The following is a 111,624-nucleotide window of genomic DNA, read 5'->3' as shown; positions in this document are numbered from 1 at the left end:
AGCTGCTGGAGGACCTCCCGCCGTTCCTCGGTGGCGGCGAGATGATCGAGACCGTGTCGATGAGCTCGTCGACGTACGCCCCGGCGCCGCACAAGTTCGAGGCGGGCACGCCCCCGATCGCGCAGGCCGTCGGCCTGGGCGCGGCCGTGGACTACCTCACCTCGATCGGCATGGAGAACATCGCGCGCCACGAGCACGCGATCACGGAGTACGCGGTGCGCCGCCTCCAGGAGGTGCCGGACCTGCGGATCATCGGCCCGGTGACGGCCGAGGACCGCGGCGCGGCGATCTCCTTCGTGCTGGGCGACATCCACCCGCACGACGTGGGCCAGGTCCTCGACGAGCAGGGCATCGCCGTCCGGGTCGGCCACCACTGCGCACGGCCGGTCTGCCTCCGCTACGGAATTCCTGCGACCACGCGGGCGTCGTTCTATCTGTACTCCACGCCGGCCGAGGTCGACGCCCTGGTCGACGGCCTGGAGCACGTCCGGAACTTCTTCGGCTAGGAGCGGGTGTGAAGCTGGATTCGATGTACCAGGACGTCATCCTGGACCACTACAAGAACCCGCACGGGCGGGGCTTGCGGGACGGCGACGCCGAGGTGCACCACGTCAACCCGACGTGCGGGGACGAGATCACGCTGCGCGTGAAGTACGACGGGTCGCGGATCGCGGACGTGTCGTACGAGGGCCAGGGCTGCTCCATCAGCCAGGCATCCGCCTCCGTCCTGAATGAACTCCTCGTCGGCAAGGAACTCGCCGAGGCGCAGAGGATCCAGGGCACCTTCCTGGAGCTGATGCAGTCCAAGGGCAGGATCGAGCCCGACGACGCGATGGAGGAGGTGCTGGAGGACGCGGTCGCGTTCGCCGGCGTCTCCAAGTACCCGGCCCGGGTGAAGTGCGCCCTGCTGAGCTGGATGGCCTGGAAGGACGCGACCGCCCAGGTGATGGGTGACGGCGCGGAGAGGAAGACGGCATGACCGAGCACGACACGGCACAGACGCCGGCCGAGGTGACGCCCGTGGACGCCGGCGGCACGGCTTCGATGAAGCCGGCCTCCGAGGAGGAGGTCCGGGAGGCGCTGTACGACGTCGTCGACCCCGAGCTGGGCATCGACGTGGTCAACCTCGGCCTCATCTACGGCATCCACATCGACGACGCCAACATCGCGACCCTGGACATGACGCTGACGTCGGCGGCCTGCCCGCTGACCGATGTGATCGAGGACCAGGCGAAGGCCGCGACGGACGGCATCGTCAACGAGCTGAAGATCAACTGGGTCTGGATGCCGCCGTGGGGTCCGGACAAGATCACGGACGACGGCCGGGAGCAGCTCCGCGCGCTCGGCTTCAACGTCTGACGTACCGGCCTTTTCCGGCCGCGACGGCCATGCCCGCCAGGCACACTGGCGGGCATGGCCGTTTCTCTGTACCAGATCGCGATCGACACCCATGACGCCCCGGCCCTCGCCCGGTTCTGGACCCGGGTCCTGGACTGGAAGATCCTCTACGAGGACCCCGAGGAGATCGTCATCGGGGCCGACGAGACCGCGATGCCGGGGATCGTCTTCCTCACCGTGCCGGAGGGGAAGACCGTCAAGAACCGGCTCCACCTGGACCTGGCGCCCGACGACCAGGCCGCCGAGGTGGAGCGGATCATCGGCCTCGGCGCGCGGCGGGTGGACGTCGGGCAGGGCGACGACGTGACCTGGGTGGTCCTCGCCGACCCCGAGGGCAACGAGTTCTGCGTGCTCCGGCCGAAGACGTCCCTCACCGGCTGAGCGCCGCCCTCCCATGTGTACGCTCGTACACATGGGATACGGACTGCTCGCCGCGGCCATCGCGGCGGAGGTGGCCGGCACGACGGCCATGAAGTACAGCGAGGGCTTCACCCGGCTGTGGCCCTCGCTGATCACCGTCGCGGGATACCTGCTGGCCTTCGGCCTGCTCGCCCAGACGCTCAAGACGCTGTCGGTCGGCACCGCCTACGCCATCTGGGCGGGGGTCGGGACCGCCGCCGTCGCCGCCATCGGGATGCTGTTCCTCGACGAGTCCACCAGCCTCGTCAAAGTCCTGGGCATCGCCCTCGTGATCGCCGGCGTGGTCGTGCTCAACCTCGGCGGAGCCCACTGATGACGCCCCGCGCACCCCGCCGGTACGACCCCGACCGGCGGCTGCGCATCATCGACGCGGCCATCCGCGTCGTCGGACGCTCCGGCATCGCGGGGCTGAGCCACCGCACGGTGGCCGCGGAGGCGGACGTGCCGCTCGGCTCGACGACGTACCACTTCGCCTCCCTCGACGAACTGCTCGTCGCCGCGCTGCGCCGGACCGGCGAGGGCTTCGCGGCGGCCGTCCGCGACAGCGGCGCGCTCACCGCCCCCGACCTCGCGGCCGGGCTCGCCCGGCTGATGGGGCAGTGGCTGGGCGGCGAGCGCACCGGTGTGGAGCTGGAGTATGAGCTGTACCTCGCCGCCCTGCGGCGCCCCGCCCTGCGGACCGTCGCCGCCGAGTGGACCGACGACCTGGTGGCCGCCCTGTCGGCCGGGACGGACCCGGCCACCGCCCGGGCGCTCGCCGCCCTCATGGACGGCATCTGCCTCCGGGTGCTGCTCACGGACACGGCGTACGACGAGGAGTACGCCGCCGAGATGCTGCGGCGCCTGCTCCCGTGAACCCCGATCCGGGCCGCGGGGAACAGAGGGTGTGACCACACCCGTAACAGACGGAGACCCTGTGACCGGCCCCCCGGGCGACGACGACGCGGCCGTCATAGCCGTGTCCCTGGAGCGGCCGGAGGTCTTCGCCGAGCTGTACAACCGGTACGCCGCCGACATCCACCGCTACGCCGCCCGGCGGCTCGGCGACGCGGCCGCCGACGACATCACCGCCGACACCTTCCTCGCCGCGTTCCGGGCCCGCACCCGCTACGACCTGGGCCGCGCCAACGCCCGCCCCTGGCTCTACGGCATCGCCGCCAACCTGATCGGCAAGCAGCGCCGCACCGAGGTCCGCGCCCTGGGCCTGCTGGCCCGCACCGGGCACGACCCGGTCGCCGAGTCCTGGGTCGACCACGCCGACGACCGCGTCACCGCCCAGGCCGTCCACGGGGCGCTGGCGGGCGCCCTCGCGGCCCTGTCCGGCGGCGACCGCCATGTGCTGCTGCTGGTCGCCTGGGCGGACCTGACCTACCAGGAGGTCGCCGAAGCGCTCTCCATCCCGGTCGGCACCGTCCGCTCCCGCCTCAACCGGGCGCGCAGGAAGGTCCGCGCGGCGCTCGGCGACAGTGACCCCACCCTCGCACACGACTTCGCCACGGAGGCCACCCATGGATGAGATGCGGACGCTCCAGGACTTCCGCGCGGACGCCCCGGCCCCCGACCGCGCCCGCCTCGCCCCGGGCCGCCAACGCCTCCTCGACGAGGCCGCCCGCCCCCGGCGCCGCCTCCGGGGCGGGTGGTGGCCGGCGGTTGCGGGCGCGGCAGCCGCCGTCACGGCGGTGGCGACGCTCGCCACGCTGCTGCCGGCCGACCACGAGCCGGCGGCCCCGGCGGTCAAGCCCCGGGCGGACCAGTGGATCTACCGCAAGACCGAGTGGCGGATGGTGGACTGCGGCGCCGGAGGAAGCGGCGGCGAGGGCATGGAGATGCTCAACATCGATCTCAGCTTCAACAGGACGGGAGCGTCCTGTGACCTGCGGACCAGGAAGCCCTACACGCAGGAGGCATGGGAGCGGTACGACGGCTGGGACGAGTTCACGGGCGAGGTCCCTCCCGCGCAGACCCCGTCGGGCGCGCGCTACGGAGGAGCCGGATCGGGCGACACCCTCACCCACCGGCAGTCGGACTCGCTCGTGGAAGACCTGCCGGACGACACCGACGGAGCCCTCCGCCTGATCCGGAAGCGCTCCATCCCCAGCCGGTCGACCAGCGCGTGGCGGCTGACCCAGGGGCAGCGCGACTTCGAGGAGATCGCTGAGGTCCTGGCGACGGCGACCGTGATGCCCGAGGCCAAGGGGCGACTGCTGTTCCGCACCGCCAGGAAGCTGCCGGGGGCCACGCTGACGTCCACCGCCGCTCCCGGCGGAAAGGGGGCGCTGCTGGCGCTGGGGGTCGAGGGCAACTACCGCGACTACTCCTACGCGCGGAACACCTTCCAGGTGCTGTTCGACCCGGAGACGCAGGCGTTCCGCGGTTTCCGGCTGGTGGCCGGCATCGGCTACTACGTCAGCGGCAAGGAGTCCGGCGGCCCCTACGTGGCCAAGGGCACCGTTCTCGCCACCGCCCTGCGCGCCACCACCGAGGTCGTCGACGCACGCGGCGAGCGCTCCTGATGCCGTCCCGCGTCGCCCGCCCCCGGACGGGGGTCCGGGGCGGGCGACCGGGACGTGAGACCGGTTCGCCCGGGCGGTGGGGCGCCGGTTAGGTTTCTGGCATGACTTCTGCACCTCGTACCACCGGCGCCGTCGCCGCCGGCCTTGCCACCATCGCCGGCGACGGCACCGTTCTCGACACCTGGTTCCCCGCCCCCGAGCTCGTCGCCGAGCCCGGGCCCGCCGGGACCGAGCGGCTCGGCGCCGACCAGGCCGTGAACCTCCTCGGCGAGGGCGCCGCCAAGGCCGTCGGCGTCGACGCCCGGCGCGGCGTCGAGGTCGTCGCCGTGCGCACCGTCATCGCCTCGCTGGACGACAAGCCGCTCGACACGCACGACGTCTACCTCCGTCTGCACCTGCTCAGCCACCGGCTCGTGCGGCCGCACGGCCAGAGCCTGGACGGGATCTTCGGCCTGCTCGCCAACGTCGCCTGGACCTCGCTCGGTCCCGTCGCCGTCGACGACCTGGAGAAGGTCCGGCTCAACGCCCGCGCCGAGGGCCTGCACCTCCAGGTCACCAGCGTCGACAAGTTCCCGCGCATGACCGACTACGTCGCCCCCAAGGGCGTCCGCATCGCCGACGCCGACCGCGTGCGGCTCGGCGCGCACCTCGCCGCCGGGACCACCGTCATGCACGAGGGCTTCGTCAACTTCAACGCCGGCACCCTCGGCACCTCGATGGTCGAGGGCCGCATCTCCGCGGGCGTCGTCATCGGCGACGGCTCCGACATCGGCGGCGGCGCCTCCACCATGGGCACCCTCTCGGGCGGCGGCAACGTCATCATCTCCGTCGGTGAGCGCTGCCTGATCGGCGCCGAGGCGGGCGTCGGCATCGCGCTGGGCGACGAGTGCGTCGTGGAGGCCGGCCTCTACATCACCGCCGGTACGCGTGTGACGATGCCCGACGGCCAGATCGTGAAGGCCCGGGAGCTGTCCGGCGCCTCCCACATCCTCTTCCGCCGCAACTCGGTCACCGGCACCGTGGAGGCCCGTCCGAACAACGCGGTGTGGGGCGGTCTCAACGACATCCTCCACAGCAACGACTGATTCGTGTGATGGTGCGTGACCTTTCCGCCAGTCGGGTGGATAAGCAGGTTGCGCACGGTCACACGAATCGGCAAGGCGAGGGACGGCTCATATGAAGATCAGCAGGCTCGTCGTACCGGGGGTGCTCGCACTGGCGGCCACCCTCCCGTCCGGCGCGGCCCACGCCGACGAGGCCCACCACGGCTCCGACAACGGCCACCGCATCACGCTGGTCTCGATCGGCCAGATCGACGACCCCATGGAGGACGTGCTGGAACACGTCGCCGTCCTGGGTCACAACCAGGTGGTCGGTTCCTGAGCCGGTTCCGCAGCCGCTCCTCGCACGCCGCCCCGCAGCAGCCCGCCGACCGCCTCACGGTCGGCGGGCTGACGGCTGTCCTGGGCGACGACGGTGCAGGGTTCCTTAACGCTTGCCCAAGTCAGGGCAAGGGTCGCTGAAGAATCGGCTGGTTGCGCTGCCGCTCGACGGGGTACCCGGAGCTTCCCCGTACGAGATGGGAGGCGATCCGCGTGGCCGGAGAACCGTCGGTCGGCGAGCTGGTGAAGCAGGCGTCGGAACAGCTCTCCGACCTGGTGAAGACCGAGATGCGCACCGCGCAGGCCGAGATGATGCAGAAGGGCAAACGCGCCGGCAAGGGCGGCGGGATGCTGGGCGCCGCGGCGGCCGTCGGCTATGTCGGGCTCATCGGTGTGTGGGCCAGCGTCGCCGCCGCACTGGCGATACCGCTCGACGTGTGGGCGGCCGTACTGATCGCGACAGGGATCTTCCTGGTCCTGGCCGGCGTCCTGGCCGCGCTGGGCCGGGCGCAGCTCAAACGCGCGGTGCCGCCCAAGCCCGAGCGGGCCATCGACGGTGTGCGATCGGACGTCCACGAGATCAAGGAGAGGGTCCACCGATGACACGGGACACCCACCGCAGCCCGGGACCTGACGAACTCCGCCTCCAGGCGGCCCGCAAACGGCAGGAACTGGGCGAGACCATCGACCAGCTCATGGCCAGGACGGACGTGAAGGCACGCGCCGCCCACCTGGTGCACGACAAGACCCCGGAACCGGTCCGGGAACACCCGCGCCGGGCCCTCGCGGCGGTCGCCGCGGTCGTGGTCGCCGGTGTCGTGCTGTGGCAGCTCCGCCGTACCGGAATCTGGGGGTGAGGCCGGACATGGCCAAGCAGGCGAAGAAGAAGAAGCGCAAGCAGAAGCTTCTGTACCGTCCGGTCGGCATCCTCCTGGGCATGGCGAGCGGTGCCGTGGCGAGCACGCTGTTCTCCCGCACCTGGGCCGCGATCGGCAACGGAGACGCACCGGACGCCATGGACGAGGAACGGGAGTGGAAGGAAATCCTCCTCGCGGCGGCCGTCGAGGGTGCCATCTTCGCGGTGGTCAAGGCCGCCGTGGACCGGGGCGGGGCGGTGGGCGTCCGTCGTCTGACGGGCACCTGGCCGGGCTGACGGGCCGTCGCCCCGGCGTCCTTGACCTCAACCGCACTTGATCTCCGAGCATGGTCGTGCGACCGCGCCACACGGGTGGCGCGGCGGACGAGGAGGACCGGCATGACCATGATCGTGGAGCCCCACGCCCGTCCGGACCTGCGCCGCCCCGGCGTCGGCGTCGTCAAGGTGAGCACCTGGCGCGTCGGTACGCCGGAGCGGCAGCGGGCCGCTGTCGACGCCATCGAGGCGGCCTGGCGCACGCGGGACTGGCCGGACGTGGGGCTGCTGTCGTACACGGTCCACACCGGCGAGGACGGGGAAACGCTCCTGCACTACTCGCAGTGGACGAGCGAGGAGGCGTACGAGGAGTTCGTCCGTGTGCACCGGGACGACCGCAACGCCGAGATCGACGCCGCCGTTCCCGGGATCGAGCGGGTGGCGCTGCACTCGTACACGCGCTACCGCAGCGGTGCGCTGAACGCCGACGACACCCGCGTACCCAACTGCGTGGTGATCGTGGACGTCGAGTTCGACGGTCCCGACGCCGACCGCCAACGGGACTGGGTGGACGGCGTGTTCGAGGCGCTGCGGACCGACCCGGGACCCCACCCCGGCGGGATCTCCGGGCACTTCCACATCAGCCTCGACGGCACCCGCGTCCTCAACTACGCGGAGTGGGAGAGCGCCGAGGCCCACATCCAGGCACTCGCCGCGCCCGGCGACGGGATCGGCGCGGACACACCGCAGTGGACGAAGGTGCGGACGTACCCCGGGGTCACCGGCGGTGGCGTGAAGCGGTACGCGCCCGCACTGAGCCTCAGCGCGGGCGCGTCCTGACGGGCTACGGGCGGAAGCGCAGCACCTGCGGGTCGTGGTCGCTGTTCTGCTCGGCGAACTCGGCGTTGATGTGCACGCTGTCGTACTCGAAGTGGCGGATCGACGGGCTGGTCAGGATCTGGTCCAGAACCTGGCTGTTGCCCTGGAACACGTACGAGTAACGCTCGCTGCGCGGCAGGGACGTGACCGCCGCGTGCAGGGCGCCGTCGTCCGTCAGCGCCTCCGTCGTCGCGGAGAACTCGAAGTCGTTGATGTCGCCGAGGACGACGACGTCGGCGGTGCGCTGGGCCGCCAGGATGTCCTTGACGAAGGTGTTGACGGCCTGCGCCTGGAGGAGGCGCTTGGCCTCGGAGGAACGGTTCGGCGGCTGGCGGTGCGAGACCAGCGACTCGTCGCCGCCCTTCGAACCGAAGTGGTTGGCGATCACGAAGACCGTACGGCCGCGGAAGGTGAACTCGCCCGCGAGCGGCTTGCGGCTGTTGTCCCACGCCGTGTTCGCCGGGTCGATCCGGCCGGGGGAGTGGGTCAGGGCCGCCCGCCCCTTCTCCCGTACGACGCCGGTCGCGGTCGTCGCGTCGCCGCCCGCGCGGTCCGTGAACGACACGCGCTCGGGGTTGAAGAGGAACACCTGGCGGATGTTGCCGCCCGGCTCGCCGCCGTCCTTGTTGTTGACGGGGTCGATGGTGCGCCACTCGTACGCCGGTCCGCCGGCCGCCACGATCGCGTCCGTGAACTTCTTCAGCGTCTCGTCGGCGGCGACCGTGCCGTCGTTCTTGGCGCCGTTGTTGTCCTGGATCTCCTCCAGGGCGACGATGTCGGGCGAGGCCAGGTTCTCCACGACGGCGCTCGCGAGCGCGTCGAACTTCTCCTGCGGGTCCGACGGGTCGAGGTTCTCGACGTTGTACGTCGCCACCGCGAGCTCGCTGCGGTGCTGCTTCTCGGTCCTCTCCCGCTCCAGGCCCCGGTCGGCGACCGTGCCGAGGGACCGGGCGGCGAGGGCGTAGCCGCCGAACTGGTTGAAGTCCAGCGGGCCCTCGGTCGTGCCGGTCAGCCAGTCGCCCACGTTCGCCTTCGGGAACGGCGTCTGGGCGATCGGGACCAGCGACTGGATCTGGAGGCGGCCGGTGTTCTGCGAGGTGTACGAGCCGTAGACCGTGCCGCCGCGCCGGTTGTCGTTCTCGTGCGGCTTCACCGTCACCCACATCTCGTGGTGCGGGCTGGTCGCGCCGACGACCCGGGAGGAGCCGATGCGGACGTTGGTGCCCTCCAGGGACTCGTAGTGGTCCAGGGCGTAACGGCCCGGCTGGAGGGTCAGGCCGTTGATGGACCCGCCGGCCGCCGGGTCGCCCTCGGGCGCGTACGCCGAGGGGACCGAGCGGGCGGTGATGGTGACCGGTGCGGGCACCGGGTTGCCGGAGGAGGTGACGGTGACGGTCGGCTTGGTGATCTGCGTGAGCGACTGGTTCCCGGAGGAGGTGCCGCCCGGGACGTACTCCGTGACGGTGCCGGAGACGGTGACCGCGTCGCCGACGGCGACGGTCGGGACCGAGCCGGTGTAGACGAACACGCCCTCACTGGTGGCCGGGTTGTCGTCGGCCCGGGTGTCCTGGAGCCAGAACCCGCGCGAGCCGTAAGCGCGTACGCCGGTGACGATGCCGGACACACCGCTGACCTGCTGTCCCACGAGCGGGGATATCCGAGTGGTGCCCTGAATGTCGTGGATGCGCACCGCGTCGGCGGTGCTGCCGGCCGGGTCGGCGGCGGTGGCCGAACCGGCGGCGATCAGGCCGGCGGCGAGTGCGGTGGCGACGACGGCCGAGACGGCGGCGGTGCGCGGCGCGGATCTCGGGAGGGAGGAAGACATCACAGGCTCCGAATGTGTGGGAGGTACTGAGCGGTAGCTCTACGCGCGTCAATCTCTTGGCTGGGGCCCATACTTGTCAAGGGTTCACGGATGGCCGGATTTTGACCGGTACATGAACGGCCGGGTGGGGGGCCGAATGCGTCTACGCTGGGGGCCGCCCGACCCCCACGCATGTGCCGAGGAGAGACCGCTGATGTCGTCGGATCGCCCCACCCTGCCGCCGGTGCGGCTGCCCTCGGACGCGGAGCTCGCGCGCGACGCCCTCGTCGCCCCGCTGCTGGCCAGGGCCGTCCGGCTCGCCCGCTGGGCGGGGCCCGACACCCGGGTGGACGCCGACGGCGAGCTCGTCGAGGAGCAACTGCCGTCCGCCGCCGAGGCGCTGGGGCTCGCCCCGGACGACGACGGCGCGGCCTATGCCGGCGAGGCGTGGCGCGTCGCCGTCGACACCGGGCTCGTGGTGGTCGAGGAGCCGCAGGAGGACGAGCACGGCGGCGAGGGCGGTGCCGTGGAGCCCGGCGGACAGCTCGCCCTGGTCACCGGCGGGGCGCCCCAGGACGTCCTCGCGCTGTGGCTGGACGCCCTGGAGACGGCGCTCGCGGACGCGACCGCGCCCCTGTTCGACGACCTGGCCGACGCGATCGGCGAGGACGGCGACCTCGACCTGGAGTCGCTGGACTGGGACCCGCAGCGCGAGGCCGAGTTCCTCGACGGCGTCCTCGCGAACCTGTACCTGCTCACCGTCGCGGAGGGTGGCGCCGGTGCCGCTCCGGTGCCGCTGCCCGCGCTCGCCGCGTCGATGATCGTGCCCGACGACATGGGCGAACCGACCGACGACGTCCTGGAGCAGGTGTCGGAGGCCATGATGCGCCTGGACGACCAGTTCCGGGTGCTGGAGCCGGTCGGGCTCGTCGCGTACCAGCCCGTCGACGAGGCGCTGATGGCCGAGGAGGACGAGGACCCGGCGCCCATGGGCGACGACGAGGACGTGTCGCGGTACGGGATGGTCAAGCTGACCCCCCTCGGGCTGTACGGCGTCCGCGCCCGGATGCTGGAGGCGGGCATGGACGTCCCGGCGGTCGGCGACCTGGCCGACAAGGGCGCGGACACGCTGCTCGACGGGGTGGCCCACTACCCGGAGGCGTCGGCGCGGGCGGAGACCCAGGAGTGGCTGGCCCGCCGGGAGGCGGTCCCGGCGGCGCGCGAGCTGCTCGCGGCGGCGAAGGGCACGGACGCCGGCTCGCCCCTGCGGCGGCTCCGCTGCCAGCAGGCCCTGTCGCTGGTGGGCGCGGAGGCGGAGGAAGCGGTACGGGAGGTCCTGGGCGACCCGGAGCTGGGCGGTCTGGCCCGTGTGTGGCTCGCGGAGCGGGGCGCGGCGGATGTGCCGGCGCCGCCGGAGTCGATGATCTTCTGGCTGGCCATCGACACGATCGCGGCGCAATTGGACGCGGCGGGCGGCGGCGACCTGGAGGAACTCCAGGAACTGGTGGAGGGGCTGACGAGCCAGCACAGCGGCTTCTTCGACGCCGCCTGGCGGGTGGAGCACCCGGCCACGCCGGAGGTCCTGGAGGCGATGGGCCGGCTGCACCGCGACAAGCACGTGGCGAAGGAGGCCCGTAAGGCCGCGTTCAAGTCCCGCTCGCGCACGGGCGCCTGACGCTTTGTCCGCCCGGCCCGGCCCCGCCGCGGCCGGGCGGGGCGCTTCAGGTGCGGAGGTGGGACGCGCCGTTCAGGTCCAGGATGGTGCCGGAGGACCACTCGGCGGCGGGCGACGCCAGCCAGAGCACCGCGGCCGCGATCTCCTCGGGCGTGCCCACCCGGCCGAAGGGGCTCTGGGCGCGGATGGCGTCGCCCTCCGGGCCGGTCAGGCGGGGCGCCACGCGCTCCGTGGCGAAGAAGCCGGGGGCGACCGAGGCGACGGCGATGCCGTACGGCGCGAGGGAGACCGCCAGCGACTGGCCCAGGGCGTGGACGGCGGCTTTGGTGGCGCCGTAGGCGGGGTGGTCCGGTTCGCCCCGGAACGCTCCGCGTGAGCCGATGTTGACGATGCGTCCGCCCGTGCCCTGGTCGATCATGCGGCGTGCGGCCAGGTGGCTCAGGTTCGCGGTGGCGAGCAGGTTGACGGCGACATGCTGCTGCCAGGCCGCGACCCACGCGTCGTAGGGGGTGTCGGGCAGCGGGTGGCGGGTGTTGACCGCCGCGTTGTTGACGAGAACGTCCAGGCCGCCGAGCGCGGTGGCGGCGGCGTCCGCGACCCGCACGGCCCCGGCCGGGTCGGTGAGGTCGCCGCCCGTCAGGGCGTGGCCCGTGCCGGGAAGGGAGTCGAGCGTCGTACGGGCCTCGTCGGCGCGCGAGGCGTAGTGCACCGCGACCCGGTCGCCGTTCGCCGCGAAGGCCTGGGCGACCGCGCGGCCGAGGCCCCGCGAGGCGCCGCTGACGAGGACGCGGCGACCGGTGGGCCGCATCCCGTACGCCTCCGTCGTCCCCGGTCCGGACGGGGGGAGGGCGGCCCGGCCGGGCCGGGCCGCCCCGTCGTGGCTCACAGGGCCTGGGCGGCCGGCTTGACCATGCCGCGCACGGTCCGCGACTTCACGAACTCGCCCATCGCGGTCATCTCCCACTCGCCGGAGAACTGCTTGATGAGCTTGGCCATCATGACGCCGGTCTGCGGCTCGGCGGAGGTGAGGTCGAAGCGGACCAGCTCCTCGCCGGTCGCCGCGTCCATCAGGCGGCAGTACGCCTTGGCCACCTCGGTGAACTTCTGGCCGGAGAAGCTGTTGACCGTGAAGACCAGGCCCGTGGCATCGGCGGGGAGCCGGCCGAGGTCGACCACGATCACCTCGTCGTCGCCCGCGCCCTCACCGGTGAGGTTGTCGCCGGAGTGCTTGATGGCGCCGTTGAGGATGGCGAGCTTGCCGAAGTAGCAACTGTCCAGGTGGTTGCGCTGGGGGCCGTAGGCGATGACGGAGGCGTCGAGGTCGATGTCCTTGCCCCGGAACGCGGGCTCCCAGCCGAGGCCCATCTTGACCTGGGAGAGCAGGGGGCGGCCGCCCTTGACGAGGGAGACGGTCTGGTTCTTCTGGAGGCTGACCCGGCCCTTGTCGAGGTTGATCTTCCCGGTGGAGGCCGCCGGGGGCGCCGGTGCCTGGGCGGGGGCCGGGGCGGCCTGCGGGGCGGGGGCTGCCTGGGCCGGGGCGGGCGCCGCGGGGGCGGCCTGGGCGGGCTCCTCGTCGACCGAGACGCCGAAGTCGGTGGCGATGCCGGCCAGCCCGTTGGCGTACCCCTGGCCGACGGCGCGGGCCTTCCAGGCGCCGCCCCGGAGGTAGACCTCGACCACGACCAGCGCGGTCTCCGTGCCGAGGCGCGGCGGGGTGAAGGTGGCGAGCACGCCGCCGTCGTCGGCGTCGCGGATGGTGGCGGTGGGCTCGATGCCCTGGAAGGTCTGCCCCGGGGCGTCCGGGCTCGCGGTGACGACGATCTTCTCGATGCCGGGCGGGACGGCGGACGTGTCCACGATGATCGCGTCGGGCGCCGTGCCGCCGCCGGACCGGTAGGTCACGCCGGGCCCGGACGGCTGGTTGTAGAAGATGAAGTCGTCGTCGGAGCGCACCTTGCCGTCGGCGGTGAGCAGCAGGCCCGATACGTCGAGGCGCACGGGCGCGGCGACGTCCACCGCCACGCGGGTGACGGGAAGGGGGATGTTCGAGCCGGGGGTCATAGCTGTCATGCCGGGGTAACGAGCGAGGCCGCTTTGCCGTTCCCTTACCTTCGGCCACTCCGGTTACACGGGCGTCGGCATCAGTGCGGCCACTGGGGCGGGTGCGTGCAGAAGTGACCGCCGAGGTGGGCGTGGTCGGGGTTGTCGTCGTCGAGTTCGCCGTGCTCGGCGATGAGCTTCCCGGCGTACTGCTCGGAGTCGTCCTGCGGCTCGTACCCGAGCGCCCGGGCCGTGGAGAGGTCCCACCACAGGCGGGTGTTGGCGGAGGAGCCGTGGACCACGGTGTGCCCCACGCCCTCGGCGGTGAGCGCGGCGTGGAAGAGCCGGGCGCAGTCGCCGGGGCTCAGCCACACCGACAGCATCCGTACGGAGGTGGGCTCCATAAAGCAGGAGCCGATGCGCACGGAGACGGTCTCGGTGCCGTGCAGGTCCCAGTGGAGCTGGGCCAGGTCCTCGCCGAAGCACTTGGACAGGCCGTAGTACGTGTCGGGGCGGTGCGCCGCGCCGACCGGGATCAGCGGGTCGCCCTCGCGCGGGCGCGGGGTGAAGCCGACCGCGTGGTTGCTGGACGCGAACACGATCCGGCGCACGCCCTCCTGGCGGGCCGCCTCGTAGAGGTTGTACGTCCCCTCGATGTTGGCGCGCAGGATCTTCTCGAAGGGCGCCTCCAGGGAGATGCCCGCCAGGTGGATGACCGCGTCCACGCCCCGGACGGCCTGGCGCAGCGCCTCCCGGTCGGCGAGGTCGGCCGTGACGGCGTCCGGCTCGCCCTCGATGGGGACGACGTCGAAGAGGCGCAGCTCGTATCCGTACGCCGGCAGCAGCCCCCGCATCAGGGTGCCGAGGCCGCCGGCGGCTCCGGTGAGCAGGACCGTGCGGGGAGCGGGCATGGGCGGTCTCCTTCGGTTACGTACATGTGCGGCATTCACAAGCGTGGACACGCTAGGGAGCGCCTCCAAGCACCGTCAAGTGTGGCGGCGCGCCGTCAACTCCGCGCCTGAGTTGCGGATTCCCGTCAATCCGCCGCCTTGACCGGCCCAAAGGGGCGGGTCTAGCGTGGCGCCGTTCATGAACGTGGACACCGGTCATGATTGTGCACGGGGCCGGTGCTCCGCCCGGAGACGCCTTGTTCAGGGAGCGCCCGTGACCCCAGCCCCGCTCGCCGGCCGCCTCGACGGCCTGCTGTTCTTCCCCGTCACCGCGTACGGACCCGACGGCACGCTCGACCTCGACGCGTTCCGCGCGCACGTGCGCGCCGGGGTCGAGGCCGGCGCCGGCGCCGTCTTCGCCTGCTGCGGCACCGGCGAGTTCCACGCCCTCACTCCCGAGGAGTACCGCGCCTGCGTGGCCGCCGCCGTGGAGGAGACCGCGGGCCGCGTCCCCGTCGTGGCCGGCGCCGGCTACGGCACGGCGCTCGCCGTCCGGTACGCGCGGCTCGCCGAGGAGGCGGGCGCCGACGGGCTGCTCGCCATGCCGCCCTACCTCGTCGTCGGCGACCAGGGAGGACTGGTGCGCCACTACACGACGCTGGCCGCGGCGACCGGGCTGGACGTCATCGTCTACCAGCGCGACAACGCCGTCCTCACCCCCGCCACGGCCGTCACGCTCGCCCGCGCCGACGGGATCATCGGCCTCAAGGACGGCCACGGCGACCTGGACCTGATGCAGCGCATCGTCAGCGCCGTACGCGCCGAAGGGCTCGGCCTGCTGTACTTCAACGGCCTGCCCACCGCCGAACTCACCGGGCTCGCCTACCGGGGCATCGGCGTCACGCTCTACTCCTCCGCCGTCTTCTGCTTCGCCCCCGACATCGCCCTCGCCTTCCACCGGGCGCTCAACGGCGGCGACGACGAGACGGCCAACCGGCTCATCGACGGCTTCTACCGCCCGCTGGTCGAACTGCGCGCCAAGGGCAAGGGATACGCCGTCTCCCTGGTCAAGGCGGCCGTCCGGCTCGGCGGCCTGGACGTCGGCGCGGTCCGCCCGCCGCTCAGCGAGCCCGCGCCCGCCCACATCGAGGAACTCGCCGGGATCATCGAACGCGGCCGCGCCCTGCTGGACGGCCCCCGGTGAGGGCCTCCGCGTTCGTCTACCCCTGGGACGTCATCGGCGACCCCCGCGCCGCCGCCCGGCTCGTCGACCTCGGCGTCCGGCAGGTCACCCTCGCCTCCGCGTACCACTCCACCCGCGCCCTGACGCCACGCCACCCCACCCGCCGCCTGGTCACCGCCGAGTACGCCGCCGTGCTCTACCCGCCCGACCCGGTCCGCTGGGCGGGCCGGGACCTGGCGCCCCGCCCGGCGGGGGACTGGGCGCCCGGCGACGCGTACGGGGAGGCCGCCGAGGCGCTCCGGGCCGCCGGGCTGGACGTCCACACCTGGGTGGTCCTCGCCCACAGCTCCCGCCTCGGCGCCGAGCACCCCGCCACCTCCGTGGTGAACGCCTACGGCGACCGCTACCCGTGGGCGCCCTGCGTCGCGCAGCCCGCCGTCCGCGCCTACCTCGTGGAGCTGGCCGCCGAGGCGGCGGTACGCCCCGGGGCGCACGGCACCGAGCTGGAGTCCTGCGGCTGGTACGGAATGGCCCACCTGCACGCCCACGACAAGATCGCGGGCGTCACCCTCGGGGACGCCGCCCAGTACCTGATGTCCCTGTGCTTCTGCGCCACGTGCCGCACCGGGTACGGGGACGAGGGCCTCGACCCGGACGAGCTGGCCGCCGCCGTGCGCCGCGCCCTGGAACCGGTGTGGGCCTCGGGCGGCGCGGCCGGCAGCGGGTGGCCCGCCGTGGAGGACCTGCTGGGCGCCGGCCCCGCCGCGGCCACGCTCGCCTGGCGCACCCGGGCCGCCCGCACCCTCCAGGAGGACGCCGTCGGGGCGGTACGGGCGGCCGCGCACCCGGCCTTCCGGGTCCTGCTGCACGCCGACCCCGCCCCGTACCGCACCGGAGCCAACGCCGGGGTGGACCCGGCCCACATCCTGACCGTCGCGGACGGCGTCGTCCTGCCCTGCACGGGCGGCGGCGCGGAGGCGGTGCTGCCGCCGTTCGCCGCCCACGCGCGCGTGGACACCGTCCTGGCGGCCAACTTCACGGTGGTGAGCGGCATGGGCGGGACCCCCTCCACCCTGGCCGCCGACGCCGCCCGCGCCCGCGAGCTGGGCGCCACCGAACTGCGCCTGTACCACGCGGGCCTGGCCTCCGACCCCGACCTGGCCGCCGTCAGGGCCGCGCTGGCCCGCCCGGCCGCCTGAGCAGCGCCACGGCGGGCACCAGGCCCGCCGCCGCCAGCAGCGGCAGCAGGACACGCACGTCCACGACGGCGACCAGGGCCGCGCCCAGCGCCAGGGCGAGCGCGTTCGGGACGAACAGGAGCGTCTGGGCGGTGGCGGCGGTGCGGCCCAGGACCGCGTCCGGGGTCCGGTGCTGCACCGCCGTCAGGACGCCCACCAGCACCCACGGCAGGCCCACGCCGATGAGCCCGCCGCACACCAGCGCCGTCACGTCACAGGGCAGGGCCCGCCCGCCCACCGCGACGGCGAACAGCGCGATGCCCGTCGCCATGAACCTCCGCTCGCCCAGCCGCCGCAGCAGCGGCCCCGCCAGCACCCCGCCCACCACCGAACCGGCACCCTGGGCCGCGTACAGCACCCCCGTGAACGCGGGCGGACGCCCCAGCACGTCGTCGGTGACCGCGTGGATCACCGCCCCGTTCAGCCCGGCCAGCCCCATGGCGGCCGCGCCCGCCAGCACCAGCGGCCGCAGCGCCGCCGACCGCCACACGTACCGCGCCCCCTCCCAGGTCCCGGACGCCCCCTCCCCGCCGGTCCGCTCCGGCGGCTCCTCCTCCCGCACCCGCAGCAGCGCGAACACCCCGGCCGCCAGCGCGAACGTCACCGCGTCGAGGACCACCACCGGCGCCGCGCCGAACCGCGCGAACAGCGCCGCGCCCGTCAGCGGCGCGATCAGTTTCATGCCCTCGCCGGCCGTCATCCGCAGCCCGTTGAGGTCGCCGAGCAGCTCCTTGCCGACCGCCCGCGGCAGCAGCGCAGCCTCGGCCGCGTCCTGCACGGCGCCGGCCGTCCCGTAGACGAACAGCACCGCGAACACCAGCCACACGCGCCCGCCCGAGTCCACCAGCAACAGCACCGGCAGCAGCGCCGCCATGCCCAGGTTCACCCGCACCAGCAGCGGCCGGCGGCGCGTCCGGTCGGCGAGCGCGCCCAGCACGGGGCCCGCCAGGACCGGCGCCCACATCGCGAACACGGTCAGCGCGGCCAGACTGTCCGAGCCGGTCAGCGACTTGACCCAGACGCCCGCCACCAGCCACAGCCCGGCCGAGCCGAAGCCGCAGACCACGACCCCGGACAGATACAGCCGCGCGTTGCGGTCCGCGAGGACCCGTCCCGTCGATCCGTTCCTCATGCCGCCAGCGTGCGAAATAAGGACCCGCGACCGGATCGGGCACCTTCCCCACCTCCCTGGCCCGAACGCCCAACTCACCAATTCCGTCATAAGCGTTGACGAATACCTGCCACCGCCCTAACTTCATCGCGTCGTACTTCGTACGTCATATATGAGACGCGATACGCGAGATATGAGAGCAGTCGCCCCTATGGCCTTCGCCGCCGCCCCCAGCCCCGTCCCCTCCCGCACCCAGTACGTCCTGGAGGCGATCAAGCACGCGATCCTCACCGGGCAGTTGCCCCCCGGGAAGCCCCTGGTGGAGACCGAACTGGCGGCCCACTACGGGGTGTCCAAGACCCCCGTACGGGAGGCCCTCAAGACTCTCGCCGGGACCGGCCTCGTCGTCATGAGCCAGTACAAGGGCGCCACCGTCCGCACCGTCGACGCCGCCATGGCGCGCGAGGTCTACGACGTGCGGCTGCTGCTCGAACCCGAGGCGCTGCGCCGCACCATCGGCCGCCGCGCCTCCCTCGACGCCGCCGGCCAGGCGCTCGCCGACGCCGACGCGGCGGCCGACCGGGCCGAACGGTCCCTCGCCAACCGCGAGTTCCACCGCGCCCTGTACCTGCCGTGCGGCAACCCGCTGCTCGCCAGGATGCTCGACGAGGTCCGCGACCAGGCCGCGCTGGTGTCGACCGTCGCCTGGAGCGCGCAGCCCTCGTGGCGGCGCGAGGCCGAGGAGCACCGCGAGATCCTGAGCCTGGCACGGGCCGGGGACGCCGAGGGCGCCGCCCGCGCCCTGCGCGACCACATCGCCTCGTTCGTCGACCGGGCCTTCCCCGAGGACGCCCAGTGATCCCCGCGACGGAAAGGCGGACACCCATGGACCACGCATCGCTGAGGGCGGCACTCGCGGACGTCGTCGCGATCCCCGTGACCCCGTTCGGCGCCGACGGCGGGGTCGACCGCACCACCTGCCGCGCTCTGCTGCGCAGGCTCCTCGACGGCGGCGTACGGGCCGTCACCCCGGGCGGCAACACCGGCGAGTTCTACGCCCTCACCCCCGAGGAACGCGTCCTGGTCACCGAGCTGACCGCCGAGGAGACCGGCGACCGCGCCGCCGTCCTCGTCGGCGTGGGACACGACCTGCCGACCGCGACCGCCGCCGCCCGGCACGCGCGCGCGTGCGGCGCCGGCATGGTCATGGTCCACCAGCCGGTGCACCCCTACGTCTCGCGCGACGGCTGGATCGCGTACCACCGGGAGATCGCCGACGCCGTCCCCGAGCTGGGGGTCGTGCCGTACGTGCGTGACCCGCTCCTCGACGGCGCCACCATCGCCCGCCTCGGTGAGCTGTGCCCCAACGTCATCGGCGTCAAGTACGCCGTGCCCGACGCCGCCCGGTTCGGCGCCGTCGCCCGGGACGCCGGCCTCGACCGGTTCGTGTGGATCGCCGGCCTCGCCGAGCTGTACGCGCCCGCCTACTGGGCCATGGGCGCCACCGGGTTCACCTCGGGGCTGGTCAACGTCGCCCCGGCCGTCTCGCTCGCGATGCTGGCGGCACTGCGCGCCGGAGACCAGCAGGCCGCCGCGCAGGTGTGGGAGCAGATCCGGCCCTTCGAGGAGCTGCGCGCCGCCGACCAGTCCGCCGACAACGTCACCGTCGTCAAGGAGGCCCTGCACGCCCTGGGGCTGTGCCGCCGTGACGTGCGCCCGCCCAGCCGCCTCCTGCCCGAGGCCCGCCGCGCCGGGATAGCCGCCATGGTCGGGGGCTGGTCCGCATGAGGCCGGACGAGCTCCGCAGCCACCGGTGGTACGGGACGGACGGGCTGCGCTCCTTCAGCCACCGCGCCCGCACCCGCCAGCTCGGCTACCTGCCCGAGGAGCACCTCGGCAAGCCCGTGATCGCGATCCTCAACACCTGGTCCGACATCAACCCCTGCCACGTCCACCTCCGCGACCGCGCCCGGGCCGTGAAGCGGGGCGTGTGGCAGGCCGGCGGCTTCCCGCTCGAGTTCCCGGTCTCCACGCTCTCCGAGACCTTCCAGAAGCCCACCCCCATGCTGTACCGCAACCTCCTCGCCATGGAGACGGAGGAGCTGCTGCGCTCGTACCCCGTCGACGGCGCCGTGCTCATGGGCGGCTGCGACAAGTCGACGCCCGCGCTGCTGATGGGCGCCGCCTCCGCCGACCTGCCGGCCGTGTTCGTCCCGGCCGGGCCGATGCTGCCGGGCCACTGGCGGGGCGAGGTCCTCGGCTCCGGCACGGACATGTGGAAGTACTGGGACGACAAGCGGGCCGGGCTCATCGGCGACTGCGAGATGGCCGAGCTGGAAAGCGGCCTCGCCCGCTCGCCCGGCCACTGCATGACCATGGGCACCGCCTCCACCCTCACGGCCGCGGCCGAGGCGCTGGGCGTCACCCTGCCGGGCGCCTCCTCGGTCCCGGCCGTCGACTCCGGCCACGACCGGATGGCCGCCGCCTCCGGGATGCGGATCGTCGACCTCGTGCGCCGGGACCTGAAGCTGTCGGCGATCCTGACGCGGGAGGCGTACGAGGACGCCGTGACGACCGTCCTCGGGCTGGGCGGCTCCACCAACGCCGTGATCCACCTCATCGCCATGGCGGGCCGCTCCGGCGTCACCCTCACGCTCGACGACTTCGACCGGATCGCCCGGACCGTGCCCGTCCTCGCGAACCTCCGCCCCGGCGGGCGGTACCTGATGGAGGACTTCCACTTCGCCGGCGGACTGCCCGGCTTCCTCTCCCGCATCACCGACCTGCTGCACCTGGACCGGCCGACCGTCGCCCACGCCACCCTGCGCGCACAGCTCGACGGGGCCCTGGTGCACGACGACGACGTGATCCGGCCGCGCGACAAGCCGCTCGCCGACGAGGGCGGGGTCGCCGTCCTGCGCGGCAACCTCTGCCCGGACGGCGCGGTCGTCAAGCACATCGCCGCCGAGCCGCACCTGCTCAGGCACACCGGCCCCGCCGTCGTCTTCGACGACTACCGGACCATGCAGCGCACCATCGACGACCCCGGCCTCGGCATCACCCCCGACCACGTCCTGGTGCTGCGCAACGCCGGACCCAAGGGCGGCCCCGGGATGCCGGAGTACGGGATGCTCCCCATCCCCGACCACCTGCTCAAGCAGGGCGTGCGCGACATGGTCCGCATCTCCGACGCCCGGATGAGCGGCACCAGTTACGGCACCTGCGTGCTGCACGTCGCGCCCGAGTCGTACGTCGGCGGGCCCCTGGCGCTGGTGCGCACCGGTGACCTCATCACCCTCGACGTGGCGGCGCGCACGCTCCACCTGGACGTGACCGACGAGGAGCTCCGGCGGCGCCGGGACGCCTGGACCCCGCCGCCCGCCCGGTACGGGCGCGGCTACGGCGCGCTCTACAGCGAGCACATCACCCAGGCCGACACGGGCTGCGACTTCGCGTTCCTCGCCCGGGCCGGCGAGGTCCCGGACCCCTACGCGGGCTGAAACGCCCTCCCCACCGCCGGAACCGTACGTCCGACATCCCGAACGCGATCCGGAAAGCGCTTCACCCCATGCAATGACGAACGGAGACAAGTCATGGCCCACCCCGCCGCCGTGGCGAAACACCCCCCGGCCGGCCGTCGCCGCACGGGGACCGGAGCCGAGCCGCGCCGCCTGCCGTACCTGCTGATCGCCCCCGCGGGTCTGCTGATGCTGGGCTTCATCGCCTATCCGGTACTCAGCGTCTTCTTCTACAGCCTCCAGCACTACAACGTCACCAAGCCGTGGAAGAACGGATACGCGGGCCTGGACAACTTCACCCGCGCCTTCACCGAGGACCCGCTCTTCTGGTCCACCCTCGGCTTCAGCGCCCGATGGGTCGTCGTCCAGGTCGGCCTGCAGCTCGCCCTCGGGCTCGTCCTCGCCCTGCTGGTCAACCAGACGTTCGCCGGCCGGGCCCTCGCCCGCGCCCTGGTCTTCTCGCCCTGGGCCGTCTCCGGCGTGCTGACCACCACCATCTGGATGCTGCTCTACAACCCCTCCACGGGCGTCAGCCGCTACCTCGCCGACGCCGGCATCGGCTCGTACGGCACCTCCGTCCTCTCCGACACCGGCACCGTCTTCTGGGCGGCCGTCGTCGCCGAACTGTGGCGCGGCGTCCCCTTCTTCGCCATCCTCATCCTCGCCGACCTCCAGTCCATCCCCAGGGACCTGTACGAAGCGGCGTCCGTGGACGGGGCCGGCCGGCTGCGGCAGTTCTTCCACATCACCCTGCCGCACCTCAAGGACGCGATCATCCTCTCCACGCTGCTGCGCGGCGTCTGGGAGTTCAACAACGTCGACCTGCTCTACACCCTCACCGGCGGCGGCCCCGCCGGGGTCACCACGACGCTTCCCCTGATGATCGCCAACACCGGTATCGAGGGCCACGACTTCGGTTACGCCTCCGCGCTCACCACCGTCGCCTTCGTGATCCTCCTCTTCTGCTCGATCCTCTATCTGCGCCTGAGCAAGTTCGGAGGCGACCGCTCATGACCGCCGCACTCGCGGAAAAGGGCACCCACGCGCGCGTGCCCGCGCCCCAGCCGCCGCCGCCCTCCGGAACGCGACGCACCCCCGAGCGGGAGCGCGCCTTCGACGACGTACCGCGCTGGCAGATCTACGTCCCGCTCGGGCTGTACCTCCTCTTCACGCTCGTGCCCTTCTACTGGATGCTGCTGTTCGCGCTGCGGCCCGCCGGCTCGACGTCGCTGGTGCCCTGGCCGCTGACCTTCGAACACTTCGACAAGGTCTGGAACGAGCGCAGCTTCGGGGTCTTCTTCCAGAACAGCATGCTCGTCGGCGTCGCCACCCTGGTGACCACGACCCTCATCGCCCTCTCCGGCGGTTACGCGCTCGCCCGCTTCGACTTCCGGATCAAGAACGGCTTCATGCTGGCGCTGCTGTGCTCCCAGTTCATCCCGGGCGCGCTGATGCTGGTGCCGCTCTTCGAGATCTTCCGCGAACTGCGGATGATCAACTCCCTGGGCAGCGTCATCATCGCCGAGACGGTCTTCCAACTGCCCCTGTCCATCATCCTGATCAGCGGCTTCATCAAGAACGTGCCGGTCTCCCTGGAGGAGGCCGCCTGGGTGGACGGCTGCTCCCGCTTCCGCGCCTTCCGCGCCGTCGTCCTGCCGCTGCTGCGGCCCGGGCTGATCGCGGTCGGCTCCTTCGCCTTCGTCCATAGCTGGAACCACTTCCTGTTCGCCCTGATGTTCCTGAGCAGGCAGGACAAGCAGACCGTCCCCGTCGGCCTCAACACCCTCATCGGCTCCGACAGCGTGGACCTCGGCGCGCTGGCGGCGGGCGGTGTCGTCGCCGCCGTACCGGTGGTGATCGTCTTCGCGTTCATCCAGAAGTGGCTCATCACCGGCTTCAGCGCCGGCGCGGTGAAGGGCTGACCCATGACCCCCATCCCCCTCGTCCTCGCCGGCGCCCGCGGCCACGGGCGATGGCACCTGGACAACATCCGGCGCCTCCAGCGGGCCGGCCTGGTACGCCTCGCGGGCGTCTGTGAACTCCGCCCGCTCGACGGCCGGGAACTCGACGGCTTCGACGACGTCGCCCAGTCCGCCGACCTCGCCACGCTCCTGGCGGACACCGGCGCCCACGCCGCCGTGATCTGCACCCCCATCGACACCCACACCCCGCTCGCCCTCACCGCCGCCCGGCACGGCGCGCACATCCTGCTGGAGAAACCACCCGCACCGTCCTGGCGGGAGTTTGGGCGCATGGCCGACGGAGTGGGCCGGGCGGGCACCGCCTGCCAGATCGGCTTCCAGTCGCTCGGCTCCCACGCCCTGCCCGCCATCGCCGAGCTCCTCGCCGACGGCGCCATAGGGGAGGTCAGGGGCATCGGGGCCGCCGGAGCATGGGCCCGCGACGAGGCGTACTTCCGGCGCTCCCCATGGGCCGGGAAACGGCGCCTCGACGACGGCACCGACGTGGTCGACGGCGTCCTCACCAACCCCCTCGCCCACGCCGTGGCCACCGCCCTCGCCCTCGACGGCAGCCTCCACGCCGACGACGTGACCGCCATCGAGCTCGACCTCGCACGGGCCAACGACATCGAGGCCGACGACACCTCGTGCGTCCGCATCACCACGGCACGCGGCACGCCCGTCACCGTCGCCGTGACGCTCTGCGCCGAGCGGCCCGGCGAGCCGTACGCCGTCGTCCACGGCAGCCACGGCCGCATCACCTTCTGGTACAAGCAGGACCGGGTCCTGGTGCAGCGCGCCGGACACGGCCCCGTGGAGACCGTCCACGGCCGCACGGACCTGCTGGAGAACCTGATCGCCCACCTCCGGGACGGCGACGACCTGCTCGTACCGCCCCACCGCACCGGCGCCTTCATGCGGCTCGTGGAAGCCGTCCGCACCGCCCCCGACCCGCGCCGGCTGCCCGAGGGGAGCTGGTACGCCGACGGGAACCGCCGCGTGGTCAAGGGCATCGACGACCTGGTCCGCGCGAGCGCCGGCACCCTCTCCCTCTTCGCCGAACTGGAGAGCTCCCCATGAACCTCCTCCTGCGCTGCGCGGGCCGCCCCGTCGCCCGCTACCTCCACCGGCCCGGCCTCGCACCCCGCCTGTCGCCCCGCCCCTACCTCCACCCCGTCACCACCCTGGGCGGCACCCCCGTCACCGAGGAAGGGCCCCAGGACCACCTCCACCACCTCGGCGTCTCGGTCGCCGTCCCCGACGTGGCCGGCCACAACTTCTGGGGCGGACGCACCTACGTGCGCGATTGGGGGCCCACCGAACTCGACAACCACGGCACCCAGCACCACGACGGCTGGAAGCTGCGCGACCCGGACGGCTTCGTCGAGGACCTGTCCTGGCGCGCCGGCGGCCGGGAGCTGCTGCGCGAGCGCCGGACGGTCGCCGCCGGCGCCCTGACCGCCACCGCCTGGGCACTGGACTTCACCTTCTCGCTCACCAACCCCGGCCCCGGCGGTCTCTTCCTGGGGTCACCCGCCACGAACGGCCGCCAAGGCGCCGGTTACGGGGGCTTCTTCTGGCGCGCTCCCAAGGAGGCCGCCCCGCCGGACGTCTTCACCGCCGACGCGGAGGGCGAGGACGCGGTGCACGGCAGCACGGCCGACTGGCTCGCCCTGACCGGTTCCGCCTGGACGCTGGTGTTCGCCGGCGCCACCGAGCGGACACGGAAGGACCCCTGGTTCGTCCGCACCCGTCAGTACCCGGGCGTCGGCTCCTCCCTCGCCCGGGACGAGCGGCTGGACATCGCGGCCGGGGCCACCGTCGTACGCCGCGTGGTGACCGTCGTCGCCGACGGCGTCCTGGACCGGGGCGACGCCGCCGCCCTCGTACGGAAGGCCCTGTCATGACCCCGGTGCGGACCGGTGACCTCGGCGACGGCACCTACCGCAACCCCGTCCTGCACGCCGACTGGTCCGACCCCGACGCCCTCGCCGTGGGCGCCGACTTCTACCTCACCGCCTCCAGCTTCGGCCGCGCCCCCGGGCTGCCCCTGCTGCACTCCCGCGACCTCGTCAACTGGTCGCTGATCGGGCACGCCCTGGACAAGCTGGAGCCGGCCGCCGACTTCGCCGCCCCCCGCCACGACCGGGGCGTGTGGGCACCGTCCCTGCGCCACGCCGACGGCCGCTTCTGGATCTTCTGGGGCGACCCCGATCACGGGGTCTTCCAGGTGAACGCCGAGCACGTCCGCGGCCCCTGGAGCAAGCCCCACCTGCTGAAGGCGGGCAAGGGCCTCATCGACGCCTGCCCCCTGTGGGACGACGAGACCGGCGAGGCGTACCTGGTGCACGCCTGGGCCAAGTCCCGGTCGGGCGTGAAGAACCGGCTCACCGGCCACCGGATGAGCCGGGACGGCCGCACCCTCCTCGACGAGGGCACGGTCGTCGTCGACGGCGACCGCATCCCCGGCTGGTTCACCCTGGAGGGGCCCAAGCTGTACCGGCACGGCGGCTGGTTCTGGATCTTCGCCCCGGCCGGGGGAGTGGAGACCGGCTGGCAGGGCGCCTTCCGGTCGCGGGACTTCTTCGGCCCGTACGAGGAGAGGGTCGTCCTCGCGCAGGGCTCCACCGGCGTCAACGGCCCCCACCAGGGCGGCTGGGTGCGCACCCGGGCGGGCGAGGACTGGTTCCTGCACTTCCAGGCGCGCGGCGCCTACGGGAGGGTCGTCCACCTCCAGCCGATGGCCTGGGACGCGGACGGCTGGCCCGTGCTCGGCGACGGCGGCGAGCCCGTGGCCGTCCACCGCAAACCGGCCGCCCCGCCGCAGCCGGTGGGGGCGCCCGCGACCGACGACGCCTTCCCGGGCGGGCGGTACGGGCGGCAGTGGCAGTGGACGGCCAACCGGGGCGCCGGGTGGGCCGTCGAGCACGCCGGGGACGGACTGCGGCTGGCCTGCGTACGGACGCCCGACGCCCATGACCTGCGCCTGCTGCCGAACGTCCTCACCCAGCGGCTGCCCGCCGAGACGTTCACCGCCGGGGTGTCCCTGGCGCTGGAGTCCACCGAGCCGGGCGCCCGCGCGGGGCTCGCCGTGCTGGGTGACGCCTTCTCGTGGATCGGCCTGGAGCGGGACGCGGAGGGCGGGCTGCGGCTGGTCCACCGGTTCGCCGAGGCGGTGGCCGAACGGGAGCGGGACGCGGCGCACGCGCGCGTGGTGCCGGGTTCCGGGGGCGGGCGGGTGCGGCTGCGCGTCGAGGTGTCGCCGGGCGCCCGCTGCCGGTTCCACGCCGACACGGGGGACGGGCACGGCTGGGTGCCGTCGGGCCCGGTCTTCGCGGCCACGCCCTGGCGCTGGGTGGGCGCCCTGCTCGGCCTGTTCGCGGTGGCGCCCCGGGGACCGGGGAGCGCCGGAACGGCCCTGTTCACCGACTTCCACGTCAACTGACCCACGACTCAAGCCCCCTGGAGCCGCCATGCAACGATCCAGCAAGCGCTTGCCACGCCCACGCCGGGTTCCGGCCGCCGTCAGCGCGCTCCTCGCCGCCCTCACGCTCGCCGCGGCGACCCCCGCCGAAGCCGCCGGCACCCCCGCCGAAGCCGCCGGCACCCCCGCCGAAGCCGCCGGCACCCCCGCCCCGGCCCCCTTGGCCCCCGCCCGGGCGGCGCCCGTGCCGCCCGTGCCGCCCGTGCCGCCCGTGCCGCCGGGGGCGGCGGCCGGGGACCGCTACGACGGCGTCCAGCACCCCGACCAGGCCGACGCCGCCGCCGGGCCCGTGAAGCGGTTCGCCGGGCCGCAGGAGGCGATCGGCACCGCCACCGTGCTCGACGTGCCCGCCGCGTACCCCACCGTGCAGTCGGCCGTGGACGCCGTCCCGGCGGGCAACGACGGGCCCGTGACGGTCCGGATCGCGCCCGGGACGTACCGCGAGAAGGTCCGCGTCCCCGCGGACAAGCCCCGGATCGCCCTGGTGGGCACGGGACGCGACCGGGCGGACACCGTGATCGTGCACGACACGCCCAACGCGTACGGGGGCTCCTCCGGCAGCGCGACCGTCCTGATCGCCGCGTCCGACGTCTCCGTCCGCAACCTCACCTTCGTCAACGACTTCGACGAGGCGGCGGTCGAGCTCGACGCCGAGCAGGCACCGGCGATGAAGACGACGGGCGACCGGATCGTCTTCGAGAACACCGCCTTCAAGGGCAACCAGGACACCCTGATGACGGACAGCCCCCGCCTCGACGCCATCAGCCGGGTCTACATCCGCGACTCGTACATCGAGGGTGACGTCGACTTCCTCTACGGCCGGGCGACGACCGTCGTCGAACGCTCCCTGATCCGGGCGCTCAGCCGCGGCTCCACCACCAACAACGGGTACGTCACCGCCGCCAGCACCTGGAAGGACAACCCGTACGGCTTCCTGATCACCCGGTCCCGGATCGTCAGCGACGCCCCGGCCGGCACCTTCCACCTCGGCCGGCCCTGGCACCCGGGCGGCAACCCGGACGCCGTCGGGCAGGTGCTCGTCCGCGAGACCGAGCTGCCCGCCGCGATCAAGGCGTCGCCGTGGACCGACATGGGCGGCTTCTCGTGGAAGGACGCCCGGTTCGCCGAGTACCGCACCTACGGCCCGGGTGCCGCCGTCACCGCCGACCGCCCGCAGATGTCCGACGCCGACGCCGCCCGCCACGAGGTCGCCGACTACCTCGCGGGCCGGGACGGCTGGGCCCCGCACCGCTTCCGCACGAACCGATAGAGAGAGCCGACCATGGAAAACCTGAAGCCCCGCAGACGTCGCCGTACCGCCGTCACCGCCGCGTCCCTGGCCGCCGTGCTCGCCCTCACCGCCACCGCGTGCGGCGACGACGGCACCACCGCCGCGGGCGAGGAGGGTTCCGGCAAGGGCACCATCACCTTCTGGGACAACAACGGCGGTGTCCGCACCGCCGTCTGGCAGGAGATCATCAAGGACTTCGAGGCCGAGAACCCCGGCATCAAGGTCACCTACGTCCCGATCCCCAGCGAGGACGTGCAGTCCAAGTACGACACCGCCATCGCGGGCGGCGGCCTGCCGGACGTCGGCGGCGTCGGCGCCGCGTACCTCGCCAACATCGTCGCGCAGGACGCCCTGGAGCCGGTCGGCGACCGGATCGAGGGCTCGTCCCTCAAGGGCAGGCTCGTCCCCGCCATGGTCGCGTCGGTCAGGTCGGCCGGCGGGCGGGGCGACGAGATGTACTCGGTGCCGACGTCGGCCAGCAACGGAACGCTCTACTACCGCACGGACCTGTTCAAGGCGGCGGGCCTGGAGCCTCCGACGACCTGGGCGAAGTTCTACGAGGCGGCCGCGGAGCTGACCGACGTCGGGAAGAACCGGTTCGGATACACCATCCGGGGCGGCGCGGGCTCCATCGCGCAGGCACTGGACGCCATGTACGGGCAGTCGGGGATCACCTCCTTCTGGGACGGTGACAGGACCACGGTCAACGACCCGAAGAACGTGGCGGCGCTGGAGAAGTACGTCGGGCTGTACAGGACGACGACGCCCGAGGCGGACGTCAACAACGACTTCAAGAAGATGGTCGCCCAGTTCGACACCGGCACCATCGGCATGCTGAGCCACAACCTCGGCTCGTACACCGACCATGTGAAGGCCCTCGGCAAGGACAAGTTCGCCGGAATCCCGAACCCGACCGGCGACGGCGGCACGCGGGTGCAGGTGTCCAACCCGGTCGACGGGCTGGGGCTGTTCAGGAGCAGCAAGAACAAGGCCGCCGCCTGGAAGTTCATCGAGTTCGCCGTCTCGCACGAGTCCAACAGCAAGTGGAACGAGTCGGCGGGCGCCATCCCGGCGAACACGGAGGCGGCGGCCGACCCGTGGATGAAGGATGCCGAGGCCACCCGGCTGGGCGCGAAGGCGCTGACGGACGGCTCCACCACGATCGTGGAACTGCCGTACTACCTGCCCGACTGGAACAAGATCAGCAAGGCGGACAACGAGCCCAACTTCCAGAAGGTGCTGCTGGGCTCGATGTCGGCGAAGGAGTTCGCCGACACGCTCGCCGAGCAGCTCAACGCGGCGCAGGCGGAGTGGAAGGAGCGGAACGCGTCCTGACCCCGGCCCGGCCCCAGGGGCCGGTGCCCCCACCCGCCGTGCGGCCACCGCCGGCGGGCAGGGGCCCGCCCTCCGCCGGGCCCCCGCCTTCCGTCTGGCCCCCGCCCGCCGCCGAGGCAGGGCCCGCCCTCCGTCTGGCCCCCGCCCTCCGCCGGGGCGGCCCCCGCCTTCCGTCTGGCCCCCGCCCCGGCGGGATGCCGTCCTCCCCTTCGTACGAGAGGTCTCTCATGTCCCTGAGCCGCAGACGGACCGTGGCCGCCCTGGCCGCCGGTCTTCCCCTGGCGCACGCGAGCGCGGCTACCGCCGGCGCGCGGCCGCACGCCCGGACGGTGTGGATCGCCGGTGACTCCACCGCCGCCCGGAAGTACGCGGACGCGGCGCCCGAGACGGGGTGGGGCATGGCCCTGCCCTTCTTCCTCGGCCCCCGTCTGGCGGTGGCCAACCAGGCGGTCAACGGACGCAGTTCGAAGAGCTTCGTCGACGAGGGGCGCCTCGACACGCTTCTCGCGGGCGTCCGCCCCCACGACCTGGTGCTCGTGCAGTTCGGGCACAACGACCAGAAGGCCGCCGATCCCGCCCGGCACACCGAGCCCTGGACGACCTACCGCGAGCACCTGCGCCGGTACGTGACCGGGGCGCGGGCGCGCGGGGCCACGCCCGTGCTGCTGACGCCCGTCGAGCGGCGGAGGTTCGACGCCGGGGGCCACGCCGTGCCGACGCACGGGGAGTACCCGGCCGCCATGCGGGCGCTGGCCGCCGAGGAGGGCGTACCGCTCGTGGACGTCCAGGCGGCGTCGCTCGCCGAGTGGCAGAGGCTCGGGCCCGAACCGTCGAAGGCGTACTTCCTGTGGCTCGCGCCCGGGGAGTCGCCCCACCACCCGGACGGCGAGCAGGACAACACCCACTTCCGGCCGCGTGGCGCCATCGAGCTGGCGCGGCTGGTCGCGGCGGGCCTCCGCGAGCGCGGAGTGGCGGCGGCCCGGGACGTACGGCGGCTGGAGGAGCCCGTCCCCGCCGCCTGGATCACCTGGCCCACCGAGAAGGAGTAGGAAATGCGTACGAGACCCGTGGCGGCATCGCTCGCCGGCTGCACCGCCGTCCTGTTGGCGCTCATGACCGCCCCCGCCCACGCGGCCGACCCCGCCCGCCGGACCCTGCCCGCCGGCGACGGCTGGGCCTCCGAGGGCGCGGGCACCACGGGCGGTGCCGCCGCCGATGCCGCGCACACCCACACGGTCAGGACCTGGGCCGAGTTCACGGCCGCGCTGACGGCCGGTGGCAGCGCCCCGAGGATCATCCGGGTGGTGGGCACCCTGAACGCCACCGAGGGCGGCTGTGAGGCGTTCGAGGCCGACGGCTACGACTTCGCGCGGTACCTCGCCGACTACGACCCCGCCGTCTGGGGCCGCGACACCCCCGTCAGCGGTCCCCAGGAGGACCTGCGCGCCGCCTCCGCCGCCGCCCAGGGCCGGGCCGTCAAGGCGTACGTGCCGGCCGACACCACCATCATCGGTGTGGGCCGGAACGCGGGGATCACGGGCGGCAGCCTCCAGATCCGGGACGTCGACAACGTCATCGTCCGCAACCTCACCCTGGAGAGCCCGCTCGACTGCTTCCCCCAGTGGGACCCCACGGACGGTGCGACCGGGGCCTGGAACTCCGAGTACGACGCGATGGTCGTGCACGGCGCCACGCACGTGTGGATCGACCACAACACCTTCACCGACGGGCGGTATCCCGACAGCTCGTTCCCGCGCCACTTCGGGGAGATCCACCAGCGGCACGACGGCGAGCTGGACATCGTGCGCGGCGCGAACCACGTCACCGCGTCCTGGAACGTCTTCGCCGACCACGACAAGACGCTGATGATCGGCAACAGCGACAGCGCCGCCGCGACCGACGCGGGCAGGCTGAAGGTCACGCTGCACCACAACCTGTTCACGGGGGTCGTCGAGCGTGCCCCGCGCGTCCGCTTCGGACAGGTCGACGCGTACAACAACCACTACGTGGTGGGGTCCGCCTACGCGTACAGCCTCGGCGTCGGGTACGAGTCGCGGCTGTACGCGGAGAAGAACGCCTTCACTCTGCCCGCCGGGGCCGACGCCGGCAGGATCCTGAAGAAGTGGAAGGACGCGCCGCTCACCGCCGTGGACAACCGTGTCAACGGCCGGGCGGTCGACCTCGTCGCCGCGCACAACGCGCTGAACCCGGGGGACACGCTGCGCACGGGCGCCGGATGGACACCGGCCCTGCGCACCAGGGTCGACGACGCCCGCGCGGTGCCGGGGCTCGTGCGCGCCCGGGCGGGAGCCGGAAAGGTCCGCTGAGGGCCTGCCGGTCCTGCCGGGAAGGTTGACAGCTCCTGTGGCGCCTGGCTTCATGAACAACACTGCTGGGAGCGCTCCCACTCCTGTACGTGCTTGTCGTCCCGCCAACCGACGGAAGGGCACACAGTGGGACTGTCACGAGTACCGACCCGAGGCCGGCTCCGGCGCCTGCGCGCGCTGGCGGCCTCAGTGATCGCCGCGGGGCTGCTGGCGACCGCCGCCCCGGCGAACGCCGGCCGGCCCGGCGCCACCCATTCCGGTTCCACCCCGTCCGGCGTCCCGGGGGCGGCGGCCGCCGCCGCTCCCGGGGACGACTGGCTGCACACCGAGGGCAACCGGATCGTCGACGCGAACGGCGACGAGGTGTGGCTCACCGGCACCAACTGGTTCGGCTTCAACGCCACCGAGCGGGTCTTCCACGGCCTGTGGTCCGGCAACATCACCGGCATCACCAGGTCGATGGCCGACCGGGGCATCAACATCGTCCGCGTACCCGTCTCCACCCAGCTCCTGCTGGAGTGGAGGGACGGCCGGGCCACCGTCCCCCACGTCAACACCCACGCCAACCCCGAGCTGGCCGGCAAGACGTCGCTGGAGATCTTCGACTTCTGGCTCGCCCTGTGCAAGCAGTACGGCATCAAGGTCATGCTGGACGTGCACAGCGCGGAGGCCGACAACTCCGGCCACGTGTACCCGGTGTGGTGGAAGGGCGCCATCACGCCCGAGCAGTCCCACACCGCCTGGGAATGGGTGGCCGCCCGCTACCGCCAGGACGACACCCTCGTCGCCGTGGACGTCAAGAACGAGCCCCACGGCCGGGCGAACGAGACCCCGCGCGCCAAGTGGGACGGCTCGGCCGACCAGGACAACTTCAAGTACGCCTGCGAGACCGCCGGCAGGCGCATCCTCGCCGTCAACCCCCACCTGCTCGTGCTGTGCGAGGGCATCGAGGTGTACCCGAAGGCCGGCGTGGGCTGGACGTCCACCACCCCGGCCGACTACCACTCCACCTGGTGGGGCGGCAATCTGCGCGGCGTCCGCGACCACCCCGTCGACCTGGGCGCCCACAGTGACCAGCTCGTGTACTCCCCGCACGACTACGGGCCGCTCGTGCACGCCCAGCCCTGGTTCACCGGCGACTGGAACCGCACGACCCTCGAGCGTGACGTCTGGGACCCCAACTGGCTCTACCTGCACAAGGAGAACAGGTCGCCGCTCCTCATCGGCGAATGGGGCGGCTTCCTCGACGGCGGCCCGAACCAGAAGTGGATGACCGCCCTGCGCGACCTCGTCGTCGAGCACCGCATCCACCAGACCTTCTGGTGCCTCAACCCGAACTCCGGCGACACCGGCGGGCTGCTGCTCGGCGACTGGAAGTCCTGGGACGAGCAGAAGTACGCCCTGCTGAAGCCCGCGCTGTGGCAGCACGGCGGCAGGTTCGTCAGCCTCGACCACGAGGTGCCGCTGGGCGGCGCGGGCAGCACCACGGGCGTCAGTCTCCGCGAGGTGTACGGCGACGGCGGCCCCGGCGACCCGGCCGACACCACCGCGCCCACCGCCCCGGCCGGCCTGACCGGCACGGGCAGGACACCCACCACCGTCTCGCTGTCCTGGACGGCGGCCACCGACAACGTCCGGGTGACCGGTTACGACGTGTACCGGGGCACGACCAGGGTGAACGCCGCGCCGGTCACCGGCACCGCGTACACCGACACCGGGCTCGCCCCCGCCACCGCGTACAGCTACACGGTCCGCGCCCGGGACGCGGCGGGCAACGTGTCGGCGCCGTCCGCCGCCCTGAGCGTCACGACCGAGGCGTCCGGCGGCCCGCCGGGCACGGTGAAGGTGCGGTACCGCAACAATGACGCGTCCACCACGGACAACGCCATCCGGCCGGGGCTCCAGGTCGTCAACACCGGCTCGTCCGCGCTCGACCTCGGCACCGTGTCGGTGCGCTACTACTTCACCCGGGACGGTGGCTCGCCCGCGGTGAGCGCGTGGTGCGACCACGCCGCGGTGGGCTGCGCCCAGGTGCGGCTCCGGGTCGTCCCGCTGGCCACGCCCGTCACGGGGGCGGACGCCTACCTGGAGGTGACCTTCGCCTCCGGGTCCCTGGCGGCCGGGAGGGACACCGGGGACATCCAGCTCCGGATGAGCAAGACCGACTGGTCCGCCTTCGACGAGGCCGACGACCACAGCCGTTCGGCGCCGACCGCGTACACCGACGCCCCGGCGATCCCCGCGTACACCGGCACCGCCCTCGCCTGGGGCGCACCGCCCGCCTGACCCGAGCCCACCGGGAGCGCCCCCGCCCGCCCAGCGGCGGGAGCGCTCCCCGTTCAGGCGGGCCGGGTCCCGTGCCCGCCCCGCCCTCGTTCCACCGGGAGCCACAGCTCGGCCTCGCCCTCGCTCCCGTCCGGTGACAGGCGGGTGCGCAGGATCTCCGGGCCGGGCCGGCCGCGGTACGGGTTGGACGGGAACCACTGGGTGAACACGTCCCGCCACAGCTCCTGGATCGCCCCCGGCACCGGACCGGAGGCGGAGAAGACCGCCCAGGTCCCGGCCGGGACGGCCAGCGTGGCCATGCCCTCGGGGGCCACCCGGGACGTGATCACGCCCTGCCAGTAGTCGAGTTCGGTGCCCTCGGCGCGACTCGGGTCCAGTCCGTCGCAGACGGCGACGACGCCCCGCGGCTCCTGGTCCGACAGCTCCTCCAGGCGCTCCAGGTCCCGTGGGGCGATCCCGCGCACGAAATCGATGATCGCCCGGTTCGGTCCCGAGTGCACCAGCGGCACCCGGGCCCTGAGGCCGACGACGGTGAAGGCCGGCCGGTCCGCCACGCGGTAGCGCATGCTGCCGCTGCCCTCGACGGTGAGGCGGAAGGCCAGCCGGGGCTGGGAGACCAGTGTGGCGTTGGTGCGGCGCGCCTCGCCCGGCCCGATGCCGTGCACGGCGCGGAAGGCCCGCGCGAACGCCTCGCCGGAGCCGTAGCCGTACCGCACCGCGATGTCCAGCAGCGAGTCCTGTCCGTCCAGCACCTCGGCGCCCGCGACCGTGAGCCGCCGGCGCCGGACGTACTCCGACAGCGGCATGCCCGCGAGCGCGGAGAACATCCGCCGCAGGTGGTACTCCGACGTGGCGGCGATGCGCGCCAGCCCGGCCACGTCGATCGGCTGGTCGAGCCTGTCCTCGATGTGTTCCAGGGCCTCGTTGAGCTGCTCCAGCACCCGGTCTCCTTCCCCTCCGCCGCACCACGCTACGCACCGCGCGACAGGCGGACCCGACATCCTGTGCCGGATCGTGTCGGGTGCGGGCCCGCGGCGGCCGCCGGGCGGGGCGGGGGCGGGCGAGCGGGACAGGGGCGAACAGGGCCGCTGAACGACGAAGGCAAGGAGGTCGAACCCACTCCTTGCCACTCTCAACGTATAGCGCACGGGGGGACTTGCGGCAAGACCCCCGGTGTGCCGGAGAATATCCGGCCGAAGCCAGAATCAGCGGAAATCGCCGATTCATGCTGTATGTACGCCTTGTTGAGGGGGGCCCGATGATTGACGTGATCATTGCCGGTGGGGGACCGACCGGACTGATGCTGGCGGCCGAGCTGCGGCTGCACGGTGTGCAGGTGGTCGTGGTGGAGAAGCTGACGGAGCCCAGCGTGCGGTCCCGCGCGCTCGGCCTCCATGTGCGCAGCATCGAGATGATGGACCAGCGGGGTCTGCTGGACCGGTTCCTCCCGCTCGGCCGGACGTACGAGACCGGCGGTTTCTTCGCCGGCATCGGCACGTCGTGGCCCACGGGGCTGGACACCGCCCACGGGTACGTCCTGGGCATTCCGCAGACCACCACCGAGCGCCTGCTGACCGAGCACGCCACCGGGCTCGGCGCCGACCTCCGGCGCGGCAGCGAGCTGGTGGGGCTGAGCCAGGACGAGGACGGCGTGACCGTCGAGCTCGCCCCGACGGGCACCGCGGCCGGCGGGGGAGGCACGCTGCTGCGCGCCCGGTACCTGGTCGGCTGCGACGGCGGCCGCAGCACCGTGCGCAAGCTGCTCGGCGTGGGCTTCCCCGGCGAGCCCGCCAGGGTGGAGACGCTGCTGGGCGAGATGGAGGTGGCCGCGCCGCCGGAGGAACTGGCGGCCGTGGTCGCCGAGGTCCGCACGACCGAGTGGCGCTTCGGCACCATGCCCCTCGAAGGCGGGACGTACCGCGTCATCGTGCCCGCCGCCGGGGTGGCCGAGGACCGCACGGCCCCGCCGACCATGGAGGAGTTCCGGCAGCGGCTCCGGGCCGTCGCCGGCACCGACTTCGGGGTGCACTCGCCGCGCTGGCTGTCCCGGTTCGGCGACGCCACCAGGCTGGCCGAGCGCTACCGGGTGGGCCGGGTGCTGCTGGCGGGGGACGCGGCGCACGTCCACCCGCCGACCGGCGGCCAGGGGCTGAACCTCGGCATGCAGGACGCGTTCAACCTCGGCTGGAAGCTCGCCGCCGAGGTGAACGGCTGGGCGCCGGAGGGGCTGCTGGACAGTTACGCCGCCGAGCGGCGCCCGGTGGCCGCCGACGTGCTGGACAACACCCGCGCCCAGACCGAGCTGCTGTCCACCGGGCCGGGCCCCCGGGCGGTGCGCCGGCTGATGGCGGAGCTGATGGGGTTCGAGGAGGTGAACCGGTACCTGATCGAGAAGATCACCGCGATCTCGGTCCGCTACGACCTCGGTGAGGGGCACGCACTGCTCGGCCGGCGGCTGCGGGACGTGAAGCTGGAGCGGGGGCGCCTGTACGAGCTGATGCGGCGCGGCCGCGGGCTGCTGCTCGACCGGACCGGGCGGCTCTCGGTGGCGGGCTGGGCGGACCGGGTCGACCACGTCGTCGACCCCTGCGAGGAACTGGACGTCCCGGCCGTGCTGCTGCGGCCGGACGGCCATGTGGCGTGGGCGGGCGAGGACCAGCGCGAGCTGCTGGACCGGCTGCCCACCTGGTTCGGCGCCGCCACCGGCTGAACGGGCTCCCCGCGGCCCCGCGCCGCCACCGGCCGAGCCCGCCCCCGCCGCCCGGCGCCCGCGCGGCGCCGGGCGGCGGGGGGCTACGCCAGCGCGGCGGCCATCATCTTCTGCGCCACCGGGGCCGCCAGCCCATTGCCGCTGACCTCCGCCCGCCGGGCGTTGGAGTCCTCGATCAGCACCGCGACCGCGACCTCCTCGCCGGTCTCCTTGTCCTTGGCGTACGAGGTGAACCAGGCGTACGGCTTCTCGCTGTTGTCCACCCCGCGCTGGGCCGTGCCCGTCTTGCCGCCCACCTCCGCGCCGTCGACCCCGGCGTTGGACCCCGTGCCCTCCTCGACGACCGTGACCATGGCGCTGCGCAGTTGCGCGGCGGTGGAGGAGGAGACGATCCGGCGCGTCTGCCCGTCCTCGAACGCGTTCAGGGTGTCGCCGTCCGCGTCCACCACCCGGGACACCATGTGCGGCGCCGCCAGCAGACCGTCGTTGGCGATGGCGGCCGACACCTTGGCCATCTGGAGCGGTGTGGCCGTCACGTCGAACTGCCCGATGCCCGACATCGCCGTCTGCGCCTTGTCCATCGTGGAGGGGTAGACGCTGGGGTAGGCGCGTACCGGCACGTCCTGTTCCTCGTCGTTGAAGCCGAACTTCTCCGCCATCGCCCGGACCTTGTCCTTGCCCAGGTCGACGGCCATCTTGCCGAAGACGTTGTTGCAGGAGTACTGGAGCGCGACGCGGATGGTGGCGTTCTCGCACGGGGCCGAGGGGTTCTCGTTCTCCAGGTCGGTGACGGTGCCCGGCATGCGGTACGGGTTCTCGCTCCGCGTGGGCTCGTCGACCGACCCGTACAGCCCGTTCTCCAGCGCCGCCGCCGCGACGACCAGCTTGAACGTCGAGCCGGGTGCCACCGGCTGCCGGATCGCCCGGTTCACCAGCGGCTTGTCCTTGTCGGTGGTCAGCTTCTCCCAGGCGTCACCGTCCACCGACCCGGCGATCTCCGACGGGTCGTACGACGGGGTGCTGACCATGCCGAGGACGCGCCCGGTCCGAGGGTCGAGCGCGACGGCCGCGCCCTTGACGTCGCCCAGCGCCTCGAACCCGGCCTTCTGCACCGCCGGGTCGATGGTCGTCAGCACGTCACCGGGGTCCGCCCGCTTGCCGGTGAGCGCGTCGAGCGGGTTCCCCAGCCGGGGGTCCGTGCCGTCCAGCACCGTGGAGTAGATGCCCTCGAGCTGGTTCGACCCGTACGCCTGCGAGCTGTAGCCGGTCACGGCGGCGTACAGCTCGCCGTCCTCGTACGTGCGCTTGTGGCGGAGGTCCCCGCCCTTCGTCTCCTTCGATCCGGTGACCGGCGAGCCGGCCACGACGATGTCGCCGAGCGGATGGGCGTACTGCGCGATGACGTTCCGCCGGTTGTGCTTGTCGTCCGCGAGCGCCCTGGCCTCGTACGCCTGCACCCAGGTCGCCCGGAGCAGCAGGGCGAACACCAGCAGCAGGGTGAAGACGGCGCTTCTTCTGATCGTCTTGTTCATCCCGCTCTCCAGGACGAACACGGTGGAACACCGGGTTCCGGGATGCCGGTTTTCTCAGGAAACGTTCATCCACGCGGGCCGGACGGGCTGATGAACCCCGACTCGTACGCCGCGATCACCGCCTGGGTGCGGTCCCGCGCCCCCGTCTTGGCCAGCACCGCCGCCACATGGGTCTTCGCCGTCGCCGGGCCGACCCCGAGGTGCCGGGCGATCTCCGCGTTGGTCAGGCCCGCCGCCATCAGCCGCAGCACCTCCGCCTCCCGCTCGGTCAGCCGCGCCACCCACGGCGGGGCGGGCGCCGGGCGGTGGCGCGCGTACTCGGCCGCCAGGCCCCGCAGCGCCGCCGGGTACAGCAGCGAGTCGCTGCGCGCCACCAGCCGGACCGCCGCCACCAGGTCCTCCGCCGCCGCCCGCTTCAGCAGGAACCCGGCCGCCCCGGCGCGCAGCGCGTCGTACACGTAGCTGTCGTTCTCGAAGGTGGTCACCACCAGGACGCGGGGCGCCGGCTCCGGCGCCGACGCGGCGATCCGCTCCGTGGCGCGGATGCCGTCGAGCTCCGGCATCCGCACGTCCATCAGCACCACGTCCGGATGCAGCTCGCGCACCACGGACACGGCCTCCGCGCCGGTCGACGCCTCCCCGACCACCTCCAGGTCCGGCTCGGCGTCCAGGATGACGCGCAGCGCGGTGCGGACCATCCGCTCGTCGTCCGCCAGGACGATCCGGATCATCGTGCCTCCCCCTTCAGCGGCAGCCGGGCCGTCAGCCGCCACACGCCGTCCACGGGCCGGGCCGCGGCGGTGCCGCCCAGCAGCCGCGCCCGCTCGCCGACGCCCCGCAGGCCGCGACCGCCGCCGGGGCGGGCGACCGGGGGCCGGGCGGGCAGCGGGTTCTCCACGGTGATCTCCAATGCGTCCCCGTCCCGCCCGAGAGCCACGGCCACCCGCTCCCCGGCCGCGTGCCGGGCCGCGTTGGCCAGGCCCTCCTGGACGATCCGGTACGCCTCGCGGGACACCGGCTCCGGTACGCCGGCCATGTCACCGCCCCGCACGGTCAGCGACACGTGCCGGCCGGTCGCCGTCAGCAGCGCGTCCAGCGCCTCCAGGCCGGGCCGCCCGGGCAGGTCCCCGTCGTCCTCGCCCTGCCGCAGCAGGCCCAGCACGGCGTCCAGTTCACCGACCGTGCGGCGCGTGGTCTCCTCGATGGCCGCCAGCGCCTCCCGGACGAACGCGGGGTCGCTGTCGAGCACCGTGCGCGCCGCCCCCGCCTGGAGCGTTACGGCGCTCAGCGCGTGCCCCACCGAGTCGTGCAGCTCCCGGGCGAGGCGGTTGCGCACGGCCAGTTCGGCCGCGCGCCGCTCCGCCGCCGCCAGCTTGTCCGCGGGCGTCGGGCCGAGCAGCAGCGGTGCCTGACGGGCCAGCAGCGCCCCCGCCCCGGCCGCCGCCGCCGCGAGCGCGACCAGCATCGCCAGCCCCGCGGGCACCCCGCCGTACACCAGCCACCGCTGGTCCAGCCACCCGAACGCGTCGGTCGCCGCCTCCCGCAGCGCCCCGGAGAAGGGCAGCAGCATGACGGTCACCGCGAACGGCGGCAGCGCCAGCGACGCCCCGCTCACCAGCCCGCCGAGCCCCACGTGCAGCGTGACCCAGCCGGCCGTGCGCCCCCTCGCCGCCCGCGACCTGGCCGGCCCGTCCGCGAACCGCTCCGCCGGGACCCCGCACAGCGTCCGTGCCACCGCCACCGACATGGGCCGGGCGAGCGGGAACAGCGCCGTCACGGCGGCCAGCGGCAGCGCCACCCCGTACGCCCCGAACTGCACGGCCAGGGAGTTGGAGAACATCCCCGCCCCGTCCACGAACGGCGCCACGACGATCGTCCCCAGCAGCCAGTACGGCATCAGCAGCGCGCCACCCAGGATCAGATGCACCCACCGCAGCCGCGCCCGCCGCCCCAGCAGCGCCCCGGCGGCCCTCATGCGGCGCGCCGCCGCAGCAGGACGGCCACGCAGCAGCCCAGCAGTACCCCCGTGATCATTTCGCCAGCGTAAGCCAGCGTCATCGCCGCCGTGGCCTCCTCCGCGGGATCGGTCTGCGGCATCAGGGCGGCGAACAGCAGCCAGCCGCCCCAGCAGCCCACGCCGCTCGAACCGATCCAGGCGAGGGCCAGCGGCACCTTCACCGGAAGCGACCGCCCCAGGCGGAACACCAGCATCAGCACACCCGCCACGGCGGCGGCCACGAACAGCAGGCGCGCGCCCTCCAGGATGTGGAAGTCGCTGGTGCGTTCCGCGATCCGGCCGGCCGACAGGCCCCGGGGCGAGCCCGAGAGCCACAGCACGTGCACCGCCGCCGGCACCATCAGCAGCAGCGACACCGCCACCGCCACCGCCCGTTCGGCGGGCCGGAACAGCGCGGGGGACAGGTCCCGCACGCGCCCCCGCCACACCCGGCTCCAGCGGTCGCGGGCGTACAGCACGAACAGCGTGCCGAGGGTGAGGCCCTGCACGATGAAGCCGCCGTAGACGACGGGGAAGACCCATGCGTCGAGGAAGGGTTCGGCGGGCGCGGAGCGCCCGGCCGCCATCTGGGCCGGGTAGGCGACCATGATCGGCGACAGCAGGCCGGTCGCCACCCACATGGGGAACGCCAGCAGCCATGCCCTCACCCGCAGCCCCCAGCGCTGGGTGAACAGCAGCGCCAGGACGACGACGGCCGCGTCCATCAGCACCGTCACCGTGTTGAGGGCGGCCATCAGGCCGGGGTTGTCCAGCAGCACGCTGCCGTCGGGGATGCCGACGCGGCTGCCGGCCACCCAGGCGACCTTGAAGGTCAGGTAGGGCACGCAGGACACGATGGCGAGGGCGCGCAGCAGCCGGCGGGCGGGGCCGGGCGTCGGGAACGGGACCGTTGTCGTCATGCCCCCACGCTCCCGCCGGCGGTGGCCCCCGCGCGTCCTGCCCGCCGGTGAACCGCCTCCGCCGCGCGGCGGAGGCCCCTCAGCCGCCGAGGAGGAGGAGCACCTCGTCGGTCTCCTCACCCCGGGCGTGCGCGAAGCCCCGGTCGTGGCCGGTGACGACGGAGCCGCACTTCTCCAGGACCCGCAGCGAGCCCGTGTTGTCGGCGGCGGCACGGGCGTGCAGCGGCCGCGCCGGTACGGCGTCGAGCAGCGCGCGCAGGGCGGCGGTGGCGACGCCCCGCCCCCAGTGGGCGCGGCCGATGGTGTACGTCACCTCCCGCTGGTGCGGCGGCCCGTACACCGCCGTGTGGCCGGCCACCCGCCCGTCCGCGAGCACCGTCCGCACGACGGCGTCGGAGGCGAGCAGCCGCGCCCAGTGCGCGTCGGACCGGGCGCGGTCGACCGGGCCGGCGGCCGTGAGGGCCGCCATCCACCGGGCGTCCGGGTCCTGGGTCGGCTCGTGGAAGAACGGCAGGTCGCTCTCCCGTACCGCGCGCAGCGTCACCTCCATCAGAGGCGCCGGGTCGCGAGCGTCAGCCGGTCGCGGGCGTCGAAGAGCGCGTCCTTGATCATCTGCTCGTGCGCCGGGGTGAGCCGGGCGACCGGTACGGAACAGCTCATGGCGTCCCGCGCGGGGGTGCGGTACGGGATCGCGACGCCGAAGCAGCGCAGGCCGAGGGTGTTCTCCTCGCGGTCCACGGCGTAGCCCTGCTCGCGGATGGAGTGGAGCTCCTCGATGAGCTTCTCGCGGTCGGTGATGGTGTGCTCGGTGAGCGCCGGGAGCGTCTCCGGGAGCATCTTGCGCACCTGCTCGTCCCCGTACGTGGCCAGCAGCGCCTTGCCGAGGGAGGTGGAGTGGGCGGGCAGCCGGCGCCCGACGCGGGTGAAGGGGCGCAGGTAGTGCTGGGACTGGCGGGTGGCGAGGTAGACGACGTTGGTGCCGTCGAGCCGGGCGAGGTGGATGGTCTCGGTGGTGTCGTCGGAGAGCCGGTCCAGGGTGGGGCGGGCGGCGGCGACGACCTCGTCGCCGTCGATGTACGAGGTGCCCACCAGCAGGGCGCGCACGCCGATGCCGTACCGCGTGCCCGTGGCGTCCGTCTCCACCCAGCCGAGCTCCACCAGGGTGCGCAGCAGCATGTACAGGCTGGACTTGGGGTAGCCGACGGCCTCCTGGACGGCGGCCAGGGAGTGCATGCCGGGGCTGCCCGCGAAGTACTCGAGCAGTTCCACCGTACGGACCGCGGACTTGACCTGTGCTCCGCCGGATTCGGTAGCTGACATTCGCCCTCGCCCCTCTTGTGACACGCCGCGCCCGTCAATAGAGTCCCATTCATCATCAGGAACGCTGTTCAGAATACCGAACAACCTCGTAGGGCTGGAAGGACGTAGCGGTGTCAGCAGCACAAGTCTGGAGTGTCGACCCCCGAACCGGGAAGCGGCGGGAACAGGTTGCCGTCGAAGCGACGGCCGGCGACATCGACCGCGTGGTGCGCGCCGCGCACTCCGCCCGGGGAGCGCTCGCCGACCGCGCCGTGCGCGCCGCGTTCCTGCGGACCGCCGCCGGTCTCCTCGACGAGGCCAGGGACCGGCTGGTGGCGGTGGCCGACGCCGAGACCGCCCTCGGCCCCGCCCGCCTCACCGGTGAACTGGCCCGCACGTGCTACCAGTTGCGGGCCTTCGCCGGGATCGTCGACGAGGGCGCCTTCCTCGACGTCATCATCGACCACCCCGACGACACCGCCACACCCCCCGTCCCGGACCTGCGCCGCTACAAGGTGCCGCTCGGCGTCGTCGCCGTCTACGCCGCCTCCAACTTTCCCTTCGCCTTCTCCGTGCCCGGCGGCGACACCGCCAGCGCGCTCGCCGCCGGCTGCCCCGTCGTCGTCAAGGCCCACCCCGACCACCCGGCCACCTCCGAGCTGGTCGCCGCCGTCCTCGGCCAGGCCGCCGCGCAGCACGACATCCCGCAGGCCGTGGTCGGCCTCGTCCACGGCTTCGACGCGGGCGTCGCACTGGTGAAGCACCCGCTGGTCGCGGCCGCCGGGTTCACCGGCTCGGTACGCGGCGGACGGGCGCTCTTCGACGCGGCGGCCGCCCGCCCCGTGCCCATCCCCTTCCACGGCGAGCTGGGCTCCCTCAACCCGGTCGTGGTCACCGAGGCGGCCGCCGCCGAGCGCGCCGAGCGGATCGGCACCGGACTCGCCGGGTCCATGACCCTCGGGACCGGCCAGTTCTGCGTCAAGCCCGGCCTGGTGCTGGCGCCCGCCGGCGCGGACGGCGACGCACTGGTCGGCTCCCTCGCCGGCGCGGTCAAGGACGCCGGCGAGGGCGTGCTCCTCGACCACCGGATGCGGGACAACTTCGTCGCCGGCGTCGCCGAGCGCGCCGCGCTCCCGGACGTCGACGCCCCCGTCACGCCCGGCGCCGGGGGCGAGCACACCGTCAGCCCCGGCTTCCTCACCGTGCCGGCCGCCAGGCTCGCCGAGGAGGGCGCGCACGACCTGCTGCTGGAGGAGTGCTTCGGCCCGGTCACCGTCGTCGCCCGGTACGAGGGCGCCGACGAGGTCACCGCCGTCCTGTCCCGTCTGCCCGGCAACCTCACCGCCACCGTCCACCTCTCCACCGAGGAGGCCGCCGGGAAGGGCCGGGGCGCCGGCATCCTCGCCGAGCTCACCGCGCTCGCCGGCCGCGTCCTCGTCAACGGCTGGCCCACCGGCGTCGCCGTCGCCCCCGCCCAGCACCACGGCGGCCCCTACCCGGCCACCACCTCCACCTCCACCTCCGTCGGCGGCACCGCCGTGGAACGCTGGCTGCGCCCCGTCACCTACCAGTCGACCCCCGAGGCGCTGCTGCCGCCGGAGCTGCGCGACGACAACCCGCTCGGCCTGCCGCGCCGGGTCGACGGCCGGCCGGAGCACCCGTCCGGCTCCTGACGGGCCCCGGCGGCTCGGGCCCCGGCGGCTCGGGCCCCGGCGGCTCGGGCCCCGGCGGCTCGGGCCCCGGTCGCCTCAGACCCGGACGACGATCTTGCCGGTGTGGGTGTTGGACTCCATCAGCCGGTGGGCGTCCACCATCCGCCCCAGCCCGTCGAACGTCTCGGCGATCACGGGCGCGAGCGAGCCGTCGCGCAGCCCGGAACCGATGAACCCGGCGGCGCGGCGGCGGCCGGTCTCCGTGCGCATCAACGCCCCGTTGGCGTAGGTGTGCACGGTCAGCGGCCAGTTCCTGGACAGCTCCACCGGACGCGGGTCCAGCCACCCGTACAGCACCATCGTCCCGCCCGCCACCAGGGCGTCGCCCAGGGTCCGGAAGGCGGGGCCGCCGATCGCGTCGAAGGCCAGCTCGGCGCCCCGCCCGCCGGTGATCGCGCGCACCTCCTCCACCAGGTCCGCCCCGTCCGTGGTGATCACATGGGCGGCGCCCAGGTCGAGCAGCCGCTGCCGCTTGGCGTCGGTGCGGGTGGTGGCGATCGGCACCGCCCCGGCCCGGTTGGCGATCTGGAGGGCCGCCGTCCCCACCCCGCTGGACGCGCCCGTGATCAGCACGTGGTCCCCGGGCCCCAGACCGCCCGTCTCCAGCAGGCCGCCGTACGCGGTGGAGTACGTCAGCCACACCGCCGCCGACGTCACGGCGTCCACGCCCGCGGGGCGGTGGACCACCGACTCCGCGGGGAGCACGACCCGCTCCGCGTACACGCCGTGGACGCCGAAGTCGAAGTTGGCCGCCGCCATCACCGGGTCGCCCGGCGCGAAGCCGTCCACGCCCTCGCCGACCGCCTCCACCACCCCCGCCGCCTCGTAGCCGAGCCGCGAGCCGGGAAGGGTGGCCGGGTAGTAGTAGGTGCCCGAGCGGAAGAGGGCCTCGGCCCGGTTCAGGCCGATCGCCTCGACGCGGAAGCGGACTTCGCCCGGGCCCGGTGCGCGCAGCTCCACGTCCTCCACCCGGAGGACCTCCGGACCGCCGAGCTCGTGGAAGACAACTGCCGTGGTGGTATCCGTCGTTGATGTCATGACGGCGACGCTATGCGGGCCGCGCGAGACGAACCATGTCTCAAAGGCTTCGGAGCATGCCCGATCGTCTCGCCGGGCGCGGGGAGCGGTACGGTGCGGCCATGGATGTGCTGAGCGACGTCATCGCCGCCATGCGCACGGGTCGCCCCCACTCGTCGCGCTCCGTCCGGTACGCCCCCTGGGGCGTGCGCTTCCCGGCGAGCAAGGGGGCGGGCTTCCACGTCGTCCTCCAGGGCTCCGCCTGGCTGCTGACCGACGACGCCGCTCCCCGCAGGCTCGGCCCCGGGGACGTGGTCTTCCTCGCCCACGGCTACGGGCACGGGCTCGCCGACGACCCGGCCACCCCGCTGCGGGAGTTCACCGTGCGGCCCGACGGCACCTGGCCGCCCGTGCCGGACCCGGGGCGCTCCCACGGGCGGCCCGCGAACCTCCTGCTGTGCGGCGCCTACCAGTTGAGCAGGGCGCGGGCCCACCCACTGCTGGCCGACCTGCCGGACGTGATCCACCTGCCGGCCAGGGTCGGTGAGTACGCCTCCGTCCGCGCCGTCGTCGACCTGCTCGGCGCCGAACTCGCCAACCCCGGGTGCGGTTCCGACGCCATCGTGCCCGCCCTCCTCGACACGCTCCTGGTCTACCTGCTGCGCACCTGGTGGCTGAGGGAACGGGCGGACGACCCCACCGGCTGGGCCGGCGCCCTCGGCGACCCGGCCGTCACCGCCGCCCTTCAGGCCATCCACCGCGACCCGGCCCACCCCTGGACGGTGGAGGGGCTCGGGGCGGAGGCGGGCCTGTCCCGGGCGGCCTTCGCCCGGCGCTTCACCGCCCTGACCGGGCAGCCACCGCTGGCGTACCTGACCTGGTGGCGCATGACGACGGCCGGCCGGCTGCTGCGCGAGGACGACGCCCCGCTGCGCTCGGTCGCCGAACGCTCCGGCTACACCTCGGAGTTCGCCTTCGCCAAGGCCTTCAAGCGCGAGTACGGCATGGCCCCCGGCCAGTACCGCAGTCGCGCCTGAGCCCGGCCGGGCCGGCCCGCAGCCGCCGGGCGCCCGGCGGCCACCTGCTGCCGCGGCTCGCCGTCACCGATCCGTAAGGGGCACGGCGGTGAACACGGCGTAACGTGACGAACAGGAGCGAAACGGTACGACGAGTGGAGGGATCATGCCGTCCCCGGACACCGCCCGGCAGGAGGCGTTCGCCGACCTCATGGTCGACGCGCTGAACAAGGGGGCACTCGCCCTCCTCACCAGCGTCGGGCACCAGACCGGCCTGTTCGACACCATGAGCGCCCTGCCGCCCGCGACCAGCGAGGACATCGCCCGGGCGGCGGATCTCCACGAGCGGTACGTGCGCGAGTGGCTCGGCGGCATGGTGGTCGGCGGCATCGTGGAGTACCGGCCACAGGACGCGACGTACCGGCTGCCGCCGGAACACGCGGCCTCGCTCACCACGGCCGCCGGCCCCGACAACCTCGCCGGGATGATGCCCTACGGGCTTCACCGGCGTCGAGGGTGGGTCGAGGGGGACCCGCTGAACGTCCATTACGTCGCGACCACCGCGGAGACGAGGTAATCGATGGGCGACATCATCCTGTTCGCCGGAGTGTCCCTGGACGGCTTCATCGAAGGGCCGGACCGGGACATCTCCTGGCACGTGGTCGACGAGGAACTGCACCTCCACTTCAACGAACAGCTCGCCGCCATGGGCGCCTTCATCTCCGGGCGCGTCACCCACGAGCTGATGGCGGGGTACTGGCCGACGGCCGACTCCGACCCCGCCGTCACCGGCGCCATGCGGGAGTTCGCGGGCATCTGGCGGGACAAGCCCAAGTACGTCTTCTCCAGCACCCTCCAGGAGGCCGCCTGGAACACCACCGTCCTCCGGGACGTGGACCCCGGGGACGTCGCGGCGCTCAAGGAGCGGTACCCGGGCGGGCTCTCGCTCAGCGGCGCCGACCTCGCGGCGGCGTTCCGGCGGCACGACCTCATCGACGAGTACCGCGTCTACGTGCATCCCGTGCTCATCGGCCGGGGCAAACCCCTGTTCCAGGACACCGACGCCAGGGCCTCCCTCCGGCTCACCGAGACGCGGGCCTTCGGCAACGGTGTGGTGCTCCTGCGGTACGGCCGGGTGCGTTAGCCGGGTTCGTCAGTCGGCGCCCACGAGCCTCGCGGACGGCGTCAGGTTGAGCCGTGCCACGGCCTCGGGGACGTCCTGCGGCCAGATCCACAGCCGGTAGACCGGGTCGACGCGGAACCAGTCCTCCGGCCCGTGGAGCACCCGCGTGCGCATGTCCACGCAGTACCGCTCCCGCCAGGAGAACAGGTCGGCCGGCTTCAGATCCGGATCCTTGGCGACCTTCTTCGCCGTGACGCCGTGCAGCTTCTCCATCGCCCGGTACTCGTACGCCAGCAGCGTGGCCGGCTCCTCCCAGATGCCGAGCTGCTCCGTCATCGCCTTCTCGGCGGCGGACAGCAGGATGGGCAGGTCGAGCTCGCCCGGGACGGTGGGGTAGAGGATGAAGGTCGGTGACCAGCCGGCCGCGACCAGGTCCAGGTTGAACGTCGCCCGCTGCTCACGCGTCAGCCCGGCGAGTTCGGCCGGGGAGTAGTTGGGCGCGAGGTACGCCAGCAGACGGTTGTCGGGGGCGAAGGGGGTGTCGGCGACACGGATGAAGAGGTTCCGGTCCGGCTTGTTGCCGGGCCTGTCGAGCCGCGCCTTCATGTTCTTGCGGCTGAACGCGGACGCTGCCTTGCCCTGCCGGAACTGCAGGGTGCCCGCCTTGCTGGTCTCCAGCTTCGGCAGCACGAAGTCGGCGAGCCCGTGGGAGATGGGCGCGACGCCCTTGCGTATCCACTCGGCGAGCTGCGCGAAGTCCTCGTCGACCTTCGCGGCGCCCTCGTCGTCCTCCGCGGTCACCTCCGGGGTGTCCACGGAGAGCATGCGGACCGGCATCCTGATCTTGGGCGTGTCGCCGTCGCTGGTGTGCGGATCGACCCAGGGCTGCGACCCCAGGGACGTCAAGGTCACACCCGCCGGTGACCACAGGACCTGTACGGGATCGATCATGGCCTGGACTCCCGCCTGAAGTGGTGCGTATGGCTGCGCGGAGCTCCACCTCCAGCATCACGCGCGCCTCGAACCCCGGCAACCGCACGGCACTTCGCGTGATTGACCCGGCGCCGCCCGCCGATCAGGGTAGGGGCATGGAAACCCCCCTTGGCGGCGCCGAGTTCGCGCCCTCGCTGACCTACCTGAACACCTCGCGCTGCGGCCTGCTGCCCCGCAGGACGGTGGCGGCCGTCACCGCGCTGACCGAGGCGCTCGCCGCGGGCACGGCGGGCGGGTCCGGCAGCTTCGAGGCCGTGGACGGGGCGCGGCGCGGCTTCGCCCGGGTGGCGGGCGTGGCCCCGGACCGGGTCGCGGTGGGCAGTTCGGTCGCCGTGCACGTGGGGCTGGTGGCGAACTCCCTGCCGTCCGGGGCGGAGGTGCTGTTCGTGGACGGCGACTTCGGTTCGCTCATCACGCCGTTCGCGGTGCGCGGTGACCTCAAGGCGCGGTTCGTGCCGCTGGAGGACCTGGCGGACGCGGTACGGCCGGGGACGGCGCTGGTGGCGTTCTCCTCGGTCCAGTCCGCGGACGGCCGCGTGGCCGCCCTGGCCGCGGTACGGGAGGCGGCGGCCGCGCACGGGGCGCGCACCCTCGTCGACACGACCCAGTCGGCGGGGTGGCTGCCGATGGACGCGGGGGCGTACGACTACACCGTGACGGGCGGGTTCAAGTTCCTGATGTGCCCCCGGGGCGCGTCGTTCCTCACCGTCACCGAGGAGGCGCAGGAGTCCCTGGTGCCCATCCACGCGGGCTGGTTCGCCGCCGAGGACCTGGACGATCCGTACGGCCCGGCCGCGCGGCTCGCCGGCTCGGCCCGCCGGTACGACGAGCCGCCCGCCTTCCTGGCGTACCACGGGGCCGAGCGGTCCCTCGGGCTGCTCGGCGAGATCGGCGTCGACGCCGTGCACGCCCACAACACGGCGCTCGCCGCCCGTTTCCGCGAGGGTCTCGTGGCGCTCGGCCACCGCCCGGTGCCGGGCGACTCGGCCATCGTCGCCGTCCCGGGCCTGGGGGCGCGCCACGACGAGCTGGCGGCGGCGGGCGTGGTCGTCTCGGCCCGCGCGGGGAATCTGCGGGCCGCCTTCCACCTCTACAACTCGGCCGCCGACGTGGACCGGGCGCTGGACGTCCTGTCCTGAGCGGGCTCCGGAGCGCCCGGCATGCCGGGGCAGCCGAGGGTCTCCTTGCACAGGTTCGCCTCGACCTTGCCCAGCAGCCGGGCCAGCTCGGCGCGCTCGGGCGCGTCGAGCCCGGCGAGGGTGTGCTCCTCCAGGTCGCTCCAGGCGCCGCTCACCTCGGCGTGCAGCGAGCAGCTCGCGCCGGTGGCCTCCACGAGGACGGCCCGCCGGTCGGCGGGGTCGGGGGAGCGGCGCACATGGCCGGACTGCTCCAGGCGCTGGAGCATCTTGGTGACGGTCGAGGGATCGAGGTCGACGGCCTTGATCAGCTCGGACTGGCGCACCGGCCCGGAGTCCCAGAGGAACATCATCACGAACTCCTGGCCCGGGTAGATCCCGGCCGCCTTGAGGAACTTGCCCGCGGCGATCCGGTGCAGCCGGGCCACCCGGGCGAGGCTGTGGCTGAGGGGGCCGCCGCGCGCCGCGGAGGGCAGCACATCGGGACACGCGGGCGGCTCGGCGCCCGCCGCGGAGGGCTGGGGGGCGGACATCGGCGGTCTCCTCGGGGGCTGTCCGGATGATGCTCACGATTTTACCTTGGTCGGCCAATGAATGCGCTACAGTGGCGTCAGGCAGAAATCATTGGCCGACCACATAACGCTCCGGGAGCCTCCGATGACCACCGCTTTCGACCCCATCGACCTGTCCGGCACACAGCTCGCCAACCGCATCGCCATGGCCCCGATGACCCGCAGCCGGGCCGGCGCCGGACGGGTGCCCACCGGCCTCACCGCCGAGTACTACGCCCAGCGCGCCTCGGCCGGCCTGATCATCACCGAGGGCATCCAGCCCTCCCCGGTCGGTCAGGGCTACCCCGACACCCCGGGCCTGCACAGCGACGAGCAGACCGCCGCCTGGCGCCGGGTCACCGACGCCGTGCACGCCGAGGGCGGCCGGATCTTCGCCCAGATCATGCACTCCGGCCGCATCGGCCACCCCGACCTGCTGGCCGACCAGCCCGGCGGCCTCCGTCCGGTGGCCCCCTCGGCCGTCGCCGCCCGGGGGAAGGTCTTCACCCACGAGGGCCCCAAGGACTACGTCACCCCGCACGAGCTCACCGACGCCGAGGTGCGCGAGACGATCGCCGACTTCGTGGCCGCCGCCCGCAACGCCGTGGCCGCCGGGTTCGACGGCGTCGAGCTGCACGGCGCCAACGGCTACCTGATCCACCAGTTCCTGGCCCCCAACACCAACCTGCGCACCGACGCCTGGGGCGGCTCCGTCGAGGGCCGCGTCCGCTTCGCCGCCGAGGTCGTCAAGGCGGTCGCCGCCGAGATCGGCCCCGAGCGCACCGGTCTGCGGATCTCGCCCGGAAACCCGTTCAACGACATCGACGAGCCCGCGCCGGAGGAGACGTACACCGCGCTCGTGGCGGCGATCGAGCCGCTCGGCCTCGCCTACCTGCACGTCCTGGAGGGCGGCCCGGACTCCCGCGCCCTCACCCTGGAGCTGCGCAAGCGGTTCTCCGGCACCCTGGTGCTCAACCCGGCCACCGAGGGCCCGACCAGCGCCGAGGAGCTCGCGCTGATCGAGAACGGCACCGCCGACATCGTGGCCTTCGGCGCCCTGTTCCTCGCCAACCCCGACCTGCCGGCCCGCCTGAGGGCCAACGGCCCGTACAACACCCCGGACACCGCCACCTTCTACGGCGGCGACCACCGCGGGTACACGGACTACCCGGCGCTGGCCGGCTGAGCCGGGGCCGCCGGCGGCACGCGCCGAGGGGCGGGACCGCACCCCGGTCCCGCCCCTCCGCGCGTACGCCGTGACTCACCCCACGGGGGTGAAGTCCCGCGCGCCGATGAACTCCGGTCGCCGGACCGGGGCCGCGAAGGGCTCCACCGCCGCGTTCTCCACGCTGTTGAACACGATGAAGACGTTGCTGCGCGGGTACGGCGTGATGTTGTCGCCCGACCCGTGCATGGCGTTGCAGTCGAACCAGGTCGCCGAGCCCGCCGCACCGGTGAAGAGCCGGATGCCGTGCGCGTCGGCGAACTTCGTCAGCGCCTCGTCCGACGGGGTGCCCGCGTCCTGCATCTGGAGCGACTTCTTGTAGTTGTCCTTGGGCGTCTCGCCCGCGCAGCCCAGGAACGTCCGGTGCGACCCCGGCATGATCATCAGGCCGCCGTTGGTGTCGAAGTTCTCCGTGAGCGCGATCGACACGGACACCGTCCGCATCCGCGGCAGCCCGTCCTCCGCGTGCCAGGTCTCGAAGTCCGAGTGCCAGTAGAAGCCCGAGGCGCCGAAGCCCGGCTTCACGTTGATCCGCGACTGGTGGACGTACACGTCCGAGCCGAGGATCTCGCGGGCACGGCCCACCACGCGCTCGTCGCGCACCAGCTTGGCGAAGACGTCACTGATCCGGTGCACCTCGAAGACCGACCGCACGTCCTGGGTCTGCGGCTCGATGATCGAGCGCTCGTCGGCGCGGATCGCCGGGTCGTGCACCAGCCGGTCGAGCTCCGCGCGGTAGACGGCGACCTCGTCCTCCGTGATGAGCCGGTCGACGGCGAGGAAGCCGTCACGCTCGAAGGACTCCAGCTCCGGCGACGACACCGGCCCCCAGACCACCGGGTCCTGGCGGGGAGTGACGACCTCAAAGGCGCCTCGGGTGGGGTAGAGATCCGTCGTCATGCTTCAGCCCTCCTCGGTGAGCAGCGGGTAGACACCGTTCTCGTCGTGGTCCTCCCGTCCGGTCACGGGAGGGTTGAAGACGCACACGCACCGGAAGTCGGTCTTCGGCCGCAGGGTGTGGCGCTCATGGCCGTCGAGCAGGTACATCGTGCCCGGCTCGATCCAGTGCGTCTCGCCCGTCTCGTGGTCGGTCAGCTCGGCCTCGCCCTCGACGCACAGCACGGCCTCGATGTGGTTGGCGTACCACATCGACGTCTCCGTGCCCGCGTACAGGACGGTCTCGTGCAGCGAGAAGCCGACCTTCTCCTTGGCGAGGACGATGCGCTTGGACTCCCAGGTGCCGGAGGCCGCCTTGACGTGGCGCTCGGTGTTCTCGATGTCCTTCAACGATCGGACGATCACGGTGGTGCAACTTCCTTTCTTGCGGGGACGATTCAGGCCGTCTCGCGGACGGCGCGGGCCAGCGTCCGCAGCCCCTCGTCCAGTTCGTCGGGCGTGATGGTCAGCGGCGGCAGCAGCTTGACCACCTCGCTCCGCGGGCCCGAGGTCTCCAGCAGCAGGCCCAGCTCGAAGGCGCGCGCGCAGACGGCGGCCGCACGGGCCTTGTCGGTGAACTCCATGCCCCACACCAGGCCGCGGCCCCGGTAGTGGGCGCCGTAGGCGGAGTTCTCGTCGCAGATGGCGAGGAGCGCCTGCTCGACCTGCTCGCCGCGCGTGATGGTCTGCTTCTCCATCTGGCCGTCCGCCCAGTAGGTGTCCAGGGCGGCGGTGGCGGTGACGAAGGCCGGGTTGTTGCCGCGGAAGGTGCCGTTGTGCTCACCCGGGCCCCACACGTCGAGCTCCGGGGTGAACAGGCACAGCGACATCGGCAGGCCGTAGCCGCTGATGGACTTCGACAGGGTGACGATGTCCGGCGTGATGCCCGCCTCCTCGAAGGAGAAGAAGGCGCCGGTGCGGCCGCAGCCCATCTGGATGTCGTCGACGATCAGGAGCATGTCCTGCCGGTCGCACAGCTCCCGCAGCGCGCGCAGCCACTCGGGCCGGGCGACGTTGATGCCGCCCTCGCCCTGCACGGTCTCCACGATCACGGCGGCCGGCTTGTTGAGCCCGGAGCCCTGGTCCTCCAGCAGCCGCTCGAACCACAGGAAGTCCGGGACCCGGCCGTCCAGGTAGTTGTCGAACGGCATCGGCGTCCCGTGTACGAGCGGGATGCCGGCGCCCGCGCGCTTGAAGGCGTTGCCGGTGACGGCGAGCGAGCCCAGCGACATGCCGTGGAAGGCGTTGGTGAACGACACGATCGACTCGCGCCCCTTCACCTTGCGGGCCAGCTTCAGCGCCGCCTCCACGGCGTTGGTGCCGGTCGGGCCGGGGAACATCACCTTGTACGGCAGGTCGCGCGGCCGCAGGATCACGTTCTGGAAGGACTCCAGGAACGCCCGTTTCGCGGTCGTCGCCATGTCCAGGCCGTGGGTGATGCCGTCGCGCTCGATGTAGTCGAGCAGCGCGCGTTTCAGCACGGGGTTGTTGTGGCCGTAGTTGAGCGAGCCGGCGCCGGCGAAGAAGTCGAGGTAGGAGTGGCCGTCCTCGTCGGTGAGGCGTGCGCCCTGCGCGCGGTCGAACACCGCGGGCCAACCGCGGCAGTAGCTGCGCACCTCCGACTCCAGGGTCTCGAAGACACTCAGGGCGGGCGGGGTGATGGTCACAGCGGTTCGTCTCCTCGGTGGGGGTGTCTCAGGCGTCTTGGGCGTCTCGGGCGGAGTTCGGGGATGCCGGCGGTGCGGGTCCGGGGGCCCCGGGCGACGACCGGGCGTCTCGGGCGGCCGGGTGTCGGGACCGGGTGTCCCGGGCGACCGGGTGCTCAGGCGACCGGGCTGATCCGGTAGAGCACCTCGGGCTCGTGCGTCCCCTCGGGGAAGAGCCCCCCGTCGAAGAGGACCTCACGCTCCAGGGACGCCCCGCGGCGCTCCGCGTACGAGGTGAAGAGCCGGTCGGACGCCGTGTTGTCCGGGGTGATGGTGGTCTCCAGGGTGTGGACGCCCTGTCCGGCCACGCGCGCGGTCAGCGCGTCCAGCAGCACACCGGCCAGTCCCCGGCCACGGTGCGCCCGGTCCACGGCGACCTGCCAGACGACGAGCGTCCGCGGGCGCTGCGGCCTGATGTAGCCCGTCACGAAGGCGATCGGCTCTCCGTCCGCGCCCCGCGCCACCAGGGAGGTGGCGGCGAAGTCGCGGCACCACAGCAAATAGCTGTAGGAGGAGTTGAGGTCCAGGACCTCGGAGTCGCGGGCAATGCGCCAGATCGCGGCTCCGTCCTCCACTCGGGGCGTGTCGATACCGATGGCCGGTGCGGCCTCTTCGGTGAATTCGTTTCGGGCACGTGCAAGGTCTGCTTGTGCTGCGGTCATGCGGATTGAACTTACCCAGCAATTTCTGAAATTGCATCGGGGTGAGGGGTTGGGCAGCGGCCTGACCTGTGTTATCGCGCGGGCGCGAGCTCAGACGACAAGGCTTCGCCGATCGCCGATTTTTGCCCGTATATTTCCCGGCAAAACGGGCGTGATGTGGAGTCCGTCACACTGGAGTAACGGGGTTGACACCTGCCCGAATTGCCCGCCGAGTCCTTATGAAATCTTTGCGTTTAAGCTCGGGGAAACCGGGCATAAGAATGCGGGAAGCTACGCCTGATGTAGTGCCATGAATTCCATGAAGTATTCACCCGCCGCCATTCCCGTGACAATCCGCCGACACCCGCCACCGCCGTGTGCGCCGCGCGCCGCCCCCGCCGCCGGCTGAGTCGTATCGCCCTCCCGCACGTATCGGTGCGTACGCGTGGCGGGAAGAAGACCGGGCAGGGAAGCGGTTGACCGGCACAGTGATCATCAACGGCGATGAGTGGGGGGCCAGCAGTGGAGCTGCGTCAGCTTGAGTGTTTCGTCGCGGTCGCCGAGGAACTCGGCTTCGTACGCGCGGCCGAGCGGCTGCACGCCGTACCGGCGTCGGTGAGCCGGCGGATCGCCCGCCTGGAGGCGGAACTGGGCCTGCGCCTGTTCGACCGCTCCGCCACGCACGGCGTCCGCCTCACCGCGGCCGGCGAGCGGCTGCTGCCCGAGGCCCGCGCCGCGCTCGCCGCGGCCGCCCGGGTCCGGGACACCGCCGCCGGGATCACCGCCGGCACGGAGGGCCTGGTCCGGCTCGGCACCAGCCGGGCCTTCGCCGACCGCGTGTACCGCGCCCTCGACGTGCTCGCCGCCCGCCGCCCCGGGCTGCGCGTACGGCTGGAGCGGGCGCCCCAGGAGGCGCGCCTGGCGGCCGTGCGCTCCGGGACGTTCGACGCCGCGCTCGTACGCACCGTACGGCGGGCCGACGGAGTGGCCCTGCACCCGCTGTGGGACGAGCCGCTGATCGTCGCGCTGCCCGCCTCCCACGCCCTCGCCCTGGACCTCGCGGACGGCGAGGCGCCGGGCCTCGACCGGCTCGCCCGCCTGCCCCTCCGGCTCGTCCCGCGCGCCGTCAACCCCGACCTGCACGACCTGGTCACGGCCGCGCTGCCGGGCTGGACGCCCGGCCCGCCCTTCACCACGCTCCTGGACACGCTCGCCGAGCTGGCCGCCCACCCCGAACCGTCTTGGACGCTGTTCCACCCGGTGGGCCCCCTGCCGCCGACGCCCCGGATCGCCTTCCGCACGCTGCCGGGCCTGACGGCCCCGGTCTCCCTGGCGCTCCCGGCCGACCGCCCGCCCGCCCCGCCGCTCCAGGCCCTCCTGGAGGCCCTCACGGCCATGGCCCCCGCGGGTCACCCGGCCGCCGTCACGGCGATGGCCCCCGCCGGTCGCCCGGCGGCCGTGGCGCCCCTCTCCGCGGTACGGCCCCCCGTGGGCACCCCCGGCCCGCACACGGCGGCCGGAGCGGGGCGCCGGGCGACCTCGGCCGGGCGCCCGGCCGAGGTCGCGGGCCCGTGCCCGGCGGGCGCCGCGGCCCCGGCACCGGGCTGACGGCACACGGACGACGGCGGGCCCGGGTCGGCCCCGGGGCCGGCGGCGCACCGGCGGCGCCGGCCCCGGGCCCGGCGGGGGTACGCCCCGGCCCGGCCTGTACCCGTGGCTTCACGCCCAGGCCGTGGTGACCGCCAGGTCGGCCGCCTCCCGGTCCACCGGCGTGGCGGTCATGGCGGCCAGGGCGGTGCCGAGCGCGGCCAGCGAGGAGGCGACCACGGCGCGGTCGGCGGCCGGCCCGTAGTGGTTCACCCGGACCATCTCCTTGGCCAGCGCCCCGCCGCCCGCCGCCAGCGGCAACGACGCGTCCGACGCCAGGGCCCGGGCCACCAGTTCGGAGGCGTCCACGCCGGGCGGCGTGCGCAGCGTGGTGGCGACCGGGGCGGCGTCCCGCGCCTCGTGCACGTACGGCTCCAGGCCGCCGCCGAGCGCGACCGCCCCGGCGCGGGTGGCCGCGGCGGCCGAGGCGTGGCGGGCCATCAGCGTGTCCAGGCCCTCCGCCTCGATGCGCTCCAGGCACGCCTCGAGCGCCAGCATCTCGAGCTGGGCGGGCGCGTGGGGCAGCGCGGTACGGCCCCGGTCGATCCAGCGCTCCTTCCAGTCCAGCAGCGACAGGTACGAGCGCCGGGGCGCGGCCGGGTTGGCCGCGAACCGCTCCCACGCGCGCGTGCTGACCGACACCGCCGAGACGCCCGCCGGGCCGCCCATCGCCTTCTGCGCGCCGATGACGCACAGGTCGACGCCCCAGGCGTCCGGCAGCACCGGCTCGGCGCCGATCGAGGCGACGGCGTCCAGGTGGAACAGCGCGCCGTGCGCCCGTACCACCTCACCGATCTCCGCGACCGGGTTGGTGTTGCCGGTCGCCGCCTCCGCGTGCACCAGGGAGACGAAGTCGATCTCCGGGTTCCGCTCCAGCGCCTCGGCGATCCCATCGGCCGTCACCGCCGTGTGGAAGGGCACCTCCAGGTCCACCACCGTCGCGCCGCAGTCGCGCAGCCAGTCGCCGAAGGTCTGCCCGTACGGCCCGGTGATCACGTTCAGCGCGGTCGAGCCCGGCCGGGCACCGCTGCGGATGCAGCCCTCCAGCGGCAGCAGCGCCTCGCCCTGGGTGATCAGCACGTCCTGCTCGGTGGCCAGCAGGGTGGCCACGCGCCGCTCGATGGCCGCGAAGCGGCCGGCGGTCAGCGGGGCGAGGTCGAGGAGGGGATGCGTCACGAGGGGCTCGCTTCCGGTGTGTTCATGGTCGGGACTGCTCGGCCGAGCGTACTTCCGCCCCCGTAGAGTGCTGGACATGAGCGTGGTGCTGCATGTGGCGGGGCGGGTGCTGGCCGGCCCGGAGGACGTACGCGACGAACTGTGGGTGGTCGACGGGCGGATCACCTACGAACGGCCGTCCGGCGCGCGGGACGTCAGGACGGTGACCGGCTGGGCGCTGCCCGGCCTGGTCGACGCGCACTGCCACGTCGGGCTCGACGCGCACGGAGCCGTCGACGCGGCCACGAGCGAGAAGCAGGCGCTCACCGACCGGGACGCCGGCACGCTGCTGATCCGTGACGCCGGGTCCCCGGCCGACACCCGCTGGATCGACGACCGGGACGACCTGCCCAAGATCATCCGGGCGGGCCGGCACATCGCGCGCACCCGCCGCTACATCCGGAACTACGCCCACGAGATCGAGCCCGCCGACCTCGTGGCGTACGTCGCCCAGGAGGCGCGGCGCGGTGACGGCTGGGTCAAGCTCGTCGGTGACTGGCTCGACCGGAGCACCGGCGACCTGGGCGCCTGCTGGCCGCGCGCCGAGGTCGAGGCGGCCATCGCGGAGGCGCACCGGCTCGGGGCGCGCGTCACCGCCCACTGCTTCGCCGAGGAGTCGCTGCGGGACCTCGTCGAGGCGGGGATCGACTGCGTCGAGCACGCCACAGGCCTGACCGAGGACACCATCCCGCTCTTCGCCGAGCGTGGCGTCGCGATCGTTCCCACCCTCGTCAACATCGCCACGTTCCCGAGGCTCGCCGCCGGGGGAGAGGCCAAGTTCCCGCGCTGGGCGGACCACATGCGGCGGCTGCACGAGCGGCGCTACGACACCGTGCGCGCCGCGTACGACGCGGGCGTCCCCGTCTTCGTCGGCACCGACGCGGGCGGCTCCCTGGCGCACGGCCTGGTCGCCGCCGAGGTCGCCGAACTGGTCAGGGCCGGCATCCCGCCGCTGCGGGCCCTGTCGGCCACGACGTGGGGCGCCCGCGCCTGGCTCGGCCGCCCCGCCCTCGACGAGGGCGCCCCGGCCGACCTGGTCGTCTACGACGAGGACCCGCGCGCGGACGTCCGCGTCCTGGCGGCGCCGCGGCGGGTGGTCCTCAACGGCCGCGTCATCGACTGACCGGCCACCGGCCGCCCCGCCGGCCACCGGGTGCGGCCGCCCGACCCGTCACCGGGTCAGGAACAGCAGCCTCGCCCGCTTCTCCGCGATGTGGACCTCCGGCAGCACGACCTCCGGCAGGACCACCTCCGGGCCCGGCTCGAACCCGTTGCGCACCAGCAGCGCGATCGCCTTGTCGTTGGCCGCGTCCGGCTCGGCCACGATCCGCCGGTGCCCGGTGAGCGCGTACGAGACCAGGGCGGACACCAGGTGCGAGGAGAAGCCGCGCTCGGGCGCGTTCGTGGGCGCGAGCAGCAGGTGCACGCCGATGTCGCCCGGCTCGGCGTCGTAGCACTCGCTGACCCGGTCCGCCTCCGGCTCGTACGTCTGGAACAGCGCGACGGGCACACCGTCCCGGTACGCCAGGAACGCGTGGTGCGTGGTGAGCGAGTCGAGATGCGCGTAGATCTCGCGTACGTCGTCGACGCCGGCCTCCCGCATGCCCCAGAACCGGGCCCGCTCCCCGCTGACCCAGTCGTGCAGCAGCTCCGCGTCCCGGTCCGGGTCGACGCGGACGAGGCGGACCGTGCCGAAGCCGTCGACGGCCCGTTCGTACACGCAGTCGGTGGTGATCATGCCGTTTCCTTCTCGAGCCGGTTCCAGTCGGTGACGACGGGGACGAGTTCGCCCCGCAGCCACAGGGGCAGTTGGTCGCGCCGGTGCGGGTCGCCCGGGACGCCCGAGGCGCCGAAGGGCACCACCCACAGGCTGTCCTCGCGCCGGGCCAGGTCCCAGACGTAGCGGGCGGCCGGGCCGCGCGCGCTGTGGTCGGTGAGGCCCGGGACGCTGGAGGTGGACAGGACGCAGTCGTGGTCGCCGTCCAGGGCGGGCCGGCCGGCGCCGTCGTCGGGCAGCGCCGCCCAGGGCGCCAGGCGGTGGGTGGCGCCCCAGGGCCCGGTGGGCGGGGCCGCCGCCACCTCCTCCAGGGCGCCGCGCACGGCCGCCAGCCGGTCGGCCTCGGGCACCGGCCCGCCGGTCAGCAGGGTCTCCAGGGCGTGCGCGACGCGCGGCAGGAGGGCCAGCCAGGGCTGGAACAGCGCGGGGTACGCCGGCGGTTCGGCCAGCACGGCGAGCACCGGGTGCTCGGCGAGGCGGCGCACGACCGCGCCGCGTACGGCCGCGAACAGCGCCGCGTCCACGCTGTCGGCGTTCATGCGCCGGTTCCAGCACAACAGCCGGTCGCGCACCTCCCGTGCCTCGAGCCCCAGGTCGGGCAGCGCCGCGACGAGCGCGAGCAGCGGGCGGGCCGAGGCCAGGTGGGTGTCGGTGTGGACCGCGGCCATCTCGGGCGCCGTCCAGTTCTTCGACGCGTCCAGCAGCCTGGCGATCCGCTGCGCCCGGTGCGGTGCCGCGAACTCGACACCGAGCGGGGCGGCGAGCCCGCGCGCGTTCGCCATCACGGCGACGCCGTCGACCGGTTCGCGGGGCATCGGCTCGTGGGCGCCTTGCCACTCGTGGCCGGGCTCCCAGGCCGGGACGGTGCGCAGCAGGTTGCCGCGCGGGCGCAGCGGGACGTGGCCGGCGACCCGGTGGAGCGTGCCGCCCCCGGTGTCGGCGGCCTGGACGACGTTGACGGGCTCCACCCACGGGTCGAACGCCCGGTCCACGTCGGCGACGGTGCGGGCGGCGAGCAGGGCGGGCAGGGCGGCGAAACCGAGCCGGCCGGTGACGCGCGGCGGGTGGCGCAGGCTGATCACCCCGTCCGGCCCGTCGATGATCACCGGCCCGCGCGCCGTCTCGATCACCTCGACCTCGACCGGCCCGGCGCCCTTGACCTCGACGGTCTCGGTGTGGGCGTGGGCGGGGGCCCAGCCGTCCGGGCCCAGCGCCTCGACGGCGCCCTCGCCGGTGCGGCGCAGGCGTTCCCGGTACAGGTCCTGATAGTCCGCCATGGCGTTGGTGATGGCCCAGGCGACCGTGCCGGTGTGCCCGAAGTGGGCGAGGCCCGGTACGCCGGGGACGGCGAGCCCGACGACGTCGTACTCGGGGCAGGCCAGCCGGATCTGCTGGTAGACGCCGGGCGCCTCGATGAACCGGTGCGGGTCGCCCGCGATGAGCGCCGCCCCGGTGGCGGTGCGGTCGCCGGTCACCAGCCAGCCGTTGCTGCCGGAGGTGGCGGGGCCGTCGGTGGCGAACAGCTCGGTGTACTCCTCGCCCAGGCGGCGGGCGACGTGGTCGCGCCACAGCTTGGTGGGGAAGCCCGCGAACAGGATGTGGGTCGACAGCCACACGGCCAGCGGTGTCCACGGCTCCCACCGCCCGTGCTCCAGTGCGGTGGCGGCGAACTCGGGCGAGCGCCGGGCGCCGGCGGGCAGTCCGGCGTTCACCCCGTCCACGTACGCGCACACCCAGGTACGGGTGGGCTCGTCGAGCGCGTCGAAGCAGCGCCGGGCGGTGTCGGCCAGCCGGGCGCGGCGGGCGAAGACGTCCCACTCGACGGCCTCGGGGCCCAGGAAGGCGGCCGTGGTGCCCTGGGCGCGGTGCCGTTCCACCTCTAGCTGCCAGGCCCGGTCCAGGGCGGTGGTGCGGCCCTGCGCGTGGGCCAGCTCCAGCGCGTCGGCGGCGCGGAGATGAGGGATGCCCCAGGTGTCCCGATAGACCTCGATGCTCACTCTTGTCCCGATCTTTTAGGTTAGGCTGGCCTAACTTAAGCCACTCCTGACGCCGGAGGCAATCCGGGGTCGCCCCGGGCGCCGCGTTGACGCCCCGTGACGTGCCGACATGGCTCATCGTTGAAGATCTTTCTCCCCGCCCCGCGACGGATGGGATTCCGGCGAACGCACGTGCCGGGAGATTCGAATACGGGAACGGAAACCGCCCTTTGGGGTGAACTCACGTCAGGTGTACGCCGGTTCACTCTCCGTGCGTAAGTATTCCGGTGTCCCGCGTCGCCGCCCCCCGTGCGTTCCCCATGGGCAGGGCTGTGCGACGCCCTGTCTCCTGTGGGGGTTCCACCACCGTGAACAGCACCACCCTGCGCCTGCCCGCCCGCCGCCGGTCCCTCGCCGCCACGGCGGCCGCGGTGACGCTCACCGCCGGACCCGCGCTCCTCGCCGCCCCGCCCGCGGCACACGCCACCGGCGGGGAGGCGGGCCGCGCGAGCGCCGTCGTCCTGCGCACGGACCTGGACGTGGCCCTGCTGAACAAGTCCGTGCACGTGCCGCTCAAGGCCACGCTCAACGAGGTCCGGGCCCCGGAGAGCGCCGCGAAGACCGCGCTGACCGTCACCCTGGACGGCGTCGAGCAGGGCAGGCCGGTCAGCGTCCTGCGGGCCGACGTCGCCACCGCGAAGGCGACCGCCGACGCGCGCCGCGCCGAGGGACGTACCGAACTCGCGCGCGCGAAACTGCACGTCCCCGGGCTGCCGCTGCTGTCCCTGGTCGAGGTCGAGAAGGTCACCTCCCGTGCGGTCTGCGAGGCCGGCGAGCGCCCGGTCGCGGAGGCCAACCTCCTCGGCCGGGTCACCGTCCTCGGCAAGCGCGTCACGCTCACGGCGGGCGGCCCGACGAAGGTCGACGTCCCGGGCGTCGGCCAGGTCACGCTCAGCCTGTCGAAGACGCACACCACCTCCCGTACCGCCGCCGCCACGGCGCTGTCGCTCACGGTGTCGGTGAACCCGCTGAAGGCGAACGTCGCGGACGTCACCGGCACCGTCACGCTGGCCGAGGCCACCTGCCAGTCGCCCGAGGCGCCGCCGAAGGCCGCGGCCCGGCCGGCGGACACCGGGCCGGCCGGCGTCCGGCCCCAGACGGGCGGTGAACCGGCGGAGGCCAACCTCGCCGAGACGGGCGGGAATTCCCTCACGCCCTACCTCGCGGGCGGCTCCCTCGCCCTCCTCGCCGCCGGCGCGGGCGCCCTGGCCCTCACACGCCGCGCCCGCGCGGCCCGCGAGCGCGGCTGACGGGAAAGGTGCACGGCGTTTCCCGGGCGCCGTGCACCCTTTCCGTGATTCTTGCGGCGCCGCCGATATGCGCACAGACTGGAATGCGAGGGACGCCCGCCCCTGAAAGAGAAGGGGGCTTCCCATGGAAAACCAGTTGCAGATTCACCTTTTTGAGGAAGGCATCGATCCCGAACGGATCGACAGAATGACCAGCCACCTCCGCCGGGAACTCCGCGAACTCGACGTCGAGAACGTGGAAGCCGTACCGGCCGAGGAAGTCCCCTCCGGGACACGGGCCTTCGGGGTGATGGAAATCGGCGCGCTGCTGGTCACCCTCGGCCAGTCCGCCACCGCCCTGCGCCAGGTCGCCGGCGTCCTCCACGGCTGGTGGTCCCGGTTCCAGGAAGCCCGGCCGTCCATGCGCCTGACGATGGACGGCGACGTCCTCGAACTCTCGGAAGCGACACCGGACCAGGTCGCCGAGGCCTTCGAGGCGTTCATCAACAAGCACTCCAGCGTGGAGGCCTAGGGCGTGTCTTTTGGACGAGCCCGGCAAGATCCGAAAGACACGCCCTGGTCCGAGGCACCGTCATGGACGACTCCCGGCACGCCCTGATCATCGCCAACGACGATTATCAGGAGGGCGGCCTGCAGACACTCACCTCACCCGCCGCGGACGCGGAGGCACTCGCCGAGGTACTGGGGGACCCGCGCATAGGCGGCTTCGACGTACAAGTGGTGCGCAATCAGCCGTCCTACGAAATCCGCAGGCGCATCGAAGACTTCTTCGAGGAGCGCCGGACCACCGACATGCTGCTGTTGCACTTCTCGTGCCACGGTCTGAAGAACGAGGCGGGGGAGCTGTATTTCGCCGCGACCGACACGCTCCCGAAGCGCCTGCGGGCCACCGGAGTCGCGTCCGCCTTCGTCGAGGAGTGCATGGCCGACACCGTGGCGCGTACGAGGGTCCTGTTCCTGGACTGCTGTTTCGGCGGCGCCTTCTCCCCGGGCACGAGGCCCCGTGCGGCCGGTGACGTGCACGTGCTGGAGAACTTCGCCGACGACAAACTCGGCGGTGAGGGACGCGGATGGGCGGTCATCGCCGCCTCCGACTCCATGCAGTACGCCTTCGAGGGCGCCCGCCTCGCCGACGGCGGCGAACCGAAGCCGTCGGTCTTCACCAGCGCGCTGGTGAAGGGCCTCTCCACCGGGGAGGCCGACCAGGACGAGGACGGCAAGGTCTCGCTCAGCGAGCTGTACGAGTACGTCTACAACCGGGTGGTCCGCGCGAACAGGAACCAGACGCCGCGGTGCAAGTCCGACTACCGGGGGGATCTGTACCTGGCCCGCACCGAGCGGCGCAGCATCGTGCCGGCCGAACTGCCGGAGCGGCTGCGGGCCGCGCTCGCCAGCGAGGAGATGTACACGCGGCTGGGGGCGGTCACCGAACTGAGCGACTGGATGAGGCACACGGACCTGTCCATGGCCGCGGGCGCCCGTCAGGCCCTGGAGCACGTCGCCCGCAACGACATCCACACCGTGGCGGAACGGGCGGGCGCCGCCCTCGCCGCCGTGCGGATCGCCCCCGAGCCGGCCGCCCTGCGCTTCGCCCCGGTGCCCCGGCACGCGGTCCCGCCCAAGCAGCACGTGCGCCTGCTCGGCCCGCCCGTGGCCCGGAGCTGCACCCCCCGGCCGAGCGACGACCGGCTGCACGCGGTCCAGTCCGGTGACGGGCTCGACGTGACCATCGACACGGCCACGCCGGGGCCACTGAGCGGCGACATCGTGCTGAAGGGCTGCGTGGGCGAAGCGCGCATCCACGTGGACGCGGAGGTGCGGGAGCCACCGAAACAGCCGACCAAGACACCGCAGGAACTGGAGGAGGAGCGAAGGCGTCAGGAGGAGGAGCGAAGGCGCCAGGAGGAGGCACGGCGTCAGGAGGAACGCCGCCGCGCCGAGGAGCAGCGCCGCCGCGCCGAGGCGGAACGCCGCGCCGAGGAGGAACGCCGCCGCGCCGAGGCGGAACGCCGCGCCGAGGAGGAACGCCGCCGCGCCGAGGCGGAACGCCGCGCCGAAGAACAGCGGAGCCACGCCACCACGCCCCCGCCCGGCCTCAAGGCCTACCGCGCGCCCGCGCTCGCCGCCGCCGCCCTGGGGACGGCCATCGCCTCGCTGGCCCTGGGCATCAAGGCGACCGTGGAAGCGGTCCGGCTGCCGCAAGCGGGGGAGACCTGGGTCAACATCCAGAGCCACCTCGCCCAGGAGTCGACCCGCGACCTCGTCGTCTGCCTGGTCCTGGCGCTCGTCTCGCTGATCCTCGTCGGCGTCGCCCGCTACGACCTCCGGTCCTCCACCGGGCTGTACGACGAACGCCGCAAGGCCGCCGCGCGCCTGCTCACCTGGTCCGCGAAGGTGCTCGCTCTCCCGGTGCTCGTCCTGGCGCTGCTCGGCATCATCGCCGTGATGATCGCCGCCAACATAAGCTGAACCGACACCTCCCGCCCCGGCGCCGGCCGGCCCTCAGCGGCCCTCGGCGCACCCCGTTCCCGCCATCACCAGCGCCTGGTCCAGGGCCTGGAGGAACCGGTTCGTCGTCACCCGGTCCCGGACCGCGAGCCGCAGCCACTGCGGGCCCAGCCCCGGGAACGTGTCGCCCCGCCGGGCCGCGAACCCCAGCGACCGCAGCCGGTCCCGCACCACGTCCGCGCCCTCCATGCGGACCAGCACGAACGGCCCCTCCGCCGCCGTCACCACCCGTACCTCGTCGAACTCCGCCAGCCCCGCCAGCAGATGCGCACGCTCCACCGCCATGCGGTGGGCCGCGTCCTCCGCCTCCGCCAGCGCCGCCCGCGACATGCACGCCTCGGCGGCCGCCAGCGCGGGCGACGACACCGGCCACAGCGGCTGGGCCCGCTCCAGGGCCGTCACCGTGCCCGGATCGGCCAGCACGTAGCCGATCCGCAGCCCGGCCAGGCCCCACGTCTTGGTGAGGCTGCGCAGCACGACCAGACCCGGCACGTCCGTGCGGCCCGCCAGCGCCTCGCGCTCGCCCGGCACCGCGTCCATGAACGCCTCGTCCACCACCAGCGTCCGCCCGGGCCGGGCCAGCCGGGCCAGCAGGGCGGCCGGGTGCAGCACCGACGTCGGGTTCGTCGGATTGCCGACGACCACCAGGTCGGCGTCCTCCGGTACCGCCTCCGGGTCCAGCCGGAACCCGTCCTCCTCGCGCAGCAGCACCCGGCGCACCTCGTGCCCCGCGTCCCGCAGCGCCGCCTCCGGCTCCGTGAACTGCGGGTGCACCACCACCGGTCTGCGCACCGGCAGTGCCCGTGCCAGCAGCACGAACGCCTCCGCCGCGCCCGCCGTCAGCAGCACCCGCTCGGGCGGCAGGTCGTGGCGGGCCGCGACGGCGGCCCGGGCGGCCCGCCCGTCCGGATAGGCGGCCAGTCCCGTCAGGGAGGCCGCGATGCGTTCCCGCAGCCAGTCGGGCGGGGTGTTCGTCCGGACGTTGACCGCGAGATCGGTCAGTTTCTCGTCCCGGACCTCCGCGTCACCGTGGTGCCGCAGATCGTGAGTGTCGGTGTGGGTATGCATGGCCGCCAGCGTGTGGGTGAAGTGGGGGGTGGGGGACGGGAGACCCTGGGCCTCCCGGTAGCGCTCCATGAACAGGGTCTAACACTCCGGTGTCTCCCCACCGGTGTACCCGTGACCCACATTCAACAACCGCCTGCGCGCCAGCGCACATGTCACCCGTCCCTTCCCCGACACCCGCTTGGGTACGAGGAGTTCGCCCCCGCCGACCAGCGCGGCCGCCTCCGCCACCGACGGCGTCCCCGCCGCCGCCCTGACCCGCTCCGACGGGTGCGGCACGGCGACCCGGGCCAACTCCCGCGCCGGATACGTCCGCAACGGCACACCGAGCCGGGCCGCCGCCTCGACGATCCCCGCCTCGCCCGCCTTGGAGTCGACGGTGGCCAGCTCGCTCACCACGGAGGCGGGCAGCCCCGCCTCCCGCAGCGTCTCCTCGATCAGCCCGAGCACCGCACGGGCGGACACGCCCCGCCCGGCCCCCACACCGACCACCACCGTCATCGCGCGCAGTGCTCCACGAACCGCCGCGCCGTCTCCGGCACGCCCGCCCAGTGGGTGTGCACGTAACTGGCGTGCACACCGCCCCGCACGAACCCCTCCACCCGCCGTTCCGGCTGCCGCAGCCCCCACGCGGGCGCCGGGCCCGCGCCCGGCTCGATCACCGTGCGGTGGAACTCGTGCCCCCGCATCCGCGTCCCGGCCGCCGCCAGCGGGCTGTCGCCCACCGCCACCGCGTCCCGGTAGCCGAGCGTCAGACGCTGCGACATCCGCGCCTCCGCGTCCAGGACACCGCACATCGGCCGGCCGTCCAACGACCGGGCCAGATACAGCAGTCCGGCACACTCGGCGGCGACGGGCGCCCCGGACGCCGCCAGCTCCGCGACCGCCTTGCGCAACCGGGCGTTCGCCGACAGCTCGGCCCCGTACACCTCGGGGAACCCGCCCCCGATCACCAGCCCGGCCGTCCCCTCCGGCAACTCCTCGTCCCGCAGCGGGTCGAACGTCACGACCTCCGCCCCGGCGGCGCGCAGCAGCTCCGCGTGCTCGGCGTACGAGAACGTGAACGCCGCCCCACCGGCGACGGCCACCACCGGCCGCCCCGCGACCGGTTCGAGCGCCGGCTCCCAGGGCGCGTCCGGCAGCGGGGGCGCCGACCGCGCCAGCGCCAGCAGGGCGTCCAGGTCGCACCCCGCCCGTACCTGCTCCGCCTGCGCAGCGACCGCCTCCACGGCCGCCGCCTGCCGTTCGGCCACCGGCACCAGGCCCAGGTGGCGCGAGGGCGTCGCGACCGCGGGCGCCCGCCGCAGCACACCCAGCACGGGCACGCCCGACTCCCCGAGCGCCTCGCGCAGGAGATGCTCGTGCCGGTCGGTGGCCACCTTGTTGAGGATGACCCCGCCGATCCGCACCTCCGGGTCCCAGGACGCGAAGCCGTGCACCAGCGCGGCCACCGACCGCGACTGCGACGAGGCGTCCACCACCAGGACCACCGGTGCCTTCAGCAGCTTGGCGACCTGGGCCGTGGACGCCAGCTCACCCTGGTCGGCGGCACCGTCGTACAGGCCCATCACGCCCTCGACGACCGCCAGGTCGCAACTCCGCGCGCCGTGCGCGAACAGCGGCGCGACCAGGCCCGTACCGCACATGAAGGCGTCGAGGTTGCGGCCCGGGCGGCCGGTGGCGAGCGCGTGGTAGCCCGGGTCGATGTAGTCGGGGCCCACCTTGTGGGGGGACACCGCCAGACCACGGCCGGCGAACGCGGCCATCAGGCCGGTCGCGACCGTGGTCTTGCCCGCGCCCGACGAGGGCGCGGCGATGACGAGACGTGCTACCACTCGATGCCCCGCTGGCCCTTCTGACCCGCGTCCATCGGGTGCTTGACCTTCGACATGTCGGTGACGAGGTCGGCGAACTCGCACAGCTCGGCGGGGGCGTTGCGACCCGTGATCACCACGTGCTGCTGACCGGGCCGGTTCCTCAGGACCTCGACGACCTCGGCGGTGTCGATCCAGCCCCAGTGCAGCAGGTAGGCGAACTCGTCGAGGACGTAGAACTTGTACCGCTCCTCGGCGAGGTCCCGCTTGACCTGTTCCCAGCCCTCGCGCGCCTTGTCCTCGTGCGACTGCTCGCCGTCCTTGGGGTCGCGCTGGATCCAGGACCAGCCCTCGCCCATCTTGTTCCAGGTGACGGTGCCGCCCTTGCCGGTCTCGCCGAGCGCCTTCAGGGCGTTCTCCTCGCCGACCTTCCACTTCGCGGACTTGACGAACTGGAAGACCCCGATCGGCCAGCCCTGGTTCCAGGCGCGCAGCGCCATGCCGAACGCGGCCGTCGACTTCCCCTTGCCGACACCCGTGTGCACCATCACCAGCGCGCGGTTGCGGCGCTGGCGGGTGGTCAGTCCGTCGTCCGGTACGACGGTCGGCTGTCCCTGCGGCATTAAGCGGCCCTCCCAGTAGTTGCTCTGACATCCCTGACGAGACCCGCGATGGCGTCCGCCCGCAGTTCGTCGAGTGTGACGGCGGTGCCGCCGAGGGCACCGGCCAGTTCGCCGGCCATCCCGAGCCGCACCGGCCCGGTCTCGCAGTCCACGACCACCGACGCGGTGCCCTCGGCGGCGTGCAGGCCGGCCGCGCGGGCGGCCAGGGCCACGGGGTCCGGCCCGCCGGTCGCCCGGCCGTCCGTGACGACGACCAGCAGCGGGCGGCGCGCCGGGTCGCGCAGCCGCTCCACCCGCAGCACCTCGTGCGCCTTCAGCAGCCCCGCCGCGAGCGGGGTGCGCCCGCCGGTCGGCAGCCGCTCCAGGCGCGCGGCGGCCGCGTCGACCGACGACGTGGGCGGCAGCGCGAGGTCGGCCGCCGAGCCACGGAAGGTGACCAGTCCGACCTTGTCACGCCGCTGGTAGGCGTCCAGCAGCAGCGACAGCACGGCACCCTTGACCGCGCCCATCCGCTGCCGGGCCGCCATCGAGCCTGACGCGTCCACCACGAACAGCACCAGGTTCCCCTCGCGCCCCTCGCGCGTCGCCTGGCGCAGATCGTCACGCCGGACGACCAGCCCGGGGCCGGACCGCCCGCGCGCCCGCTGGTGCGGGGCGGCCGCCTGCACGGTCGCCGCCAGGTGCAGCTTGGTCAGGGCGCCCCGCGGGCGCCGCGCCCCAGTCGTCCGGCCGTGCTCGGTGCGCGCGCGGGACCGGCGCCCCGCCGCGCCGTCGCCCAGGCCCGGCACGCTCAGCACCTTCGTGCGGAACGGCTCGGCGGCCTTGACGGGCGCCTGCTCGCCGCCGCCGCTGCCGGGGGCAGGAGCGGGAGCGGGCGCCGGGGACTCCTCCGTCCCGGGCGCGGCCTCCGGCTCCCCGCCCTGCGGGGGCACGCCGCCGCCGCCGTCCGGGCCGCCCCCGGGGCCGTCCGGGCCCGGGTCGGGGTCCGGGTCGTCGTCCCCGCCGAACTCCTCCAGCGTCTCGTCCAGCTTGTCCTCGTCGAGCCCGGGCGCGTCGAACGGGTTGCGCCGGCGCCGGTGCGGCAGCGCCAGCAGCGCCGCCTGCCGTACGTCGTCGGACGTGACGTCCGTGCGCCCCGCCCACGCGGCCAGCGCCGTCGCCGTACGCGCCATCACGATGTCGGCGCGCATGCCGTCCACCTCGAACGCCGCACAGGTCGCGGCGATCTGCCGCAGCGCCGCGTCGCCCAGCGTCACCTCCGGCAGCAGCGCCCGCGCCGCCACGATCCGCTCCCGCAGCGCGGCCTCCTCACCGGCCCACCGCGCCGCGAAGCCGGCCGGGTCGTCGTCGAACGCCAGTCGGCGCCGCACCACCTCGACCCGCTGCTCCGGCTCCCGCGAGGCGGCCACCTCCACGGTCAGCCCGAACCGGTCCAGCAACTGCGGCCGCAGCTCGCCCTCCTCCGGGTTCATGGTCCCGACCAGCAGGAAGCGGGCGGCATGCCGTACGGAGACGCCTTCCCGCTCCACGTACGAGGCGCCCATGGCGGCCGCGTCCAGCAGCAGGTCCACGAGGTGGTCGTGGAGCAGGTTGACCTCGTCGACGTACAGCACGCCCCGGTGCGCGTCCGCCAGCAGACCCGGCTCGAACGCCTTCACGCCGTCCGCGAGCGCCCGCTCGATGTCGAGGGCACCGACGAGCCGGTCCTCCGAGGCGCCGACGGGCAGCTCGACCATCCGGGCCGGGCGGCTCACCGCCTCCGCCAGGGTGTGCGGCCCGTCGGGGCAGGCGGGGTCGGGCGAGCCGGGCGCGCAGGAGAAGCGGCAGCCCGCGACGACGTCGACGTCCGGCATCAGCGCCGCCAGGGCTCGCACGGCCGTCGACTTGGCGGTGCCCTTCTCACCGCGTACGAGGACACCGCCGACGGCCGGGGACACCGCGTTCAGCAGCAGCCCGAGCCGCAGGTCGTCCTGTCCGACGATCGCGGTGAAGGGGTAGTGGGGTGCGTCGCTCATGACGGTGCTCCGGGTGCGATGAAGGGAAGTCCTGCGGGCGGGCCCTGCTCGATGAGTTTCCAGAGCGCCTCCGTGTCGGCGTGTTCCTCGATCAGGTCGCCGAGCCGGTCGAGCTGCTCCTCGCGCAGCGCGCCGAACGAGGTGTCGGGCGCCGGTACGAAGCGTCTGCCGGCCGCCCGCGCCACCTGGGTGAGGAACGCCCGGCGGAAGCCGTCGCTCTCCAGCGAGCCGTGCCAGTGCGTCCCCCACACGGCCCCGACACGGCACCCGTCCAGGAACGGCTCGCCGCCCCGTACGTCGGCGACGCCGTGGTGGATCTCGTACCCCTCGACGGGCTCGCCGAGGGCCTCGCCGCTCGGCCGGGCGAGCGTCTTCTCGGTCGCGAACCGCACCCGTACCGGCAGCAGCCCGAGGCCCGCGACCTCGCCGGCCCGGGACTCGACCTCGTCCTCGATGTGCTCGCCCAGCGCCTGGAAGCCGCCGCAGATACCGAGCACCGGGCGGCCCTCGGCGGCCCGCCGCGCGATCGCGTCCGCGAGGCCCCGCTCGCGCAGCCACGCCAGCGCCTTCACCGTCCCGCGCGTGCCGGGCACCACGACCAGGTCCGCGTCGGCGAGCTCCTCGGGACGGTCCACGAACCGCACGACCACGCCCGGCTCGGCGGCCAGCGCGTCGACGTCCGTGAAGTTCGACATCAGCGGTACGGCGCACACGGCGACCCGCAGCACGTCCGCGCCGACCGGCGGCGCCACGACCGACTCGCGCACCGCGCCGCGCAGCGACACGCTCCCCCCTGCTTTCGACTTCGCTCGAGCAGGGGGGACCCCCATCCCGTCCTCCTCGTCGATGCCGAGCCCGTGCGCGTACGGCAGGACACCGAACGTCCGGCGCCCCGTCAGGCCCAGCAGCATGTCCAGGCCCGGCTCCAGCAGCGTCACGTCACCGCGGAACTTGTTCACCAGGTACCCCGCGACCAGCTCCTGGTCCTCGGGCGCCAGCAGCGCCGTCGTCCCGAAGAACTGGGCGAAGACCCCGCCCCGGTCGATGTCGCCGACCACGACGACGGGGAAGCGGGCGGCACGGGCGATGCCCATGTTGACGATGTCGTTGCGGCGGAGGTTGATCTCGGCGGGGCTGCCCGCGCCCTCGCAGATCACGGCGTCGTACGTGCTCCGCAGCTCCTCCAGGCACTCGACGACCGTGCCGAGCAGCGCCTGCTGCCGGCCCCCGTGGTAGCCGCGGGCGCTCAGCTCGCCGACCGGCCTGCCCATCAGCACGACCTGGCTGGAGCGGTCGCTGCCGGGCTTCAGCAGCACCGGGTTCATCAGCGCGGTCGGCTCCACGCGGGCCGCCTGCGCCTGCATGGCCTGCGCACGGCCGATCTCCGCGCCCTCGCGGGTGACGAAGGAGTTGAGGGACATGTTCTGCCCCTTGAACGGCGCTACCTTCACGCCCTGCCGTACCAGCCAGCGGCAGATGCCGGCCGTGACGACGCTCTTGCCCGCGTCGGACGTGGTGCCCGCGACGAGCAGCCCCCCACCCTTGCTCATGTACGCCTCCGCTTGATAGCCCCGTACGCCAGCCGCCCGCCCACGCACACCGCGAGCGTGAGGGCACTCACCCGGCGCGACAACCGCACCGCCCGCTCGATGTCCGCCACCTCCACGGCCCGGCCCTCGCCGTTGAGCACGGGCCGGTGCTCGACCCGGCCGCCGTACGACAGCGTCCCGCCGAGCCGTACGCCCAGCGCGCCCGCGAAGGACGCCTCGACCGGACCCGCGTTCGGGCTCGGGTGCCTGCCCGCGTCGGCCCGCCAGGCCCGCACCGCGCCGCGCGGGTTCCCGCCGGCGACCGCCGCGAGGGCGGCCGTCAGCCGGGCGCCGGGCCAGCCGGCCACGTCGTCGAGGCGGGCCGAGGCCCAGCCGAAGCGGCGGTACTTCGGCGACTTGTGCCCGACCATCGCGTCCAGGGTGTTCACCGCCCGGAACGCCACCAGCCCCGGTACGCCGGCGATCGCGCCCCACACCAGGGCGCCGGTCACGGCGTCGGAGGTGTTCTCGGCGACCGACTCGACGACCGCGCGGGCGATGCCGGGGCCGTCCAGGGCCTGCGGGTCGCGCCCGCACAGGTGCGGCAGCCGCTCCCGGGCCACGTCCAGGTCACCGGCGGCGAGCGCGCCACCGATGGCGCGGGCCTCGCGGCCCAGCGTCGTACCGCCGACGACCGCCCACACGGAGGCCGCGGTCAGCGCGACGGGAAGGGCGCCCCGGTGGCGTACCGCCCGGGCGGCGAGCGCCGCCGCACCGGCGGCGCCACCGGCGCACACCACGGCGTGCAGCGCGCCCCAGGCGCGGTGGTCGCGCCACAGCACGCCCTCGACCCGGGCGGCGGCGCGGCCGAACGCGGCTACGGGGTGACCCCGGCGGGGGTCGGCGAGGAGCAGATCGGCGGCGAGCCCGGCGGCCGCGCCGCAGGCGAAGACTTGGTCACTGCGCATCGGTTCAGCCCGCCGATACGCCTCGCCGGCCATGGGGACGCACGTGTCTGTAGGGGTAGCCGCGCATGGGTGATGTCCTCACTCAGGGTCCGCGCCCTGGCTCGACGTGACCGGCGACGAGAGTTCCTGACTCATCCGGCCGCACGGGGCGGGCCGGACTCACAGTGGCGGGACCGCGCCGGAATCGCACCGGCTTCCTCTCCTGCCGCCGTAATGGCCCCGGCAGTCCACCACGCCCTGCGAACGCCCGTCAACTCGCCGTTGACCTGCGGCGGGAGGTTGTGCCGAGGCACACACCGGCGCACGACGGCGCCCCCGGAACGGTGTGCGTTCCGGGGGCGCCGTCGTACGTGGCGTGCTCAGGTGACGATCAGGAAGATTCCGTACGCCACCGCGGCGGCGCAGAGCGCGAAGCAGGCGTACGCGCCCGTGCGGGCCATGACGGCCGAGCCGCCGTTCGCGGAGGCCGTCTCCTGCTTGGAGAGGCCGACGATGCCGAGGGTGAACAGGCCCACCAGTGCGACGGTGGCCAGGAGGCTGACCCCGAAGACGGAGCCGAGTGCTGCCCAGTCGATCTTCATGCTGTTCTTTCCTTACACCGTGGCGGCGGGAGCCGGGGTGGTGGATGCCGTGTCCTCGCCGGCGGGAGCCGGGATGGTGGCCTTGAGGTCGGTGACGTTGCCGGCCGGCGGCGGGGTGACGGCCGCGATCGCGGTGGTCACGACGCCCGCGGGCTCGTCCTCCGGCTCCACGTCGTTGACGTTGGTGTGGTCGACGACCTGGCGGCGGGAGATGAACCAGATCGCGGCGCACGAGGCGACCAGGAAGACCGCGACGGCGGCGACGCCCCAGTCACCCTGCTGGGTGACGTACTCCGAGGCGGCGGCGACCAGACCGGCGGCCGGCAGGGTCAGGCCCCAGGCGACGAACATCCGGGTGGCCGTGGACCAGCGGACCACGCCGCCCTTGCGGCCGAGGCCCGCGCCCATCACGGCGCCGGAGCAGGAGTGGGTCGTCGACAGCGAGAAGCCCAGGTTGGACGAGGCCAGGATGACGGCCGCGGCGCCGGTCTGGGCGGCGAAGCCCTGCTGCGGCTGGAGGTCGGTCAGGCCCTTGCCCATGGTGCGGATGATGCGCCAGCCGCCCAGGTAGGTGCCGAGCGCGATCGCCACACCGGCGGAGACGATCACCCACAGGGGCGGGTTGGAGCCGGGCGCGAGGGCGCCGGCGGAGACCAGGGCCAGGGTGATGATGCCCATGGTCTTCTGCGCGTCGTTGGTGCCGTGGGCGAGCGAGACCAGACCGGCGGAGGCGATCTGACCGGCGCGGTAGCCCTTGCGGCCGGTCTTGTCGTCGATGTGCGCGTTGGCCTTGTACGTCAGCCGGGTGGCGAGCATCGCGGCGGCGCCGGCCACGACCGGGGCGGCGACGGCCGGGATCAGGACCTTGGTGACGACGACGCCGCCGTTGACGCCGCTCAGGCCCACCGAGGCGATGGTGGCGCCGACCAGGCCGCCCATCAGGGCGTGGGAGGAGCTGGACGGCAGACCGACCAGCCAGGTCAGCAGGTTCCACAGGATCGCGCCGACGAGCGCCGCGAAGATCACTTCGGGTTGGATGCCCTCTTCGTTGACGAGTCCGCTGGAGATCGTCTTGGCGACCTCGACGGACAGGAAGGCACCCACCAGGTTCAGCACGGCGGACATGGCCACCGCCGTCTTGGGCTTCATCGCGCCGGTCGAGATGGTGGTCGCCATCGCGTTGGCGGTGTCATGGAAACCGTTCGTGAAATCGAACACGAGAGCTGTCACGACCACAATGGCGAGCAGCAGCGTGATGTGTTCCATTTACCCAGGCAATCGTTCGACGTCAGTGGTTCGGCGAACGTAGGCAACCTGAGTGAACGGAAGGTGAACTGGGTCGGGCGTCGTGGTGACCCCTAACAGGGGGCGGCGGTTCCGCTTCCGGCTCCCGGTGTCCGCTGAGAGGGGCGCGGCCCCCCGGAATCCGGGCGTTTCCGGCCTCTCGCCCGACCCCGGCGGCCCCCTCGCGGCGCCCGCCGCCGGGCGCGCGCCACCGGGCCGAAGAGATACTCATCACCCCGCCGTGCCCCGACCGGCCCGGCGCGACAGGATCGGGTGCATGACACACGACGCGATCGAGCGGGCATGGGGCGCCCTCGTGGACACCGCCCGCAGGACAGTGACGGACGGGCTGGTCGTCGGCACCTCCGGGAACGTCTCGGTACGGGTGGGGGACCTCGTGCTCGTCACCCCCAGCGGCGTGCCGTACGACCGGCTCACCCCCGCCGACACCGTCGCCGTCGACCTCGACGGCACCCAGGTGCGCGGCCGGCTCACCCCCACCAGCGAGCTGCCCATGCACCTGGAGATCTACCGCCACACCACGGCGGGAGCGGTCGTGCACACCCACGCCGTGCACGCCACGGCCGTCTCCACCCTCGTCACCGAACTGCCACCGATCCACTACATGACCGGGGCCCTCGGCGGCCCCGTCCGGGTCGCCCCCTACGCGCTGTACGGCACGGACGAGCTGGCCCGCAACATGCTGCGCGCCCTCGACGGCCGCACCGCGTGCCTGCTGCGCAACCACGGGACGATCGCCTACGGGGACGGTCTGGACCAGGCCTACGACCGCACGGCCCAGCTCGAATGGATGTGCCGGGTCTGGCTCACCGCCAGCTCCCTGCCCGGCCACACCCCCAGCCTGCTCACGCCCGCCGAACTCCACGAGGCGACCCACAAACTCCACGGCTACGGCCAGCCCCACTGACCCGGCACGGGGGTGTCCCCGCGCCCCTAGCGGCCGGGCCCCGGGGGACGGGTCGCGTGCGCGCGCCTCGGCCTCGACGGCGGGCCCGGCCCCGGGGGCGGGCCGCGTGCGGGCGCGCTCCGGCTTCGGCGGCCGGGCCGTGCCCGGGGGCGGGTCGCGGAGGCCCGGCGGCAGGCCCCGCCCGGGGGTCCCGGGAGGCGGGTCGCACGCGGGCGTCCTACGGCCCCGGCGGCCGGGCCCGCACGGGGGGCACCCCCCCCGGCCGTGCCGCGCAGCTCCCGCGGGACGACACTCCGCCGGGGGTGCCCACTGGCAGGCGGCGGCGCCCGCGTCGACACTGGAACGGTGCGCCCGGCTACAGCGACGGCAGCGGCCGTCACCACCCTGTTCGGTGTCGGCGCGGCCACGGTCGCGGCCGGCCGGTACGCCAGCAGCGCCGCGCTCAAGGTGCCGCCCGGCCGGCCCCTGCCCGGCGAGCCCCGGCTCACCGTGCACGCCACGGCCGCCGGGCAGGTCGCCCTGACCCGCGGCCTCGCCTCGGGACGCCCCGGCATCTACGGGCTCGTCGGCCCCGACGTCCACGCGGTCGTCGGCCCCGTCCTGGACGACGTGCCGCACTCCGCCGACACGGTCGTACGCCGCCTCGAACGCGTCGTCAGCGGCCGCCTGGAGGTGGGCAGCCGCGTCACGCTCACCCCGCAGCTCCACACCGGCACCCCTGCCGACGCGCTCGGTCTGGAGTACCAGGACGTGGAGGTGCCCGGCGAACTCGGCGCCCTGCCGGCCTGGTTCGTCCCCGCCGCCCGCTCCACCTGGGTCGTCACCGTGCACGGCATCGGCACCACACGCGAGCACCCCATGAACCTGATGGGGTTCCTCAACCGCATGCGCCTCCCGGTGCTCGACCTCGCCTACCGCGGCGACCCCGGAGCGCCCCGCCTCCCGGGCGGGCTCGGCCACCTCGGCGACTCCGAGTGGCGGGACCTGGACGCCGCCGTCCGGCACGCCGTCCGCGAGGGCGCCGAACGTGTGATCCTCCACGGCTGGTCCACCGGCGCCGCCATGGCCCTGCACGCCGCGGCCAACTCCGGCCTCCGGGACCGCATCGGCGGCCTCGTCCTCGACTCACCCGTCCTGGACTGGGAAGCCACGCTCCGGGCCCTGGCCACCGCCCGCCGCGTCCCCGCCCCGCTGCTCCCGCTCGCCGTGCGAGCCGCCCGGGGCAGCACGGGTGTGCACGGCGACCGGCTCGCCGAAGCGGCCGACCCCCAGGGCCTGCGCGTCCCGACCCTGGTCTTCCACGGCCCCGACGACCACCTGGCCCCCTGGCAGGGCTCCCGCGAGCTCGCCGCCCGCCGGGCGGACCTGGTCACCCTCCACACCGTCCCCAACGCCCCGCACGCCGCGATGTGGAACGCCGACCCCGACCGCTACGAGGAGGCCCTCCGCCGCTTCCTCACCGCCCTCGTCTGATACGCCGGCCCCGCCCCCTCCCACCCCGTCCCCGCCCCGTCCGTGCGGGGTGCGAACCCGGCGAATCGGATTCCGTTTGGGCTTTCGGGGCGTCAGCGGGAAGACTGCCCCCGTGACGTCTCGAAAGCCTGATGAGCAACTGGCGCGCAACTCCAGACTCCGACTCGTCCGTCCGCGGCCCCTGACGACGGCCCGACGGGCCGTGACGACCCGGCGCACGCGGCCGGTGCCACGGCCGCCGGAGGGGACACCGCCGCCCGCCGAGCTGGCCCGACAGGCGAGGGCGGTGCTCGCCGACGCCGTGCGCATCGCGCGCTGGGCCGCCGTCGAGCGCGACCGCGACCACGACCACGACGCCACCTCCGCGACCGAACGGGCCGCCGCCGCCCTGGACCTGACGCCCGCCCAGGTGCGGGCCGGCTGGGACCGCGCCCGGCTGGCCGGCCTCGTCGAACTCCACGGCGACACCGCCCGCCCCGGCTGGCGGCTGCGCGCCTGGGACCGGGACGATTCCGCCGTACTGCGCGGCTGGGTCGCCCTCTTCGACGCCTGGTCGCTCGTCCACCCGGCACCCGGCGACGTCGCCCCCGCCGCCGTCGCCGAGGTCGTGGAAGCCTTCCCCCAGGTGCTCTCCCTCCTCCAGCTCTCCGCCGGTCCCGTGCCCGTCCCTGCCCTGCTCGACCTGCTCCAGCAGCGCGTCGCCGAACTGCGCGAGGAGCGCTGCGAGGTGCCCGACGGCCCGCAGCCGCAGCCCCTGCCCGGCCCCGACTCCCTCGCCCGGCTGCTCGACTGGGCCCTGGAGGGCCTGGCGGCCGTCGGTGCGCTGACCCTCGGCGACAACCAGGCGACCCTCACCCCGCTCGGCAACTGGGCCGTATGGGTCAAGCTGGAGCAGATCTGCGTCGCCGCCCAGAGCCCCGCGGGCCACATCGAGCAGTCCGCCGAGGACATGCTGCGCGGCTGCGCCCGCCTCACCCCCGGTCCGGCCCGCGTCGAGTACCGGGCGTGGCTCGCCGCCCGCCCCGTCGGCAGTGCCGTCACCGAACTGCTCGCCGTCGCCCGGGGCGAGGACGCCCTGCTGCGCGGCCTCGCCTTCGAGGCACTCCGGGTCGTCGGCGCACCGGCCGAGGCCGAGGTGCGGGCCGCCGCCGCGGAGGTCAGCCTCCGCCCCTACGCCCTGCTCTGGCTCGCCGAGTACGAGGGCGCCGACCCGGACGAGGCCCCCGACGTCCTGACCCGCGAGGAGGCCACCTGGCTCTGGGTGGACACCGCCGCGGCCGTCGCCGACCACGGCGAGAGCGCCCTCCTGGTCCGCCACCTGGAGTCCGCCGTCCAGGGCACGGTGCCCGCGCTGCTCGACGAGGTCCGCGCGGTCGGCCACCCCCGCACCGTCCAGGTCCTGGTCGCCCTGGCCGCGGCGCACCCCGACCCCGCCCTCGCCAAGGCGATGCGCCGCGCGGCCTTCCAGGTCCACACCGGCGGGGCCTGACCGGCCTACTCCGCGCCGCCGGGGGCGTACGTCCCGAAGCTCCAGACGTTGCCCTCGGCGTCGCGCGCCATGTAGTCCCGCGACCCGTACTCCTGGTCCGTCGGCGGCATCAGCACCTCCACCCCGTGCTCCACCGCCCGGGCGTGGTGCGCGTCCACGTCCTCCACCACCACGTACACCCCCACCGGCCCCCCGCCCGCCATCGCCTTGGCGAAGACGCCGTCGCCACCCTTGCTGCCCAGCATCACCATGCCGCTGCCGTGGGCCAGCTCGGAGTGGACGACACGGCCGTCCTCGCCCTCGTACACGCTCACCTCGGTGAAACCGAAGGCTTCCTTCAGCGTTCTGATGGCCGCCTTCGCGTCCTCGTACAGGATCGTCGGATAGATGCTCGGTACGTTCGCCATGCTGATCACGCTCCGATTCCGCGCTCGACTTCACCCTTGCGACTGTGACCCGGATCTCAGCTTTTCCTCAGTCTGGCACCCGGCACCGACAACGCCCCGCCGAGCGGCCCCGGCTCACCGGAAGGTGTTGCGCCGGGCCATATCGCCCCACCGCGCCGCTCCGTGGTGCCATCGCCCCCGGCAGCACCCCGCGCCGCCCGCCCGGCGGACGGCCGCCCGGGCACGTCCCGCGCCTTCCGCGGCGGGCGCCGGCGCGGCCACCGAGCCGCGGACGCCGGCCCCCCACGCGCGTTCCCCGCCGCCGCGGCATGGCCGAAAAGCAGTTGCACACGCCCGTTAGACTGGCCCGTATGGCCATTCTCCCCGTGCATTAGACCGGCGTCGAAGCCACCGCACCCGCCGTCCTTCCGCCGTCTTCCCCACCGCCCTGGAGTCTGTCCGTGATCACCGCTTCCGGTATCGAGCTGCGCGCCGGCGCCCGCGTTCTCATCGAGTCCGCTTCCTTCCGCATCGCCAAGGGCGACCGCGTCGGCCTGGTCGGCCGCAACGGCGCCGGCAAGACGACCCTCACCAAGTGCCTCGCGGGCGAGGGCATCCCCGCGGGCGGCACCATCACCCGCTCCGGTGAGGTCGGCTACCTCCCGCAGGACCCCCGCACCGGCGACCTCGACGTCCTGGCCCGCGACCGCATCCTCTCAGCCCGCGGCCTGGACGTCCTGCTGCGCAAGATGCGGCAGAACGAGGAGCGCATCGCGAACGGCCAGGGCGCCACCCGCGAGAAGGCACTGCGCCAGTACGAGCGCCAGGAGACCGAGTTCCTCACCAAGGGCGGGTACGCCGCCGAGGCCGAGGCGGCCACCATCGCCCACGCCCTCGGCCTGCCCGACCGCGTCCTGGGCCAGCCGCTGCACACGCTCTCCGGCGGTCAGCGCCGCCGTGTCGAGCTCGCCCGCATCCTCTTCTCGGACGCCGACACCCTGCTCCTGGACGAGCCGACCAACCACCTCGACGCCGACTCCATCGTCTGGCTGCGCGACTACCTCAAGACCTACCGCGGTGGCTTCATCGTCATCTCCCACGACGTCGACCTTGTCGAGACGGTGGTCAACAAGGTGTTCTACCTGGACGCCAACCGGTCGGCGATCGACATCTACAACATGGGCTGGAAGCTCTACCAGCAGCAGCGCGAGGCCGACGAGAAGCGCCGCAAGCGCGAGCGCGCCAACGCCGAGAAGAAGGCAGCCGCCCTCAACGCGCAGGCCGACAAGATGCGCGCCAAGGCCACCAAGACCGTCGCCGCGCAGAACATGGCGCGCCGCGCCGAGCGGCTGCTGTCCGGCCTCGAGGACGTCCGCGCCGCCGACAAGGTCGCCAAGCTGCGCTTCCCGGAACCGGCGCCGTGCGGGAAGACCCCGCTCACGGCGGAGGGCCTGTCCAAGTCGTACGGGTCGCTGGAGATCTTCACCGACGTGGACCTCGCCATCGACAAGGGGTCGCGGGTCGTCATCCTGGGCCTCAACGGCGCGGGCAAGACGACGCTGCTGCGGCTGCTGGCCGGGGTCGAGACGCCCGACACCGGGCAGGTGACGCCGGGCCACGGCCTCAAGCTCGGCTACTACGCCCAGGAGCACGAGACCCTCGACCCGGACCGCACGGTCCTGGAGAACATGCGCTCCGCCGCGCCGGACCTCGACCTCGTCGAGGTCCGCAAGACGCTCGGCTCCTTCCTCTTCTCCGGCGACGACGTCGACAAGCCGGCGGGCGTCCTGTCCGGCGGCGAGAAGACCCGCCTGGCGCTGGCCACCCTCGTCGTCTCCTCGGCCAACGTCCTGCTCCTCGACGAGCCGACGAACAACCTCGACCCGGCCAGCCGCGAGGAGATCCTGGGCGCGCTGCGCACCTACAAGGGCGCCGTCGTCCTCGTCACCCACGACGAGGGCGCGGTCGACGCCCTCCAGCCGGAGCGGATCATCCTGCTGCCGGACGGCGTCGAGGACCTGTGGGGCGCGGACTACGCGGATCTCGTCGCGCTGGCGTAGCGAAGGGCCACGGGCGTCACCGAAGGGCCCGACGGCGTGGCGGAAGCGCCGCCGGCGAGGCCCTGATCGTCCCGCCATGGATCATTCGGCTTACCCGTGATCCATCATCTGAGTGAGGACGTCTCGTACTGCGGCGTGGCGCCGAGCGGATTTCCCGTCCCGGCCACACGCCCCGCCTTCCGTTGCCGTACCTCCCTGACCTGGCCTTTCGTCCCCGAGGCGGCCGCTGGTCCGGACCTGTCGGCCGGAATGTGGCCGCCCGGTGGTGAAACCTCGCGGCACAGACCTTGTCGAATGGCTGGCCAGGAGGCGCTCGAGGGGTGATCATGAGAAGACCAGAGCGCACTTCCCATGAGGAGGCACGGGTGGCCGAGACTCTGAAGAAGGGCAGCCGGGTGACCGGCGCCGCGCGCGACAAGCTCGCGGCAGACCTGAAGAAGAAGTACGACTCCGGTGCGAGCATCCGGGCATTGGCCGAGGAGACCGGCCGATCCTATGGGTTCGTCCACCGGATGCTGAGCGAGTCCGGAGTCACGCTGCGTGGACGCGGCGGAGCGACGCGAGGCAAGAAGGCCGCTTCGGCCTGACGGCCCAGTGACCTGACATTCCGAGCGCGGCTCGTCCGGCCCCACCGGTTCCGGCAGGGCCACCCGGTCGATCGCAGTGTCGGCCGGGTGGTTACTGTGCAGTCACTTGATGGCTGCACTGCTGCACCGGACCCGGAGGCGCCCCATGACCTCGCTCGACCCAGTCCTCGAAGTGCTTGACAAGGACGGCGTACGGCTCACCGTCGAAGACGCCGTTGCCACGGTGACCCTGACCAACCCGGCCAAGCGCAACGCCCAGTCTCCCGCTCTGTGGCGGGCGTTGGCGGAGGCCGGACGGTCGCTGCCGGGCAGCGTGCGGGTCGTGGTGCTGCGCGGTGAGGGCAAGTCCTTCTCCGCCGGACTCGACCGGCAGGCGTTCACGCCGGAGGGCTTCGACGGCGAGCCGTCGTTCCTGGATCTGGCACGGGGCTCCGACGCCGAACTCGACGCGGTCATCGCCGAGTACCAGGAGGCGTTCACCTGGTGGCGCCGTAACGACATCGTGTCGATCGCGGCCGTCCGGGGTCACGCGATCGGGGCCGGCTTCCAGCTCGCTCTCGCGTGCGACCTGCGGGTGGTGGGCGAGGACGTCCAGTTCGCCATGCGCGAGACCAGCCTGGGCCTCGTCCCCGACCTGACCGGCACGCACCCCCTCGTCACGGCGGTCGGCTATGCCCGCGCGCTGGAGATCTGCGCGACCGGGCGGTTCGTCCACGCCGCCGAGGCCGAGCGCATCGGGCTGGCCAACCTCGTCGTGCCCGCCGACGACCTCGACGCCGCCGTACGCGACCTGGCGGGCGCCCTGCTCGCGGCGCCGCGTGACGCGGTCGTCGAGACCAAGGCGCTGCTGCGCGGCGCGGGGGAGCGGACGTACGAGGAGCAGCGGACGGCCGAGCGTGCCGCTCAGGCGCGCCGCCTGCGCGACCTCGCCGGGCTCTCCGACTGACCCGTCCGACCCGACCGATCCTCGGGCGCGACGTCCGTGACCACCACGGTCACGGGCAGTTCGCCGCCGACGGCCCCGCGTACCGCCCGTGCCACGTCCAGCGCACGGTGGTCCGGGGCCGTCGCCAGTTCGACGCGCAGGTGGTCGGCGGCCCGGTGGACGGAGTGCCCGAGGGCCGTCGTCAGCCGGGCCACGCCCGTGACCGCCGCCGCGACGGCGGCCGCCGGGTCCTCCGCCGCCCGCACGTCCGCCCCCGGGGTCTGTGGCGCCGGGGTGTCCGTGGCCGGGGCGTGCGCCCGTGCCGGAGGCGCGGTGGGCGGCGCGTCCAGGAGCGCCGTCACCCGCAGGTCCACCTCCGCCACGGCCAGCCCGAGCCGTACCTCCGCCGCCGTGTGCAGCGCGGCACGCAGCCGCTCCGCCAGGTCGGGCAGCGGTACGCCGGGACCGGCGGCGAAGTCCGCCTCGATGCGCAGCGGGCCGGGCGGCAGCGAACCCGGCGGGGGCGGGAACACGGGCGCGGCCGGTGGGCCCGCCTCCGCGAGGGCGATCCGGAGCCGGCCCGGCTCCACCCCCGGCACCTTCCGTGCCGCCCCGCGCAGCACCGCGTCCGCGGCGCGCTCCGCCACCCAGGCACCGTCCTCCGGGCCACCCAGCGGAAGCAGCCGTCCCAGGCCGACCCTGCTGCGTACCGCGCTCACCCATCCGTCAGCCGTCGTCATTGCTCCAGCCTGCCGCATCCCCGGCGCGAGATCGGGCAACCACCCTTAATGTGTGCAAAGGAGGGCAAAACTCCCGAAGGGATGACGGTGATGACCGACGAGTCGCAGTCCGCTCAGTCCGCCCAGGCGGCGAAGGCCGCGCGGGTGAGGGAACCGGCCGCCGAGGAGACCAGGCGGACCTCCATGGCCAAGCGGAGCGGCGCCGGCGGCGACCCGGCGTCCCGCGGGCGCACCACCATCGCCGACGGGGTCGTGGAGAAGATCGCCGGGCTCGCGGCCCGGGACGTCGTCGGTGTTCACGCGATGGGCAGCGGCATCTCCCGCACCTTCGGCGCGGTGCGCGACCGGGTCCCCGGCGGCAGGCCCAGCGTCACGCGCGGTGTGAAGGCCGAGGTCGGAGAGGTGCAGACGGCGCTGGACCTGGAGATCGTCGTCGAGTACGGCGTCTCCATCCGCGATGTCGCACGCGCCGTGCGGGAGAACGTGATCTCGGCGGTGGAGCGGATGACCGGCCTGGAGGTCGTCGAGGTCAACATTGCGGTGAGCGATGTGAAGCTGCCCGAGGAAGAGGACGAAGAGCCGGAGTCACGGCTCCAGTAGCCAGCCGCAAGGAGCGCACGATGAGCATGGCGATGGTCGGCCTGGTGGCCGGAATGGCGCTCGGCTTCGCCGGATACTTCGGCGGCTTCGGGGCGTTTGTACTGGTGGCCGCGTTGGGAGCGGTCGGGTTCGTGGTGGGGCGGTTCCTCGACGGGGACCTGGAGCCCGGCGACCTGTTCCGGGGCCGTGACCGCGACGACCGGCGGCGGTGACGCGGTGACGGGGGTTGAGGCGGCGGAACGGGGCGCGACCACCATCGCCGACCGTGTCGTGGCGAAGATCGCCGCGCGCGCGGCCCGCGAGGCGCTCAAGGCCGCACCGGAGGAACCGGAGGAGGCGCCGGGGTCCGGGCCGGCCGGCCGGCCACCGCACGCGGCGGTGGTCGTCCACCGGGACGCCGCACGGATCCGGATCAGTCTGGAGCTGCGCTACCCCTGTGACATCGGTGCCCAGTGCGGCGCCGTGCGCCGTCAGGTGATCCGGCGCGTACGGACGCTGGCGGGCATGGAGGTGCCGGAGGTGGCGGTCCAGGTGGAGCGGCTGCACTCCCCGTACACGCGGGACAAGGGCCGCGGGAGGGTCCGATGAGCACGACAGCGCCCACCGAGCCGGCCGCCGGGGCGCCCGTGCCCGTACTGGAGGGCGGGGCGGGCGGCAGAGCCCACCGCTTCTGGTCCGTACGGCGCGTCCCGGCCGCGCTGCTCGCGCTCCTCGTACTCGGGGCCGCGGGCCTGCTGCTGTACGACGTCGCCGCGGTGGAGGCCGGGCGGCCCGGCATGCGCTGGCGCCGCGTCCTCGCCGACGACCTGGCCACCCGGCCGCTGGACGACGTGGCGGTGCTCGCCGGCGCGGCCGGGGCCCTCGTTCTGGGCCTGTGGCTGCTGGTGCTGGCCTGCACGCCCGGGCTGCGCGCCGTCCTGCCGATGCGGCGGGGCGACGGTCCGCTGCGGGCCGGTCTGCGGCGCGACGCGGTCGAGGCCGTGCTGCGCGAGCGGGCGACGGCGGTGGCGGGGGTGCAGTCCGTACGGGTACGGGCGCGGCGGCGCAAGGCCCTGGTACGGGCCGTGTCCCACTTCCGCGAGCTCGACGACGTACGCACCGATCTGGACACCGCGCTGCGTGCCGCGGTGGAGGAACTGGGCCTGGCGCGGCCGCCGGACGTGTCCGTGCACGTCCGGAAACCCGCGCGGAAGGGGTGAGCGGACATGCTGCGGACCGTCAACCGGGTGCTGCTGGCCCTGGCCGGAGCGGTGCTGGTGTGCGCGGGCGGCGCGGTGCTGGCGGCCGGCCTGGACCTGGGCGTGCCGTCGTGGTGGCCCTGGCGGGGCCCGGACTCCGTGCTGCTGAAGGGGTCGACGCGGCGGGCCTGGGCGTGGCCGGCCGTCATCGCGGTCCTCGCTGCGCTGGTGCTGCTGGCGCTGTGGTGGCTGCTGGCACAGCTTCGGCGGCACCGGCCGGCGGACGTGCTCGTCGACAGCCGGGACGGGGAGAGCGCGGTGCTGCGCGGCCGGGCCCTGGAGGACGCCGCGGCGTCGGAGGCCGAGGCCATGGACGGCGTGTCGGCCGCCCGTGTCCGGCTGACCGGCCGGCGCACGGCGCCCTCGGCGCGGGTGTCGCTGCTGCTGGAGCCGCACGCCTCACCGGCCGGCACCCTGGCGCGCCTGCGGGACGGCGCGCTCGCGCACGCCCGCGAGTCGGCGGGCCTCGACCGGCTCCCCGCCGAGGCCCACCTGCGCGCCGCCCGTCACCGCACGCGCCGCGTCACCTGACCGGCCGCCTCAGAAGCCGTGGAGCGCGCCTCCGTCGACGGGGACCATCACGCCCGTCAGGTAGGAGGCCGCCGGGGACAGCAGGAACGCCGCCGTGGTGCCGAACTCCTCCGGGGTGCCGTACCGGCGCAGCGGGATGCGGGACTCGGAGGCCGCGCGTGCCGCCGAGGCGTCCCCGGACAGGGCGTCCAGCTCGCGTACGCGGTCGGTGTCGATGCGGCCGGGGAGCAGACCGACCACGCGGACGCCGCTCGGGCCCAGGTCGTTGGCGAGCGACTTGGCGAAGCCCGCCAGCCCGGGGCGCAGGCCGTTGGAGATGGTGAGGCCCGGGATCGGCTCGTGCACCGAACCGGACAGGACGAACCCGATCACCCCGCCCTCCGGCAGCGCGGCCGCCGCCGCCCGGGCCATCCGCACCGCGCCCAGGAACACCGCGTCGAAGGCGGCCTGCCACTGCTCGTCCGTGTTGTCCGCTCCCCACCCCGGGGCCGGACCGCCCACGCTGATCAGGATGCCGTCGAAGCGCCCGAAGTGCGTCCGGGCGGCACCGATCAGCCGGTCGGCGGCCGCCGGGTCGGCGTTGTCCGCCGCGACGCCCACGGCGGAGGGGCCCAGCCCGGCCGCCGCCTCGGCCACCGCCTTCTCGTCCCGGGCGGAGACGACGACCTTCGCGCCGTCCGCCACCAGGGCGCGCGCCGAGGCATTGCCCAGTCCCCGGGACGCGCCGGTCACGACGTACACACGGTCCTTCAGTCCAAGATCCATGGACCTATCCTGCCGCCTCCTCGCGCGCCAGCGCGAGGGCCGTCCCCACGAGCCCGATGTGACTGAACGCCTGGGGGTAGTTGCCGAGCTGCCGGCCCGCCGTCGCGTCGTACTCCTCGGCGAGCAGCCCCACGTCGTTGCGGAGCGACAGCAGCCGTTCGAACAGCTCCCGCGCCTCCTTCGTCCGGCCCGTCATGCGCAGCGCGTCCGCCATCCAGAACGAGCAGACGAGGAAGGTCCCTTCGTCGCCCGGCAGTCCGTCGACGGGTACGCCCTCGGTGCTGTACCGCAGGATGAAACCGTCATGGCTCAGCTCCGCCCGCACCGCGTCCACCGTGCCCACCACGCGCGGATCGTCCGGCGGCAGGAACCCGACCCGGGGGATCAGGAGCGTCGCCGCGTCCAGTTCCCGGGAGCCGTACGACTGCGTGAAGGTGTTGCGCTCCGGGTCGTACGCCTTCTCGCACACCTCCCTGTGCACCTCGTCGCGCATCGCCCGCCACCGGCTCACGTCGCCGCGCAGCGACGGGTCCTTCTCCAGGGTGCGCACCGCGCGGTCGGCGGCGACCCACGCCATGACCTTGGAGTGCGTGAAGTGGCGGCGCGGCCCGCGCACCTCCCACAGCCCCTCGTCGGGCTGCCGCCAGGTCGACTCCAGGAAGCCCAGCAGGCTGAGCTGGAGGTTCCAGGCGTGCGTCTGCGGGGCCAGCCCCGCCTCGCGCGCCAGGTAGAGGGAGTCGATGACCTCGCCGTACACGTCGAGCTGGAGCTGGCGCACGGCGGCGTTGCCGGTGCGGACCGGCGCCGACCCCGCGTACCCGCGCAGCCACGGCAGCTCCGTCTCCGGCAGCCGGCGCTCGCCCGCGAGCCCGTACATGATCTGGAGGTCCGCCGGGTCACCGGCCACCGCCCGCAGCAGCCAGTCCCGCCACGCCGCCGCCTCGTCCAGGTAGCCCGCCGACAGCAGCGCGCCGAGCGTGAGCGTCGCGTCGCGCAGCCAGCAGTAGCGGTAGTCCCAGTTGCGCACGCCCCCGATGTCCTCGGGCAGCGAGGTCGTGGGCGCGGCGACGATGCCGCCCGTCGGGGCGTACGTCAGCGCCTTCAGGGTGATCAGCGAGCGCATCACGGCCTCGCGGTACGGCCCTTCGTAGGTGCACTGCGCGGCCCAGGACTCCCAGTCCTCCAGCGTGTGCTCCAGCGCCTCGAAGGGGTCGATCAGCGGCGGGCGGGGCCGGTGCGAGGGGTGCCAGGTCAGGACGAAGGCCACCTTCTCTCCCGCGCCGACCGTGAACGACGAGCAGGTGCTGAACTGCTGACCCCACGTCTTCACCTCGGGCTCGCTGCGCAGCCATATGGAGTCCGGGCCGGCGATCGCGACCCGGTGGCCGTCCGTCCGGCGCACCCACGGCACGGCGGACCCGTAGTCGAAGCGCAGGCGCAGCACCGCCGCCATCTCGACCGTGCCGCTGACACCCTCCACGATGCGTACGACATCGGGCGCCTCGTCGCGCTGCGGCATGAAGTCCAGCACCTTGACCGTGCCGGTACGGGTCTCCCAGAGGGACTCCAGGACCAGGGAGTCGCCGACGTAACGCCGCCGCGTGCAGGTGTGCGCGTCCTTGGGGGCGAGCCGCCAGTGGCCGTTGTTCTCGTCGCCGAGCAGCGAGGCGAAGCAGGCCGCCGAGTCGAACCTCGGCAGGCACAGCCAGTCGATCGAACCGTCCCTCCCCACCAGGGCAGCGGTCTGGAGATCGCCGATGAGCGCGTAGTCCTCGATGCGTTGCGTCACGCTCAGGCGTCTTCCCGCACGAACGGACGGCTAAGCAGGACCCTTCGCCGGTCCGGTACGCCGGTCGGGGCGCCGGTGCGGGACGGTGGCCGAAGGCGGCGGCGCCGCTGCGGAACGCCTACGCGGTGGCGTGCGCGGCCGGTTCGGCGTCGCCGGGCGTCGCGGTGCCTTCGGCCGCCGCCTCGCGGTCGCGCCTCTCGCGGCGTACCAGCACCACCCAGCCGACCGGCACGCCCGCCGCGAACAGCCACCACTGCACGGCGTACGCCATGTGCGCGCCGATGGAGTCGTGGTCGGGCTCGGGGATGAGCTCCGGGGTGTCCCCGGCCGGGGCCGGCTCGGTCTGCTCCAGGTAGCCGCCGAGCACCTCGCGACCGAGGCGCTCGGCCTGCTGCTCGCTGTTGATCAGCATGACCTGGCGGGCCGGCAGCCCGCTGAGGTCCTTGATGCCGCTGGCGCCGGTCGTCTCGTCGGCCTTCAGGCGGCCGGTGACGGTCACCTCGCCCCTGGGGGCGGGCGGCACCTCGGGGAAGGACATCTGGTCGGCGGCGGCGGGGATCCATCCCCGGTTCACCAGCACGACGCGGCCGTCGGTGAGGACCAGGGGGGTCAGGACGAGGAAGCCGACCTTGTCGTCGGCGTTGGTCCGGCGGCGTACGACGACCTCGTCGCCCGTGTCGAAGGTGCCGGTGGCGGTGACGCGGCGCCAGTAGTCGGCGCGGGGGACGGTGTGGCCGGGGGAGGTGAGCTCCGTCACGGGGACGGGCTCGGCCTTCAGGTTGTCCTCGATCAGCGCGTTCTGCGTGACCCGGCGCTCATGGCGGTGGAACTGCCAGAAGCCCAGCTCGACCATCACGGGGATGAGGACGAGGGCGATCAGGGTGAGGATCACCCACTGCCGGGACAACAGGAAGCGGTACACGGCTTCGACCGTACCTGTTGCGGTCGGGGACCCCGATGGGGGGTCCCGTCCCGTGCCGGTCACACCTTGTCGACGATGCCCACCTGACCCTTCTCCGCGCGGGCGCAGTGCGCCCCGCAGAACCACTGGCCGTCGGCCTCGACGCCCTGGCCGATGATCTGGACCCGGCAGTGCTCGCAGATGGGCGCCATGCGGTGGATGGCGCAGGCGAAGCAGTCGAAGACGTGCACGGCGCCTTGCGCGTGCACCTCGAAGGACATGCCGTAATCGTTTCCGCAGACCTCACAACGTGCCATGCGCCACAGGGTGCGGTCCGGCGCGCCGCAGGGGGCGGCGAAACGCCCGGCGGTCACCCGTCTGCCTATTCGTCTGCCGGGGCCACGTCACGCAGCAACTGGGTGAAGGCCGCCTCGTCGACGATCGGCGTGCCGAAGGACTTGGCCTTGACCGTCTTGGAGGTCGCGGCGTCCGGGTCGTTCGTCACGAGCAGGCTGGTCAGCCGCGACACGCTCGTCGCCACATGGAGGCCCGCTTCGACGGCCCGGTCCTCCAGCAGCTCGCGGTCGATGGAGGTGTCGCCCGAAAAAGCCACCCGCATGCCCTGCTTGAGTGGTTTGTCCGCTTCGTACCGCCCCGGGTTCGGGTGCGGACAGGCCGGCCGCTTGCGGGACGGCCGCCAGCCGCCCGAGCGGTACGACGCCTGCTGCCCGATGCGGCCCATCGGCGCCGACGCCCACTCGGTGAGCGGCCGGCACTCCAGCAGCGGCAGCCGTACGCCGCGCTCGGCCGCCGCGTGCAGACTCGGGCGGAACGCCTCGGCCAGCACGCGCGCGTCGTCCAGCGCGTTGTGCGCGTGCCGCTGCACGACACCGAAGTGCGCGGCCAGGGTCTCCAGCTTGAAGTTGGACAGCGGCAGCCCCAGCTCCTTGGAGAGGGCGATGGTGCACAGCCGCTGCCGCACCGGGGCCGTCCGCTCCGCCCGTGCGTACTCGCGGGCGATCATCGACCAGTCGAACATGGCGTTGTGCGCGACGAGCACCCGGCCGTCGAGCCGGGCGGAGAACTCCGCCGCCACCTCGGGGAAGAGCGGCGCGCCCTCCAGCACGTCGCTCGTCAGACCGTGGATCCACACCGGCCCCGGGTCGCGCTCGGGGTTGACCAGCGTGTACCAGTGGTCCTCCACCTCGCCCTGCGCGTCCAGCCGGTAGACGGCAGCGGACACTATCCGGTCGTCGCGGGCGAGGCCGGTGGTCTCCACGTCGACGACCGCGTACCCCTGTGTCGGGTAGGCGGTCGGCCACGGTGCTGCTGTCGTACGGTCGTCGAGCATGGTCACTGAGAATAGAGGCCGCCACTGACAGCGGCGCCGCCGGGCATGCCCCGAGGGTGCGCCGCGTTGACGTCCCGGACCCGTGACGCGGTGCCCCGCACGGCAGTTGGGGCGGCCGGGGCGGGCGGGACGACGAGGCGCGCACGGGCCCCCGGCCGCGGTGCGGGGTCAGGCCGTGAGCCACCGGGCGGGGTCGGTGCCCCACCGGCCCGGCGGGCGCGTCCAGTTCGCCGGCCCCCCGTCGTACGCGACCGGGGGCAGGGCGTGCCGCAGCCGGCCCATGGGGCTGTCCGTCTCGACCAGCCGGTGCTCCGGGGCGTGCGCCCGCTCCGGAACCCGCCCGGGCACGGGCCCTGTGGTGAGGCCGTGCACCAGCCAGTGCGCGGTCTGCGTCAGGGCGAGCCGCGCGAGCCACGTCCCGCCGGCACGGGCGCCGTGCCGCTCGGACAGCGCCCGCAGCACGGCGGCGGCCAGCAGGTACCCGGTGCCGTGGTCCAGGGCCTGCGCGGGCAGTGCGCCCGGCTCGCCGCCGGAGCCCTCCAGCAGGGCGATGCCCGTCGCCGCCTGGACCAGGCTGTCGAAGCCGCGCCGCTCGTGCCACGGCCCGTACCGGCCCCACGCCGAAAGCTGGGCGACGACCAGGCCGGGGCGGCGCTCGGTCAGCGCCTCGGGGGAGAGCCCGAACCGGTCCAGCGCGCCGGGCCGGTAACCGGTCACCACCACGTCCGCATCCGCGAGCAGGTCCTCGAACACCCGGCGGTCCGCACCGCGCCCGAGGTCCAGGGTCGTGGACCGCTTGCCCATCCCGGTGTCGTTGTGGGCCTCCTGACTCTCCGGCAGGTGCGGCGCGTCGATCCGCAGGACGTCCGCGCCCAGCAGCGCCAGCGTCCGCGTGGCCACCGGCCCGGCCAGCACACGCGTCAGGTCCAGCACCCGCACCCCGGCACACGGCAGCAGGGGCGCACCGGACATCCGGCTCCACGCGCCCGTGGGCCCCGCCTCCCCGATCCGCTCCAGGGTCAGCAGCGGCTGCCGGGCGACCTGGGCGCCCTGCTCGTGGGCGGCCCACTCCGCCGTGTCGCGCACCGCCACGGCGAGGCCCCCCGCCGCGTACACGGTGTCCTCCACGTCGACGGCGCGGCGCCCCGCGACCGCGTCGGCGACCGCGTCCGCCTCCGCGCCGTCCGGCAGCCCCAGCGCGGCCAGCAGCCGGGACCGGTGGTGCGGGTAGTTGGCATGCGTGCGGACCCACCCGTCGGCCGCCCGCCAGAACCGCGACAGCGGCGCGAACGTCGTCGCCGCCCGGCCGTCCACCCTGACCAGCCGGTCGCTGAGGAACGCGGTGGCCACCGCCCCGTCGTCCAGCCGGACACGCGGCACCGGCCCCCCGGTGCGCACGGCGGTGAGCTCGGCGGCCGCCAGCGAGCACACCGCGACGGTCGCCCGGGCCAGCCCCAGCACGGCCGACCGCGCGGGCAGGCCGTCCGGCGGACCTCCCGACGAGACCCGCTCCAGAAGGTGCGATTCGGCACCCAGTGCCGTCCATGCGTGGCCGATTCCGGCAGGAAGCTCCGTGTCCATCCCCGCACTATGGCACTCAGTGCCACTCAAGGGAACCACACCGCGGGACCCCGCACACGGCAAGGCCCCGCGCGCGGCACCCCACACCGCGCCCGGGGCCCGAGGACCGCACGGACAACCCGTGACCACCGCCCGGTGACCGTCCACCACTGACCCGCAACGGTCACCGGCGCCCGGTCCACCGGCGCACGGTCACCTCCGTACCGCGTCCAGCGCGTCGGTCATGCCCCTGCCGTAGAAGCCGTTGTAGCGGTCGCCGCCCTCGCACACGCCGTCGACCTTGCCGTCGCCGTTGATGTCGTACGGGTTCGTGCACGCCAGGTCGTCGGCCTGCTTGTACAGCAGCGCCTTCACCTCGGCGGCCGAGGCGTGCGGGCGCGTCGACTTGATCAGCGCGGCCACACCGGCCACGTGCGGCGACGCCATCGACGTACCGCCCTTGTAGCCGTACTTGCCGCCCGGCAGCGTCGACAGGATCAGCCCGCTGGTGGCGGGCGCCTCCGGCGGCTGGTACGCCGTCGAGTCGCCGCCCGGGGCGGTGATGTCCACGACCCCCAGGCCGTAGTTCGAGTACGACGCCTTCAGGCTCTTGGCACCGGTCGCGGAGACCGTGACCACACCGTCCAGCATCGCCGGCACGTCCGGGCACATCTCCGGGTCGACGACCCGCTCCACCGGGGTGGTGTCGTTCGGGCTCGTGGTGTCCACGATCTCGTCCGCCGCCAGGTCCGTACGGGCGTTGCCGGCCGCGGCGACGTTCACCGCGCCCTTGCGCTCGGCGTACCGCGTGGCGCGCTGCAACGCCTCCACCAGGGCGCCCTGGTCGAGGTCGTTCTTGCACGTGTACAGCCACGGGTCGACGTAGTAGCTGTTGTTGGTGACCTCGACGCCGTGCTCGGCGGCCCAGACGAAGCCGCAGACGACGGACTCGGTGTAGAAGAACCCGTCGGGGTTGGACACCTTGATGCCGGAGACCTTCACGCCCGGGGCGACACCCGTGACGCCGACGCCGTTCTTCGCGGCGGCGATCGTGCCGGCCACGTGCGTGCCGTGGTCGCTCTCGCCGGGGCCGGGCCGCCAGGATCCCTCGGCGGTGTCGGGCGCGCCGGTCACGCAGTTCGCGGAGGCCGCGCGGTCGAAGTTGGGCGCGAGGTCCGGGTGGGTGTCGTCCACGCCCGTGTCCAGGACGGCGACGGTGACCTTCTTGCTGCCCAGGGTCTTCTCGTGCGCCTTGTCGGCCTTGATGGCCGGCAGGTCCCACTGGAGGGGCTCGAACGGGTCCTGGTCCGTGGACGCCCGGCTCGCGGCCGCCCGCGCCTCCTGGGCGGTCAGCGGCTGCTCGGCACCGATGTCGGTGGTGCGCTGGGCGGCGAGCGGCGCGGTCCGCGTGGCGCCCGCCGACTTCACCCCCCGTACCTGCCGGATGGTCCTGGCGAAGTCCGGGTTCTGCGAGTGGACGACGATGACGCCGATCTGGTCATAGGCGAACACCACCGTGCCGCCCGCCTCGGATATCGCCTTCTTCACCGCCGCACGGGTGGAGTGACCACCCGTCACATTCACGACGTACGACAGCTTCGGACCGTTCGTGGCGACGGCCGCGGCCGGCGCCTCGTCCATCGGGGCCGCCGAGGCCGCGCCGACCGGCAGCAGACCGAGCGAGGCCGTGAGCGCCAGACCGGCCGGCAGCGCGAGTATGCGGCCGCGTCCGGATCCCAGATGAGCCATGGGTTCTCCACATCATCCGTGACGTCCGCCCGCACACCGGGTGCGTGTGGGCGGGTACATGACGAGCGAAGCTATCGCCGATCATCCCGGCCCATCAATGGCTTGGGAGGAGATCGGGAGAAAGGAAGAGCGGAAGAGCGCCGGACGGGAGCGGGTGGAGAGCCGTAAGGGAGCCGGTCAAGAGCCGCGAGAGGGCCGGACGGGAGCCGGACGAGAGAAAGACGCCCCAGGTGAACCGCGTCGCCATGGCTTCCGTGCCGTTGTCAGGGGAGGAGCACACGCCAGTGACCGCCCCCCGACCATGAGGTTCTTGTCCATGCCCAGCGCACCCGCGTCGCGAGGAGTTTCCGTGGTTACCGATGCACCGCCGCCCGAGGGCGGTACGGACAGCAGTCCCGCCCAGCCCACGACGGAGTCGTTCGTCGAGGTGCAGGAGAGTGCGGAATTCGGCGAACTGCGCCGCACGTACCGCTCCTTCGCCTTCCCCCTGACCATCGCCTTCATCGCCTGGTACCTGCTGTACGTGCTGCTGTCCAACTACGCGGGCGGCTTCATGGGGACCAAGGTGTTCGGCAACATCAACGTGGCACTGGTCCTCGGCCTCGGCCAGTTCCTGACCACCTTCCTCATCGCCTGGTTCTACTCCCGGCACGCCGCCGAGAAGCTCGATCCCAGGGCCGATGCCATCAAGTCCCGTATGGAGGCCGACGCATGAGCACCACGACCGGCACCGTCCTGCTGGCGGCCGCGTCCGACGCCTCGGAGCACCGGCCGCTGATCATCACCCTGTTCGCGGCGTTCGTCGTCGCGACGCTCTTCATCACCGTCTGGGCCGGCCGCCAGACCAAGAACGCCTCCGACTTCTACGCGGGCGGCCGCCAGTTCACCGGCTTCCAGAACGGCCTCGCCATCTCCGGCGACTACATGTCCGCCGCGTCGTTCCTCGGCATCGCGGGCGCCATCGCCCTGTTCGGGTACGACGGGTTCCTCTACTCCATCGGCTTCCTGGTCGCCTGGCTGGTCGCCCTGCTCCTGGTCGCCGAGCCGCTGCGCAACTCCGGCCGGTACACCATGGGCGACGTCCTCGCCTACCGGATGCGCCAGCGCCCCGTCCGTACCGCCGCGGGCACCTCCACCATCGTCGTCTCGATCTTCTACCTGCTCGCCCAGATGGCGGGCGCGGGCGTCCTCGTCTCGCTGCTGCTCGGCATCACCTCCGACGGCGGCAAGATCGCGATCGTCGCCCTCGTCGGCATCCTGATGATCGTGTACGTGACCATCGGCGGCATGAAGGGCACCACCTGGGTGCAGATGGTCAAGGCCGTCCTGCTCATCGCGGGCACCCTGCTCATCACCTTCCTGATCCTGCTGAAGTTCGGCTTCAACCTGTCCGACCTGCTCGGAACCGCCGCCGCCAACAGCGGCAAGGGATCGGCCTTCCTCGAGCCGGGCCTCAAGTACGGCGCCACCGGGACCTCGAAGCTGGACTTCATCTCGCTCGGCATCGCGCTGGTGCTCGGCACGGCGGGACTGCCGCACATCCTGATCCGCTTCTACACGGTGCCCACGGCGAAGGCCGCCCGTAAGTCGGTCAACTGGGCCATCGGCATCATCGGCGCCTTCTACCTGATGACCATCGTGCTCGGCTTCGGCGCCGCCGCCCTGCTCAAGCCCGGCGACATCATCGCCTCCAACAAGGCGGGCAACACGGCGGCCCCGCTGGCCGCCCTGGAGATCGGCGGCGGTGGCGGCTCCACGGGCGGCGCGATCCTGCTCGCGGTGATCTCCGCCGTGGCCTTCGCCACCATCCTCGCCGTCGTCGCGGGCCTCACCCTCGCCTCGTCGTCGTCCTTCGCGCACGACATCTACGCAAACGTCATCCGCAAGGGGAAGGCCACGGAGAAGGAGGAGGTGCGCGCCGCCCGCTGGGCGACCGTCCTCATCGGCATCGTCTCCATCGCCCTCGGCGCGCTGGCCCGCGACCTCAACGTCGCCGGCCTGGTCGCCCTGGCCTTCGCGGTGGCGGCCTCCGCCAACCTGCCGACCATCCTCTACAGCCTGTTCTGGAAGCGCTTCACCACCCAGGGCGCCCTGTGGTCCATCTACGGCGGTCTCACCGCGTCCGTGGCGCTCGTGCTGTTCTCGCCGGTCGTCTCCGGCAAGCCCAGCTCGATGTTCCCCGACGCCGACTTCGCCTGGTTCCCGCTGGAGAACCCCGGCCTGATCTCCATCCCGCTCGGCTTCCTGCTCGGCTGGCTCGGCTCCCTGCTGTCCAAGGAGGAGCCGGACAAGGGCAAGTACGCGGAGCTGGAGGTCAAGTCCCTCACCGGTGTCGGAGCGCACTGACCCGCACACCCTGTGCCACCGCACGCGGCCGCGCCGTGGGGATCGTCGTAGATCCCTACGACGCGGCCGCTCCGCTGCTGTGGACAATGGCCCGTGTTGTTGTCGGTGGGGTCACGTAGGCTCCTTGATATACGGAACCTGGTAACCGGGGGAGGCGCCCACAGTGCTGATCGACACCTACGGCCGCGTGGCCACTGACCTGCGCGTCTCGCTCACCGACCGGTGCAATCTGCGGTGCACGTACTGCATGCCCGAAGAAGGCCTGCAGTGGCTCGCCAAGCCCGATCTGCTCACGGACGACGAGATCGTCCGCCTGGTGGACATCGCCGTCACCGAGCTCGGCATCACCGAGGTCCGCTTCACCGGCGGCGAGCCGCTCCTGCGCCCCGGCCTGGTGGGGATCGTCGAGCGCTGCGCCGCCCTCGAGCCCCGCCCCAAGATGTCCCTGACCACCAACGGCATCGGGCTCAGGCGCACCGCGAGCGCCCTGAAGGCCGCCGGTCTGGACCGGGTCAACGTCTCCCTCGACACCCTGCGCCCCGACGTCTTCAAGACCCTGACCCGCCGCGACCGCCACAAGGACGTCCTGGAGGGCCTTCAGGCCGCCCGGGACGCCGGGCTCACCCCGGTCAAGGTCAATTCCGTCCTCATGCCGGGGCTCAACGACGACGAGGCGCCCGACCTGCTCGCCTGGGCCGTGGAGAACGACTACGAGCTGCGCTTCATCGAGCAGATGCCGCTCGACGCCCAGCACGGCTGGAAGCGCGACGGCATGATCACCGCCGGGGACATCCTGGAGTCGCTGCGTACGCGCTTCACGCTCGACCCGGAGCCCGACGAGGCCCGTGGCTCGGCGCCCGCCGAGCGCTGGATCGTCGACGGCGGGCCGCACCGGGTGGGCGTCATCGCCTCCGTCACCCGGCCCTTCTGCCGGGCCTGCGACCGCACCAGGCTCACGGCCGACGGCCAGGTGCGCACCTGCCTGTTCGCCCAGGAGGAGACGGACCTGAGGGCCGCGCTGCGCTCGGACGCGCCGGACGAGGAGATCGCCCGCATATGGCGGCTCGCCATGTGGGGGAAGAAGGCGGGCTCCGGACTGGACGACCCGAGCTTCCTCCAGCCCGAGCGCCCGATGTCGGCGATAGGCGGCTGAACGGCCGCCCCCGGCCCGTCCGGTCACTGACCGGTCGCGGCCCGATCGCCGACTCGACGTGGGGCGGTCACTGACCGGACGGGGCCGGACGCGACTCCCACTCGGCGAGCGTGACCACGTCCTTCAGGAACCCCCGCACGCCCAGGAACTGGGACAGGTGCTCGCGGTGCTCGTCACACGCCAGCCAGGTCTTGCGCCGCTCAGGGGTGTGCAGCTTCGGGTTGTTCCACGCCAGCACCCACACCGCCGCGGTACGGCAGCCCTTGGCGGAACAGATCGGGGTGGTGGTCTCGTCGCTCACAACACGTCCAAACAAAGGCCCGAACAAAGGCGACGCCGGGCAGCCACGGGGGGAGCTGCCCGGCGTCGGTCCGTCGCTCCGACGGGGGATGCGGAGCGCCTACGAAGTATGTCACGGGGACCGGGGTCGAGTGCACTGAAACCACATGATTGATCTGAGCTTTTCTTGAGCTTTGCAGACCGGTGACGGCTCAGCTCTGCTCGTACTCGCGTTCCCGGCGCGGCGTCCCGTCCTGCCGGCGATCCTCCGGTACGGATTCCGCGGCGGGCTCCGCGTCCGCCCCGGCGGCCTGTCCCGCGGCCTCTTCCGCCGCCGGTCCGGCAGCCCGTTCCGAGGCGCGCCCCGAGGCGGCTCCCGCGGCCTCCTCCGCCACCGGTCCGGCGTCCGCCGTACTGCCCGGCGTCAGCACAGGGCGCTCGACCACGGGGGCCGGCACGAAGCTCTGCGGCGGCGGAGGAGCCGTCTCCCGGCCCGCGTTGGCGATGACCACCGCGACGTACGGCAGCACCGCGCCCAGCACCAAAGCCACGATCGCCACGTGCCGCTCGACGTTCCAGAGGGAGGCGGCCGCGATCACCGCGAGCGTACGCACCGACATGGAGATGACGTAGCGCCGCTGCCGGCCACGCACGTCGTCCGCCAGGCCCTGGCGGGCACCGGTGATCCGGAAGACCTCGTCGCTCCCGTGCTTCCGCATCACGTTCCACCACCCGACGTCCGCGCCGGTCGCTCCCGGACCGGCTTGCTTCCACGGTACGCCCGCCCTCAGCCGGGGACGAGACCGGGTCACCCCTCACCAGGGCGGACACCCCCGGCCCTCCCACGTACGGAGCCGTCCGACATGCGCCGTACGCCAGGTGGGCCGAGACTTGTCGGGAGTGCTCACGTGGTTCCGTACCGAGGAGGCAGCCATGGGCTGGTTGTGGGCGATTATCGTCGGATTCGTACTGGGTCTGCTGGCCAAGGCGATCCTGCCGGGAAAGCAGCACAGCCCGCTGTGGCTGGTCACCATCCTCGGCATCATCGGCGGCATCGCCGGCAACGCCCTCGCCAGGGCGTTCGGCATCGAGGCCACCCCGGGCATCGACTGGGGCAGGCACGCCCTCCAGGTCGTGGCGGCGGTCGTCATCGTGGGCCTCGGCGACATGCTCTACATGTCGACGCGCGGCAGCAAACGCCGCGCCTGACCCACGACGAGAGGCGGCGCCCCGGGTGCTCCACGCACCCCGGGCGCCGCCTCGGCCGAGACGGGAAGCCGCGTCAGCCCGCGACGACCTCGATCGCCGCCAGGTTCTTCTTGCCGCGCCGCAGCACCAGCCAGCGCCCGTGCAGCAGCTCGTCCGCCGACACCACGGAGTCCTCGGCGGTGACCTTGACGTTGTTCACGTACGCGCCACCCTCCTTGATCGTGCGCCGCGCCGCCGACTTGCTCGGCGCCAGACCGACCTCCGCGAAGAGGTCCGCCACCGGGCCCGGCTCGGCGACCCGGGCGTGCGGCAGCTCCGCGAGCGCCGCGGCCAGCGTCGAGGCGTCCAGCTCCGCCAGCTCGCCCTGGCCGAACAGCGCCTTCGAGGCGGCGATCACCGCGGCGCACTGCTCGGCGCCGTGCACCAGCGTCGTCAGCTCCTCCGCGAGCGCGCGCTGCGCGGTACGGGCCTGCGGACGCTCCTCGGTGACCTTCTCCAGCTCCTCCAGCTCCTCACGGCTCTTGAAGCTGAGGATGCGCATGTAGGTCGAGATGTCCCGGTCGTCCACGTTCAGCCAGAACTGGTAGAACGCGTACGGCGTGGTCATCTCCGGGTCCAGCCAGACGGCCCCGCCCTCGGTCTTGCCGAACTTGGTGCCGTCCGACTTGGTCATCAGCGGGGTCGCCAGCGCGTGCACCTGGGCGTGCGGCTCCAGCCGGTGGATCAGGTCCAGGCCCGCCGTGAGGTTGCCCCACTGGTCGCTGCCGCCCTGCTGGAGCACACAGCCGTAGCGCCGGTACAGCTCCAGGAAGTCCATGCCCTGGAGGAGCTGGTAGCTGAACTCCGTGTAGCTGATGCCCTCCTGCGACTCCAGCCGCCGGGCGACCGAGTCCTTGGTGAGCATCTTGTTGACACGGAAGTGCTTGCCGATGTCCCGCAGGAACTCGATCGCGGTCATGCCCGCGGTCCAGTCCAGGTTGTTGACCATGACCGCGGCGTTCTCGCCCTCGAAGGACAGGAACGGCTCGATCTGCGAGCGCAGCCGCGTCACCCACTGGGCGACGGTCTCCGGATCGTTCAGGGTGCGCTCCGCCGTCGGGCGCGGGTCACCGATCTGGCCCGTCGCCCCGCCCACCAGCGCCAGCGGCCGGTGCCCGGCCTGCTGGAGCCGGCGGACGGTGAGCACCTGCACCAGGTGCCCGACGTGCAGACTCGCCGCGGTCGGGTCGAAGCCGCAATAGAACGTGACCGGACCGTCCGCGAGAGCCTTGCGCAGAGCGTCCTCGTCGGTGGACTGGGCGAACAGCCCGCGCCACTTCAGCTCGTCGACGATGTCCGTCACGGTGTCGTGTCTCCTTGAACGATTCCAGTGAGCGTTGGTGCAACGGTGCGGCGATGCGGACCAACGGTGTGCACGCCAGTCTATGGGGGTCACACGCCCTGGCTGACCGAACTCATGTTGAAGTCCGGCACCCGCAGCGGCGGCATCGCGGCCCGGGTGAAGTAGTCGCTCCACTCGCGCGGCAGCGTCCGCTCCGTCCGGCCCGCCTCCGTCGCCCGGGACAGCAGGTCCACCGGCGACTCGTTGAACCGGAAGTTGTTCACCTCGCCGACGACCTCGCCGTTCTCCACCAGGTACACGCCGTCCCTGGTCAGCCCGGTCAGCAGCAGCGTCGCCGGGTCGACCTCGCGGATGTACCACAGACAGGTCAGCAGCAGCCCGCGCTCCGTGGCCGCGACCATGTCCTCCAGCGACCGCTCGCCACCGCCGTCCAGGACCAGGTTGCCGATCCCCGGGGTCACGGGCAGACCGGTGAGACCGGCGCTGTGCCGCGTGGTGATCAGGCGCTCCAGCCGGCCCTGCCGCACCCAGTCGGTCGGCGCCAGCGGCAGCCCGTTGTCGAACACGGACGAGTCGTCGCCCGACGCGTGGGCGATCACGAACGGCGCCGACTCCAGGCCGGGCTCGTTCGGGTCGCTGCGCAGCGTCAGCGGCAGCGGGGAGAGCGTCTCGCCGATGCGGGTGCCGCCGCCCGGCTTGGAGAAGACGGTGCGCCCCTCCGCCGCGTCCCGGGCGGCCGACGACCAGAGCTGGTAGATCAGCAGGTCCGCCACGGCGGTGGGCGGCAGCAGCGTCTCGTACCGCCCGGCGGGCAGCTCGATCCGCCGCTCGGCCCAGCCCAGGCGCTGCGCCAGCTCGGCGTCCAGCACGGTCGGGTCGACGTCCTTGAAGTCCCGCGTCGAGCGGCCGGCCCACGCCGAGCGCGTCCGGTCCGGCGACTTGGCGTTGAGCTCCAGCGTCCCGGCCGGCTGGTCGTGCCGCAGCCTCAGCCCCGTGGACGTACCCAGGTAGGTGGACGTCAGCTCGTGGTTGGCGAAGCCGTACAGCTCCCGGCCGCCGGCCCGGGCCCGGCCGAACGCCTCGCCCAGCGCGGGCGCGAAGTCCGCGAACACCGCCGACGAGGTCTCGGCGGGCGCGTCCCGGAAGTCGGGCGACGCCTCCCCGCCGGTCACCAGCGGCTGGGCGTCCTCGGCCGGCCCGGCGCCCCGCGCGGCGGCCTCGGCCGCCCGTACCAGCGGCTCCAGCTCCTCGGCGGTGACCGCCGAGCGGGACACCACACCGGACGCGGTGCCCTCCGCCCCGTCGACGGTGGCGATCACGGTGAGGGTCCGGCCGCGCGTGACACCGTTGGTGGTCAGCGCGTTCCCGGCCCAGCGCAGGTTGGCGGAGGAGTGCTCGTCCGCGATGACGACACACCCGTCCGCGCGGGACAGCTCCAGCGCCCGCTCGACGATCTCGTACGGCTTCGCTACGGGGCTCATCGGCCACCCTCCTGCGCGGTGTTAAGGATGTTCACGCCCCGGAACAGGGCCGAGGGGCAGCCGTGCGAGACCGCCGCGACCTGGCCCGGCTGGGCCTTGCCGCAGTTGAAGGCCCCGCCCAGGACGTACGTCTGCGGGCCGCCGACCTTCTCCATGGAGCCCCAGAAGTCCGTCGTCGTCGCCTGGTACGCGACGTCCCGGAGCTGACCGGCCAGCCGCCCGTTCTCGATCCGGAAGAACCGCTGACCGGTGAACTGGAAGTTGTACCGCTGCATGTCGATCGACCACGAACGGTCGCCGACCACGTAGATCCCGCGCTCCACGCCGCCGATCAGGTCCTCGGTCGACAGCCCGCCCGGCTCCGGCTGCAACGACACGTTCGCCATGCGCTGCACCGGCACGTGACCCGGCGAGTCGGCGTACGCACAGCCGTTGGACCGGCCCAGGCCCGTCAGCTTCGCGATCCGCCGGTCGAGCTGGTAGCCGACGAGCGTGCCGTCCTTGACCAGATCCCAGCTCTGCGCCTCGACACCCTCGTCGTCGTACCCGATCGTGGCCAGCCCGTGCTCGGCGGTCCGGTCACCCGTCACGTTCATGATCGGAGAGCCGTACACCAGCTTGCCGAGCTGGTCGAAGGTGGCGAACGACGTCCCCGCGTACGCCGCCTCGTACCCCAGCGCCCGGTCCAGCTCCGTGGCGTGCCCGATCGACTCGTGGATCGTCAGCCACAGGTTCGACGGGTCGACGACCAGGTCGTAGGTCCCCGCCTCCACGCTCGGGGCGCGCATCTTCTCGGCGAGCAGCTCGGGAATCCGCTCCAGCTCCGCGTCCCAGTCCCAGCCGGTCCCGGTCAGGTACTCCCAGCCGCGCCCGACCGGCGGCGCGATCGTCCGCATCGAGTCGAACTCACCCGTCGACCCGTCCACCGCGACCGCCGTGAGCTGCGGATGCAGCCGCACGCGCTGCTGCGTGGTGACCGTCCCGGCGGTGTCCGCGTAGAACTTGTTCTCGTGGACGGTCAGCAGGGTGGCGTCCACGTGCGCCACCCCGTCCGCGCGCAGCAGCCGCGCGCTCCACTCCGCCAGCAGCCCGCTCTTCTCCGCGTCCGGCACGGCGAAGGGGTCGATCTCGTACGACGACACCCACGTCCGGTCCGCGTGCACCGGCTCGTCGGCCAGCTCCACCCGCTCGTCGGAGCCCGCCGACGCGAGCACCTTCGCGGACAGCTTCGCCATGGCCACCGCCTGCGAGGCCACCTTGGCGGCCGCGTCCATGGACAGGTCGACCCCGGAGGCGAACCCCCACGCCCCGCCGTGCACCACGCGCACCGCGTACCCGAGGTCGGTGGTGTCCGACGATCCGGCGGGCTTGGCGTCCCGCAGCCGCCACGAGGCGCTGCGCACCCGCTCGAAACGGAAGTCGGCGTGCTCGGCGCCGAGCGCCCTGGCCCGCGCGAGCGCCGCGTCGGCGAGCGCCCGCAGCGGCAGCGCCGTGAAGGCTTCGTCGATGGAATGAGGCACGAATGTCTCCTGTCGTATGAGACCGGTCGCCCCGATCATGTCGCGCCGCACGGCCTCGTGCCCAGTGCTTTCCGGGGGGCTTTCTGTAGGGACCCGACAGTGACACCCGTACGCCACTGTCAGGGGTCGATTCTCCGTAGCGGGGGCCGGACCGATAGGTTTCCGAGGTACCACACCGCTATGGAAAGGGTGATCCGTTGAGCCGCTCGGTTCTCGTCACCGGAGGTAACCGGGGCATCGGCCTCGCCATCGCCCGCGCTTTCGCCGACGCAGGCGACAAGGTCGCGATCACGTACCGCTCCGGCGAACCCCCGGAGGGGTTCCTGGCCGTCCGGTGCGACATCACCGACGCCGAGCAGGTGGAGCAGGCCTACAAGGAGATCGAGGAGAAGCACGGTCCGGTGGAGGTGCTGGTGGCCAACGCCGGCGTCACCAAGGACCAGCTCCTGATGCGCATGTCCGAGGAGGACTTCACCTCCGTCCTCGACACCAACCTCACCGGCACCTTCCGGGTCGTCAAGCGTGCCAACCGCGGCATGCTGCGCGCCAAGAAGGGCCGTGTCGTGCTGATCTCCTCCGTGGTCGGCCTGCTGGGCTCCGCGGGGCAGGCGAACTACGCCGCCTCCAAGGCCGGACTGGTCGGCTTCGCCCGCTCCCTCGCCCGCGAGCTGGGCTCGCGCAACATCACCTTCAACGTCGTCGCACCCGGCTTCGTCGACACCGACATGACCAAGGTGCTGACCGACGAGCAGCGCGCGAACATCGTGTCGCAGGTGCCGCTCGGCCGCTACGCGCAGCCCGACGAGATCGCCGCCGCGGTCCGCTTCCTGGCGTCCGACGACGCCTCGTACATCACCGGAGCCGTCATCCCCGTTGACGGCGGATTGGGCATGGGTCACTGAGTCACATGAGCGGAATTCTCGAGGGCAAGCGCGTCCTGATCACCGGAGTGCTGATGGAGTCCTCCATCGCCTTCCACACCGCCAAGGTGGCCCAGGAGCAGGGCGCCGAGGTCATCCTGACGGCCTTCCCCCGGCCCACGCTGACCGAGCGCATCGCCAAGAAGCTCCCCAAGCCGGCCAAGGTCATCGAGCTGGACGTCACCAACGACGAGCACCTGGCCCGCGTCGAGGACGTGGTGCGCGAGGAGCTCGGCGGCCTTGACGGCGTCGTCCACTCCATCGGTTTCGCCCCGCAGGACGCGCTGGGCGGCAACTTCCTCAACACGCCGTTCGAGTCGGTCGCCACCGCGATGCACGTCTCGGCGTTCTCGCTGAAGTCGCTGACCATGGCCTGCCTGCCGCTGATGCAGAACGGCGGCTCGGTCGTCGGTCTGACCTTCGACGCGCAGTTCGCCTGGCCGCAGTACGACTGGATGGGCCCGGCCAAGGCCGCCCTGGAGGCCACCAGCCGCTATCTGGCCCGTGACCTCGGCAAGCAGAACGTGCGCTGCAACCTGATCTCGGCGGGCCCGATCGGCTCCATGGCCGCCAAGTCCATCCCGGGCTTCACCGAGCTGGCGAAGGTGTGGGACGAGCGCTCCCCGCTCCAGTGGGACATGGCCGACCCGGAGCCGGCCGGCCGCGGCGTCGTCGCGCTGCTGTCGGACTTCTTCCCGAAGACGACCGGCGAGATCGTCCACGTCGACGGCGGCGTGCACATCATGGGCGCCTGACCCCCCCGGCCCGCGAGGCCGCGCACCGCTCCGGGGGAGCGGTGCGCGGCTTTCGTGTGTGCGAACGCGTGTACGGTGCGCAGCGCTCCGAGTCGAAGAGTCACCGATCTCGCGGCAGACTGGTGCAGAACGGATATTCGCGTCCGTCTCCGGGGAGGAGGTGTGGCTGTGCGTCCCCAGCGCCGAGCACAACACCGTCGGGCGGTGGCCCTGACCGCCACCGCGGCCCTGCTGTCGGGGCTCGCCCTCAGTGCCCAGGCGTACGCCGCCGAGCGGGACGCGTACCTCGCCTCGTGCCGTACGGCGGTCGAGGGCTCCCGCGTCACCGCGTACTGTCACAACCCCTATCCGGGCACGGACCGCGTCCAACTGCACGTCGAGTGCGCCCGGTGGTGGGACATCGACTCCGACAGCGCGCCCGTCGACGTGGGGCCCACGGCCTACGCCGAGCTGACCCAGCGGTGCTGGAAAGAGGTCGGCGGCGCCTGGATCACCCACCGGCCCCTGCCGGGTCGCCGCTGAGAGGCCCGGGTCAGTCGTCGGCCCCCGGTCGCCGCTGAGAGACCCGGGTCAGCCGCCGGTCGCTGCCGGGTCGCCGCTGAGGAGGCCGGGGTCAGTCGCCGGCCCTTGCCCGGTCGCCGCTGAGGCAGACGAACGGGTAGCCGGCCGCCTCGGCGGCCGCCGCGTCCGCGTCGCCGGACCGGATCGCCTCCACCAGCCGGCCGTGGTCCATGTGGTTCTCCGGCCGCAGCTCCTGGCCCACGTCGTCGCGCAGCCAGTCCCGCAGCAGATGCCCCAGGTCCGCATAGAGCTCGGACATGACGTCGTTGTGCGAGGCGGCGACCACCGCCAGGTGGAACGTCGCGTCCGCCGCGACGAACCGCTCCGCGTCGCCCGCCGCCCACGCCTCCTCGCGCCTGGCCAGCAGGGCGTCCAGTTGCCTGAGGTCCCGCTCCGTACGGCGCTCGGCGGCCAGCCTTGCGGCCGACGACTCCAGGGTGGAGCGCAGCTCGGCGATGTGGCGGGGGTCGGCGGAGGCGAACCGCCGGTGCATCACCCCGGCCAGCTCGCTGGTGGCGATGACGTACGTGCCCGAGCCCTGGCGGATGTCCAGCAGGCCGTTGTGCGCGAGCGCCCGGACCGCCTCGCGGACCGTGTTGCGGGCCACGCCGAGCTGCTCGACCAGCTCCGGTTCGGTGGGGATGCGGGAGCCGACCGGCCACTCGCCCGAGGTGATCTGGTTCCGTAGCTCGGCGATCACCTGGTCGGAGAGCGCGGACCGGCGGGGAGAGCTGAGCGCCATGGTGTTCCCTGGCTCCTTAGGCGGAGGGCTCGACAGGACGGGCTCGTACGAGGACAAGGCTCGGACGGGGACGATTGGACACCCAATCATCCCATGATTCTATGATGGGCCCCATGTCCGACGAGCCGCAGACCCGAACCAAGACCCAGACCCTCGCACCCCGCACCCCGTCGCCCACCCCCTCCGGGGCCGTGTCACGCTCGAAGGCCCCGGTCTGGCTCACCCGGCTGCTCATGGTCGGGCTGGTCCTCGCTGCGCTCAACCTCCGCCCCGCCATCACCAGTCTCGGCGCCCTTCTGGAAGAGGTACGGGAAGGGCTCCACATGAGCGGCGGAGTCGCCGGCGTCCTCACCTCCGTACCGCCGCTGTGTTTCGCCATCTTCGGCATCACCGCGCCCCGGCTCGCCCGCCGCTTCGGACCCGGGACCATCGTGCTCGCCGGCATGGCGGCCATCACCGCCGGCCTGGTCATCCGGCCCTTCACGGGCGGCACGGCCGCCTTCCTGGCCGCCAGCGCGCTCGCCCTGATGGGCATAGCCGTCAGCAACGTCCTCATGCCGGTGATCGTCAAGCGGTACTTCCCCGACCGCGTGGGCACCATGACGGGCCTGTACTCCATGGCCCTCGCCCTGGGCACCTCCCTCGCCGCCGCCGCGACCGTCCCGCTCACGGACGCGCTCGGCGGCGACTGGCGCACCGGCCTGGCCGTGTGGGCGGTCCTCGGCGTCCTCGCCATCGCGGCCTGGCTGCCGCTGGTACGGGACCGGGGCCGCGGTACCGCGCACGCCCCGGCGGCCGAGGAGAAGGACGCCCCGGCACCCCGCATCACCCGGAGCCGAACGGCCTGGGCGCTCGGCTGCTTCTTCGGGCTCCAGGCCACGGGCGCGTACATCACCATGGGCTGGATGCCGCAGATCTTCCGCGACGCCGGGGTCTCCGCCGGCACGGCCGGGGTCCTGCTCGCCGTGACCATGGTGATGGGCGTTCCGCTCGCCTTCGTCATCCCCAAGCTGGCCACGCGGATGAAGAACCAGGGCCCCATCGTCGTCGCCCTGGGCCTGTGCGGACTGAGCGGGTACGCGGGCCTCCACCTCGCCCCCGCGGCCGGCGCGTGGGCCTGGGCCCTGCTGCTCGGCGTCTCCAACTGCGCCTTCCCGCTCGCCCTCACCATGATCGGCATGCGGTCGCGCACCAGTGGCGGGGTCGTGCGCCTGTCGGCCTTCGCACAGAGCGTCGGCTACCTGATCTCCATCCCCGGACCGACCCTGGTCGGCACCCTCTACGAGCACAGCGGCGGCTGGGAGACCCCCCTGACGCTGATGGCGGGGCTGATGGTGCCGCAGATGATCGTGGGCGTCATCGCCGGACGGGACCGGACGATCGAGGACGAAGCCTGAGGTGCGAGACTTGGCCCATGCAGCCTGTGCTCGACCCCAATCCCCAGAACGGCCAGAAGAAGCTTCTCATCGTGCTGGGCACGATGCTGGCGATCGGCGTGGTCATCGGAATCATCGCCTCCCTCGCCTCACCGTGAGGCGCCGCCCCGGGACGCCGTGACACCGCCCCTTGGCGCCCCCCGGGGGATGGTGGGGCTGGCCCCACCATCCCCTAGGGGGCCAGGCTCAGGGTCACGTGGGTGGCTTACCGGATGGGCTGAGCAGCCCATGATCCGTAACGTGGAAGCCACTTCGACCACGGCATCACGGACCCACCCACGGAGGCGGCCATGTCGGCCCGTACGCACCAGCGATGGACGCACGCCCCCAGCAGCGGCGCCGGCACCCGGCTGCCGTGGTGGGGCGTGGCCCTGCCCGCGCTCGCCTTCGCCGTCCTCTTCGCCCTGATAACCGGGGGTGCCGAGGCGCACGCGGCGGGTGGTGACCCGGCGGTCGGCCGGATCCTCCAGCAGATCCAGCACACGCTCGCCCGGTAGGCGGGCGAGCTCGTCAACACCCACCGCTCCCTGGCCTGTTTCATGCGAAGCTGGGGACCATGAGCGTCGATACACCCCGCAGGATCGTGCTACTCCGGCATGCGAAGGCCGACTGGCCCCAGGTGTCCGACCATGAGCGGCCGCTCGCCGAGCGAGGCCGCAAGGACGCCCCCGTGGCCGGCCGGCGCCTCGCCGAGACCGGAATCACCTTCGATCTGGCCCTGTGCTCGACCGCGGCCAGGACCCGCGAGACCTGGAAACTGGCGGTCCAGGAACTGCCCCAGCGGCCCAAGACCGTGTACGAGGAGCGGCTCTACGAAGCCTCACTCGGCGACATCCTCGCCCTGCTCAACGAAACACCCGAGGATGTGAACGACCTCCTGGTCATCGGCCACAACCCCGGCATGCACGCCGTGGCCGACGCACTCGCCGGCCAGGCCGAGGGGGACACCCTCGTCCGTATGAACCGGGGCGGCTTCCCGACCTCCGCCTTCGCCGTCGTCGGCTTCGGCGGGTCGTGGAAGTCCGTGGAGCACGGCGTGGGCAAGCTGCTCAGCTACTGGGCGCCCCACGAGTGACCCTGGCGCGCACACGGGCGAAGGCCCGGACGCCGAGGGGCGTCCGGGCCTTCCCGCAGCGGGTACGTCCCCAGGGCCACCGCCCGTACTAGTCCACGTGGGCGTCCGCGGCCTCGACCTCTTCGCGGGTGATGCCCAGCAGGTACAGCACCGTGTCCAGGAACGGCACGTTCACCGCGGTGTGGGCCGCCTCGCGCACCACCGGCTTGGCGTTGAAGGCCACGCCCAGCCCGGCGGTGTTCAGCATGTCCAGGTCGTTGGCCCCGTCGCCGATCGCCACCGTCTGGGCGAGCGGTACGCCGGCCTCGGTGGCGAACCGGCGCAGCAGCCGCGCCTTGCCCGCCCGGTCGACGATCTCGCCCGTCACCCGTCCCGTCAGCTTGCCGTCCACGATCTCCAGCGTGTTGGCCGACGCGAAATCCAGCCCCAGACGGACCTTCAGGTCGTCCGTGACCTGGGTGAAGCCGCCCGACACCACACCGACCTGGTAGCCGAGCCGCTTGAGCGTACGGATCAGCGTCCGCGCGCCCGGCGTCAGCCGGACCTCCGCCCGCACCTTGTCCACGACCGACTCGTCCAGCCCGGCGAGCAGCGCCACCCGCGCGTGCAGGGACTGCTCGAAGTCCAGCTCGCCGCGCATCGCCCGCGCCGTCACCTCGGCGACCTGGTCCTCGCACCCGGCGTGGGCCGCGAAGAGCTCGATCACCTCGTCCTGGATGAGCGTGGAGTCCACGTCCATGACGACCAGCCGCTGCGCCCTGCGGTGCAGCCCTGCCGACACCACCGCCACATCGACACCGATCGCGTGGGCCTGGGTGGCCAGCGCGGTGCGCAGCGGTGACGTCTCCACGCCCGACACGGCGAACTCCACGGCCGTCACCGGGTACTTCGCCAGCCGGAAGATACGGTCGATGTTGCCGCCCGCGCCGGTGATGGTGGCCGCTATGGCCGCCGTGTCCTCGGCCGTCAGCGGGTGCCCCAGCACGGTGACGTGCGACCGCCCGGAGCCGCGCGGCCGGTTGTCACCCGTACCGGAGATGATCTCCGCCTGGAGCTTCAGGGACTCCGCCCAACTGTGCACGGTGGCGCGCAGCTCCCCCTCGGTGCTCACGGTCGGCTCCGTGACGAGCGCGCACAGGACGATGCGGCCACGGGTGACGACTTGCTCGATGTCGACCACGTCGACGGAGAAGGCGGCCAGGGTGTCGAACAGCCCAGCGGTGATCCCGGGGCGGTCCTTCCCGAAGATCTTGACGAGAAGGGTGGGAACGTCAGAGGTCTGCGATGCGCTCATGGTCCCTCCACCGTATCGGCCCCGGCGCGCCGGGTCGCGCCCCGTCCCGCCCAGCGGACAGGCACCGCCCCGCGCACCCGCCCGAACACCGCCCGCCCCGCACCCGCCCGGCCCGGCTCACCCGCACGCCGCCCGCCCCGCGCTCGCCCGGGCCAGCTCACCCGCCAGCCCGCACCCGCCAGCCCGCACCCGCCCGGCCCGGCTCACCCGCCCGGGCCGGCTCCCGGCTCACCCCCTCGGCCCGGCTCACCCGCCCGGCGGCTCCTGCCCTGGCCGCCGCCCGTCCCCCCACCCCTCCGGCGGGGTACCCGGGTCCGGCAGCCGGAGGTACGGGTTCGTATCCGGGTTCGGCGGCCGGTACGGCACCGAGGGGCGGTACGGCCCCGCGACACCCGGCGCCCCCGGGCCCCACCACGGCAGCGGCACCGCCCGGGGCGCCGGTGGCACCCCCGCCCCGCGCCCCGCCACGCCCGCCCCGTGCGCCAGCAGAGCCCCGGCGGCGCCCGCCGCCACGCCCCACCCCGCGCCCAGCAGCAGCGCCATGGCCCCATCGCCCCGCAGCTCCACGCTCCCGTCCACGGCGCCCACCCCGTCGACCGCGCCGACCCCCTCCACCCCCGCCCCCCACACCGAGAGCGACGCGTCCGCCGACCCGCCCACCGACCACACCGCCAGGGGCAGCCCCACCGCCGCCACCGCCCCCAGCCGCACCGCGCACCGCCCCGCGAACGCCACCGCGCCCAGCCCGCCCCGTGCCGTGCGCACCGCGCTCAGTACCCCGGCCCCCAGCATCAGCAGCCCCGCGGCGACCACCAGGAGCCACACGCCCCGCTCCACCCCGGCCAGCCGCGCGACCGTCACCGTCTCGCCGGACGACACCCGCAGCAACTCGACCAGGGGCTCCGGCAGCACCCCCGCCAGGCCACCCGACGCCCGCCCCTCCCAGGGGACGAAGAGCCCGAGGCCGACCCCCAGCCACACCCCGTTCGGCGCGCCGAGCAGCGCGGCGCCCACCACCCGCCCCGGATGCCCGCCGCCGACCGCCGCCCATCCCGCCGCCGCCCACCCCGCGGCCACGGCCACCACCGCGGCCGTCACCAGTGCGGAGGCGCCGGGTCGTACCACCCGCCGTACCGCGTCCCAGCCGCGCCCCGGCGGCAGCGGCGAACGGGGCGACGCGAACAGGGCGAGCACCAGCACCCCCGCCACCCACAGCAGCGCACCCGCCAGCGAGTCGATCGCGTCCACCCGGTAGCCGACCGACGCCTCCACGGGCAGCACCGAACCCCCGCCGACCGTGATGACGTCCCGGCCCAGCCACGCCAGCCCACCGACCGCCGCCACGAAGAGCGCGGCCAACACCCCGGCCCGGGTTGCGAGTTCGCCACCGGACACGTACGCCGGTCCCGCCGCCGCCCGCAACGACCGCAGGAAGACGTACGACAGGACCAGCGCCCCGGTCAGTCCCACGCCCAGCGGCGTGACGTCCAGGGCCGACTCGGCCACCGCGCCTTCCACGCCCGCGACGGACACACCGCCCCACGGCGTCACGGAACCGCCCACCCCGAGCGCCACCACGGCCGCCGTCAACGGCCCCAGTCCGACCTCCCCCGACCGCCCCCCCCCCCACGCCCCCCCCCCCCCCCCCCCCCCCGCCCCCGCCCCCCCCCCCCCCCCCCCCCCCCCCCCCCCCCCCCCCCCCCCCCCCCCCCCCCCCCTCCCCCCCCCCCCCCCCCCCCCCCCCCCC

111 protein-coding genes, 1 pseudogene and 1 riboswitch (1 of these 113 only partly in view) are annotated in these 111,624 nt (G+C 73.4%); of the genes and pseudogenes, 64 read left to right on the top strand and 48 right to left on the bottom strand.

Annotated features, from left to right (window positions below):
* The 14 genes from E2B92_RS05525 to E2B92_RS05460 all read left to right on the top strand — a co-directional run.
* Positions 1-506: the 3' end of a cysteine desulfurase gene (locus E2B92_RS05525; protein WP_126883595.1), read on the top strand. It extends 751 nt beyond the left edge of the window; 506 of the gene's 1,257 nt are visible here — the last part of the coding sequence; the start codon falls outside the window, past its left edge; its stop codon occupies positions 504-506.
* A gap of 8 nt (positions 507-514) precedes the next feature.
* Positions 515-979: a Fe-S cluster assembly sulfur transfer protein SufU gene (gene sufU, locus E2B92_RS05520; RefSeq protein WP_126883596.1), complete on the top strand. Its 465-nt coding sequence runs from the start codon at positions 515-517 to the stop codon at positions 977-979.
* Between the two features lie 65 nt (positions 980-1,044).
* A complete protein-coding gene (locus E2B92_RS05515) occupies positions 1,045-1,359 on the top strand; it encodes a metal-sulfur cluster assembly factor (protein ID WP_107415568.1) in 315 nt (104 codons plus the stop codon).
* A gap of 54 nt (positions 1,360-1,413) precedes the next feature.
* Positions 1,414-1,779, top strand: coding sequence for a VOC family protein (locus E2B92_RS05510; RefSeq protein ID WP_126883597.1), 366 nt, complete (start codon positions 1,414-1,416; stop codon positions 1,777-1,779).
* A 13-nt stretch (positions 1,780-1,792) separates the two neighbouring features.
* Positions 1,793-2,131 carry a DMT family transporter gene (locus E2B92_RS05505; RefSeq protein WP_260604302.1) on the top strand — a complete coding sequence of 113 codons (339 nt, stop codon included), beginning with the start codon at positions 1,793-1,795 and terminating at the stop codon, positions 2,129-2,131.
* Complete coding sequence (locus E2B92_RS05500) at positions 2,131-2,673, top strand: TetR/AcrR family transcriptional regulator (protein WP_126883599.1); 543 nt, start codon at positions 2,131-2,133, stop codon at positions 2,671-2,673. Before E2B92_RS05505 ends, E2B92_RS05500 begins: the two co-directional genes overlap by 1 nt.
* A 61-nt stretch (positions 2,674-2,734) precedes the next feature.
* On the top strand, positions 2,735-3,334 hold the full coding sequence (locus E2B92_RS05495) for an RNA polymerase sigma factor (RefSeq protein ID WP_126883600.1): 600 nt from the start codon (positions 2,735-2,737) through the stop codon (positions 3,332-3,334).
* Entirely contained in the window at positions 3,327-4,331 is a 1,005-nt protein-coding gene (locus tag E2B92_RS05490; RefSeq protein ID WP_126883601.1) for a hypothetical protein, read from the top strand. The genes E2B92_RS05495 and E2B92_RS05490 overlap by 8 nt, the downstream gene beginning before the upstream one ends.
* Positions 4,332-4,432: 101 nt before the next feature.
* On the top strand, positions 4,433-5,416 hold the full coding sequence (dapD, locus tag E2B92_RS05485; protein WP_126883602.1) for a 2,3,4,5-tetrahydropyridine-2,6-dicarboxylate N-succinyltransferase: 984 nt from the start codon (positions 4,433-4,435) through the stop codon (positions 5,414-5,416).
* Between the two features lie 91 nt (positions 5,417-5,507).
* Positions 5,508-5,714 (top strand): hypothetical protein, encoded by a 207-nt coding sequence (locus E2B92_RS05480; protein WP_126883603.1) that lies wholly within the window; start codon positions 5,508-5,510, stop codon positions 5,712-5,714.
* 212 nt (positions 5,715-5,926) lie between these two features.
* Positions 5,927-6,316, top strand: a complete 390-nt coding sequence (locus E2B92_RS05475; protein ID WP_235023703.1) for a phage holin family protein — start codon at positions 5,927-5,929, stop codon at positions 6,314-6,316.
* On the top strand, positions 6,313-6,570 hold the full coding sequence (locus E2B92_RS05470) for a DUF3618 domain-containing protein (protein ID WP_126883604.1): 258 nt from the start codon (positions 6,313-6,315) through the stop codon (positions 6,568-6,570). The genes E2B92_RS05475 and E2B92_RS05470 overlap by 4 nt, the downstream gene beginning before the upstream one ends.
* A gap of 8 nt (positions 6,571-6,578) precedes the next feature.
* A complete protein-coding gene (locus tag E2B92_RS05465; protein WP_126883605.1) occupies positions 6,579-6,866 on the top strand; it encodes a DUF4235 domain-containing protein in 288 nt (95 codons plus the stop codon).
* Positions 6,867-6,968: 102 nt separating this feature from the next.
* Positions 6,969-7,685, top strand: coding sequence for an antibiotic biosynthesis monooxygenase (locus E2B92_RS05460; protein WP_126883606.1), 717 nt, complete (start codon positions 6,969-6,971; stop codon positions 7,683-7,685).
* Positions 7,686-7,689: 4 nt separating this feature from the next.
* Here E2B92_RS05460 and E2B92_RS05455 read toward each other — a convergent pair whose 3' ends face one another.
* Positions 7,690-9,549, bottom strand: a complete 1,860-nt coding sequence (locus E2B92_RS05455; protein ID WP_126883607.1) for an endonuclease/exonuclease/phosphatase family protein — start codon at positions 9,547-9,549, stop codon at positions 7,690-7,692.
* A gap of 193 nt (positions 9,550-9,742) precedes the next feature.
* Here E2B92_RS05455 and E2B92_RS05450 point away from each other — a divergent pair, with 193 nt between their 5' ends.
* Positions 9,743-11,203 (top strand): hypothetical protein, encoded by a 1,461-nt coding sequence (locus tag E2B92_RS05450; RefSeq protein WP_126883608.1) that lies wholly within the window; start codon positions 9,743-9,745, stop codon positions 11,201-11,203.
* Positions 11,204-11,249: 46 nt separating this feature from the next.
* Here E2B92_RS05450 and E2B92_RS05445 read toward each other — a convergent pair whose 3' ends face one another.
* From E2B92_RS05445 to E2B92_RS05435, 3 genes are all read right to left on the bottom strand, one after another.
* Complete coding sequence (locus tag E2B92_RS05445) at positions 11,250-12,011, bottom strand: SDR family NAD(P)-dependent oxidoreductase (protein WP_126883609.1); 762 nt, start codon at positions 12,009-12,011, stop codon at positions 11,250-11,252.
* Positions 12,012-12,085: 74 nt separating this feature from the next.
* Positions 12,086-13,273, bottom strand: a complete 1,188-nt coding sequence (locus E2B92_RS05440; RefSeq protein ID WP_200836932.1) for a TerD family protein — start codon at positions 13,271-13,273, stop codon at positions 12,086-12,088.
* Between the two features lie 71 nt (positions 13,274-13,344).
* Positions 13,345-14,154 (bottom strand): NAD-dependent epimerase/dehydratase family protein, encoded by an 810-nt coding sequence (locus tag E2B92_RS05435; RefSeq protein WP_126883610.1) that lies wholly within the window; start codon positions 14,152-14,154, stop codon positions 13,345-13,347.
* Between the two features lie 253 nt (positions 14,155-14,407).
* Here E2B92_RS05435 and E2B92_RS05430 point away from each other — a divergent pair, with 253 nt between their 5' ends.
* A complete protein-coding gene (locus tag E2B92_RS05430) occupies positions 14,408-15,337 on the top strand; it encodes a 5-dehydro-4-deoxyglucarate dehydratase (protein ID WP_126883611.1) in 930 nt (309 codons plus the stop codon).
* A complete protein-coding gene (locus tag E2B92_RS05425; protein WP_126883612.1) occupies positions 15,334-16,515 on the top strand; it encodes a hypothetical protein in 1,182 nt (393 codons plus the stop codon). Before E2B92_RS05430 ends, E2B92_RS05425 begins: the two co-directional genes overlap by 4 nt.
* Here the strand turns inward: E2B92_RS05425 and E2B92_RS05420 are convergent.
* Entirely contained in the window at positions 16,484-17,686 is a 1,203-nt protein-coding gene (locus E2B92_RS05420) for an MFS transporter (RefSeq protein WP_126883613.1), read from the bottom strand. The two genes, E2B92_RS05425 and E2B92_RS05420, sit on opposite strands and share 32 nt — an antisense overlap.
* A 190-nt stretch (positions 17,687-17,876) precedes the next feature.
* Here E2B92_RS05420 and E2B92_RS05415 point away from each other — a divergent pair, with 190 nt between their 5' ends.
* The 13 genes and pseudogenes from E2B92_RS05415 to E2B92_RS05355 all read left to right on the top strand — a co-directional run bounded on the left by E2B92_RS05415 (position 17,877) and on the right by E2B92_RS05355 (position 33,867).
* Positions 17,877-18,524, top strand: a complete 648-nt coding sequence (locus E2B92_RS05415; RefSeq protein ID WP_126883614.1) for a GntR family transcriptional regulator — start codon at positions 17,877-17,879, stop codon at positions 18,522-18,524.
* A gap of 26 nt (positions 18,525-18,550) precedes the next feature.
* On the top strand, positions 18,551-19,453 hold the full coding sequence (locus E2B92_RS05410; protein ID WP_126883615.1) for a dihydrodipicolinate synthase family protein: 903 nt from the start codon (positions 18,551-18,553) through the stop codon (positions 19,451-19,453).
* Positions 19,450-21,165: an L-arabinonate dehydratase gene (gene araD, locus E2B92_RS05405; protein WP_126883616.1), complete on the top strand. Its 1,716-nt coding sequence runs from the start codon at positions 19,450-19,452 to the stop codon at positions 21,163-21,165. Before E2B92_RS05410 ends, araD begins: the two co-directional genes overlap by 4 nt.
* Positions 21,166-21,258: 93 nt before the next feature.
* Positions 21,259-22,197, top strand: coding sequence for a carbohydrate ABC transporter permease (locus E2B92_RS05400; protein ID WP_126883617.1), 939 nt, complete (start codon positions 21,259-21,261; stop codon positions 22,195-22,197).
* A complete protein-coding gene (locus E2B92_RS05395; protein ID WP_126883618.1) occupies positions 22,194-23,105 on the top strand; it encodes a carbohydrate ABC transporter permease in 912 nt (303 codons plus the stop codon). The genes E2B92_RS05400 and E2B92_RS05395 overlap by 4 nt, the downstream gene beginning before the upstream one ends.
* Positions 23,106-23,108: 3 nt before the next feature.
* Positions 23,109-24,224, top strand: coding sequence for a Gfo/Idh/MocA family protein (locus E2B92_RS05390; protein ID WP_126883619.1), 1,116 nt, complete (start codon positions 23,109-23,111; stop codon positions 24,222-24,224).
* Complete coding sequence (locus E2B92_RS05385) at positions 24,221-25,051, top strand: PmoA family protein (RefSeq protein WP_133087405.1); 831 nt, start codon at positions 24,221-24,223, stop codon at positions 25,049-25,051. The genes E2B92_RS05390 and E2B92_RS05385 overlap by 4 nt, the downstream gene beginning before the upstream one ends.
* A complete protein-coding gene (locus E2B92_RS05380; protein WP_126889550.1) occupies positions 25,048-26,589 on the top strand; it encodes a glycoside hydrolase family 43 protein in 1,542 nt (513 codons plus the stop codon). Before E2B92_RS05385 ends, E2B92_RS05380 begins: the two co-directional genes overlap by 4 nt.
* A 280-nt stretch (positions 26,590-26,869) precedes the next feature.
* Positions 26,870-27,898: pseudogene (locus E2B92_RS05375) on the top strand (pectinesterase family protein); the annotation flags it as partial.
* Positions 27,899-27,910: 12 nt separating this feature from the next.
* A complete protein-coding gene (locus E2B92_RS05370; RefSeq protein WP_126889536.1) occupies positions 27,911-29,254 on the top strand; it encodes an ABC transporter substrate-binding protein in 1,344 nt (447 codons plus the stop codon).
* Between the two features lie 227 nt (positions 29,255-29,481).
* Complete coding sequence (locus E2B92_RS05365; RefSeq protein WP_126886624.1) at positions 29,482-30,303, top strand: rhamnogalacturonan acetylesterase; 822 nt, start codon at positions 29,482-29,484, stop codon at positions 30,301-30,303.
* 3 nt (positions 30,304-30,306) lie between these two features.
* Positions 30,307-31,581, top strand: coding sequence for a pectate lyase family protein (locus E2B92_RS05360; RefSeq protein WP_126886622.1), 1,275 nt, complete (start codon positions 30,307-30,309; stop codon positions 31,579-31,581).
* Positions 31,582-31,707: 126 nt separating this feature from the next.
* Positions 31,708-33,867 (top strand): cellulase family glycosylhydrolase, encoded by a 2,160-nt coding sequence (locus E2B92_RS05355; RefSeq protein WP_235023702.1) that lies wholly within the window; start codon positions 31,708-31,710, stop codon positions 33,865-33,867.
* 53 nt (positions 33,868-33,920) lie between these two features.
* On the opposite strand, the gene E2B92_RS05350 is transcribed toward E2B92_RS05355, so the two are convergent.
* Positions 33,921-34,808, bottom strand: a complete 888-nt coding sequence (locus E2B92_RS05350) for an AraC family transcriptional regulator (RefSeq protein WP_126886620.1) — start codon at positions 34,806-34,808, stop codon at positions 33,921-33,923.
* Between the two features lie 317 nt (positions 34,809-35,125).
* Here E2B92_RS05350 and rox point away from each other — a divergent pair, with 317 nt between their 5' ends.
* Entirely contained in the window at positions 35,126-36,577 is a 1,452-nt protein-coding gene (rox, locus tag E2B92_RS05345) for a rifampin monooxygenase (protein ID WP_126886618.1), read from the top strand.
* A gap of 83 nt (positions 36,578-36,660) precedes the next feature.
* Here the strand turns inward: rox and E2B92_RS05340 are convergent, their stop codons facing one another.
* The 6 genes from E2B92_RS05340 to E2B92_RS05315 form a co-directional block, all read right to left on the bottom strand.
* Complete coding sequence (locus tag E2B92_RS05340; protein ID WP_126886616.1) at positions 36,661-38,109, bottom strand: penicillin-binding transpeptidase domain-containing protein; 1,449 nt, start codon at positions 38,107-38,109, stop codon at positions 36,661-36,663.
* A gap of 65 nt (positions 38,110-38,174) precedes the next feature.
* The gene (locus tag E2B92_RS05335; protein ID WP_126886614.1) at positions 38,175-38,840 is read right to left on the bottom strand and encodes a response regulator transcription factor; all 666 of its coding nucleotides are present in this window, start codon (positions 38,838-38,840) and stop codon (positions 38,175-38,177) included.
* Positions 38,837-40,084, bottom strand: coding sequence for a sensor histidine kinase (locus tag E2B92_RS05330; RefSeq protein WP_126886613.1), 1,248 nt, complete (start codon positions 40,082-40,084; stop codon positions 38,837-38,839). Before E2B92_RS05330 ends, E2B92_RS05335 begins: the two co-directional genes overlap by 4 nt.
* Positions 40,081-41,025, bottom strand: a complete 945-nt coding sequence (locus tag E2B92_RS05325; RefSeq protein WP_126886611.1) for a hypothetical protein — start codon at positions 41,023-41,025, stop codon at positions 40,081-40,083. The genes E2B92_RS05330 and E2B92_RS05325 overlap by 4 nt, the downstream gene beginning before the upstream one ends.
* Before the next feature lie 79 nt (positions 41,026-41,104).
* Positions 41,105-41,575, bottom strand: a complete 471-nt coding sequence (locus E2B92_RS05320; protein WP_126886609.1) for a GNAT family N-acetyltransferase — start codon at positions 41,573-41,575, stop codon at positions 41,105-41,107.
* On the bottom strand, positions 41,575-42,345 hold the full coding sequence (locus tag E2B92_RS05315; protein ID WP_126886607.1) for an IclR family transcriptional regulator: 771 nt from the start codon (positions 42,343-42,345) through the stop codon (positions 41,575-41,577). Before E2B92_RS05315 ends, E2B92_RS05320 begins: the two co-directional genes overlap by 1 nt.
* Positions 42,346-42,455: 110 nt before the next feature.
* Here E2B92_RS05315 and E2B92_RS05310 point away from each other — a divergent pair, with 110 nt between their 5' ends.
* The gene (locus tag E2B92_RS05310; RefSeq protein WP_126886605.1) at positions 42,456-43,997 is read left to right on the top strand and encodes an aldehyde dehydrogenase (NADP(+)); all 1,542 of its coding nucleotides are present in this window, start codon (positions 42,456-42,458) and stop codon (positions 43,995-43,997) included.
* A 75-nt stretch (positions 43,998-44,072) separates the two neighbouring features.
* Here E2B92_RS05310 and E2B92_RS05305 read toward each other — a convergent pair whose 3' ends face one another.
* The gene (locus E2B92_RS05305) at positions 44,073-45,074 is read right to left on the bottom strand and encodes a zinc-dependent alcohol dehydrogenase family protein (protein WP_126886604.1); all 1,002 of its coding nucleotides are present in this window, start codon (positions 45,072-45,074) and stop codon (positions 44,073-44,075) included.
* A 101-nt stretch (positions 45,075-45,175) separates the two neighbouring features.
* On the opposite strand from E2B92_RS05305, the gene E2B92_RS05300 reads away from it, so the two are divergent.
* The 3 genes from E2B92_RS05300 (at position 45,176) to E2B92_RS05290 (ending at position 47,213) form a co-directional block, all read left to right on the top strand.
* A complete protein-coding gene (locus E2B92_RS05300) occupies positions 45,176-46,090 on the top strand; it encodes an AraC family transcriptional regulator (RefSeq protein WP_126886628.1) in 915 nt (304 codons plus the stop codon).
* 145 nt (positions 46,091-46,235) lie between these two features.
* Positions 46,236-46,646 carry a hypothetical protein gene (locus E2B92_RS05295; RefSeq protein WP_235023701.1) on the top strand — a complete coding sequence of 137 codons (411 nt, stop codon included), beginning with the start codon at positions 46,236-46,238 and terminating at the stop codon, positions 46,644-46,646.
* A 3-nt stretch (positions 46,647-46,649) separates the two neighbouring features.
* Positions 46,650-47,213, top strand: coding sequence for a dihydrofolate reductase family protein (locus E2B92_RS05290; RefSeq protein ID WP_126886602.1), 564 nt, complete (start codon positions 46,650-46,652; stop codon positions 47,211-47,213).
* Between the two features lie 9 nt (positions 47,214-47,222).
* Here the strand turns inward: E2B92_RS05290 and E2B92_RS05285 are convergent, their stop codons facing one another.
* Positions 47,223-48,143 (bottom strand): nuclease, encoded by a 921-nt coding sequence (locus E2B92_RS05285; protein ID WP_126886600.1) that lies wholly within the window; start codon positions 48,141-48,143, stop codon positions 47,223-47,225.
* Positions 48,144-48,280: 137 nt separating this feature from the next.
* On the opposite strand from E2B92_RS05285, the gene E2B92_RS05280 reads away from it, so the two are divergent.
* Positions 48,281-49,324: an aminotransferase class V-fold PLP-dependent enzyme gene (locus E2B92_RS05280; protein WP_126886598.1), complete on the top strand. Its 1,044-nt coding sequence runs from the start codon at positions 48,281-48,283 to the stop codon at positions 49,322-49,324.
* On the opposite strand, the gene E2B92_RS05275 is transcribed toward E2B92_RS05280, so the two are convergent.
* Positions 49,276-49,854 (bottom strand): MarR family winged helix-turn-helix transcriptional regulator, encoded by a 579-nt coding sequence (locus E2B92_RS05275; RefSeq protein WP_126886596.1) that lies wholly within the window; start codon positions 49,852-49,854, stop codon positions 49,276-49,278. The two genes, E2B92_RS05280 and E2B92_RS05275, sit on opposite strands and share 49 nt — an antisense overlap.
* 124 nt (positions 49,855-49,978) lie before the next feature.
* Here E2B92_RS05275 and E2B92_RS05270 point away from each other — a divergent pair, with 124 nt between their 5' ends.
* A complete protein-coding gene (locus E2B92_RS05270; protein ID WP_126886593.1) occupies positions 49,979-51,058 on the top strand; it encodes an alkene reductase in 1,080 nt (359 codons plus the stop codon).
* A gap of 75 nt (positions 51,059-51,133) precedes the next feature.
* Here the strand turns inward: E2B92_RS05270 and thpD are convergent, their stop codons facing one another.
* The 4 genes from thpD to ectA all read right to left on the bottom strand — a co-directional run bounded on the left by thpD (position 51,134) and on the right by ectA (position 54,401).
* Entirely contained in the window at positions 51,134-51,997 is an 864-nt protein-coding gene (gene thpD / locus E2B92_RS05265; protein ID WP_126886591.1) for an ectoine hydroxylase, read from the bottom strand.
* Positions 51,998-52,000: 3 nt separating this feature from the next.
* Positions 52,001-52,399 (bottom strand): ectoine synthase, encoded by a 399-nt coding sequence (locus E2B92_RS05260; RefSeq protein ID WP_031072530.1) that lies wholly within the window; start codon positions 52,397-52,399, stop codon positions 52,001-52,003.
* A 32-nt stretch (positions 52,400-52,431) separates the two neighbouring features.
* Positions 52,432-53,700 (bottom strand): diaminobutyrate--2-oxoglutarate transaminase, encoded by a 1,269-nt coding sequence (ectB, locus tag E2B92_RS05255; protein WP_126886589.1) that lies wholly within the window; start codon positions 53,698-53,700, stop codon positions 52,432-52,434.
* Positions 53,701-53,855: 155 nt separating this feature from the next.
* Complete coding sequence (gene ectA, locus E2B92_RS05250) at positions 53,856-54,401, bottom strand: diaminobutyrate acetyltransferase (protein WP_185923630.1); 546 nt, start codon at positions 54,399-54,401, stop codon at positions 53,856-53,858.
* Positions 54,402-54,902: 501 nt separating this feature from the next.
* Between ectA and E2B92_RS05245 the strand changes: the two genes are divergently transcribed.
* The gene (locus E2B92_RS05245; RefSeq protein WP_133087403.1) at positions 54,903-55,988 is read left to right on the top strand and encodes a LysR family transcriptional regulator; all 1,086 of its coding nucleotides are present in this window, start codon (positions 54,903-54,905) and stop codon (positions 55,986-55,988) included.
* Positions 55,989-56,099: 111 nt separating this feature from the next.
* Here E2B92_RS05245 and E2B92_RS05240 read toward each other — a convergent pair whose 3' ends face one another.
* Complete coding sequence (locus tag E2B92_RS05240; RefSeq protein WP_126887102.1) at positions 56,100-57,203, bottom strand: pyridoxal-phosphate-dependent aminotransferase family protein; 1,104 nt, start codon at positions 57,201-57,203, stop codon at positions 56,100-56,102.
* Between the two features lie 76 nt (positions 57,204-57,279).
* Between E2B92_RS05240 and E2B92_RS05235 the strand changes: the two genes are divergently transcribed.
* Positions 57,280-58,365, top strand: coding sequence for an amidohydrolase family protein (locus tag E2B92_RS05235; RefSeq protein ID WP_126887101.1), 1,086 nt, complete (start codon positions 57,280-57,282; stop codon positions 58,363-58,365).
* A gap of 48 nt (positions 58,366-58,413) precedes the next feature.
* Here the strand turns inward: E2B92_RS05235 and E2B92_RS05230 are convergent, their stop codons facing one another.
* Positions 58,414-58,980, bottom strand: a complete 567-nt coding sequence (locus tag E2B92_RS05230) for a GNAT family N-acetyltransferase (RefSeq protein ID WP_126887100.1) — start codon at positions 58,978-58,980, stop codon at positions 58,414-58,416.
* Positions 58,977-61,016, bottom strand: coding sequence for a penicillin acylase family protein (locus E2B92_RS05225; protein ID WP_126887099.1), 2,040 nt, complete (start codon positions 61,014-61,016; stop codon positions 58,977-58,979). The genes E2B92_RS05230 and E2B92_RS05225 overlap by 4 nt, the downstream gene beginning before the upstream one ends.
* A gap of 347 nt (positions 61,017-61,363) precedes the next feature.
* On the opposite strand from E2B92_RS05225, the gene E2B92_RS05220 reads away from it, so the two are divergent.
* The 3 genes from E2B92_RS05220 (at position 61,364) to E2B92_RS05210 (ending at position 64,774) form a co-directional block, all read left to right on the top strand.
* Positions 61,364-62,305 carry an SCO1860 family LAETG-anchored protein gene (locus tag E2B92_RS05220; protein WP_185923649.1) on the top strand — a complete coding sequence of 314 codons (942 nt, stop codon included), beginning with the start codon at positions 61,364-61,366 and terminating at the stop codon, positions 62,303-62,305.
* 187 nt (positions 62,306-62,492) lie between these two features.
* On the top strand, positions 62,493-62,816 hold the full coding sequence (locus E2B92_RS05215) for a hypothetical protein (protein WP_126887097.1): 324 nt from the start codon (positions 62,493-62,495) through the stop codon (positions 62,814-62,816).
* A 62-nt stretch (positions 62,817-62,878) separates the two neighbouring features.
* Positions 62,879-64,774 carry a caspase family protein gene (locus E2B92_RS05210; RefSeq protein WP_126887096.1) on the top strand — a complete coding sequence of 632 codons (1,896 nt, stop codon included), beginning with the start codon at positions 62,879-62,881 and terminating at the stop codon, positions 64,772-64,774.
* 33 nt (positions 64,775-64,807) lie between these two features.
* Here E2B92_RS05210 and cobC read toward each other — a convergent pair whose 3' ends face one another.
* The 9 genes from cobC to E2B92_RS05165 form a co-directional block, all read right to left on the bottom strand.
* On the bottom strand, positions 64,808-65,881 hold the full coding sequence (gene cobC / locus E2B92_RS05205) for an Rv2231c family pyridoxal phosphate-dependent protein CobC (RefSeq protein WP_185923648.1): 1,074 nt from the start codon (positions 65,879-65,881) through the stop codon (positions 64,808-64,810).
* A gap of 78 nt (positions 65,882-65,959) precedes the next feature.
* Complete coding sequence (locus E2B92_RS05200) at positions 65,960-66,379, bottom strand: cobalamin biosynthesis protein (protein WP_126887094.1); 420 nt, start codon at positions 66,377-66,379, stop codon at positions 65,960-65,962.
* The gene (locus E2B92_RS05195; protein WP_126887093.1) at positions 66,376-67,713 is read right to left on the bottom strand and encodes a cobyrinate a,c-diamide synthase; all 1,338 of its coding nucleotides are present in this window, start codon (positions 67,711-67,713) and stop codon (positions 66,376-66,378) included. Before E2B92_RS05195 ends, E2B92_RS05200 begins: the two co-directional genes overlap by 4 nt.
* Entirely contained in the window at positions 67,707-68,315 is a 609-nt protein-coding gene (gene cobO / locus E2B92_RS05190) for a cob(I)yrinic acid a,c-diamide adenosyltransferase (RefSeq protein ID WP_126887092.1), read from the bottom strand. Before cobO ends, E2B92_RS05195 begins: the two co-directional genes overlap by 7 nt.
* On the bottom strand, positions 68,315-70,330 hold the full coding sequence (locus E2B92_RS05185; RefSeq protein WP_126887091.1) for a putative cobaltochelatase: 2,016 nt from the start codon (positions 70,328-70,330) through the stop codon (positions 68,315-68,317). Before E2B92_RS05185 ends, cobO begins: the two co-directional genes overlap by 1 nt.
* Complete coding sequence (locus E2B92_RS05180) at positions 70,327-71,880, bottom strand: cobyric acid synthase (protein ID WP_126887090.1); 1,554 nt, start codon at positions 71,878-71,880, stop codon at positions 70,327-70,329. Before E2B92_RS05180 ends, E2B92_RS05185 begins: the two co-directional genes overlap by 4 nt.
* The gene (locus E2B92_RS05175) at positions 71,877-72,827 is read right to left on the bottom strand and encodes a cobalamin biosynthesis protein (RefSeq protein WP_126887089.1); all 951 of its coding nucleotides are present in this window, start codon (positions 72,825-72,827) and stop codon (positions 71,877-71,879) included. Before E2B92_RS05175 ends, E2B92_RS05180 begins: the two co-directional genes overlap by 4 nt.
* Before the next feature lie 120 nt (positions 72,828-72,947).
* Positions 72,948-73,027, bottom strand: a riboswitch (cobalamin riboswitch).
* 159 nt (positions 73,028-73,186) lie between these two features.
* Positions 73,187-73,408, bottom strand: a complete 222-nt coding sequence (locus E2B92_RS05170; RefSeq protein ID WP_126887088.1) for a hypothetical protein — start codon at positions 73,406-73,408, stop codon at positions 73,187-73,189.
* 12 nt (positions 73,409-73,420) lie between these two features.
* Positions 73,421-74,674 (bottom strand): inorganic phosphate transporter, encoded by a 1,254-nt coding sequence (locus E2B92_RS05165; protein WP_126887087.1) that lies wholly within the window; start codon positions 74,672-74,674, stop codon positions 73,421-73,423.
* Positions 74,675-74,969: 295 nt separating this feature from the next.
* On the opposite strand from E2B92_RS05165, the gene E2B92_RS05160 reads away from it, so the two are divergent.
* The 3 genes from E2B92_RS05160 (at position 74,970) to E2B92_RS05150 (ending at position 78,582) form a co-directional block, all read left to right on the top strand.
* Entirely contained in the window at positions 74,970-75,620 is a 651-nt protein-coding gene (locus E2B92_RS05160) for a class II aldolase/adducin family protein (protein ID WP_126887086.1), read from the top strand.
* A 345-nt stretch (positions 75,621-75,965) separates the two neighbouring features.
* Positions 75,966-77,093, top strand: a complete 1,128-nt coding sequence (locus E2B92_RS05155) for an alpha/beta hydrolase (protein ID WP_126887085.1) — start codon at positions 75,966-75,968, stop codon at positions 77,091-77,093.
* A 202-nt stretch (positions 77,094-77,295) separates the two neighbouring features.
* A complete protein-coding gene (locus tag E2B92_RS05150) occupies positions 77,296-78,582 on the top strand; it encodes a hypothetical protein (protein WP_126885507.1) in 1,287 nt (428 codons plus the stop codon).
* A gap of 5 nt (positions 78,583-78,587) precedes the next feature.
* Here E2B92_RS05150 and E2B92_RS05145 read toward each other — a convergent pair whose 3' ends face one another.
* Positions 78,588-78,989 carry a VOC family protein gene (locus E2B92_RS05145; RefSeq protein ID WP_126885508.1) on the bottom strand — a complete coding sequence of 134 codons (402 nt, stop codon included), beginning with the start codon at positions 78,987-78,989 and terminating at the stop codon, positions 78,588-78,590.
* A gap of 440 nt (positions 78,990-79,429) precedes the next feature.
* Between E2B92_RS05145 and E2B92_RS05140 the strand changes: the two genes are divergently transcribed.
* The 3 genes from E2B92_RS05140 (at position 79,430) to E2B92_RS05130 (ending at position 82,561) form a co-directional block, all read left to right on the top strand.
* Positions 79,430-81,028: an ABC-F family ATP-binding cassette domain-containing protein gene (locus E2B92_RS05140; protein WP_126885509.1), complete on the top strand. Its 1,599-nt coding sequence runs from the start codon at positions 79,430-79,432 to the stop codon at positions 81,026-81,028.
* Between the two features lie 365 nt (positions 81,029-81,393).
* Positions 81,394-81,615 carry a helix-turn-helix domain-containing protein gene (locus E2B92_RS05135; RefSeq protein ID WP_006123601.1) on the top strand — a complete coding sequence of 74 codons (222 nt, stop codon included), beginning with the start codon at positions 81,394-81,396 and terminating at the stop codon, positions 81,613-81,615.
* 145 nt (positions 81,616-81,760) lie between these two features.
* On the top strand, positions 81,761-82,561 hold the full coding sequence (locus E2B92_RS05130; protein WP_126885538.1) for an enoyl-CoA hydratase/isomerase family protein: 801 nt from the start codon (positions 81,761-81,763) through the stop codon (positions 82,559-82,561).
* On the opposite strand, the gene E2B92_RS05125 is transcribed toward E2B92_RS05130, so the two are convergent.
* Positions 82,519-83,280 carry a hypothetical protein gene (locus tag E2B92_RS05125; RefSeq protein ID WP_126885510.1) on the bottom strand — a complete coding sequence of 254 codons (762 nt, stop codon included), beginning with the start codon at positions 83,278-83,280 and terminating at the stop codon, positions 82,519-82,521. The two genes, E2B92_RS05130 and E2B92_RS05125, sit on opposite strands and share 43 nt — an antisense overlap.
* A gap of 90 nt (positions 83,281-83,370) precedes the next feature.
* On the opposite strand from E2B92_RS05125, the gene E2B92_RS05120 reads away from it, so the two are divergent.
* Genes E2B92_RS05120 through amaP form a run of 5 tightly spaced genes read left to right on the top strand, consistent with a single transcriptional unit; the run spans position 83,371 to position 85,649 of the window.
* A complete protein-coding gene (locus E2B92_RS05120; protein WP_399431608.1) occupies positions 83,371-83,880 on the top strand; it encodes an Asp23/Gls24 family envelope stress response protein in 510 nt (169 codons plus the stop codon).
* Positions 83,881-83,900: 20 nt separating this feature from the next.
* The gene (locus tag E2B92_RS05115) at positions 83,901-84,092 is read left to right on the top strand and encodes a hypothetical protein (RefSeq protein ID WP_126885512.1); all 192 of its coding nucleotides are present in this window, start codon (positions 83,901-83,903) and stop codon (positions 84,090-84,092) included.
* Entirely contained in the window at positions 84,067-84,468 is a 402-nt protein-coding gene (locus E2B92_RS05110) for an Asp23/Gls24 family envelope stress response protein (protein ID WP_126885513.1), read from the top strand. Before E2B92_RS05115 ends, E2B92_RS05110 begins: the two co-directional genes overlap by 26 nt.
* Entirely contained in the window at positions 84,465-85,079 is a 615-nt protein-coding gene (locus tag E2B92_RS05105) for a DUF6286 domain-containing protein (RefSeq protein ID WP_126885514.1), read from the top strand. Before E2B92_RS05110 ends, E2B92_RS05105 begins: the two co-directional genes overlap by 4 nt.
* Before the next feature lie 6 nt (positions 85,080-85,085).
* The gene (gene amaP / locus E2B92_RS05100) at positions 85,086-85,649 is read left to right on the top strand and encodes an alkaline shock response membrane anchor protein AmaP (protein ID WP_126885515.1); all 564 of its coding nucleotides are present in this window, start codon (positions 85,086-85,088) and stop codon (positions 85,647-85,649) included.
* A 9-nt stretch (positions 85,650-85,658) separates the two neighbouring features.
* On the opposite strand, the gene E2B92_RS05095 is transcribed toward amaP, so the two are convergent.
* The 7 genes from E2B92_RS05095 to E2B92_RS05065 all read right to left on the bottom strand — a co-directional run bounded on the left by E2B92_RS05095 (position 85,659) and on the right by E2B92_RS05065 (position 93,764).
* Positions 85,659-86,414: an SDR family oxidoreductase gene (locus E2B92_RS05095; RefSeq protein WP_126885516.1), complete on the bottom strand. Its 756-nt coding sequence runs from the start codon at positions 86,412-86,414 to the stop codon at positions 85,659-85,661.
* A gap of 4 nt (positions 86,415-86,418) precedes the next feature.
* Positions 86,419-88,203 (bottom strand): glycoside hydrolase family 15 protein, encoded by a 1,785-nt coding sequence (locus E2B92_RS05090; protein WP_126885517.1) that lies wholly within the window; start codon positions 88,201-88,203, stop codon positions 86,419-86,421.
* A 118-nt stretch (positions 88,204-88,321) separates the two neighbouring features.
* Positions 88,322-89,125: an SURF1 family cytochrome oxidase biogenesis protein gene (locus E2B92_RS05085; RefSeq protein WP_126885518.1), complete on the bottom strand. Its 804-nt coding sequence runs from the start codon at positions 89,123-89,125 to the stop codon at positions 88,322-88,324.
* Positions 89,126-89,184: 59 nt separating this feature from the next.
* Positions 89,185-89,421, bottom strand: a complete 237-nt coding sequence (locus tag E2B92_RS05080; RefSeq protein WP_064071372.1) for a hypothetical protein — start codon at positions 89,419-89,421, stop codon at positions 89,185-89,187.
* A gap of 65 nt (positions 89,422-89,486) precedes the next feature.
* Positions 89,487-90,461 (bottom strand): DEDDh family exonuclease, encoded by a 975-nt coding sequence (locus E2B92_RS05075; RefSeq protein ID WP_126885519.1) that lies wholly within the window; start codon positions 90,459-90,461, stop codon positions 89,487-89,489.
* Positions 90,462-90,623: 162 nt separating this feature from the next.
* Positions 90,624-92,036, bottom strand: coding sequence for a CoA transferase (locus E2B92_RS05070; protein WP_126885520.1), 1,413 nt, complete (start codon positions 92,034-92,036; stop codon positions 90,624-90,626).
* 192 nt (positions 92,037-92,228) lie between these two features.
* Positions 92,229-93,764 carry a S8 family peptidase gene (locus E2B92_RS05065; protein WP_126885521.1) on the bottom strand — a complete coding sequence of 512 codons (1,536 nt, stop codon included), beginning with the start codon at positions 93,762-93,764 and terminating at the stop codon, positions 92,229-92,231.
* Positions 93,765-94,113: 349 nt separating this feature from the next.
* Here E2B92_RS05065 and E2B92_RS05060 point away from each other — a divergent pair, with 349 nt between their 5' ends.
* The 3 genes from E2B92_RS05060 to moaA all read left to right on the top strand — a co-directional run bounded on the left by E2B92_RS05060 (position 94,114) and on the right by moaA (position 97,263).
* Positions 94,114-94,479, top strand: coding sequence for a DUF485 domain-containing protein (locus tag E2B92_RS05060; RefSeq protein ID WP_126885522.1), 366 nt, complete (start codon positions 94,114-94,116; stop codon positions 94,477-94,479).
* Positions 94,476-96,110, top strand: a complete 1,635-nt coding sequence (locus E2B92_RS05055) for a solute symporter family protein (RefSeq protein WP_126885523.1) — start codon at positions 94,476-94,478, stop codon at positions 96,108-96,110. Before E2B92_RS05060 ends, E2B92_RS05055 begins: the two co-directional genes overlap by 4 nt.
* Before the next feature lie 163 nt (positions 96,111-96,273).
* On the top strand, positions 96,274-97,263 hold the full coding sequence (gene moaA, locus E2B92_RS05050; RefSeq protein WP_126885524.1) for a GTP 3',8-cyclase MoaA: 990 nt from the start codon (positions 96,274-96,276) through the stop codon (positions 97,261-97,263).
* A gap of 67 nt (positions 97,264-97,330) precedes the next feature.
* On the opposite strand, the gene E2B92_RS05045 is transcribed toward moaA, so the two are convergent.
* Complete coding sequence (locus tag E2B92_RS05045) at positions 97,331-97,564, bottom strand: hypothetical protein (protein ID WP_126885525.1); 234 nt, start codon at positions 97,562-97,564, stop codon at positions 97,331-97,333.
* Positions 97,565-97,754: 190 nt separating this feature from the next.
* On the bottom strand, positions 97,755-98,261 hold the full coding sequence (locus tag E2B92_RS34080) for a DUF3099 domain-containing protein (protein WP_126885526.1): 507 nt from the start codon (positions 98,259-98,261) through the stop codon (positions 97,755-97,757).
* Between the two features lie 214 nt (positions 98,262-98,475).
* Here E2B92_RS34080 and E2B92_RS05035 point away from each other — a divergent pair, with 214 nt between their 5' ends.
* Positions 98,476-98,751, top strand: a complete 276-nt coding sequence (locus E2B92_RS05035) for a GlsB/YeaQ/YmgE family stress response membrane protein (RefSeq protein ID WP_126885527.1) — start codon at positions 98,476-98,478, stop codon at positions 98,749-98,751.
* Positions 98,752-98,824: 73 nt separating this feature from the next.
* On the opposite strand, the gene tyrS is transcribed toward E2B92_RS05035, so the two are convergent.
* The 3 genes from tyrS to E2B92_RS05020 form a co-directional block, all read right to left on the bottom strand.
* Positions 98,825-100,093 carry a tyrosine--tRNA ligase gene (gene tyrS, locus E2B92_RS05030; protein WP_126885528.1) on the bottom strand — a complete coding sequence of 423 codons (1,269 nt, stop codon included), beginning with the start codon at positions 100,091-100,093 and terminating at the stop codon, positions 98,825-98,827.
* Between the two features lie 89 nt (positions 100,094-100,182).
* A complete protein-coding gene (locus E2B92_RS05025; RefSeq protein ID WP_126885529.1) occupies positions 100,183-101,574 on the bottom strand; it encodes a metallopeptidase TldD-related protein in 1,392 nt (463 codons plus the stop codon).
* A complete protein-coding gene (locus tag E2B92_RS05020; RefSeq protein ID WP_443070251.1) occupies positions 101,571-103,133 on the bottom strand; it encodes a TldD/PmbA family protein in 1,563 nt (520 codons plus the stop codon). The genes E2B92_RS05025 and E2B92_RS05020 overlap by 4 nt, the downstream gene beginning before the upstream one ends.
* A gap of 158 nt (positions 103,134-103,291) precedes the next feature.
* Here E2B92_RS05020 and fabG point away from each other — a divergent pair, with 158 nt between their 5' ends.
* The 3 genes from fabG to E2B92_RS05005 all read left to right on the top strand — a co-directional run bounded on the left by fabG (position 103,292) and on the right by E2B92_RS05005 (position 105,291).
* Complete coding sequence (gene fabG, locus E2B92_RS05015) at positions 103,292-103,996, top strand: 3-oxoacyl-[acyl-carrier-protein] reductase (RefSeq protein ID WP_126885531.1); 705 nt, start codon at positions 103,292-103,294, stop codon at positions 103,994-103,996.
* Positions 103,997-104,001: 5 nt separating this feature from the next.
* Entirely contained in the window at positions 104,002-104,769 is a 768-nt protein-coding gene (gene fabI / locus E2B92_RS05010) for an enoyl-ACP reductase FabI (RefSeq protein ID WP_126885532.1), read from the top strand.
* Between the two features lie 204 nt (positions 104,770-104,973).
* Positions 104,974-105,291 carry a hypothetical protein gene (locus E2B92_RS05005; protein WP_399431618.1) on the top strand — a complete coding sequence of 106 codons (318 nt, stop codon included), beginning with the start codon at positions 104,974-104,976 and terminating at the stop codon, positions 105,289-105,291.
* 91 nt (positions 105,292-105,382) lie between these two features.
* On the opposite strand, the gene E2B92_RS05000 is transcribed toward E2B92_RS05005, so the two are convergent.
* On the bottom strand, positions 105,383-106,072 hold the full coding sequence (locus E2B92_RS05000; protein ID WP_126885533.1) for a FadR/GntR family transcriptional regulator: 690 nt from the start codon (positions 106,070-106,072) through the stop codon (positions 105,383-105,385).
* A gap of 113 nt (positions 106,073-106,185) precedes the next feature.
* On the opposite strand from E2B92_RS05000, the gene E2B92_RS04995 reads away from it, so the two are divergent.
* From E2B92_RS04995 to E2B92_RS04985, 4 genes are all read left to right on the top strand, one after another.
* On the top strand, positions 106,186-107,469 hold the full coding sequence (locus E2B92_RS04995; RefSeq protein ID WP_126885534.1) for a CynX/NimT family MFS transporter: 1,284 nt from the start codon (positions 106,186-106,188) through the stop codon (positions 107,467-107,469).
* A 17-nt stretch (positions 107,470-107,486) separates the two neighbouring features.
* Positions 107,487-107,606, top strand: coding sequence for an SGM_5486 family transporter-associated protein (locus tag E2B92_RS33755; RefSeq protein WP_260604351.1), 120 nt, complete (start codon positions 107,487-107,489; stop codon positions 107,604-107,606).
* Positions 107,607-107,798: 192 nt separating this feature from the next.
* On the top strand, positions 107,799-108,005 hold the full coding sequence (locus E2B92_RS04990; protein WP_126885535.1) for a hypothetical protein: 207 nt from the start codon (positions 107,799-107,801) through the stop codon (positions 108,003-108,005).
* A gap of 59 nt (positions 108,006-108,064) precedes the next feature.
* Complete coding sequence (locus E2B92_RS04985; protein ID WP_126885536.1) at positions 108,065-108,583, top strand: SixA phosphatase family protein; 519 nt, start codon at positions 108,065-108,067, stop codon at positions 108,581-108,583.
* 88 nt (positions 108,584-108,671) lie between these two features.
* On the opposite strand, the gene serB is transcribed toward E2B92_RS04985, so the two are convergent.
* Both serB and E2B92_RS32620 read right to left on the bottom strand, forming a co-directional pair.
* A complete protein-coding gene (gene serB, locus E2B92_RS04980) occupies positions 108,672-109,877 on the bottom strand; it encodes a phosphoserine phosphatase SerB (RefSeq protein ID WP_126885537.1) in 1,206 nt (401 codons plus the stop codon).
* Between the two features lie 246 nt (positions 109,878-110,123).
* Entirely contained in the window at positions 110,124-111,467 is a 1,344-nt protein-coding gene (locus E2B92_RS32620) for a streptophobe family protein (protein ID WP_160159736.1), read from the bottom strand.
* Positions 111,468-111,624 lie beyond the last annotated feature (157 nt).

The sequence above is a fragment of the Streptomyces sp. WAC05374 genome, assembly GCF_004353505.1.
Classification (GTDB): Bacteria; Actinomycetota; Actinomycetes; order Streptomycetales; family Streptomycetaceae; genus Streptomyces.
Note: the sequence above shows the minus strand (reverse complement) of the source record. Positions and strands in the feature narration are given on the sequence as shown.

Coding starts and splice junctions, on each gene's coding strand:
- amaP (WP_126885515.1), top strand. CDS start 85,086: ATGCTGCGGACCGTCAACCGGGTGCTGCTGGCCCTGGCCGGAGCGGTG.
- E2B92_RS05330 (WP_126886613.1), bottom strand. CDS start 40,084: ATGAGGGCCGCCGGGGCGCTGCTGGGGCGGCGGGCGCGGCTGCGGTGG.
- fabI (WP_126885532.1), top strand. CDS start 104,002: ATGAGCGGAATTCTCGAGGGCAAGCGCGTCCTGATCACCGGAGTGCTG.
- E2B92_RS05395 (WP_126883618.1), top strand. CDS start 22,194: ATGACCGCCGCACTCGCGGAAAAGGGCACCCACGCGCGCGTGCCCGCG.
- ectA (WP_185923630.1), bottom strand. CDS start 54,401: ATGACCGCAGCACAAGCAGACCTTGCACGTGCCCGAAACGAATTCACC.
- E2B92_RS05115 (WP_126885512.1), top strand. CDS start 83,901: ATGAGCATGGCGATGGTCGGCCTGGTGGCCGGAATGGCGCTCGGCTTC.
- E2B92_RS05390 (WP_126883619.1), top strand. CDS start 23,109: ATGACCCCCATCCCCCTCGTCCTCGCCGGCGCCCGCGGCCACGGGCGA.
- E2B92_RS05445 (WP_126883609.1), bottom strand. CDS start 12,011: ATGCGGCCCACCGGTCGCCGCGTCCTCGTCAGCGGCGCCTCGCGGGGC.
- E2B92_RS05295 (WP_235023701.1), top strand. CDS start 46,236: ATGCCGTCCCCGGACACCGCCCGGCAGGAGGCGTTCGCCGACCTCATG.
- E2B92_RS04995 (WP_126885534.1), top strand. CDS start 106,186: ATGTCCGACGAGCCGCAGACCCGAACCAAGACCCAGACCCTCGCACCC.
- E2B92_RS05370 (WP_126889536.1), top strand. CDS start 27,911: ATGGAAAACCTGAAGCCCCGCAGACGTCGCCGTACCGCCGTCACCGCC.
- E2B92_RS05280 (WP_126886598.1), top strand. CDS start 48,281: ATGGAAACCCCCCTTGGCGGCGCCGAGTTCGCGCCCTCGCTGACCTAC.
- E2B92_RS05270 (WP_126886593.1), top strand. CDS start 49,979: ATGACCACCGCTTTCGACCCCATCGACCTGTCCGGCACACAGCTCGCC.
- E2B92_RS05025 (WP_126885529.1), bottom strand. CDS start 101,574: ATGAGCCCCGTAGCGAAGCCGTACGAGATCGTCGAGCGGGCGCTGGAG.
- E2B92_RS05210 (WP_126887096.1), top strand. CDS start 62,879: ATGGACGACTCCCGGCACGCCCTGATCATCGCCAACGACGATTATCAG.
- E2B92_RS05285 (WP_126886600.1), bottom strand. CDS start 48,143: ATGATCGATCCCGTACAGGTCCTGTGGTCACCGGCGGGTGTGACCTTG.
- rox (WP_126886618.1), top strand. CDS start 35,126: ATGATTGACGTGATCATTGCCGGTGGGGGACCGACCGGACTGATGCTG.
- E2B92_RS05185 (WP_126887091.1), bottom strand. CDS start 70,330: ATGAGCGACGCACCCCACTACCCCTTCACCGCGATCGTCGGACAGGAC.
- E2B92_RS05275 (WP_126886596.1), bottom strand. CDS start 49,854: ATGTCCGCCCCCCAGCCCTCCGCGGCGGGCGCCGAGCCGCCCGCGTGT.
- E2B92_RS05305 (WP_126886604.1), bottom strand. CDS start 45,074: ATGACATCAACGACGGATACCACCACGGCAGTTGTCTTCCACGAGCTC.
- E2B92_RS05450 (WP_126883608.1), top strand. CDS start 9,743: ATGTCGTCGGATCGCCCCACCCTGCCGCCGGTGCGGCTGCCCTCGGAC.
- E2B92_RS05315 (WP_126886607.1), bottom strand. CDS start 42,345: ATGTCAGCTACCGAATCCGGCGGAGCACAGGTCAAGTCCGCGGTCCGT.
- E2B92_RS05020 (WP_443070251.1), bottom strand. CDS start 103,133: ATGATCGGGGCGACCGGTCTCATACGACAGGAGACATTCGTGCCTCAT.
- dapD (WP_126883602.1), top strand. CDS start 4,433: ATGACTTCTGCACCTCGTACCACCGGCGCCGTCGCCGCCGGCCTTGCC.
- E2B92_RS05435 (WP_126883610.1), bottom strand. CDS start 14,154: ATGCCCGCTCCCCGCACGGTCCTGCTCACCGGAGCCGCCGGCGGCCTC.
- araD (WP_126883616.1), top strand. CDS start 19,450: ATGAGGCCGGACGAGCTCCGCAGCCACCGGTGGTACGGGACGGACGGG.
- cobO (WP_126887092.1), bottom strand. CDS start 68,315: ATGCCGCAGGGACAGCCGACCGTCGTACCGGACGACGGACTGACCACC.
- E2B92_RS05180 (WP_126887090.1), bottom strand. CDS start 71,880: ATGAGCAAGGGTGGGGGGCTGCTCGTCGCGGGCACCACGTCCGACGCG.
- E2B92_RS05105 (WP_126885514.1), top strand. CDS start 84,465: ATGAGCACGACAGCGCCCACCGAGCCGGCCGCCGGGGCGCCCGTGCCC.
- E2B92_RS05490 (WP_126883601.1), top strand. CDS start 3,327: ATGGATGAGATGCGGACGCTCCAGGACTTCCGCGCGGACGCCCCGGCC.
- E2B92_RS05300 (WP_126886628.1), top strand. CDS start 45,176: ATGGATGTGCTGAGCGACGTCATCGCCGCCATGCGCACGGGTCGCCCC.
- E2B92_RS05335 (WP_126886614.1), bottom strand. CDS start 38,840: ATGATCCGGATCGTCCTGGCGGACGACGAGCGGATGGTCCGCACCGCG.
- E2B92_RS05130 (WP_126885538.1), top strand. CDS start 81,761: ATGACCTCGCTCGACCCAGTCCTCGAAGTGCTTGACAAGGACGGCGTA.
- E2B92_RS05415 (WP_126883614.1), top strand. CDS start 17,877: ATGGCCTTCGCCGCCGCCCCCAGCCCCGTCCCCTCCCGCACCCAGTAC.
- E2B92_RS05480 (WP_126883603.1), top strand. CDS start 5,508: ATGAAGATCAGCAGGCTCGTCGTACCGGGGGTGCTCGCACTGGCGGCC.
- E2B92_RS05065 (WP_126885521.1), bottom strand. CDS start 93,764: ATGGCTCATCTGGGATCCGGACGCGGCCGCATACTCGCGCTGCCGGCC.
- E2B92_RS05120 (WP_399431608.1), top strand. CDS start 83,371: ATGACCGACGAGTCGCAGTCCGCTCAGTCCGCCCAGGCGGCGAAGGCC.
- E2B92_RS05455 (WP_126883607.1), bottom strand. CDS start 9,549: ATGTCTTCCTCCCTCCCGAGATCCGCGCCGCGCACCGCCGCCGTCTCG.
- E2B92_RS05400 (WP_126883617.1), top strand. CDS start 21,259: ATGGCCCACCCCGCCGCCGTGGCGAAACACCCCCCGGCCGGCCGTCGC.
- E2B92_RS05165 (WP_126887087.1), bottom strand. CDS start 74,674: ATGGAACACATCACGCTGCTGCTCGCCATTGTGGTCGTGACAGCTCTC.
- E2B92_RS05000 (WP_126885533.1), bottom strand. CDS start 106,072: ATGGCGCTCAGCTCTCCCCGCCGGTCCGCGCTCTCCGACCAGGTGATC.
- E2B92_RS05465 (WP_126883605.1), top strand. CDS start 6,579: ATGGCCAAGCAGGCGAAGAAGAAGAAGCGCAAGCAGAAGCTTCTGTAC.
- E2B92_RS05235 (WP_126887101.1), top strand. CDS start 57,280: ATGAGCGTGGTGCTGCATGTGGCGGGGCGGGTGCTGGCCGGCCCGGAG.
- thpD (WP_126886591.1), bottom strand. CDS start 51,997: ATGACGACGGATCTCTACCCCACCCGAGGCGCCTTTGAGGTCGTCACT.
- E2B92_RS05055 (WP_126885523.1), top strand. CDS start 94,476: ATGAGCACCACGACCGGCACCGTCCTGCTGGCGGCCGCGTCCGACGCC.
- E2B92_RS05290 (WP_126886602.1), top strand. CDS start 46,650: ATGGGCGACATCATCCTGTTCGCCGGAGTGTCCCTGGACGGCTTCATC.
- E2B92_RS04990 (WP_126885535.1), top strand. CDS start 107,799: ATGTCGGCCCGTACGCACCAGCGATGGACGCACGCCCCCAGCAGCGGC.
- E2B92_RS05410 (WP_126883615.1), top strand. CDS start 18,551: ATGGACCACGCATCGCTGAGGGCGGCACTCGCGGACGTCGTCGCGATC.
- E2B92_RS05215 (WP_126887097.1), top strand. CDS start 62,493: ATGACCAGCCACCTCCGCCGGGAACTCCGCGAACTCGACGTCGAGAAC.
- serB (WP_126885537.1), bottom strand. CDS start 109,877: ATGAGCGCATCGCAGACCTCTGACGTTCCCACCCTTCTCGTCAAGATC.
- E2B92_RS05470 (WP_126883604.1), top strand. CDS start 6,313: ATGACACGGGACACCCACCGCAGCCCGGGACCTGACGAACTCCGCCTC.
- E2B92_RS05160 (WP_126887086.1), top strand. CDS start 74,970: ATGACACACGACGCGATCGAGCGGGCATGGGGCGCCCTCGTGGACACC.
- E2B92_RS05420 (WP_126883613.1), bottom strand. CDS start 17,686: ATGAGGAACGGATCGACGGGACGGGTCCTCGCGGACCGCAACGCGCGG.
- E2B92_RS05380 (WP_126889550.1), top strand. CDS start 25,048: ATGACCCCGGTGCGGACCGGTGACCTCGGCGACGGCACCTACCGCAAC.
- E2B92_RS04985 (WP_126885536.1), top strand. CDS start 108,065: ATGAGCGTCGATACACCCCGCAGGATCGTGCTACTCCGGCATGCGAAG.
- E2B92_RS05340 (WP_126886616.1), bottom strand. CDS start 38,109: ATGAACAAGACGATCAGAAGAAGCGCCGTCTTCACCCTGCTGCTGGTG.
- E2B92_RS05095 (WP_126885516.1), bottom strand. CDS start 86,414: ATGGATCTTGGACTGAAGGACCGTGTGTACGTCGTGACCGGCGCGTCC.
- E2B92_RS05515 (WP_107415568.1), top strand. CDS start 1,045: ATGAAGCCGGCCTCCGAGGAGGAGGTCCGGGAGGCGCTGTACGACGTC.
- E2B92_RS05035 (WP_126885527.1), top strand. CDS start 98,476: ATGGGCTGGTTGTGGGCGATTATCGTCGGATTCGTACTGGGTCTGCTG.
- E2B92_RS05080 (WP_064071372.1), bottom strand. CDS start 89,421: ATGGCACGTTGTGAGGTCTGCGGAAACGATTACGGCATGTCCTTCGAG.
- E2B92_RS05505 (WP_260604302.1), top strand. CDS start 1,793: ATGTGTACGCTCGTACACATGGGATACGGACTGCTCGCCGCGGCCATC.
- E2B92_RS05125 (WP_126885510.1), bottom strand. CDS start 83,280: ATGACGACGGCTGACGGATGGGTGAGCGCGGTACGCAGCAGGGTCGGC.
- E2B92_RS05365 (WP_126886624.1), top strand. CDS start 29,482: ATGTCCCTGAGCCGCAGACGGACCGTGGCCGCCCTGGCCGCCGGTCTT.
- E2B92_RS34080 (WP_126885526.1), bottom strand. CDS start 98,261: ATGCGGAAGCACGGGAGCGACGAGGTCTTCCGGATCACCGGTGCCCGC.
- E2B92_RS05145 (WP_126885508.1), bottom strand. CDS start 78,989: ATGGCGAACGTACCGAGCATCTATCCGACGATCCTGTACGAGGACGCG.
- E2B92_RS05460 (WP_126883606.1), top strand. CDS start 6,969: ATGACCATGATCGTGGAGCCCCACGCCCGTCCGGACCTGCGCCGCCCC.
- E2B92_RS05200 (WP_126887094.1), bottom strand. CDS start 66,379: ATGACGGTGGTGGTCGGTGTGGGGGCCGGGCGGGGCGTGTCCGCCCGT.
- E2B92_RS05325 (WP_126886611.1), bottom strand. CDS start 41,025: ATGACGACAACGGTCCCGTTCCCGACGCCCGGCCCCGCCCGCCGGCTG.
- E2B92_RS33755 (WP_260604351.1), top strand. CDS start 107,487: ATGCAGCCTGTGCTCGACCCCAATCCCCAGAACGGCCAGAAGAAGCTT.
- cobC (WP_185923648.1), bottom strand. CDS start 65,881: ATGCATACCCACACCGACACTCACGATCTGCGGCACCACGGTGACGCG.
- E2B92_RS05440 (WP_200836932.1), bottom strand. CDS start 13,273: ATGACAGCTATGACCCCCGGCTCGAACATCCCCCTTCCCGTCACCCGC.
- E2B92_RS05170 (WP_126887088.1), bottom strand. CDS start 73,408: ATGAAGATCGACTGGGCAGCACTCGGCTCCGTCTTCGGGGTCAGCCTC.
- E2B92_RS05360 (WP_126886622.1), top strand. CDS start 30,307: ATGCGTACGAGACCCGTGGCGGCATCGCTCGCCGGCTGCACCGCCGTC.
- E2B92_RS05175 (WP_126887089.1), bottom strand. CDS start 72,827: ATGCGCAGTGACCAAGTCTTCGCCTGCGGCGCGGCCGCCGGGCTCGCC.
- E2B92_RS05510 (WP_126883597.1), top strand. CDS start 1,414: ATGGCCGTTTCTCTGTACCAGATCGCGATCGACACCCATGACGCCCCG.
- E2B92_RS05320 (WP_126886609.1), bottom strand. CDS start 41,575: ATGGAGGTGACGCTGCGCGCGGTACGGGAGAGCGACCTGCCGTTCTTC.
- E2B92_RS05500 (WP_126883599.1), top strand. CDS start 2,131: ATGACGCCCCGCGCACCCCGCCGGTACGACCCCGACCGGCGGCTGCGC.
- E2B92_RS05230 (WP_126887100.1), bottom strand. CDS start 58,980: ATGATCACCACCGACTGCGTGTACGAACGGGCCGTCGACGGCTTCGGC.
- E2B92_RS05385 (WP_133087405.1), top strand. CDS start 24,221: ATGAACCTCCTCCTGCGCTGCGCGGGCCGCCCCGTCGCCCGCTACCTC.
- E2B92_RS05070 (WP_126885520.1), bottom strand. CDS start 92,036: ATGGACACGGAGCTTCCTGCCGGAATCGGCCACGCATGGACGGCACTG.